General features: G+C 53.9%; 102 protein-coding genes, 1 pseudogene and 1 riboswitch (1 of these 104 running past the window's edge). Of the genes and pseudogenes, 52 read left to right on the top strand and 51 right to left on the bottom strand.

Annotation, left to right across the window (positions count from 1 at the left end):
• Positions 1-340: the 3' end of a 4-hydroxy-tetrahydrodipicolinate synthase gene (gene dapA, locus FLS37_RS09215; RefSeq protein WP_157669596.1), read on the top strand. It extends 536 nt beyond the left edge of the window; only the last 340 of its 876 coding nucleotides appear in the window; its start codon lies off the left edge, out of view; it ends in the stop codon at positions 338-340.
• 28 nt (positions 341-368) lie between these two features.
• A complete protein-coding gene (gene bamC / locus FLS37_RS09210; protein ID WP_157669595.1) occupies positions 369-1,508 on the top strand; it encodes an outer membrane protein assembly factor BamC in 1,140 nt (379 codons plus the stop codon).
• Positions 1,509-1,690: 182 nt separating this feature from the next.
• Here the strand turns inward: bamC and typA are convergent, their stop codons facing one another.
• The 4 genes from typA to FLS37_RS09190 form a co-directional block, all read right to left on the bottom strand.
• The gene (gene typA / locus FLS37_RS09205; RefSeq protein ID WP_157669594.1) at positions 1,691-3,508 is read right to left on the bottom strand and encodes a translational GTPase TypA; all 1,818 of its coding nucleotides are present in this window, start codon (positions 3,506-3,508) and stop codon (positions 1,691-1,693) included.
• A gap of 222 nt (positions 3,509-3,730) precedes the next feature.
• Positions 3,731-4,342, bottom strand: a complete 612-nt coding sequence (locus FLS37_RS09200; protein ID WP_157669593.1) for a CoA pyrophosphatase — start codon at positions 4,340-4,342, stop codon at positions 3,731-3,733.
• Between the two features lie 2 nt (positions 4,343-4,344).
• Entirely contained in the window at positions 4,345-4,986 is a 642-nt protein-coding gene (locus FLS37_RS09195) for a trimeric intracellular cation channel family protein (RefSeq protein ID WP_232522555.1), read from the bottom strand.
• A gap of 36 nt (positions 4,987-5,022) precedes the next feature.
• Entirely contained in the window at positions 5,023-9,288 is a 4,266-nt protein-coding gene (locus tag FLS37_RS09190) for a PAS domain S-box protein (protein ID WP_198314556.1), read from the bottom strand.
• Positions 9,289-9,437: 149 nt separating this feature from the next.
• Here FLS37_RS09190 and metG point away from each other — a divergent pair, with 149 nt between their 5' ends.
• Together metG and FLS37_RS09180 are read left to right on the top strand one after the other, a co-directional pair.
• Entirely contained in the window at positions 9,438-11,522 is a 2,085-nt protein-coding gene (gene metG, locus FLS37_RS09185) for a methionine--tRNA ligase (protein WP_157669591.1), read from the top strand.
• Positions 11,523-11,631: 109 nt separating this feature from the next.
• Complete coding sequence (locus FLS37_RS09180; protein WP_157669590.1) at positions 11,632-11,913, top strand: acylphosphatase; 282 nt, start codon at positions 11,632-11,634, stop codon at positions 11,911-11,913.
• 49 nt (positions 11,914-11,962) lie between these two features.
• Here the strand turns inward: FLS37_RS09180 and FLS37_RS09175 are convergent, their stop codons facing one another.
• A complete protein-coding gene (locus FLS37_RS09175) occupies positions 11,963-12,436 on the bottom strand; it encodes a WbuC family cupin fold metalloprotein (RefSeq protein WP_157669589.1) in 474 nt (157 codons plus the stop codon).
• 241 nt (positions 12,437-12,677) lie between these two features.
• Between FLS37_RS09175 and FLS37_RS09170 the strand changes: the two genes are divergently transcribed.
• The 7 genes from FLS37_RS09170 (at position 12,678) to mscL (ending at position 18,890) form a co-directional block, all read left to right on the top strand.
• Positions 12,678-13,772: a hypothetical protein gene (locus FLS37_RS09170; RefSeq protein WP_157669588.1), complete on the top strand. Its 1,095-nt coding sequence runs from the start codon at positions 12,678-12,680 to the stop codon at positions 13,770-13,772.
• A 92-nt stretch (positions 13,773-13,864) separates the two neighbouring features.
• On the top strand, positions 13,865-14,176 hold the full coding sequence (locus FLS37_RS09165) for a ferredoxin (RefSeq protein WP_198314555.1): 312 nt from the start codon (positions 13,865-13,867) through the stop codon (positions 14,174-14,176).
• A gap of 193 nt (positions 14,177-14,369) precedes the next feature.
• Positions 14,370-15,029: an alpha/beta hydrolase gene (locus tag FLS37_RS09160; RefSeq protein ID WP_157669587.1), complete on the top strand. Its 660-nt coding sequence runs from the start codon at positions 14,370-14,372 to the stop codon at positions 15,027-15,029.
• A gap of 2 nt (positions 15,030-15,031) precedes the next feature.
• Entirely contained in the window at positions 15,032-15,691 is a 660-nt protein-coding gene (locus FLS37_RS09155; RefSeq protein WP_157669586.1) for an energy-coupling factor ABC transporter permease, read from the top strand.
• Between the two features lie 37 nt (positions 15,692-15,728).
• Positions 15,729-17,270 (top strand): sensor histidine kinase, encoded by a 1,542-nt coding sequence (locus tag FLS37_RS09150; protein ID WP_157669585.1) that lies wholly within the window; start codon positions 15,729-15,731, stop codon positions 17,268-17,270.
• 101 nt (positions 17,271-17,371) lie between these two features.
• Positions 17,372-18,427: a 23S rRNA (cytidine(2498)-2'-O)-methyltransferase RlmM gene (gene rlmM / locus FLS37_RS09145; protein WP_157669584.1), complete on the top strand. Its 1,056-nt coding sequence runs from the start codon at positions 17,372-17,374 to the stop codon at positions 18,425-18,427.
• Positions 18,428-18,464: 37 nt separating this feature from the next.
• Positions 18,465-18,890, top strand: a complete 426-nt coding sequence (mscL, locus tag FLS37_RS09140) for a large conductance mechanosensitive channel protein MscL (protein WP_157669583.1) — start codon at positions 18,465-18,467, stop codon at positions 18,888-18,890.
• Positions 18,891-18,998: 108 nt separating this feature from the next.
• On the opposite strand, the gene FLS37_RS09135 is transcribed toward mscL, so the two are convergent.
• Positions 18,999-20,177, bottom strand: coding sequence for an acetyl-CoA C-acetyltransferase (locus FLS37_RS09135; protein ID WP_157669582.1), 1,179 nt, complete (start codon positions 20,175-20,177; stop codon positions 18,999-19,001).
• A gap of 100 nt (positions 20,178-20,277) precedes the next feature.
• Entirely contained in the window at positions 20,278-21,996 is a 1,719-nt protein-coding gene (locus FLS37_RS09130) for an alpha/beta hydrolase (RefSeq protein ID WP_232522554.1), read from the bottom strand.
• A gap of 224 nt (positions 21,997-22,220) precedes the next feature.
• On the opposite strand from FLS37_RS09130, the gene pbpG reads away from it, so the two are divergent.
• Positions 22,221-23,285, top strand: coding sequence for a D-alanyl-D-alanine endopeptidase (gene pbpG / locus FLS37_RS09125; RefSeq protein WP_157669581.1), 1,065 nt, complete (start codon positions 22,221-22,223; stop codon positions 23,283-23,285).
• An 85-nt stretch (positions 23,286-23,370) separates the two neighbouring features.
• Here pbpG and FLS37_RS09120 read toward each other — a convergent pair whose 3' ends face one another.
• The 3 genes from FLS37_RS09120 to FLS37_RS09110 all read right to left on the bottom strand — a co-directional run bounded on the left by FLS37_RS09120 (position 23,371) and on the right by FLS37_RS09110 (position 25,053).
• On the bottom strand, positions 23,371-23,562 hold the full coding sequence (locus tag FLS37_RS09120; protein WP_374756836.1) for a DUF2892 domain-containing protein: 192 nt from the start codon (positions 23,560-23,562) through the stop codon (positions 23,371-23,373).
• A gap of 41 nt (positions 23,563-23,603) precedes the next feature.
• Complete coding sequence (gene trxC, locus FLS37_RS09115) at positions 23,604-24,056, bottom strand: thioredoxin TrxC (RefSeq protein WP_232522553.1); 453 nt, start codon at positions 24,054-24,056, stop codon at positions 23,604-23,606.
• A 112-nt stretch (positions 24,057-24,168) separates the two neighbouring features.
• Positions 24,169-25,053: an MBL fold metallo-hydrolase gene (locus FLS37_RS09110; protein WP_255446431.1), complete on the bottom strand. Its 885-nt coding sequence runs from the start codon at positions 25,051-25,053 to the stop codon at positions 24,169-24,171.
• A 110-nt stretch (positions 25,054-25,163) separates the two neighbouring features.
• On the opposite strand from FLS37_RS09110, the gene FLS37_RS09105 reads away from it, so the two are divergent.
• The 4 genes from FLS37_RS09105 to FLS37_RS09090 all read left to right on the top strand — a co-directional run bounded on the left by FLS37_RS09105 (position 25,164) and on the right by FLS37_RS09090 (position 28,194).
• Positions 25,164-25,538 carry a helix-turn-helix transcriptional regulator gene (locus FLS37_RS09105; RefSeq protein WP_157669579.1) on the top strand — a complete coding sequence of 125 codons (375 nt, stop codon included), beginning with the start codon at positions 25,164-25,166 and terminating at the stop codon, positions 25,536-25,538.
• The gene (locus tag FLS37_RS09100) at positions 25,519-25,974 is read left to right on the top strand and encodes a YeeE/YedE family protein (RefSeq protein ID WP_157669578.1); all 456 of its coding nucleotides are present in this window, start codon (positions 25,519-25,521) and stop codon (positions 25,972-25,974) included. Before FLS37_RS09105 ends, FLS37_RS09100 begins: the two co-directional genes overlap by 20 nt.
• Before the next feature lie 17 nt (positions 25,975-25,991).
• A complete protein-coding gene (locus FLS37_RS09095) occupies positions 25,992-26,411 on the top strand; it encodes a DUF6691 family protein (RefSeq protein WP_198314554.1) in 420 nt (139 codons plus the stop codon).
• A gap of 82 nt (positions 26,412-26,493) precedes the next feature.
• Positions 26,494-28,194 (top strand): SulP family inorganic anion transporter, encoded by a 1,701-nt coding sequence (locus tag FLS37_RS09090; protein ID WP_157669577.1) that lies wholly within the window; start codon positions 26,494-26,496, stop codon positions 28,192-28,194.
• Between the two features lie 656 nt (positions 28,195-28,850).
• On the opposite strand, the gene FLS37_RS09085 is transcribed toward FLS37_RS09090, so the two are convergent.
• The 4 genes from FLS37_RS09085 to FLS37_RS09070 all read right to left on the bottom strand — a co-directional run bounded on the left by FLS37_RS09085 (position 28,851) and on the right by FLS37_RS09070 (position 33,246).
• Positions 28,851-29,108 (bottom strand): hypothetical protein, encoded by a 258-nt coding sequence (locus tag FLS37_RS09085; RefSeq protein ID WP_157669576.1) that lies wholly within the window; start codon positions 29,106-29,108, stop codon positions 28,851-28,853.
• A 200-nt stretch (positions 29,109-29,308) separates the two neighbouring features.
• Positions 29,309-30,349 (bottom strand): ABC transporter ATP-binding protein, encoded by a 1,041-nt coding sequence (locus FLS37_RS09080; RefSeq protein ID WP_157669575.1) that lies wholly within the window; start codon positions 30,347-30,349, stop codon positions 29,309-29,311.
• 152 nt (positions 30,350-30,501) lie between these two features.
• Positions 30,502-32,100, bottom strand: a complete 1,599-nt coding sequence (locus FLS37_RS09075) for an iron ABC transporter permease (protein ID WP_198314553.1) — start codon at positions 32,098-32,100, stop codon at positions 30,502-30,504.
• Between the two features lie 138 nt (positions 32,101-32,238).
• Complete coding sequence (locus FLS37_RS09070; protein WP_157669612.1) at positions 32,239-33,246, bottom strand: Fe(3+) ABC transporter substrate-binding protein; 1,008 nt, start codon at positions 33,244-33,246, stop codon at positions 32,239-32,241.
• A 195-nt stretch (positions 33,247-33,441) separates the two neighbouring features.
• On the opposite strand from FLS37_RS09070, the gene FLS37_RS09065 reads away from it, so the two are divergent.
• On the top strand, positions 33,442-34,350 hold the full coding sequence (locus tag FLS37_RS09065; protein WP_157669574.1) for a recombination-associated protein RdgC: 909 nt from the start codon (positions 33,442-33,444) through the stop codon (positions 34,348-34,350).
• 158 nt (positions 34,351-34,508) lie between these two features.
• On the opposite strand, the gene FLS37_RS09060 is transcribed toward FLS37_RS09065, so the two are convergent.
• The 5 genes from FLS37_RS09060 to nudB form a co-directional block, all read right to left on the bottom strand.
• Positions 34,509-34,766 carry a hypothetical protein gene (locus FLS37_RS09060; protein ID WP_157669573.1) on the bottom strand — a complete coding sequence of 86 codons (258 nt, stop codon included), beginning with the start codon at positions 34,764-34,766 and terminating at the stop codon, positions 34,509-34,511.
• A gap of 113 nt (positions 34,767-34,879) precedes the next feature.
• Entirely contained in the window at positions 34,880-36,901 is a 2,022-nt protein-coding gene (locus FLS37_RS09055; RefSeq protein ID WP_157669572.1) for an NADPH-dependent 2,4-dienoyl-CoA reductase, read from the bottom strand.
• Between the two features lie 133 nt (positions 36,902-37,034).
• Positions 37,035-38,213 carry a cardiolipin synthase ClsB gene (gene clsB, locus FLS37_RS09050; protein WP_157669571.1) on the bottom strand — a complete coding sequence of 393 codons (1,179 nt, stop codon included), beginning with the start codon at positions 38,211-38,213 and terminating at the stop codon, positions 37,035-37,037.
• A 5-nt stretch (positions 38,214-38,218) separates the two neighbouring features.
• The gene (locus FLS37_RS09045) at positions 38,219-38,989 is read right to left on the bottom strand and encodes an endonuclease/exonuclease/phosphatase family protein (protein WP_157669570.1); all 771 of its coding nucleotides are present in this window, start codon (positions 38,987-38,989) and stop codon (positions 38,219-38,221) included.
• A gap of 1 nt (position 38,990) precedes the next feature.
• Positions 38,991-39,434: a dihydroneopterin triphosphate diphosphatase gene (gene nudB, locus FLS37_RS09040; RefSeq protein ID WP_157669569.1), complete on the bottom strand. Its 444-nt coding sequence runs from the start codon at positions 39,432-39,434 to the stop codon at positions 38,991-38,993.
• Positions 39,435-39,581: 147 nt separating this feature from the next.
• Between nudB and FLS37_RS09035 the strand changes: the two genes are divergently transcribed.
• From FLS37_RS09035 to FLS37_RS08985, 11 genes are all read left to right on the top strand, one after another.
• Positions 39,582-40,820: an aminotransferase class V-fold PLP-dependent enzyme gene (locus tag FLS37_RS09035; protein WP_157669568.1), complete on the top strand. Its 1,239-nt coding sequence runs from the start codon at positions 39,582-39,584 to the stop codon at positions 40,818-40,820.
• Entirely contained in the window at positions 40,817-41,350 is a 534-nt protein-coding gene (locus FLS37_RS09030) for a SufE family protein (RefSeq protein ID WP_157669567.1), read from the top strand. The genes FLS37_RS09035 and FLS37_RS09030 overlap by 4 nt, the downstream gene beginning before the upstream one ends.
• A gap of 125 nt (positions 41,351-41,475) precedes the next feature.
• Positions 41,476-42,330 (top strand): HDOD domain-containing protein, encoded by an 855-nt coding sequence (locus tag FLS37_RS09025; protein WP_157669566.1) that lies wholly within the window; start codon positions 41,476-41,478, stop codon positions 42,328-42,330.
• A 106-nt stretch (positions 42,331-42,436) separates the two neighbouring features.
• On the top strand, positions 42,437-44,872 hold the full coding sequence (locus tag FLS37_RS09020) for a heavy metal translocating P-type ATPase (RefSeq protein WP_157669565.1): 2,436 nt from the start codon (positions 42,437-42,439) through the stop codon (positions 44,870-44,872).
• 5 nt (positions 44,873-44,877) lie between these two features.
• Positions 44,878-45,072 carry a cbb3-type cytochrome oxidase assembly protein CcoS gene (gene ccoS / locus FLS37_RS09015; RefSeq protein WP_157669564.1) on the top strand — a complete coding sequence of 65 codons (195 nt, stop codon included), beginning with the start codon at positions 44,878-44,880 and terminating at the stop codon, positions 45,070-45,072.
• Between the two features lie 243 nt (positions 45,073-45,315).
• Entirely contained in the window at positions 45,316-46,737 is a 1,422-nt protein-coding gene (gene ccoN, locus FLS37_RS09010) for a cytochrome-c oxidase, cbb3-type subunit I (protein WP_157669563.1), read from the top strand.
• Between the two features lie 19 nt (positions 46,738-46,756).
• Entirely contained in the window at positions 46,757-47,371 is a 615-nt protein-coding gene (gene ccoO / locus FLS37_RS09005) for a cytochrome-c oxidase, cbb3-type subunit II (protein ID WP_157669562.1), read from the top strand.
• Positions 47,372-47,376: 5 nt separating this feature from the next.
• Positions 47,377-47,544 (top strand): cbb3-type cytochrome c oxidase subunit 3, encoded by a 168-nt coding sequence (locus tag FLS37_RS09000; RefSeq protein WP_157669561.1) that lies wholly within the window; start codon positions 47,377-47,379, stop codon positions 47,542-47,544.
• 21 nt (positions 47,545-47,565) lie between these two features.
• A complete protein-coding gene (gene ccoP / locus FLS37_RS08995) occupies positions 47,566-48,477 on the top strand; it encodes a cytochrome-c oxidase, cbb3-type subunit III (RefSeq protein ID WP_157669560.1) in 912 nt (303 codons plus the stop codon).
• Between the two features lie 117 nt (positions 48,478-48,594).
• A complete protein-coding gene (gene ccoG / locus FLS37_RS08990) occupies positions 48,595-50,040 on the top strand; it encodes a cytochrome c oxidase accessory protein CcoG (protein ID WP_157669559.1) in 1,446 nt (481 codons plus the stop codon).
• Positions 50,040-50,528 carry a FixH family protein gene (locus FLS37_RS08985; protein ID WP_157669558.1) on the top strand — a complete coding sequence of 163 codons (489 nt, stop codon included), beginning with the start codon at positions 50,040-50,042 and terminating at the stop codon, positions 50,526-50,528. Before ccoG ends, FLS37_RS08985 begins: the two co-directional genes overlap by 1 nt.
• A gap of 32 nt (positions 50,529-50,560) precedes the next feature.
• On the opposite strand, the gene FLS37_RS08980 is transcribed toward FLS37_RS08985, so the two are convergent.
• Entirely contained in the window at positions 50,561-50,746 is a 186-nt protein-coding gene (locus FLS37_RS08980) for a YjfB family protein (protein ID WP_157669557.1), read from the bottom strand.
• 104 nt (positions 50,747-50,850) lie between these two features.
• Between FLS37_RS08980 and dnaE the strand changes: the two genes are divergently transcribed.
• Positions 50,851-54,303 carry a DNA polymerase III subunit alpha gene (gene dnaE, locus FLS37_RS08975; protein ID WP_157669556.1) on the top strand — a complete coding sequence of 1,151 codons (3,453 nt, stop codon included), beginning with the start codon at positions 50,851-50,853 and terminating at the stop codon, positions 54,301-54,303.
• Positions 54,304-54,429: 126 nt separating this feature from the next.
• On the opposite strand, the gene FLS37_RS08970 is transcribed toward dnaE, so the two are convergent.
• Positions 54,430-56,847, bottom strand: a complete 2,418-nt coding sequence (locus FLS37_RS08970) for an EAL domain-containing protein (protein ID WP_198314552.1) — start codon at positions 56,845-56,847, stop codon at positions 54,430-54,432.
• A gap of 284 nt (positions 56,848-57,131) precedes the next feature.
• On the opposite strand from FLS37_RS08970, the gene FLS37_RS08965 reads away from it, so the two are divergent.
• From FLS37_RS08965 to FLS37_RS08955, 3 genes are read left to right on the top strand one after another with little or no spacing between them, the layout of a single operon-like run.
• Positions 57,132-59,531 carry a heavy metal translocating P-type ATPase gene (locus FLS37_RS08965; RefSeq protein ID WP_198314551.1) on the top strand — a complete coding sequence of 800 codons (2,400 nt, stop codon included), beginning with the start codon at positions 57,132-57,134 and terminating at the stop codon, positions 59,529-59,531.
• Positions 59,518-59,739 carry a heavy-metal-associated domain-containing protein gene (locus tag FLS37_RS08960; RefSeq protein ID WP_157669554.1) on the top strand — a complete coding sequence of 74 codons (222 nt, stop codon included), beginning with the start codon at positions 59,518-59,520 and terminating at the stop codon, positions 59,737-59,739. The genes FLS37_RS08965 and FLS37_RS08960 overlap by 14 nt, the downstream gene beginning before the upstream one ends.
• Positions 59,723-60,007: a metal-sensitive transcriptional regulator gene (locus FLS37_RS08955; protein WP_157669553.1), complete on the top strand. Its 285-nt coding sequence runs from the start codon at positions 59,723-59,725 to the stop codon at positions 60,005-60,007. Before FLS37_RS08960 ends, FLS37_RS08955 begins: the two co-directional genes overlap by 17 nt.
• 245 nt (positions 60,008-60,252) lie before the next feature.
• Here FLS37_RS08955 and bioB read toward each other — a convergent pair whose 3' ends face one another.
• Positions 60,253-61,245: a biotin synthase BioB gene (gene bioB, locus FLS37_RS08950; RefSeq protein ID WP_157669552.1), complete on the bottom strand. Its 993-nt coding sequence runs from the start codon at positions 61,243-61,245 to the stop codon at positions 60,253-60,255.
• Between the two features lie 58 nt (positions 61,246-61,303).
• Between bioB and FLS37_RS08945 the strand changes: the two genes are divergently transcribed.
• Entirely contained in the window at positions 61,304-62,032 is a 729-nt protein-coding gene (locus FLS37_RS08945) for a ComF family protein (RefSeq protein WP_157669551.1), read from the top strand.
• A gap of 64 nt (positions 62,033-62,096) precedes the next feature.
• Here the strand turns inward: FLS37_RS08945 and FLS37_RS08940 are convergent, their stop codons facing one another.
• The 8 genes from FLS37_RS08940 to FLS37_RS08905 all read right to left on the bottom strand — a co-directional run bounded on the left by FLS37_RS08940 (position 62,097) and on the right by FLS37_RS08905 (position 77,602).
• Complete coding sequence (locus FLS37_RS08940; RefSeq protein ID WP_157669550.1) at positions 62,097-66,041, bottom strand: translocation/assembly module TamB domain-containing protein; 3,945 nt, start codon at positions 66,039-66,041, stop codon at positions 62,097-62,099.
• A complete protein-coding gene (locus FLS37_RS08935; RefSeq protein WP_157669549.1) occupies positions 66,038-67,792 on the bottom strand; it encodes an autotransporter assembly complex family protein in 1,755 nt (584 codons plus the stop codon). Before FLS37_RS08935 ends, FLS37_RS08940 begins: the two co-directional genes overlap by 4 nt.
• A 575-nt stretch (positions 67,793-68,367) precedes the next feature.
• On the bottom strand, positions 68,368-68,946 hold the full coding sequence (locus tag FLS37_RS08930; RefSeq protein WP_157669548.1) for a chalcone isomerase family protein: 579 nt from the start codon (positions 68,944-68,946) through the stop codon (positions 68,368-68,370).
• 87 nt (positions 68,947-69,033) lie between these two features.
• Positions 69,034-70,239 (bottom strand): acetyl-CoA C-acyltransferase, encoded by a 1,206-nt coding sequence (locus tag FLS37_RS08925; protein WP_157669547.1) that lies wholly within the window; start codon positions 70,237-70,239, stop codon positions 69,034-69,036.
• A gap of 192 nt (positions 70,240-70,431) precedes the next feature.
• The gene (locus FLS37_RS08920) at positions 70,432-72,831 is read right to left on the bottom strand and encodes a 3-hydroxyacyl-CoA dehydrogenase/enoyl-CoA hydratase family protein (RefSeq protein ID WP_157669546.1); all 2,400 of its coding nucleotides are present in this window, start codon (positions 72,829-72,831) and stop codon (positions 70,432-70,434) included.
• 97 nt (positions 72,832-72,928) lie between these two features.
• Positions 72,929-74,356, bottom strand: a complete 1,428-nt coding sequence (locus tag FLS37_RS08915; RefSeq protein ID WP_157669545.1) for an OmpP1/FadL family transporter — start codon at positions 74,354-74,356, stop codon at positions 72,929-72,931.
• A 129-nt stretch (positions 74,357-74,485) separates the two neighbouring features.
• On the bottom strand, positions 74,486-76,942 hold the full coding sequence (locus tag FLS37_RS08910; protein WP_157669544.1) for an acyl-CoA dehydrogenase: 2,457 nt from the start codon (positions 76,940-76,942) through the stop codon (positions 74,486-74,488).
• Positions 76,943-76,951: 9 nt separating this feature from the next.
• On the bottom strand, positions 76,952-77,602 hold the full coding sequence (locus FLS37_RS08905) for a TetR/AcrR family transcriptional regulator (RefSeq protein ID WP_157669543.1): 651 nt from the start codon (positions 77,600-77,602) through the stop codon (positions 76,952-76,954).
• 441 nt (positions 77,603-78,043) lie between these two features.
• Between FLS37_RS08905 and FLS37_RS08900 the strand changes: the two genes are divergently transcribed.
• Together FLS37_RS08900 and lolD are read left to right on the top strand one after the other, a co-directional pair.
• Positions 78,044-79,279, top strand: coding sequence for a lipoprotein-releasing ABC transporter permease subunit (locus FLS37_RS08900; RefSeq protein WP_157669542.1), 1,236 nt, complete (start codon positions 78,044-78,046; stop codon positions 79,277-79,279).
• A 92-nt stretch (positions 79,280-79,371) separates the two neighbouring features.
• On the top strand, positions 79,372-80,076 hold the full coding sequence (gene lolD / locus FLS37_RS08895) for a lipoprotein-releasing ABC transporter ATP-binding protein LolD (RefSeq protein ID WP_157669541.1): 705 nt from the start codon (positions 79,372-79,374) through the stop codon (positions 80,074-80,076).
• A 195-nt stretch (positions 80,077-80,271) separates the two neighbouring features.
• Here the strand turns inward: lolD and asd are convergent, their stop codons facing one another.
• Positions 80,272-81,378 (bottom strand): aspartate-semialdehyde dehydrogenase, encoded by a 1,107-nt coding sequence (gene asd / locus FLS37_RS08890; protein WP_157669540.1) that lies wholly within the window; start codon positions 81,376-81,378, stop codon positions 80,272-80,274.
• Between the two features lie 284 nt (positions 81,379-81,662).
• Between asd and FLS37_RS08885 the strand changes: the two genes are divergently transcribed.
• The 4 genes from FLS37_RS08885 to FLS37_RS08870 all read left to right on the top strand — a co-directional run bounded on the left by FLS37_RS08885 (position 81,663) and on the right by FLS37_RS08870 (position 84,388).
• The gene (locus FLS37_RS08885; protein ID WP_157669539.1) at positions 81,663-81,983 is read left to right on the top strand and encodes a hypothetical protein; all 321 of its coding nucleotides are present in this window, start codon (positions 81,663-81,665) and stop codon (positions 81,981-81,983) included.
• Positions 81,983-82,435, top strand: a complete 453-nt coding sequence (gene dtd, locus FLS37_RS08880) for a D-aminoacyl-tRNA deacylase (protein ID WP_157669538.1) — start codon at positions 81,983-81,985, stop codon at positions 82,433-82,435. Before FLS37_RS08885 ends, dtd begins: the two co-directional genes overlap by 1 nt.
• Before the next feature lie 49 nt (positions 82,436-82,484).
• Positions 82,485-82,558, top strand: a riboswitch (SAM riboswitch).
• Positions 82,559-82,702: 144 nt separating this feature from the next.
• Complete coding sequence (locus FLS37_RS08875) at positions 82,703-83,032, top strand: hypothetical protein (protein WP_157669537.1); 330 nt, start codon at positions 82,703-82,705, stop codon at positions 83,030-83,032.
• 6 nt (positions 83,033-83,038) lie between these two features.
• The gene (locus FLS37_RS08870; protein WP_157669536.1) at positions 83,039-84,388 is read left to right on the top strand and encodes an MATE family efflux transporter; all 1,350 of its coding nucleotides are present in this window, start codon (positions 83,039-83,041) and stop codon (positions 84,386-84,388) included.
• A 61-nt stretch (positions 84,389-84,449) separates the two neighbouring features.
• Here FLS37_RS08870 and FLS37_RS08865 read toward each other — a convergent pair whose 3' ends face one another.
• From FLS37_RS08865 to FLS37_RS08805, 13 genes are all read right to left on the bottom strand, one after another.
• Positions 84,450-85,052, bottom strand: coding sequence for a flavin prenyltransferase UbiX (locus FLS37_RS08865; RefSeq protein WP_157669535.1), 603 nt, complete (start codon positions 85,050-85,052; stop codon positions 84,450-84,452).
• Positions 85,053-85,069: 17 nt separating this feature from the next.
• Positions 85,070-85,663 carry a Gx transporter family protein gene (locus tag FLS37_RS08860; protein ID WP_157669534.1) on the bottom strand — a complete coding sequence of 198 codons (594 nt, stop codon included), beginning with the start codon at positions 85,661-85,663 and terminating at the stop codon, positions 85,070-85,072.
• Positions 85,644-86,027, bottom strand: a complete 384-nt coding sequence (locus FLS37_RS08855) for a NusG domain II-containing protein (protein WP_157669533.1) — start codon at positions 86,025-86,027, stop codon at positions 85,644-85,646. The genes FLS37_RS08860 and FLS37_RS08855 overlap by 20 nt, the downstream gene beginning before the upstream one ends.
• A complete protein-coding gene (gene rapZ, locus FLS37_RS08850) occupies positions 86,017-86,871 on the bottom strand; it encodes an RNase adapter RapZ (RefSeq protein WP_157669532.1) in 855 nt (284 codons plus the stop codon). Before rapZ ends, FLS37_RS08855 begins: the two co-directional genes overlap by 11 nt.
• Entirely contained in the window at positions 86,872-87,816 is a 945-nt protein-coding gene (hprK, locus tag FLS37_RS08845; protein WP_157669531.1) for an HPr(Ser) kinase/phosphatase, read from the bottom strand. It abuts the gene before it with no gap.
• An 82-nt stretch (positions 87,817-87,898) separates the two neighbouring features.
• Positions 87,899-88,372 carry a PTS sugar transporter subunit IIA gene (locus FLS37_RS08840; RefSeq protein WP_198314550.1) on the bottom strand — a complete coding sequence of 158 codons (474 nt, stop codon included), beginning with the start codon at positions 88,370-88,372 and terminating at the stop codon, positions 87,899-87,901.
• A gap of 104 nt (positions 88,373-88,476) precedes the next feature.
• Positions 88,477-88,803: a ribosome hibernation-promoting factor, HPF/YfiA family gene (hpf, locus tag FLS37_RS08835; protein WP_157669530.1), complete on the bottom strand. Its 327-nt coding sequence runs from the start codon at positions 88,801-88,803 to the stop codon at positions 88,477-88,479.
• A gap of 30 nt (positions 88,804-88,833) precedes the next feature.
• Positions 88,834-90,231, bottom strand: a complete 1,398-nt coding sequence (locus FLS37_RS08830) for an RNA polymerase factor sigma-54 (RefSeq protein ID WP_157669529.1) — start codon at positions 90,229-90,231, stop codon at positions 88,834-88,836.
• A 24-nt stretch (positions 90,232-90,255) separates the two neighbouring features.
• Positions 90,256-90,978: an LPS export ABC transporter ATP-binding protein gene (gene lptB, locus FLS37_RS08825; RefSeq protein WP_157669528.1), complete on the bottom strand. Its 723-nt coding sequence runs from the start codon at positions 90,976-90,978 to the stop codon at positions 90,256-90,258.
• Complete coding sequence (gene lptA, locus FLS37_RS08820) at positions 90,975-91,469, bottom strand: lipopolysaccharide transport periplasmic protein LptA (protein WP_157669527.1); 495 nt, start codon at positions 91,467-91,469, stop codon at positions 90,975-90,977. The genes lptB and lptA overlap by 4 nt, the downstream gene beginning before the upstream one ends.
• Positions 91,423-91,989, bottom strand: coding sequence for an LPS export ABC transporter periplasmic protein LptC (gene lptC, locus FLS37_RS08815; protein WP_157669526.1), 567 nt, complete (start codon positions 91,987-91,989; stop codon positions 91,423-91,425). Before lptC ends, lptA begins: the two co-directional genes overlap by 47 nt.
• A gap of 43 nt (positions 91,990-92,032) precedes the next feature.
• Positions 92,033-92,548 carry a 3-deoxy-manno-octulosonate-8-phosphatase KdsC gene (kdsC, locus tag FLS37_RS08810; RefSeq protein ID WP_157669525.1) on the bottom strand — a complete coding sequence of 172 codons (516 nt, stop codon included), beginning with the start codon at positions 92,546-92,548 and terminating at the stop codon, positions 92,033-92,035.
• Between the two features lie 65 nt (positions 92,549-92,613).
• Positions 92,614-93,579, bottom strand: coding sequence for an SIS domain-containing protein (locus FLS37_RS08805; RefSeq protein ID WP_232522552.1), 966 nt, complete (start codon positions 93,577-93,579; stop codon positions 92,614-92,616).
• 180 nt (positions 93,580-93,759) lie between these two features.
• Between FLS37_RS08805 and FLS37_RS08800 the strand changes: the two genes are divergently transcribed.
• Positions 93,760-95,733, top strand: coding sequence for a monovalent cation:proton antiporter-2 (CPA2) family protein (locus FLS37_RS08800; RefSeq protein WP_157669523.1), 1,974 nt, complete (start codon positions 93,760-93,762; stop codon positions 95,731-95,733).
• 244 nt (positions 95,734-95,977) lie between these two features.
• Here the strand turns inward: FLS37_RS08800 and FLS37_RS08795 are convergent, their stop codons facing one another.
• Positions 95,978-97,129, bottom strand: a complete 1,152-nt coding sequence (locus FLS37_RS08795) for a Do family serine endopeptidase (protein WP_157669522.1) — start codon at positions 97,127-97,129, stop codon at positions 95,978-95,980.
• Between the two features lie 37 nt (positions 97,130-97,166).
• Here FLS37_RS08795 and FLS37_RS08790 point away from each other — a divergent pair, with 37 nt between their 5' ends.
• From FLS37_RS08790 to FLS37_RS08760, 7 genes are all read left to right on the top strand, one after another.
• Complete coding sequence (locus FLS37_RS08790; RefSeq protein ID WP_157669521.1) at positions 97,167-97,913, top strand: Nif3-like dinuclear metal center hexameric protein; 747 nt, start codon at positions 97,167-97,169, stop codon at positions 97,911-97,913.
• Complete coding sequence (locus tag FLS37_RS08785) at positions 97,910-98,356, top strand: hypothetical protein (protein ID WP_157669520.1); 447 nt, start codon at positions 97,910-97,912, stop codon at positions 98,354-98,356. The genes FLS37_RS08790 and FLS37_RS08785 overlap by 4 nt, the downstream gene beginning before the upstream one ends.
• 130 nt (positions 98,357-98,486) lie before the next feature.
• The gene (gene petA / locus FLS37_RS08780) at positions 98,487-99,071 is read left to right on the top strand and encodes a ubiquinol-cytochrome c reductase iron-sulfur subunit (RefSeq protein WP_157669519.1); all 585 of its coding nucleotides are present in this window, start codon (positions 98,487-98,489) and stop codon (positions 99,069-99,071) included.
• A gap of 11 nt (positions 99,072-99,082) precedes the next feature.
• Positions 99,083-100,441, top strand: a complete 1,359-nt coding sequence (locus FLS37_RS08775) for a cytochrome bc complex cytochrome b subunit (RefSeq protein WP_157669518.1) — start codon at positions 99,083-99,085, stop codon at positions 100,439-100,441.
• Positions 100,442-100,451: 10 nt separating this feature from the next.
• Positions 100,452-101,210, top strand: a complete 759-nt coding sequence (locus FLS37_RS08770; RefSeq protein WP_157669517.1) for a cytochrome c1 — start codon at positions 100,452-100,454, stop codon at positions 101,208-101,210.
• A gap of 253 nt (positions 101,211-101,463) precedes the next feature.
• Positions 101,464-102,069, top strand: a complete 606-nt coding sequence (locus tag FLS37_RS08765) for a glutathione S-transferase N-terminal domain-containing protein (RefSeq protein WP_157669516.1) — start codon at positions 101,464-101,466, stop codon at positions 102,067-102,069.
• Positions 102,070-102,174: 105 nt separating this feature from the next.
• Positions 102,175-102,600, top strand: a complete 426-nt coding sequence (locus FLS37_RS08760) for a ClpXP protease specificity-enhancing factor (RefSeq protein WP_157669515.1) — start codon at positions 102,175-102,177, stop codon at positions 102,598-102,600.
• A 93-nt stretch (positions 102,601-102,693) separates the two neighbouring features.
• On the opposite strand, the gene FLS37_RS08755 is transcribed toward FLS37_RS08760, so the two are convergent.
• The 4 genes from FLS37_RS08755 to purM all read right to left on the bottom strand — a co-directional run bounded on the left by FLS37_RS08755 (position 102,694) and on the right by purM (position 107,377).
• Positions 102,694-104,031 carry an RsmB/NOP family class I SAM-dependent RNA methyltransferase gene (locus FLS37_RS08755; protein ID WP_157669514.1) on the bottom strand — a complete coding sequence of 446 codons (1,338 nt, stop codon included), beginning with the start codon at positions 104,029-104,031 and terminating at the stop codon, positions 102,694-102,696.
• Between the two features lie 98 nt (positions 104,032-104,129).
• Positions 104,130-105,380: a DUF3108 domain-containing protein gene (locus FLS37_RS08750; RefSeq protein WP_157669513.1), complete on the bottom strand. Its 1,251-nt coding sequence runs from the start codon at positions 105,378-105,380 to the stop codon at positions 104,130-104,132.
• Positions 105,377-106,018 (bottom strand): phosphoribosylglycinamide formyltransferase, encoded by a 642-nt coding sequence (gene purN / locus FLS37_RS08745; protein ID WP_157669512.1) that lies wholly within the window; start codon positions 106,016-106,018, stop codon positions 105,377-105,379. Before purN ends, FLS37_RS08750 begins: the two co-directional genes overlap by 4 nt.
• Before the next feature lie 315 nt (positions 106,019-106,333).
• The gene (purM, locus tag FLS37_RS08740; RefSeq protein ID WP_157669511.1) at positions 106,334-107,377 is read right to left on the bottom strand and encodes a phosphoribosylformylglycinamidine cyclo-ligase; all 1,044 of its coding nucleotides are present in this window, start codon (positions 107,375-107,377) and stop codon (positions 106,334-106,336) included.
• 210 nt (positions 107,378-107,587) lie between these two features.
• On the opposite strand from purM, the gene hda reads away from it, so the two are divergent.
• Complete coding sequence (hda, locus tag FLS37_RS08735) at positions 107,588-108,250, top strand: DnaA regulatory inactivator Hda (protein WP_157669510.1); 663 nt, start codon at positions 107,588-107,590, stop codon at positions 108,248-108,250.
• 8 nt (positions 108,251-108,258) lie between these two features.
• Here the strand turns inward: hda and FLS37_RS08730 are convergent, their stop codons facing one another.
• Positions 108,259-108,897, bottom strand: coding sequence for a type II secretion system protein (locus FLS37_RS08730; protein WP_157669509.1), 639 nt, complete (start codon positions 108,895-108,897; stop codon positions 108,259-108,261).
• A 266-nt stretch (positions 108,898-109,163) separates the two neighbouring features.
• Between FLS37_RS08730 and leuS the strand changes: the two genes are divergently transcribed.
• From leuS to rng, 4 genes are all read left to right on the top strand, one after another.
• Positions 109,164-111,809, top strand: a complete 2,646-nt coding sequence (gene leuS, locus FLS37_RS08725) for a leucine--tRNA ligase (RefSeq protein WP_157669508.1) — start codon at positions 109,164-109,166, stop codon at positions 111,807-111,809.
• A gap of 262 nt (positions 111,810-112,071) precedes the next feature.
• On the top strand, positions 112,072-112,602 hold the full coding sequence (gene lptE, locus FLS37_RS08720) for an LPS assembly lipoprotein LptE (RefSeq protein WP_157669507.1): 531 nt from the start codon (positions 112,072-112,074) through the stop codon (positions 112,600-112,602).
• A complete protein-coding gene (gene holA, locus FLS37_RS08715; RefSeq protein WP_157669506.1) occupies positions 112,602-113,621 on the top strand; it encodes a DNA polymerase III subunit delta in 1,020 nt (339 codons plus the stop codon). Before lptE ends, holA begins: the two co-directional genes overlap by 1 nt.
• 8 nt (positions 113,622-113,629) lie before the next feature.
• Entirely contained in the window at positions 113,630-115,081 is a 1,452-nt protein-coding gene (rng, locus tag FLS37_RS16895; protein WP_157669505.1) for a ribonuclease G, read from the top strand.
• 15 nt (positions 115,082-115,096) lie between these two features.
• Here the strand turns inward: rng and FLS37_RS16890 are convergent.
• A pseudogene (locus FLS37_RS16890) lies at positions 115,097-115,343 on the bottom strand (integrase core domain-containing protein); the annotation flags it as partial.

The following is a 115,343-nucleotide window of genomic DNA, read 5'->3' as shown; positions in this document are numbered from 1 at the left end:
CGACTTTGCCATTTATAGCGGCGACGATGCTTCTACCCTGCCCTTTATTCTGATCGGCGGCCATGGCACGATTTCGGTCACTGCCAATGTTGCGCCCAAGGCCATGAGCCAGATGTGTGCCGCTGCAGCGGCAGGCAAGATCGAAGAAGCCAAAACAATCAATGATAAATTGCAAGGCCTGCACCGCCATCTGTTTATCGAAGCCAACCCGATCCCGGTGAAATGGGCGCTGGAAACCATGGGAAAAATCCCGGCCGGAATCCGCCTCCCCTTAACCCGCCTGAGCGATCAGGCACAAAGTATTTTGCAAGCGGCCATGAAAGATGCCGGTATTCATTAATCAGTTCAGCTTTTTTGGAATCAACCGAATGCACGCAACCAAATTGAAGCAGTTAACCCTTGCAGCGGCGGTCATTACCCTGTGTTCCGCATGCTCAACCGATGGCTCACTGGGCTTGACCAGCAAGGTGGATTACCGCAGTGGCAGCGACAATATCAATAGCAATACACTTGAAGTTCCGCCTGATCTGACCGCAGTTAGCGGCACATCAAGTTACAACTCACCCAACACGGCCAAAGCTGCAGAAGCAATTCAATCTCTGCGCAAGCAATCGGGCAATACCGTGCTTCCTCAGTACACGAATGCCCGGATTGTGACGCAGGATGGCATCCGATTTATTGAAGCTGATGTCACGCCTGATCAGGCTTGGGATAATGTGAAAGATTTCTGGTTATCAAACGGCTTTATTCTGACCACCGAAAATCCGACCATTGGCATCATGGAAACCGACTGGCTGCAAAATCGGGCCGATTTACCCACCGATGCAATCACCAAATTATTCCGCAAGATTGCAGATCAATTTGTATCGACCGACACACTGGACAGATACCGGGCTCGAATCGAACGAAGCAGCAAACCCAATGCGGTTAACATTTACATTACCCACCGTGGGATGACTGAAGTTTACAAGGAAGGTCAAGCAACCACCCAGCAATGGAATGGCACAGTCTGGACCCCAAGCGCGCCAAAGCCGGAACTGGAAGCGGAAATCATGGGCTTGATGCTACAATCTTTTGGGGTTAGCAAGCAAGCTAGCCAAGATGCCATCAAACCAGCAGAAACTCTGCCTGCGCGCGCTAACCTGCTAGCCAGCCAGCAAATCGAAATTCTGGATGGTTATGACCGCGCATGGCGTCGCGTTGGCCTGGCATTTGACCGGATTGGTTACAATATTCAGGATCGCAACCGCAGCACCGGGGTGTATACCGTGCAACGTGCCGCCAGCGATATTGATAAAGAAAGCGAAACCAGCTACTTCAGCTCACTGGCCTTCTGGAAAAAATCGGATGCTACCGATGCGGCCAGCAAATCACTGGGCCAGACTTTTGAAGTCAAGCTGACCGAGCAAGGCGGCAAAACGCTGCTGACGCTATCAAGCAAGGAAGGCGCCATCAATCCGGATGTACAAAAGAAAATCCTGAACGATTTGTTGCTACAGCTGAAATAAACACGAAATAAACCCGACGCCAATACACTCCAAGGGGGTATTGCTTCACACACATTGTGCAGCTTACCCCCTTTCTGTATACCCCATCAAAAATAGCAGACAATAAAAAAGCCAATCACCGCAGTGATTGGCTTTTTTCATCGCTCATGCCTGGCCAGCAATGCGCTGGCAAATCGCAAATCTTAGTTCGATGAGGCTTTGTAATTGCGTTTACGCTCGTTTTCAGTCAGGAAGCGTTTGCGGATACGTACTGATTTTGGCGTGATTTCAACCAATTCATCATCAGCAATAAACTCAACCGCTGATTCCAGCGTCAATTTCACTGGCGGCGTCAAACGAACCGCTTCATCCGTACCTGAGGCACGAACGTTGGTCAGCTGCTTACCTTTGATCGGGTTAACAACTAGGTCGTTATCACGGCTGTGAATACCGATCACCATGCCTTCGTACAGTTTGTCGCCTGGGCTCACAAACATACGACCACGGTCATCCAATTTCCACAATGCATAAGCCACTGCTTCGCCGTTATCTTGAGAAATCAACACGCCATTGTGACGACCTGGCATATCGGCTTTGGCCGGTGCGTAGTCATCAAATACATGGCTCATCAAGCCAGTACCGCGAGTCAGCGTCATAAAGTCGCCTTGGAAACCAATCAGACCACGTGCTGGAACATGATATTCCAGACGAGTACGGCCTTGACCATCCGACACCATATTGGTCAATTCGCCACGGCGACGACCGATTTCTTCCATCACGCCACCTTGGTGCTCATCTTCCAGGTCGATGGTCAGGTTTTCATACGGCTCGCATTTCACGCCATTGATGTCTTTGTAAACAACGCGTGGTTTCGCCACGGCCATTTCAAAGCCTTCACGGCGCATGTTCTCCAGCAGAATCGTCAGGTGCAACTCACCACGACCTGAAACACGGAATACGTCGGTGTCATCGGTGTCTTCAACGCGCAAAGCTACGTTCACCAACAATTCTTTATTCAGACGGTCACGGATCTGGCGGCTAGTTACAAACTTGCCTTCAGTACCAGCGAGTGGTGAGGTGTTCACCATAAAGTCCATCGTCAGCGTTGGTTCATCGACGCCCAATACTGGCAGGCCAACTGGCGCGTCTTTATCACAGATCGTTACGCCAATACCGATTTCGTCCAGACCGGAAATAATGATGATGTCGCCCGCTTCAGCCTGTTCAACCGGAATACGCTCCAGACCTTTAAAGCCCAGTACCTGATTGATACGACCCGAAGAAACTTGTTCGTCATGGTTCATCACCACAACTTGCTGGCCTGGCTTGATACGGCCATTAATCACTTTACCTACACCCAGACGACCCGTGAACGTAGAGTAATCCAGCGCAGAGATTTGCAATTGCAGCGGCGCATCAGCATCGCCCGGTGGGCTAGGCACAGCCGATACCAGCAAATCGAGCAATGGACGCATATTGTCCGATTCTTCTTCCAGATTCAGCTTGGCAAAGCCATTGAGGCCGGAAGCGTAAATCATCTGGAAATCGAGCTGGTCGTCAGTGGCGCCCAGCTTGTCGAACAAATCGAATACTTGATCGTGTACCCAGTCAGGACGCGCGCCCGGACGGTCGATCTTATTAATCACCACGATCGGTTTCAGACCCAAAGCCAGTGCTTTTTTCGTCACGAAACGCGTTTGCGGCATTGGGCCTTCAACTGCATCCACCAGCAGCAATACGCCGTCAACCATGCCCAATACGCGCTCAACTTCACCACCGAAGTCCGCGTGACCCGGAGTGTCTACGATGTTGATGTGCGTGCCGTTGTATTCGATGGCCGTGTTTTTGGCCAGAATGGTAATGCCGCGTTCTTTTTCAAGATCGTTGCTGTCCATAACGCGCTCAGCGACTTGCTGATTGGCGCGGAAAGTACCGGCTTGTTGGAGAAGTTGGTCAACTAGAGTGGTTTTGCCATGATCGACGTGGGCGATAATGGCGACGTTACGAAGTGCACGGGTCATGTTTGGACTGTGGGCTATTTGCGAAAGTCGCGGATTGTATCACGCCTAAGTGACAATTCAGAGTTTCAGTCAAGCAAGGCCATGAATAAATCGCAGAAACATTGACACTTAAATGACTAACGGTCATTGGCGGGCCGCAAATACCGCGGATAGCGACAATGGCCCTGAGCAAGAATAGGGTCAATCGAGCAGAAGTTGCCATTGCACTAGCTCGATTCACAATCAGGTTCTATCGACAGGTATACCTTCCAAACCCAATACGATAGAGAGCTGTAGCAACATACCTGCAGTAGCACCCCAGACTGTACGGCCAGCATAATCCAGAAAATGCGTCTTGCCGCGCACGCCATGCCGCTCAACCCAGCGACGTTCGTAACGCGAGGGATCGAGCACCACCGAGAGCGGCAACTCGAACACATCGGCCACTTCGTTGGCATCAGGATCAAGCGGATAGCCCGGCCGGATAGTGGCCAGCACGGGTGTTACGCAGTAACCGCTGATGGTGTGGTATTCGCCCAGACGCTGCAAAGGCTGGATCCAGTCAGGCGGAATGCCCACTTCCTCCTGTGTTTCACGCAAAGCGGCGGCGATGGCATCAGCGTCGTCCGCCTCAATCGCGCCACCAGGAAAGCTAACCTGCCCGGCGTGCGTGCTGAGATGATCAGCTCTTTGGGTAAACAATACATTGACCTGATCGGCGTGCATCACCAAGCCAATCAGTACCGACGCCTGCCGCCTGGCACTGGCGGCGAAGTCAGCCGCCGCAGGGTAATCGCGCCCCGCCAGGCGTTGCTGCAGCCAAGAAATCAGCTCGTTGGGGTTTTCGGGCAGCATGGTCATTCCCTATCTGTCACCCCATGATCATTCTCGACCTTGGGCAAGCTCAGGTCGCGCCAGTGAGCAACGAGCCGCAGGGTCAATCCAATCGCAAACAAAGCCCACACCCACAAGGCAGAATTGAGCCCCAGCTGGCGGGCAAAATAAAACAACACCGCCACCACAATCGCCACCGTGCCATAAAAGTCTTCATGCAAAATAAACGGCACGTCGTTCACCATCATATCGCGCACCAGACCACCGCCCACCGCTGTGACAAAAGCCAGTACGCACACGCCAAACAGGTTCAGATCCATCAGCATCGCCATTTGCGCACCGGCAATACTGAAAGCCACCAGCCCAATCGAATCGGCCACAATAAACAGCTTGCGCAACATACCCTGATTGCGCTGGTGCAATTTGATCAACCAGGCCAGCGCCAGCGTGGTAAAAATGGTCAGAAAAGGGCCGTTATCAATAAAAACACGCGGAATCTGCATCACCAGCACATCGCGGATCATGCCGCCGCCTATCGCAGTGAGCAGCGCCAGAATAACGACGCCGAGAACGTCAAAACGCTTTTGGGCGCCGATTAGATAGCCAGAAATGGTGAATGAGGCGGTACCAATCAGATAAAGCCAAGTAAATTCAGGGAGTATCAAGCCAAACCTCTGATCCTAACGGAATGAATTCCAGCATTAAATAACGAGAGCTTGAACAATCGCGCTCGATAAGATCTTAAGCTCTGCAAAAGCAGCTGGCATTGATTCAAATTCATTATTCCGAGCATCAAGCTCAATAGCTCTGCACATCTGAGAAATTCTCGCTGCACCAAGTTGTCCGGCAGCCCCCTTCAGCTTATGAGCAAAACTCACTATTTGAATGGCATCTCGCGCAGGGATATTAATCTCCAACCCAGCTAGGCACTCATTTAATGTAGGCAAAAATAGATCTAATAATTCATCGCGCATATCCATGCCAACGGCCTGATTAAGTTCCTTGAGCATTTTCTCAATATCAGCAAGTTCTTGTTTTACCACCAAAGATAAATTTGCATCCATTTCTGAAGGTTCCTGTTGTTGATCTTTTTGAATAATCCATTTTATTAACAGACGCTGCAATTCTTCCGCCCGGACTGGCTTGGAAATAAAATCATTCATCCCTGCCTGCATACAAGACTCAATATCAGATTGAAAAACATTCGCAGTTAACGCCACAATTGGCAGCGACAAATAATCCTGTCCTAAATCACGAATCGCCTTAGTTGCAGTAAATCCATCCATTTCAGGCATCTGACAATCCATTAACACCATATCATAGCGATGATTTTGCACTGCCTCCAGTGCGATACGCCCGTTCGGTGCAACATCAGTGCGACATCCAAGTTTCTCCAGCATCAATACCGCGACTTTCTGATTGATTGGATTATCTTCAGCCAACAAAAGATAAGGCCTTTTTGCGGCAATTTGCTCTTTCATAACGTGAACCGTCAACAATGGTTTGTTATCCGTTGGCAAATGCTGCATTTTCAGTGCTTCTTCAATGGCAAAAGACAACTGGGTCTGTCGTATTGGCTTGGTAAGAAATGCCGAATATCCCGCTGCTTTGGCATCATTGGCCATACCTGGCACAGCCATCGACGTTAGCAAAATCAGAGGTAATTGCGCAAAATCATTCATCGCATGCACAGCCCTAGCAAATGCCAACCCATCCATATCCGGCAACTGCATATCAACCAAAGCCAACACCAGCTCTGACTGCCCATGACTTAAATACTCGAGAGCCTCATTTGGAGTGCTAAAACAAATCGCCTGCATGCCAAAAACACTAAGTTGCAAGCTGACTAGTTCACGATTGGCGGCAAAATCATCGACCACTAGCGCTTTCAGTCCTCGCAGATTAACTGGGCTTAACTCAGGATTAGGAAGATTGGCACTGATCCCTAGGTTAACTTCGAACCAGAAAAGTGCGCCTTGCCCCACCTCACTCTCGACTCCGATTTCCCCCCCCATCGCCTCAACCAATCTTTTACAGATTGACAATCCTAGCCCGGTACCACCAAAACGGCGTGTTGTCGAGGAATCAGCCTGCGTAAACGGCTTGAATAATTTGAGCTGATTCTCAGCACTCAAACCAATTCCTGAGTCTTTTACAGTGATTCTTAAACGACAGCTCTGCTCAGGATTTAGCGTTGCACTGACGCGTGCAACCACTTCACCTTGGTGAGTAAATTTAATCGCATTATTGAGCAAATTGAGCATGATTTGACGTAAACGCGCAGGATCCCCTATTAACTTCTCAGGCACCAGTGGGTCAACTAGACAGGCCAAATCAATCATCTGGCTATTGGCTTTTTCGGAAACTATATCCACGGCACCTTCCAAAGTGTGCCTAAGATCAAACTCAATCCTTTCGAGTTCAAGATGACCAGCTTCGATTTTTGAAAAATCGAGCAAATCATTAATCAGACTTAGCAATGCATCACCTGACTGCTGAATCGAGGCGACAAATTCTTGCTGCATTTTTGTCAACACGGTATCAGCCAGCAGGCTCGCAAAACCAATCACAGCATTCATTGGTGTACGGATTTCATGGCTCATATTGGCCAGAAAATCGCTTTTAGCCTGACTAGCCAACTCGGCCTGCTCTTTGGCTTGCGCCATCGCTAAATTTAGGGATCTTTGCTCGGTAATATTGTAGGCAACCCCCAAATAGCCAGTAATTTGACCTTGATCATCTAAAATAGCCGTGACTGAAAGACGCACTTGAATCGAGCTACCATCCTTACAAATATAAGTCCATTCGTTAGTGTCACTAACACCTTGTTTGGCAAAATAAATAAAGACTTGGAAGCCAGAGACTATGTCACCTGTTTTTTCTCGAATAATCCGCGCCCGTTCGACAATTTCGTCCGGCAAGTGAAAAATCGCGGGACTCTGTCGGTAAAGAACTTCATGCGCCGAGTAACCCAGCATTTTCTCAGCGCCGGGGCTAAATACCTGTATTAGACCCTCGGTATCTGTCGCAATAATACTGACTTCGGTCGCTGCATTGACCACGCTACTGAGCTGACCCTGCAGCCGAGCCAGTTCTGTTTCACGTCGCACCAGTATCAATTCGTTCTGTTTACGTGCATCAATATCAAGATGAATCCCGGCAATTCGTAGCGCTTGACCTTCATCATTCCATTCATAAACACGACCAACAGCCAACACCCACCACCAGCCACCGCTTACTGTCTTCATTCTCATTTCGGTGCTATAAACTGGGGATTGTTTGGTAATGTGCGCGTTCAACGCAGCTGTTGCCAAAGGCAGGTCCTGAGGATGGACCAAATCCCGCCAAGTAGACACATCAGGTATTAGCGCAGATGTTTTTAAACCTAACATCTCCCCCCACATACCCCCGAAAACGGCCGAACCATCCTGCAAATTCAGATCCCACGTTCCCAAACCGGAGCACTCGACAATCAAGCTGAGCTGTTTTTGTTTTTCACGCAGTGCTTGCTCAGCTGCATAGCGCTGACTAATATCAGCCACCTGTGCCACTAGGAATTTTTTATCATCAAACTCAAATTGATTTAAGGTAATCTCAACGGGGAAGTGGCTTCCATCCTCACGCCGTCCCCAAAGCTCCCGGCCACGCCCCATTAATCCCGATTGACCTGAATATTGGTAAGCATCGACATAAGCTTGGTGGGCTTGTGCTATTTCCTCAGGCATTAATACACTGACATTTCGGCCAATCAAGGCCGCAGGATCATAGCCAAAGATGCTTTGCGTCGCCTGATTGCTGCTGACAATTTGTCCATGCTGGTCGGCCAAAATAATGCTATCCGGCGTGCTATCGAGTACCGCATTCATTTGCAATTCACGCTGCCGTGCGGTGTGAGACATCTGCTTGGCCAGACCCAGAGCCTGATTGCGCGTCCGTACCAAGCTGAGAAGAAATAAAACCAACAAAGTCGTAAAGCTCAAGCCACCCAGCAACAGTATTTCAGGCAATCTAGCTCTAATATCCCAGCTTTTTTCTTGCCGACCGCTCATAACTAGAGTCCACGTTTGCCCTCCCAGCTTGATCTGTGTATGCCGGTGTAAAGCACGCCCTTGAACAGAAACACTACCAGTGCGGGCGACGTGTGAATCCAAGTCATACAGTAAATTATCCCGAGCAGCCTGAAAACCGGCATAAACTTCAAAATCAATATGCTTCGGTAGATATTTCTCCAGACCTGCCATCAATTTTGAAGCCAGAATTGGGGCATAAACCCAACCAATCAGATTTTCCTCCCGCTGGTCAGCACGCAGGGATTGACCCCCTTCGATGGGGGGCAAGTAGTAAGGCAATAAAATTAAAAAACCCGGTTCTTTTTTTCCTGACTGCACCAACTGCAAACCTTCAGTTAGTGCAATATTGCCTGTTTTCATGGCCGCCACCGCCGCGGCTTTGCGTTTGGCTTCACTGGCAATATTTAAACCCACAGCAGCCCGATTGCTCACTAAAGGCTCGATAAACTCAATGATAAAATAGTCATCATCAGGAGCATTGTTCACCGAAGGTAGTGATTTGACAGTAAAATCGGGGCGGTAATGCTGTTGTTGCTGCACATAATTTGACAGATCGGCGGCAGCCAGCTTACGAATAAAACCAAAACCCAGTGCACCTGGGAATTCAGTATCAATATCCCTGCTTTCCATGTAACGCCGAAATTGATGTGGCAAGATATTGCCATTAGTAAGAATTGGTACGGAACGAGCCCCCCTCAAACCCAGAGACAGACTATGAATGCGTAATTGCAAGGTATTAATTAATACATCCGTTTGCTGGGTAAAGCGCAACTGATCTTGATCATTGATCCGCCCCTGCGCCACACGCCAGACAATTAGCGTTGCACTAATGCCCAGCACAGCGACCAACACGATCAGGGCATGAATTTTTGGCTGAAATTGATTCTTGAGTTTCATGCGCGAAAAACCTCTTTTCTTCTGATCATGCCAAGGAAGTACCATACCGTGGTGTTAACTATAGCCAATTCACTACATTTAGCCCCTGAACTGCCCAGACTAAGTCTGAGTTATAATCGCAGCATTGTTTGCTTTCATTTGGCGTATTCATGACCTCAATTTCACCTCGCAAGATTCTCGTTACCTCTGCCCTGCCTTATGCCAACGGCGCGATTCACATCGGCCATCTGGTTGAATATATCCAAACCGACATCTGGGTACGCTTCCAGAAATTGCGCGGCCATACTTGCCATTATGTTTGCGCCGATGACACCCACGGCACGCCGATTATGCTGCGCGCTGAAAAAGAAGGCATTACGCCAGAAGCGCTGATTGAACGCGTTCATGGCGAGCATTCGCGCGATTTTGCCGGTTTTCATGTCGGTTTTGACAACTACTACAGCACCAATAGCGAAGAAAATCGCGAGCTGGCTTGCAATATCTACCGCCAGTTGCGCAGCAACGGCAAAATCGCCAGCCGCACAATCAACCAGTTGTATGATCCGGTTAAATCGATGTTTTTGCCCGATCGTTTCGTCAAAGGCGAATGCCCGAAATGTGCCGCCAAAGATCAGTACGGCGACAACTGCGAAGTCTGCGGCGCGACCTACAGCCCGACCGAGCTGAAGAATCCGTACTCGGCGGTGTCAGGCGCGACGCCAGAGATGCGTGAATCCGAGCATTACTTCTTCAAACTCGGTGAATGTGAAGACTTTCTGAAAGGCTGGACCAATACACCGGGCAAATTGCAGGCAGAAGCGGCCAATAAAATGCAGGAATGGTTCGAGTCGGGTTTGTCTGACTGGGATATTTCGCGTGACGCGCCCTACTTTGGTTTTGAAATCCCCGATGCGCCAGGCAAATATTTCTACGTCTGGCTCGATGCGCCAGTGGGCTATATGGCCAGCCATAAAAACCTGTGCGACAAGCTGGGTCTGGATTTTGACGAATACTGGAAAAAAGATTCTACAACCGAGCTGTACCACTTTATCGGCAAGGACATCCTGTATTTCCACGCGCTGTTCTGGCCTGCGATGCTTGAATACGCGGGTTACCGCACGCCAACGGCGATCAACACGCACGGCTTTTTGACTGTTGATGGCGCAAAAATGAGTAAATCGCGCGGTACTTTCATCACCGCCGAGTCTTACCTGAATCACCTCAATCCGGAATGGTTGCGTTATTACTTTGCGGCTAAATTATCGAATACGTTCGAAGACATCGACCTGAATCTCGAAGACTTCACCGCACGCGTTAATTCCGATCTGATCGGCAAATACATCAATATCGCCAGCCGCGCGGCCGGTTTTATTAGCAAGCGTTTTAATGGTGTACTTTGTGAAGAAACATATGCCGACTTAGAATGGGCTGCTGTTGGACGTATTCTTTTAATTAGTATTGGCAATAAATCAGATGCGATTGCTGAACTGTATGAAAAGCGAAGCTATTCACAAGCAATCCGCGAAATCATGGCTCTTGCAGATCAAGTAAATCAATTTGTAGACAACTTCAAACCTTGGGAGCTTGCGAAGCAAGAAGGCAAGGATGCGGAGCTGCATTATGTTTGTACTGTGCTTATTAATGCATTCATGCGACTTACAGTCTACTTGAAACCGGTATTGCCAAAACTAGCCAAAGACGTCGAATCGTTTTTGAACTTTGGTGAACAAGAATTGACATGGGAATACGCCCAACGACTGCTAGTTGCTCCACACTCAATAAATCCTTACCAACACTTAATGACCCGGATCGACCAAAAAAACATCGAAGCGATGGTGGAAGAAAACAAACAGACACTCGCTCCAGTTGAAGCACCAGCCGCAGCGACGGAAAAAGCAGCTACGCCCGCATTCGAGATCGCGCCCATCGCTGAAACCTGCAGCATCGATGACTTTATGAAAGTCGATTTGCGAATCGCGCGCATCGCCAACGCCCAGCACGTTGAGGGCGCGGAAAAACTGTTGCAACTGACGCTCGATATCGGCAATGAAACACGCAATGTCTTTGCCGGAATCAAATCGGCGTACAAACCGGATGACCTGATCGGCAAACACACCGTCATGGTCGCCAATCTGGCACCGCGCAAAATGAAATTTGGCATGTCCGAAGGCATGGTGCTGGCCGCGGGTGGTGATGGTGGCTTGTATATTCTGGAGCCGCATGACGGCGCCAAACCGGGGATGCGCGTGAAATAAGCGCGGATTGCAACGGACTGAATTGCTCAGCAAAAAACGGCAGGCTTATCCCTGCCGTTTTTTATTGGCTACACTACAGCCACTTCCACCATCGACAAGGAGGCCTAGCATGGCGGCACTGGCAAATCATTTTTTTATCTCGGGCCTTGTGCAAGGCGTCGGCTTTCGCTGGGCGACCTGCCAGCTTGCGGAAGAACTCCATCTGGCGGGCTTCGTGCGCAACCGTCTGGATGGCCGTGTTGAAATCTGGGCTGAAGGCGATTCAGCCGATTTGGCCGAGCTGGCGCACTGGCTGGAAACCGGCCCCGATGGCGCGCATGTCGATACGGTGAGCAAGCAAAAAGTCGACTTCAAGGGTTATAACGGTTTTCATGAGATGATGACTATCTAGGGTATATCTCTACAAGTTAGACCTAATAAAGCCCACAAGCATATACCCTTCAATCAAAAAGTGACCTCATCCACGCCAGATAATCCACAGCTTTCGCATCGCCCGCTGCCGGAGCCCAGCTTGCCCATTCTTCTGGCGCCACCGGAATATACGGCCCGGCTTTGCTTTCAAAAAACACGCAGGGGCTTAAAGCGACAACCGCATGATAAGTTCGCGCTTCGATATTGATACCGATCACCTCGCCACCGACCTGCAAACGGTGCGTGGCAACAACCTGGCCCATATCGTCAAACAATAAAACCCCCAGCTCGCCACTGAGCATCACCATGCTTTCGGCTTTTTGGTCGTCCAGATGCCGGTGCGGCTGCACATAGGTACCTGGCTGCAAGGCATTGGCCAGACGATGGCACGCCGATTGATCGTTTGCATGAAAATTGCGGTTTTTGCGCAGGCGCGGATTATTGGCCGCTTCAAGCAGTAAATCATTCAGCAGTTGACGATCTATCAGGCTGTAATCGGGCATGGCGTTTCCTGATTTGCATAAGTAGTAACCCAAAAGTTTTCCAGCATCGTTACCTCGCCTTGTCGTACTACCTGTACTGCCTGCGGCTTTGGTGCCTTGCTGGAGAACTTTTGTACAGTTACTTATTCGGAGAGCGGGCGCCCATTAAAGCACGAAGCGCACCAAACATCAGCAGCAGCGACAATCGCGCCCGCTCGCGGGTATAATCGTCGCCTTGATTATTGCCCCGAAAAGCATTGCCATGACGCTGCCAGATCCCCGCCTTTATCCCCGTGTTAACCCGCAAAACCCGGTGATTCGCCAACTGATGTCGCTGATGACCGAGAAAAATGCGGATCAAGTCGCGGTAAAACGCCAAGGCTTGCGCCAGCTGATCAAGGAATTGCTTGGCGCGCGTGACCATTACGGTTTGAACGGTGCGATTACACAAGTGCCATCGCAAGAAGCATGGTTCGAGTTATGGCAAACCATCCGCGATGAAGTCGAGCAATCGACCTCCGCCCAATACGCGATTCCGTTCGCGATTCCGCTGGTGATTGTGGCCGGATTTAAAGGCGAAACCAGCCTGCCGAGCGAAATTGATGGCGCTGCGGCGCTGGCAATTCTGCGTGAACACGGCGTGGTTGCTGCGGACGCCGACGTATTTCTGTCTGGCGCACTGCTCGCGCCCGATTTACTCGCCGCAATCAATCCGGCGCAAATCGCCGAATGGCGCGAAACGATTAGCGAATCAGCGCGTTTCCCAATTGATTCAGCGGGTGCGCCGATTGCGATCAAGGACGAAGTCGTTGCACTGCGCTACTTGGTTGGCGTGGCGATTCAACATAAAGATGCAGCACCGGCGATCAAACTCGGTGGCGCAGTCGGCGCTTGGGGCATGCCGCTGGCGCAATTGATCAGCGACACGCTAAAAACCAACGGCGTAACACTGTTCCCGATCCCACGCTCACCAATGAGCTGGCTGGCCGCGCAAGACGCAGGCCGCGTCACGCAACTGGAAACGCGTTTGCAAGTGATGACCAGCAATGCACTGCGCAGCATCCGCACCAAAGGCCGCACGCCAGTGGTTACTGTGGCTGCGCACGAAAATGCCGAAATCCGCATTACATTTAGCACGACTGAAGACCCGGAACGCTGGGAAGGCTATGTCTGGCCGCTGGCAGCCAACGATCAAGTTGCCTACATCGAGCAATACGTCGCCGAACTGATGCAAGAATGCCGCGTTGATTCGGTCAAAATGGTCGCCAATGTGCAGCCGGTGCTCGACACCGACGGCTTGCCGCTGTTTATCACCGCGCACAATCTGGGCGCGGCGATTGAGCAGACCCTCCAGTGACGTTCTATACCCACACCCTTCGCCCTCTCCCTGAGAGAGGATCTCGCTACGCGAGAAGGTGTACTACTTAAGCCGATCCAGTCGAGGTCATAATGAGTTTTTATCAGCATCATGTTTTTTTCTGCCTTAACCAGCGTGAACCCGGCGAGCGCCAGAGCTGCAATAGCTGCGGCGCCGATGCACTGTGGGCCTACGCCAAAGAGCGCGTCAAAGCGCTGGGCTTGAACGGCACGGGTAAAGTACGGATCAATAAAGCGGGCTGTCTGGAGCGCTGCGAAGAAGGCCCGGTGATCGTGATTTACCCGGAAGAAACCTGGTACACCTATATCGACAAGGACGACATCGACGAAATCATCGACGAGCATCTTGTTCATGGTCGCGTCGTTGAGCGCTTGAAGATCTAGCGGCGGTGCTCAGCGCCACTCGCTGCGAGCAGGTCTCGGCAAAGCCGAGCCCTAGACACAGTGCAGTACAAATACCGCCTCACGTTTTATTCCCACTCCCCCCGCCCTCTCCTTGAGAGGGAGCCTCGCTACGCGAGTGAGTGGGTTTAGATACATACCTACCAAATGTATTTAACTGACAAGCAATACTGACATGACTTCCACGAATATACCCCATAGCATCCCGCGCAAAGCCGCCACATTTGAGCTGATCGAAATTGCTGGCCCGGCGGGAAAACTGGAATGCCTGCGGCTGGATTCGGCGTGGTCAGAGACTGTTGGCATTGCGCTGATCGCACACCCGAATCCTACCGAGGGCGGCACGTTCAATAACAAGATCGTGCATACGCTGGCCAAAACTTTATCGCGGCTCGGTTATGTGTGCTTCTGCCCGAATCTGCGCGGCGTCGGCAAATCGGAAGGTGAACACAGCCGGGGCGAGCTAGAGCCCGACGATATGGCTGCGGTGCTCGCCTACGCACGCAGCCAGTTTCCGGCGATCAACCGGCTGACGCTGGCCGGATTTTCTTTTGGCACGCTGGTGCAAAGCCGCTTGCGCGAGCGGCTGGGTGAGCATGAAGTCGAAGGCATGATTCTGGTCGGCCCGGCCGTCAGCCGCTACGACTTCCCGACCGTACCGAAAGGCACGCTGGTGATCCACGGTGAAGAAGACGAAGTGATCAGCCTGCAGGCGGTACTCGACTGGGCACGCCCGCAGCAATTGCCGGTGCTGGTTGTTCCCGGTGTTGGGCATTTTTTCCACGGCAGACTCACGCAATTGGGCGAGCTGGTCGATAAAGCCTGGCGTTTCTAAATATGACCCCTGCCCTTTACAGTTCGACATGGTTGCTAATGGGCTGGGCTGTAATGGGCTTTGCCCTGTGGCACGCGCTGCGCGCGGAAAACTGGTCGCGCATTGCGCCCACCCATGTGACGGGCTGGCTGGCCGCCTGCGTGATCATCTTGCTAAGCTGGCAATTGCGGGCGCAAATCCAGTCCGGTATTGCGTTTCATTTACTGGGCAGTACGGCGCTATGCCTTATCGCCGGACAGCACCGTGCGCTGCTGGGCATGGCAGCAGTGGTGCTGATTTCAGCGCTGTTTGGTCATCTGGATTGGACGCAGATCGCCCTGGTGTGGCTACTTAAAGCAGCCGTCCCCATCTGGATATGCAGCCTGCTGCTGGCCTGGGCGCAGAAAAAACTGGTGCATAATTATTTCGTTTATATTTTTCTGAATAGTTTTGGCGCTGCTGCGCTCGGCATGTGGGTGTTCGGTCTGCTGCATTGCTTAGTTCTGGCCAGCTCAGGGTTTTATGAATGGGGCTTTTTGCAGGAGGAAATCCTGCCGTATTACTTTCTGATGGGCTGGCCCGAAGCGTTTGCAACCGGGCTTAATCTCACCTTGCTGGTGGTGTGGCAGCCACAGTGGGTATCCAGTTTCGATGACCGAAAATACCTGCAAAAACACGATTAACTGCTAGATTGAAAGCCTAACTCGCCCAAGTTCAGCCATGCGCCGCATCCAAACCCACCTGAATCTGCTATTTGTCCTGATCCTTACCGCAGCGTTGACTGTTTCGGGCGCCATCTCTTTCTATCGTACCCAACAACGTCTGGAAGCCGAACTACTCGCCTATCAGCAACGGATGCAGCTCAGGATGGAAACCGTCGTTCCCGGTGTACTGTGGAATTTTGACGATATCCAGCTGGCACGCATTCTGGACGCCGAAATGAGCTATGTCGGCATTAGCGCGATTGAAATCTACAATGGCGACACTTTTCTTGATGGCCGCAAACGCAATGATGAGGACCAGATCGTCAAAATCAGCCTGCCCCAGCTGGAAAAAACTCCGACCCAGTTCAGCCTGAACTACAGCGGCGCTGAAAGCACCAAAACACTGGGTGAAGTCCGCTACTCAACCAGCCGCAAGCTGATCAACCAGCAATTGAAAGAACAGGTCATCGAGAAAATCATCGAGATTGTTATTCTGGACTTGCTGGTAGTGCTGGCACTATCGGGCTCATTACAAAGAATTGTGATTCGCCCGCTCTCTTTGCTGCGCGATCGACTCAACCAAATTGCCGAGCGCGATCGCAGCTATCAGGACATTGATCTGCCGCGCAATCCGTATCAGGAAATTGACGAAGTTTCACTGGGCTACAACCGTATCGCCCACCGTTTGCAGGACGATGTGTCCAATTTGTCGCGCACCGAAGCCGAAATGCGACAAGCTAAAGACGACGCCGAAACAGCACTAAACCAATTAAAAGAAGCGCAAACCAATCTGGTGCAGTCAGAAAAAATGGCCTCGCTGGGTAGCCTGGTGGCCGGTATTGCGCATGAAATCAACACCCCGGTTGGCGTTATCCTCACCAGTGCATCGGTTTTGCACGATGAATCGGTGAAATTTCACCAGATGGTTGAAGCTGGCCAGATCAAAAAATCCGATGTAGTCAATTACAGCCAGACTGCCGAACAGTCATCCACGCTGATTTTAAGCAACGCCTCACGTGCAGCCGATTTGATCCAGAGCTTCAAGCGCGTGGCGGTTGATCAGACTTCCGAAGTGAAACGCGATTTTGAGCTGCACGCTTATCTGAATGAAATCATGACCAGCTTACGCCCGCTGATCAAGCATGTGGCAGTTAATATCGAAATTGATTGCCATGAAGAAATCAAGATGGACAGCTTTCCCGGCGCTTTTTCGCAAATTCTGACCAATCTGCTCAATAACGCCCTTTTACACGCCTTTAGCTATCTGGACGATGGTAAAGCGCGCGATGGAAATCTGATTACTATCGCAGCTCACCGTGAGCAAGATTGGGTTATTCTCAATTTCAGCGATAACGGCGTAGGCGTTCCGGCGGCGATCGTCGATAAAATTTTCGATCCCTTCTTTACCACCAAGCGCGCCAATGGCGGCAGCGGGTTGGGCTTGAATATTGTATTCAATCTGGTCACCCAGACGCTGGGAGGTACAATCAGAGTGTACTCACAGGAAGGCCTGGGCACCCGCTTTGAAATGCGCATTCCTTGTAAAATCCAGCACTAAAGTCATCACCACCTCCATTAACGAGTCGTCAAGCCGATAAGGTGCATGGCATCGAATGCGTTTCTTGGGTATCCTTGCGCCTTTTAATGCCGAGCTCAATCATGTCTGACATCAACACCGCCATCCCAAAAGCGCTACTTGCTTATTGCCGCCCCGGTTTTGAGCCAGACTGCGCCGAAGAAATTGCAGATAACGCCCTGTGTGAAGGCACGTTTGAGCGCGGCGATGGCTGGATTGTCTTCACCCCCAGCGAGAAAAATCCCAAAGCATTAACTAGCCTTGTGAACAAACAGCTGATTTTCCCGCGCCAGACTTTGCTGGTGCACGACCGGATTACGCTGGTCGGCAAAGATCGCCTGACGCCGATTGTGAATTCACTCAAAACGATTGATTCGGCTTTTAGCGATATCTGGCTTGAATACCCCGACACCAACGATGGCAAATCGCTGTCGAGCTTTTGCCGCAAATTTGGCGATTATGTCGCCAAAGCCGCAGCTGAAAACAACTGGTTGCAGCCGCAGCGTGTCCGTAACCGCCTGCACCTGTTTTTCCCACAGCAAAATGAAGTCTTTATCACCTCACGCCCAGCCCGTGACACTGACTGGGTCAACGGTATTCCGCGCCTGCGCATGCCTGTAGACGCCCCTAGCCGTTCAACACTCAAATTGCTCGAGGCGATTTTGGTGCTGGTTGACAATCCGGAAAGCAAATTGCGCGAAGGCATGAGCGCGGTTGATCTGGGTGCAGCGCCGGGCGGCTGGACGTATCAGCTGGTGAGCCGTGGACTGAAAGTGTTTGCCATTGATAACGGCCCGATGAAGGGCAGCATGGACGGCCACCATCAGGTGAAACACATTCGTGATGATGGTTTCAAATTCCGCCCCAAAAACCCGGTTGAATGGCTGGTGTGCGATATGGTCGAGCAGCCGATCCGCGTGGCTGAGCTGATTGCCAAATGGGTAGCGGCAGGCAATGCACGCCGCTCGATTTTCAATCTGAAGCTTCCGATGAAAAAACGCTATCTGGAAGTATGCAAATGCTTTGGCTTGATCGAATCCAAGCTGGAAAAAGCCGGCATGCCATGCAAAATCACCGCCAAGCACCTCTACCACGACCGTGAAGAAATTACCGTTTACTTAACGGTCGCCAAAGACTAAATACAACTTACTTTTTACTCAATCTCGGGAGCTCGTTATGTTTAAAGAATTTCGCGAATTTGCCATGCGTGGCAATGTGATCGATCTGGCTGTCGGTGTCGTGATCGGCGCGGCATTTGGCAAGATTGTTGATTCGCTGGTCAAAGACATCATTATGCCGCCGCTGGGTTTTCTAATTGGCAAAGTGGATTTCACCAATATGTTTGTCACGCTGGTGGACGGCACAAAAGTCGCCGGCCCTTACGAGACACTCAAAGCCGCGCAGGACGCCGGTGCGGTCACACTCAATTTTGGCCTGTTTATCAACAGCATGATCAGCTTTACGATTGTTGCTTTCGCAATATTCCTGGTGGTGAAGGCAATGAATAAAATGAAACGCGAAGAAGCACCAGCGCCTGTCGTGGTTGAAACACCAGAAGAGATTGCCCTGCTACGCGAGATTCGTGATTCATTGAAAAAATGATCACGGTGTTCGCGTAAATAACGTAAATAAAAAAAACCGCAGCGGAGTAGCTGCGGTTTTTTATTTGGCGATATCTACACTAGATACATGCCCATGTATTGCCCGCTATTAGCGTTCAACACACAGTGCTACGCCCATACCCCCACCGATACACAAAGTTGCCAAACCTTTTTTCGCATCGCGGCGGACCATTTCATGAATCAGCGTCACCAATACGCGGCAGCCTGAAGCGCCAATCGGGTGGCCCAAAGCAATCGCGCCGCCGTTCACATTCACTTTGTTCAGATCCCATTTCAGCTCGCGCGCCACGCCCAGGGCTTGGGCGGCAAATGCTTCGTTGGCTTCGATCAGATCCAGATCATCAATGCTCCAGCCCGCTTTAGCCAAAGCGCGTTGCGTTGCTGATACCGGACCCATGCCCATAATCGTTGGATCAAGACCCGTGCTCGCCGATGCTTTAATCGAAGCCAGTACCGTCAGACCCAATTCATTGGCTTTGTCGCGGCTCATCAGCAACACAGCAGCAGCGCCATCGTTAATGCCCGATGCATTACCAGCAGTCACCGTGCCTTCTTTATCAAAAGCGGCGCGCAGTTTGGCCAGAGATTCAGCCGTAGTTGAAGGCTTGATAAATTCGTCCTGATTGAAAACGACTGGGTCGCCTTTCTTTTGCGGAATCACAACCGGGATGATTTCATCGACAAAGCGACCAGCGGCTTGTGCTGCAGCGGCTTTTTGTTGTGAAGACAGCGCCAAAGCATCCTGCTCTTCACGCGTAATGCTGTATTTTTTGGCGATGTTTTCTGCCGTCACGCCCATGTGATAGTTGTTGTACGCGTCGGTCAGGCCATCGTATACCATGCTGTCAACGAGGCTGGCGTTACCCATACGGAAACCATCGCGGCTGCCATTCAGGATATGCGGGCTGGCCGACATGTTTTCCTGACCACCCGCAATCACAATCTCAGCGTCGCCAGCCAGAATCGCTTGCGCGCCCAAAGCGACGGCTTTCAGACCAGAGCCACACACCTGATTAATCGTCAGGCCAGGTACTGCATCTGGCAGACCAGCACGGCGTACAGCCTGACGGGCTGGATTTTGGCCCAAGCCGGCAGTCAAAACATTACCCAAAATGACTTCTGACACTTGTTCAGCTTTCACGCCGGTTTTTTCGAGCAAGGCACGAATCACGGTTGCGCCCAATTCCGGCGCAGCCACTTTGGCCAGGCCACCAGAGAAATTGCCCAAGGCTGTACGGCCAGCTGCAACAATAACCACTTCAGTCATAAATAATCCTCTCGCAACAAAAGCAAACAACATCTAGCTGTAAGCATTTGGTTCTAAAAAAAGCAAGGCTGTTTGCCTTGCTGGATAAATCGATCAGAAATCAAACCACTTTGGCTTTCACATAACGGCCAGGCGCTGGCTCGATCATTTTGTATTTGGTATTGCCTGCTTTTTTCGGCGCAGCAACTTGGGTACCTGAATGCGGAGCCAACCAGGCCGACCAATCCTGCCACCAGCTGCCAGGACGAGATTCGGCACTGTTTAACCAGTCCTCACTATTGAGCGCAACATTGTCATTGACCCAGTAATTACGCTTATTGGTCGATACCGGATTGATCGCGCCGGCGATATGGCCTGAGGCACCGAGTACAAAACGGATTGGGCCTTTGAAGATTTTGGTCGTGGCAAATGCCGACTGCCAAGGCACGATATGGTCTTCACGCGCGGCAAAAATATAGGTCGGCACATTAATCGTCGTCAGATCAATCGGCGTGCCACACAGGCTGAACGAATTGGGTTTAACCAGATTGTTTTCCAGATACATATTACGCAGGAAGAAGGTGTGCATTGGCAAAGCCAGATTGGCCGAATCGCTATTCCAGTACAGCAAATCGAACGGCGCCGGGTTTTTGCCTTTCAGGTAATTATTAACAACGTAATTCCAGATCAGATCATTCGAGCGTAGTGCCGAGAAGGTACGAGCCAGCTCCTTGCCGCCGATCACGCCTTCTTTTTGCGCTTCGCGCTGACGGACGATATTCCAGTCGATAAAGTGCTTGATCTCGCCCGGGTCGGTGTGATCCAGCATCACGGTCATCAGCGTGACCGATTCAAACCAGTCCATGCCGCGCGCTTTCATCACCGGCATCGCGGTAGACACCAGCTCGCCACCGATGCAGAACGACAGCACATTGATTTTTTCAGCCTTGCTGATTTCACGCACCACTTCGGCCGCCTTGATCACACCACTTTCGATGTAGTCATCCCAGCGCAAATCAGCCTGATGCGGCTCAATGGATTTCCAGGAAACCAGGAAAGTGGTAAAGCCCTGGCTAACGATATAGCTCATCATCGAATTGGCTGGCTGCAAATCCATAATGTAGTATTTGTTCACACACGGCGGCACCACTAGCAGTGGGCGGCTATACACCTCGGGGGTACTTGGGGTGTACTGAATCAGCTGGAATAAATCATTCTCGAAAATCACCTCGCCCGGCGTAACGGCCAGATTTTTACCCACTTCAAACTGACTTTCATCAGTCATGGTGATCGAGCCTTTTTGCATATCTGCCAGCAATTGTTTCATACCTTCCTGCAGACTTTCACCCTTGGTTTCCAGCGCGAGCTTCATGACTTCCGGATTGGTAAAAGCAAAATTGCTCGGGCTCATTGCGTCGATATACTGGCGGGTAAAGAATGACATTTTTTCGCGCGTTGCATCGTCATATTGCGGCGAATTGATTTGGTCGAGCAGCCATTTGGACGTCAGCAGGTAATTCTGGCGGATATAGTCAAAAATCGGCGTATCCCATTCTGGCGCATTAAAACGGCGATCGCTTTTTTCGGCCTCAACCACTTTGACACCCGGCTTGGCCCCAATCAGCCCCAGCCACAAATCCATTTGCTGCTGATAAAAAGCGGTTTGTGCGCCGAGCAAGCTAGGCTGCGATTGTTGCAATTTGTGCAGCATTTCATGCATTACGGTCAGATGCTGGCTGGGTTCAGCCACAGGAAATGCTTTGGCCCATTGCTCTGTCCATTGACGGTTAGTCTGGGTTAATTGCTCGAAAAAAGCTTGCATGGCGGGATGATTCAGCACGTTAGGCTCCGTAAGACTAGGGTTTTCCCTAGCATTGTGACAACACAATTGTTGCAGTGCAATAAAAAAATATCCTAACACGCACTGCAAGCCAATCACATTCTAATGTCATTTATTAGCTAAAAACCACTACTTGTTGATTAACAATGACTTTTTCACACTCTTTGCGTAAAATCAGCATTAACTAACATAGCAACAGATAGTGTCTTATTAAGGGGTCTTTTATGCCTAAGTTATTTCGCCCACTATGCGCCCTGATTACCTGCGCATTTTTAGCGGCAACCCCAGCCCTTGCAGCTAAAAATACTGCAGAAAAAACAGGCACTTCAGCCAAAAAATCCAGCACAAAAAAATCGGCCATTGCGCAAAAAAAATCACCGCAGAAATACAGCAAAGCCAAAAAACAAACTACCCGAATTACCAGACAGTCGACACGCACGATTAATATCAAGCAGCGCGCCATAGCCGGTGCGCGCCGCGATGTGCAAATTTCCCGCGTCAATGCCAGCCCGATCAATTTTTACAGCCCAGGTGTGCAATCAGCTGGCGTGGTGGTGCTCAACCAGCAAACAGGCGAGGTTATGTACGAGCGCAATGCGGATAATGTGGTGCCGATTGCCTCGATCACCAAATTGATGACCGCCATGGTGGTGCTAGATGCCCGATTGCCACTGAACGAGCTGATCAGCGTCACTCATGATGATGTTGATACATTGAAAAACACCGGATCACGCCTGGCCGTTGGCACCACGCTGACGCGAGGCGAGATGCTGCTGTTGGCCTTGATGTCGTCGGAAAACCGGGCGGCCTCGGCTCTGAGCCATGCCTTCCCGGGTGGCCGCGCGCATTTCATCCGCAAAATGAATGAAAAAGCCCTGCAACTGGGCATGACGCACGCACGTTTTTATGACTCAACCGGGCTGAATCCGCAAAACGTTGCTACACCACGCGATCTGTCGTTGATGGTCAAAGCCGCACAGCGCTACCCGGAAATCCACCAATTCTCGACGTCCAGCGAATACACTTTCATTTCCAATTTGACCAATAATCTGATGACCTATCGCAACACCAATCCGTTGGTCAAAGACCCGGATTGGAGTATTGGTGTATCGAAAACCGGCTTTATCAATGAAGCGGGTCGCTGTATCGTGATGCAAGCCACGATTAACAGCATGCCAGTGGTGATGATTTTGATGGATTCGGCTGGTAAACAGACGCGAATCGGCGATGTTCAGCGCATCCGTCGCTGGATTGAGGAAACGCGGCAGAATAATTACCGCGCAGGCTGATCTTGAAACAGCCAACAATAAAAAAACCTGACGATGTCAGGTTTTTTTATTGTGTATCTGGCGTTTACTTAACACCCGCAGCCGTTTATTCCTTGTTAATCGGGCAGGTGCTAAAGCCGAAGACCTTATACAAAGGGCATGAGCGCAAAAGGCCCGTTGCCAGTGGCACAAGACCAATAAAACCCCAGGCACCGATCACACCCACAGCGGCCAGCACAATCAGTAGCAGCCCGATGACGATTCTGGCCATGCGATCCAAACCACCTACATTGTTCATCACACACCTCCTGCGGCAGCTGGCCGCTTGACAGAAACTACTTATAGAAACTGCATTAACCAGGCTTTGAATTGCCCCGGCGACAAGGCACCGGACACCCTCTCCAGCTCGGCATTGCCCTCCACCACCAGCAGCGTTGGAATGCTGCGCACGCGGAACTGATTGCCTAGCTCTGGCTGCGCCTCGGTATCAATTTTGACAAACAGCATTTTGCCAGCCATATCCTTGGCCGCTGCTGCAAAAGTAGGGCCAAACTGCTGGCACGGCCCGCACCACGGCGCCCAGAAATCAATCACCACCGGCAACTTGCTGTGTTTCAAAATCAGCGGCAGTGATTCCTTGGTGGCCGCAATCGGCCCGCCCGCCAGCAAAGGCGCTTTACAGGCGCCGCAGTTGGGCGCTTCGTTCAGGCGCGCCGCTTCCAGGCGGTTTACCGCGTGGCAATGAGGGCATCCAATTTGCACATCCTTCATATCCATCTCCTGCATAGTCATTTTTTATCCTTATCAAAATCAACAACAGCTTGCTCGCATCATTGGCTCGCCTCGCTGTACATATGCACTATCTTCGGCTTCGCCGTCTTGCATGCAAGCTTTTGCTTATCACTTACAAAGTATTCAAAGGCAGTTTCAGGTACTGGCGGCCATCCGCTTCGGCCGGGGGTAAATGCCCCGCCCGCACATTGATCTGGATGGACGGCATGATCAACACGGGCATGGCCAGCGTGGCGTCACGTGCTTCGCGCATTTTAATGAATTCTGCCTTTGTTACGCGGCTATTGAGGTGAATATTGTGCTGTTTGTGCTCGCCCAGTGTGGCCTCCCACACCGCGACAGGCCGATCAGGCGGCGGATAGTCATGGCAGGCAAAGGCGCGAGTTTCATCGGGCAGCTGATACAGCCTCTGCACCGAGTCATACAGATTAGCCGCACTGCCACCGGGAAAATCACAGCGCGCCGTACCCACATCAGGCATGAATAGAGTATCACCCAGGAATAATGCATCACCAATCAGATAGGCCACATCAGCAGGGGTATGCCCTGGTACAGCCAATACCTTTGCGCTCAAGCGACCAATACCCCACTCTTCATCATCAGCAAACAAATGATCAAACTGGCGGCCATCGGTTTGAAACGCTTCTTCCATACCAAAAATCGGCTTGAAGATTTTCTGCACCCGGTCAATGCCATGCCCGATGCCAATCTGCCCACCTACAGCGTCTTTAAGCCAGGCCGCTGCCGATAAATGATCAGCATGGGCGTGCGTTTCCAGAATCCAGTCGATCTGCACCCCCAGCTCGCGCACCCGCGCGACGATTTTTGCAGCACTGTCGGTACTGGTGCGCGCCGCTTTCGGGTCGTAATCAAGTACGGGATCGATAATGGCCGCGTGGCCACCGGCCTCGTCATACACCAGATAGCTGATGGTATTTGTCGCCGGGTCAAAAAATGCCTCGACCTGCGGCTTGATTAGATCATGGATGGGCATCATGGCGGGCTCCGTAATGGTTTGAATTAATTGAATTATTGATTGAACACCTTGCTTTACAATATATTTATTTATATAATATGTCAATATTAGTTGATAGCCGAGGGTTTGCAATGACCGATCAATCCACCACCCCTGTTATGCAGGCCATGCGCGTGGCCGCAGGCGAGGCGACACAGTTACTTAAAAACCTCGCCAACGAAGATCGCTTGCTGCTGCTGTGCCAGATGGTCGATGGCGAAAAATGCGTTTCCGATTTTGAAACGCTGCTCGACATCCGTCAGCCCACGCTATCGCAGCAACTGGGCGTGTTGCGTAACGCCGGGCTGGTCAATACCCGGCGCGATGGCAAACGGATTTATTACTCGCTCGCCAGCGATGAAGTGCGGCAGGTGCTGTCGTTACTTTATATGCTCTATTGTCCGGTTGAGCCTATCGACACCACGTCAAACAGCAAGGAGACGAACCATGCCATTTTTTCAAATTGATCTGGCCAACTTTACGCCGCTGGCCGGATTGCTCGGTGGCGCAGTAATCGGCCTTTCCGCTGGGCTTCTGGTCTTGCTCGCAGGCCGGATTGCCGGCATCGCCGGCATTATTGGTGGCCTGTTTTCCGCTGGCACCCTATTCAATGACCCCAAGGGCGATAGAAACTGGCGCATCCTGTTTATCTTGGGGCTGCTGCTCGCGCCTGCTGTCTGGAGTCTGTTTGCACCACTGCCTGCGCTGGGCATGGTGACCTCGCCTGTCGGGCTGATTGTGGCGGGCCTGCTGGTCGGAATCGGTACGCGTTACGCCAATGGCTGCACCAGCGGTCATGGCATTTGTGGTTTGTCTCGCCTGTCATTGCGCTCGCTAGCTGCCGTGATCTCGTTTATGGCGGCCGGGTTTATCACGGTCTATCTCATCAAGCACGTGCTTTAAGCGCGGAGGACATCACGATGAAAATGAATATTCTGGGTTTTGCCACTGGCCTCTTGTTCGGGCTAGGTTTATTACTCGCAGGCATGGCCAATCCGGCCAAGGTGCAAGGTTTTCTTGATCTGGCCGGGCTGTGGGACCCGAGTCTGGCCTTTGTGATGGGGGGCGGGATTGGCGTTGCCATCGTCTTTTTCACCCTGGCCAAGCGCACGCCCAAAACACTGCTCACGCACGAAGACATGAAGCTACCAACCAGCACGGTGATTGATCAGCGGCTGATTATCGGTAGCGCCCTGTTTGGCATCGGCTGGGGTATTGGGGGTATCTGCCCAGGGCCCGCACTAGTATTGGTCGGCACGGGATCACCCGACGGGGTATTGTTCGCCGCCGCCATGCTGGCGGGCATGCTGATTTTTGAACGTCTGCCCAAAAAAGCCTGACATCATGCCCAGCCGCTCCAGCCCCACTGGTACACCGGGTCGCCGCCTACCGCGCCGGATACAAGCTTGGATCCCCAACTGGATGCAGCACTATCGTCGCGACTGGCTGGCGGGCGATCTGAGCGCCAGCATCATTGTTGCGCTGCTACTCATTCCGCAGGGGCTGGCCTATGCACAGCTGGCGGGCTTGCCGCCGATGGCCGGGCTGTACGCCAGCATCGGGCCTTTGCTGGTGTATGGATTTTTTGGCAGTAGCATGACGCAATCAGTGGGCCCGATGGCGATCACTTCAGCCATGACGGCGGCGGCGCTCGCCCCGCTGGCTGCGCCGGGCAGCACGCAATATCTCTTGCTCGCCGCCACGCTCACGCTGCTCTCCGGCCTGATGCTAATGCTGTTTGGCACATTCAAACTGGGCGGCATCACGCGCATTCTGTCGCTCCCGGTAATTCAGGGCTTTAGCGCCGGCACCGCCTTGCTGATTGCACTGGGGCAAACCGGCGCGTTGCTCGGCACCGCCTGGCGCGGCGATACGGTGCTGGTCTTGGCGATAAACTTCCCCGCCGCGGTGCACAAGCTGCATTTATCCACGATGCTATTTGGCCTGAGCGGTCTGGCGCTGATGTGGCTGGCTGCCAATCCCGCCAGCCATCTGCTCGGCAAACTGGGCGTGGCCGACAAAGCCGCCCAAATGGCAGGCAAGATTTTGCCGCTGCCGGTGATGATTGCGCTTGCAGCCCTGCTCGCCACGCTGGACAACACGCATCAGATCAAAACACTGGGGCAATTGCCCGCCGCACATTTGGGCAGCTCGGCCATCACTGGTCTTAACAGCCTTGATCTGGCCAGCGTGCAATCGCTCTTGTTGCCTGCCTTGCTAATTGGTCTGGCCGGATTTTTACAGAGTATCACCGTCGCGCAGAGCATTGCTGCCAGCCGCCACCAGACCGTTGATGCCAACCGCGAGCTGCTCGCACTGGGCAATTGCAATCTGGCCTCGGCCATCGTCGGCGGCATGCCGGTCAGCGGCGGTTTTTCACGCACTGTCGTCAACACCAATGCGGGCGCGCAGACACCCCTGGCAGGTATGCTCTCAGCAATCTGGATCATCTTGGCTTTGTGGGCATTACTCCCCCTGCTCGCCTTTCTGCCACAGGCGCTGCTCGCGGCAACCATTATTTTGGCGACAGCCCGGATGATCTCGCTATCGCAACTGCGCCAGGCCTGGCAGTTTGACTATCGCGATGGCATTGCCTGGCTAATGACTTTTGGCGGCGTGCTGCTGACTGGCCCCATGGTCGGCATCGCGCTGGGCGTCGGCATCGCCATTGCGCTGTATCTGTGGCGCAGCCAGCAACCGCATATTGCTGTTGTCGGGCGGGTAGCACAAAGCGAGCATTACCGCAATGTATTGCGCCATCAGGTAGAAACCACGCCCGAAGTGCTAGCCGTGCGGATCGATGAAAACCTGTATTTTGCCAATATCGCCAACGTCATTACCCAGATCAACACCCAGCTGAGCCAGCACCCGGCAAGTCGGCAACTATTACTCATCCTGTCGGCGGTGAACAGCATCGACTACAGCGCAGTCAACGCACTCAAAGACTGGCAGCGTGAGCTGGCCGACCAAGGCATCACACTGCATCTGGCCGAAGTCAAAGGCCCGGTTCTCGACACACTGCGGCACGGCGACTTTCTCGACCAGCTGACCCACCCGCCCTTTATCTCCACCCACGCCGCCATGCAAACACTCAGCCCGCAGGAGCTGGATTACTCCATATAGGTATTGCCATGCAGAGCAATTACGCATTAACCTACAGGTCAATACCCATTATTATTTCTTGAATGCAATCAGCAGTCCATATCCAGCTCGATACGATGTATTCACCAATCGCGTGATTGTGATAGCAGGGTACTAGCGACAGCAGCAGAGAAAAATCGTGGTCTGTCCCTTATTGTTTTACCTACAAATCAGAGGGTTGAGCTTAAATTGATAAGTAGTGTTTCGTAACCAAATGGAAAATATCCCACTCTCCTGCGTAGATGTCGCTTGGTTATTAACTTTGCCACGACATGGGTTTGAAGTTTTTCCATCCGGTTGCAACGGACTACTTAGGATGGGCTTTATTTGAGATGAGGAGGCGTTTTTAATTAACCAACGTTGAATTTCTGAGCAAATCGCTCACTTTCATTAGTTAGCATGGTTCCGAAATTATCCCACTGCTCAAATGGAATACTTGTTTCCCTTGAGCATCGAAACACCTTCCCTGATTGATTATCAATGTAAAGTTTTGATCCATCTTCTCGATATCCACCAATAAATAAAAATGAGGGCTTTGCATCTGTACAGCGCTCTAGTGTATTAGGCAACACCAAATCATATGGATATTCAACATCTGTAGAGCGATCTATAGCAGGGCGGTAACCATATATAGCAATTTAGCCTGAGAACAAATTTATTCCATTTGATATTCGTAGAAAATCACAAAAATCTTGATGCAAATCTGCATTACATGCTTTTCTTAATTCATTAACTTCGAAATCAGAAAGTGCCGGATATAAATAATGCCACCACCGTTTAAAACCGAGAATAGGGTCTTGCACAAGCCCAAATACTTTTGCTCCATTTTTGCTTTCTTTAGAACCAAAACACTCTGCTTTACGCACCATTGATTCAATCTTATGGAAATACTCCATTTTTATTTACCTTTGAAGAAGCGGTCCTGAAGACGAATTTCCCCTATTTCCATTGCAGCAATAGGGGACAGACCACAGTTTGTGACCCTTTGCCCCCACCCACACTGTCATGCAAACGCTCAGCCCGTAGGCACTAGACTACCCCTAAAGGTATTGCCATACAGATCAATCTCACATTGACCTACATGGCAATACCCCTATTACTTCTTAAATACAATCAGATGATCCATTTCCAGCTCGATACCGATGTATTCGCCTATCGCGTGATTGTGGTGGCTAGGCACCAGTGAAAGCAGCGTGCGGCCGGATGGCAGGCCGAGGGTGTACATGAATTCTGCGCCGCGAAAGGCTTTGGCGAGCACTTTGGCTTTCATTTCGCTGGCGTCATTGTGCTGAATATCGTCCGGGCGGATCAGCACTTCCATCTCGCAGCCAACGCAGCACGCTACCGGTGCGGTGCGGCAGATCTGGCCCAGCTCGAAGTCAATGCATTGCGGGCCGGTGAGCTGTGCGGGCAGCAGTACGCCTTCGCCGATGAAGTTGGCGACGAAACGGTCAACCGGCTCGTGGTACAAATCGTAGGGCGTGCCCCACTGGCGGATATGGCCTTCGGACATCACGCCGATCTGGTCGGCCACCGCAAAGGCTTCGCGCTGATCGTGCGTCACCAGAATCGCCGTGGTACCGGTTTCTTTTAGAATGGCGCGCACTTCCTGCCCTAGCCGCTCGCGCAATTCAACATCCAGATTGGAAAACGGCTCGTCGAGTAGCAACAGCCTTGGCTGCGGAGCCAGCGCCCGCGCCAGCGCAACGCGCTGCTGCTGCCCGCCAGAGAGTTCATGGATATAGCGCTCACCCAAATCAGCCAGGCCAACCAGCGCCAGCATTCGGGCCACGCGTTCGGTTTGCTCGGCCTTGGGCAGTTTTTTCAGGCCAAAAGCGACATTGGCGGCCACCGTCAGATGTGGAAACAGCGCGTAATCCTGAAACACCATGCCGACACCGCGTAGCTGCGGCGGCACCATTTGCTCGGCGGTAGATACTGCCACATCAGCGAGCTGGATTTCACCGGCACGCAAGGCTTCAAAACCGGCAATCGCGCGCAGCACGGTGGTTTTGCCGCAACCCGAAGCGCCCAGCAGGCAGCCGATTTCACCGGCCTGCAGTTCAAACGACAGGCCTTCCACAATATTGCGTTCGGCAAAGCCGATGCTGATATTGGCTACCTTTAATAAGCTCATTTTCAAATCCCGAGTCAAATCAGCGTTCACACATCGCCAATCAGAAAGTGTAGGAGCGGGCTTGCGCCCCGCAGGAAGTACCCTTGGGGTGACCGCGAAAGGGGCACAGATTTGCAGCGCCTTCGCGAGCAAGCCCGCTCCTACAAGACAATTTAATCTTCCGATTTCAGCACCAGCAACACCACCGGGATCAGGCCGGTGATTACAATCATCAAGCTGGGCAAGGCCGCGTTGGCCCACATGCCTTCGGACGTCATTTCAAACACGCGCACGGCCAGCGTATCCCAGCCGAATGGGCGGGTCATCAGCGTGATCGGCATTTCTTTCATCACATCGACAAAGCACATCAGCACCGCAGTCAAGACACCGCCGCGCAGCAGTGGCAGGTGCAAACGCCATAATAATTGCCGCTGGCTCAGGCCGAGCGAGCGGGCAGCGTCTTCCTGATTGCGGCTGATGCGCTGCATGGCGCTTTCCATGGGCTGAAAAGCCACGGCCATAAAGCGGGCCGCCAGCGCCAGCAGCATCACCGCGACCGAGCCTTTTAAAATCTGGAAAGTGGCAAAACCCATGCTATTCGCAATCGGAATCAGCAGATTATCCAGCCAGGCAATCGGCAGAAAAACGCCCACCGCCAGCACCGAGCCGGGGACGGCATAGCCCAGCGTGGCCAGCCGCACCACCCAGCGCGTACCCGTGCTGGCAAAGCGGCGCTGGATAAAGACCAGCAGCAGCGCAAAAGCAGCCACAATCAGCGCGGCAAACAGCGAAATCAGCATCGAGCGCAGCGTAAAGCCGATATAGCGCGCATCAAAATCGTCCTGCCAGATGGTCTTAACCCACAGCAGCAGCTGGATCAGCGGAATGATAAAAGCGATCAGCAGCACTGTGCTGCACAGCGCAATGGCCAGCCATCGGTAAGCTCCCTGCAGGCGGATGCGTTCGGCAGCGACAATCCGCCCATGATAGAGCCGCGCACCGCGCGCCCAGTATTCCAGCGCCACCAGCACCAGCACAAACAGCACCAGAATCGACGCCAGCTGCGACGCGGCAGGCAGATTGAATAGCGCAAACCACGATTTGTAAATCGCGGTGGTGAAGGTATCAAAATTGAAAATCGACACCGTGCCAAAATCGGCCAGCGTTTCCATCAGCGCCAGCGTCAGGCCGCCAATCAGCCACGGTCTGGCCATCGGCAAAGCCACTTGCCAGAAGCCCTGAGCCCGTGACAAGCCCAGCATTTGCGCCGCTTCCAGCGCACGCTTGCCCTGCGTTAAAAAAGCATTGCGTGCGAGCAGATACACATAGGGGTAAAACGCCAGCGACAGCACCATAATCACGCCGCCAGTCGAGCGAATGCGCGGAAACCAGCTTGAGTCGCCGGTGAGCTCACGAATCAGCGTTTGTACCGGGCCGGTGAAATCGAGCAAGCCCACCTGAACAAAAGCCAGCACATACGCAGGCATCGCCAGCGGCAGCATCAGCGCCCAGCTGAAAAAGAGCCGCCCGGGAAACTCGCACACGGCAGTTAGCCATGCCAGCGGCACACCCAGCAGCAGCACGCCCAGCCCAACGCCCACAATCAGAATCAGCGTATTTTTGATTACATCCGGCAGCACATATTCGCTCAGATGCGCCCATACCTCGGGCTGCGGGTGCAGAAAAGAAGAGAGCACTACCAGCAAGGGAATGATGGTCAGCAAGGCAATCGGCGCGGCATACCCCATTCCACGCAACGATGAGAGGCGCATAGAGATCCTAATCAAAACAACTGACTGGCAATCGACCCAATCAGGAAAGAAATCCGGAAAGACAATGGGCAGCGCCTGATGGCCTGCCCATTAAAAAAACTGATCCGGCAGGCTGCCCTACCAGAAAATCAGGCTGGATTATTTGTAACCAGCGCGATCCATCAGTTTAACAGCTGCGCCCTGCAACTCGCCAGCTTTGCTCATATTGATCAGGTTTTGTTTGAACGGGCCCCAGCTGCTCACCAGCACGTCGGCTTTCACTTTCGGATTGGCCGGGAATTCCATATCTTTGTCTGCGTAGAGGTTCTGCGCTTTTTCAGACGAGAGCCATTCCATCAGCTTGACTGCACCGGCTTCATTTTTTGCGTAACGCGTTACACCTGCGCCCGAGATATTCACGTGCGTGCCATTGGTTTTCTGGTTGGCCCAGAATAATTTAACCGGGTAGGCTGCGCGTTTGTCAGCAGGCAATTTATCCAGAATACGGCCAAAATAGTAAGTATTGACCACACCAACGGCACATTGACCGGCCGCTACCGCTTCAATCAGCTTGGTGTCATCCGGGAAAACGTCGGTGGCCAGATTATCCACCCAGCCGCGGACGATTTTCTCGGTTTTTGGCTCACCCTGTTGGGCAATCATCATCGCCACCAGCGACTGGTTGTAGACTTTCTTGCTGGTGCGCAGGCACAGCTTGCCTTTGAATTTCGGATCGGCCAGATCTTCATAGTTTGAGAGCTGCTCGCCCTTGATCAGGCTTGGGTTGTAAATCATCGTGCGTGCGCGCACAGACAGACCAAACCACTGATTACGTGCATCGCGCAAATGCGCTGGGATATTGTCTGTGAGTGTTTTTGAGTTCACTGCCTTGAGTAAACCCATATTCGAGGCTTGCCACAGATTACCCGCGTCAACGGTAATGAGCATATCGGCTGGCGTATTGGCACCTTCGGCCTGCAGGCGCGCCATCAGCGGACCTTCCTTATCGGTCAGGACTTTAACTTCAATGCCGGTTTCCTTGGTGTAGGCATCAAACAGCGGCTTGATCAGCTGTTCATTGCGTGACGAGTACACCGTCACGGTTTCGGCCTGGGCAAAACCTGCCAGCAGCGATAAAGCAAGTGCAGAGAGGGCAAACTTTTTCATCATCGACGTCCTAAACAATAAGTATTCGCATTATACGCAAAAACCGGAATCATTCTCAATCATCCACGCTTGGGCTATTTTCACTATTTTCAGCGGCCTGCATAAAATCAGCACATAAAATCAGTTTTGCCTGCGCGCCGACAGCGCTACAATCGGCGACCATTCTTTGAGCCTTGAATATTAAAAAGGGACGCCATGCTGTGGTTTCGTAACTTACAAATTTATCGTTTATCCGCCGACCACGCCCTAAGCAGTGCCAGCATTCAGGGCGAGCTAGCCAAACGCCCTTTCGTGCCGTGCGGCAGCATGGATATGGAATCGAGCGGCTGGGTGCCACCAGCGCGCCACGAGCCCGAACTGATGGCGATCGAGCGCCAGAACGCCGTACTGGTGGCGCTGAAAAGTGAAGAAAAAGTGCTGCCTGCTGCGGTGATCAAGGATGAGCTTGATTATCGCGTGCAGCAAATTGAAGCGGCAGAAAGCCGCAAAGTCGGGCGCAAAGAGCAGCGCGAGCTCAAAGACCGGATTATTGAAGAGCTAACACCACGCGCCTTTACCCGCTCGCGCGTGCAGCGTGCGCTGCTCGATCTGGAAAACTACCTGGTGATTGTTGACGCCGCCAGCGCGGCCAAGGCCGAATATTTGCTCTCTACCTTGCGCGAAACGCTGGGCAGCCTGCCGACACGGCTGATCGACACCGAAATTAGCCCGGCGGCCGCGATGACCGACTGGCTCACCACCGAAACACCGGATGCCCTCTCGCTGGGGCAGGACGCCGAGCTCAAAACACCGGGTGACGAAGGATCCATTGCACGCTTCAAGCGTCAGGTGATGGATTGCGACGAGGTGCGTCAGCATCTGGACGCCGGCAAAATCGCCACACGATTAAGCCTGGCCTTTGGCGAGCGCCTGACTTTTACGCTAACCGAAGCACTGGAAATCAAATCGCTGGCGATGCTGGACGTACTGAAAGACGAGTTGAAAGATATGGACGCCGAAACGCAGGACGCGCTGTTTGAATCGCAATTTGCCCTGCTGGTGGGCGAGCTGCGCGGCTTTATTCCGGCGCTGCTTGACGCACTGGGCGGAGAAACGCAGCGCTAATTATCGGCCACTGGCAAGCGCACTATCTGGCACTGTACCTAAATCTGCCCAAGCAAATCGACACAGCGCCTGCCTGCATCAACGTGGGTATATAGCTAGAGGCCATATAAAAAATGACTTGTATTCATATACCCACAGAGGCAATACAGCTTGCTCCGCTATTGGCGCGTTTTGCCGGGGACGCTGCGCATTTTTTCGCGAACCTGCTGCACTTTTTGCCTGCACTCGGCCTCGCTCAATGGATTTAAATCGGGCCTGGGCGCTAGCAAGGGCTGCAAAGCCGAATTCACCTGCCGCCGTACTTCCAGATCAAGCTGCTGGGCGCTCATTTCGGCGCGCAGCGCTTTGACTTGCGCATCACACATGGCCCATGTCGGGCTGCTGAGCAAAATTAAAAACAATCCGCAGATTTTCATCGCCTATCCTCCGGTGCCTGATGCCTTACCATAGAATAATGCGATCAATACTCCAGCAGAATTTCTTAATTTTTCATTAATTTATAATTACCAACAAAGAAATTAATTGGTGATTAAAGCGCGCAAGCCAGCCGCATGCCTTGCTCGATCGCCCGCTTGGCATCAAGCTCGGCGGCCAGCTCGGCACCGCCGATCAGATGCACCACCTGCCCCAGCGCCTGCAGCTCGCCGTACAAGGCGTTCACCGACTCCTGCCCGGCGCACACAACGATCTGGTCGCAAGGCAGGCATTTTTCCACGCCATCATGAATCAAGTGCAAGCCTGCATCGTCGATGCGCAAATACTGCACGCCCCCCCATAGATGCACCTGATTGCGCTGCAGGCTTTGCCGATGTATCCAGCCTGTGGTGCGCCCCGGGCCTGCGCCGGGCTTGCCTTTTTTGCGCTGCAGTAGCCACAGCTCGCGTGCGGGCTGAGTGGGCGATACAGGCAACAGGCCGCCCGCTTGATTCAATTGCGTATCAATCCCCCAATCGCTTAAATACTGACTCAGCTCATGCCCTGAGTGGGTATGTGGCCGATGGAGCAATAAATCAGCCACATCCACACCAATACCCCCTGCACCGATAATCGCCACTTTCTGCCCTGCCGCCACCTCACCAGCAATCAGATCGGGATAATTCACCACGCTGGGGTGGTCAGCCCCCGGTAAATCCAGCGCACGCGCAGTAACGCCGGTGGCCAGCACAACGGCGTCGTAGTGGCCCGCCAGATCCGCCGCACTCACGCGGGTATTGAGCCGGATGTCGACCTGATGCAGGGCCAGCATCACCGAAAAATAGCGCAGTGTTTCGCGAAACTCGGCTTTGGACGGGATTAATTGCGCCAGCGCAAATTGCCCGCCCAGCTCAGATCTAGCCTCATACAAGGTGACCTGATGCCCCGCCTGTGCCGCGCTCAAGGCACAGGACAAACCAGCCGGGCCAGCGCCGACGATGGCGATCCGTTTGGCCACTGCCGCTGGCTCGATATTGAGTTCGGTTTCGCGGCAGGCACGCGGGTTGACCAGGCACGAGGCGGTTTTGCCTTCAAACACATGATCCAGACAGGCCTGATTGCAGGCAATGCAGGTATTGATCTGCTCGCTTTTGCCTTGTTCCGCTTTCAACATGAATTGCGGATCAGCCAGCAAGGGGCGCGCCATCGACACCAGATCGGCGTCGCCCGCCGCCAGAATCTGCTCGGCCACTTCGGGCGTATTGATGCGGTTGACCGCAATCAGCGGGATGCCAACATGCGCCTTTAAGGCGCGCGTCACCCAGCTAAATGCGGCGCGCGGCACCATGGTGGCAATCGTTGGAATACGCGCTTCGTGCCAGCCGATGCCGGTATTAAGGAGCGTAACGCCAGCGGCTTCCAGCGCTTTTGCCAGTTGCACGGCCTCGGCAAAAGTGCCGCCGTCCTGCACCAGATCAAGCAGAGAAATACGGAAAATAACGATAAAGTGCTCACCCACGGCGGCACGAACAGCGCGAACGATCTCAATCGCCAGCCGCTGCCGGTTGTGCAGGCTGCCACCCCAGTCATCGCTGCGCTGATTAGTGCGTAGAACCAGAAACTGGTTAATCAGGTAGCCTTCGCTACCCATGATTTCCACCCCATCGTAGCCTGCTTGCTGCGCCAGCCTGGCGGTGTGGGCAAAATCGGCGATGGTGGCTTCGATCTCGCTCAATTCATGCGGCGTAAATGGCGTAATCGGCGCATTGATCGCCGACGGCGCGACCGAATTGGCGTGGTAGGCGTAGCGCCCGGTATGCAGAATCTGTAACGCAATCTTACCGCCCGCCTGATGGACTGCTTCGGTCACGCAGCGGTGGCCATCAAGCTGGCTGTGCTGGTTGAGTATCGCACTGCCTTCAAAACCACAGCCCGCCAGATTGGGGGCAACGCCACCGGTGACGATCAGCCCCACGCCGCCAGCGGCGCGTTCGGCATAGAACGTCGCCAACTTGTGCATGCCTTGGGCTTGCTCTTCCAGCCCGGTGTGCATCGAGCCCATGATGCAGCGGTTTTTCAGCGTGGTAAATCCAAGGTCCAGCGGGGAAAACAGGTGCGGATATTGCATTTTGGGCATTCTGGCGACTCCAAACGATCGTTTGAATTACGATAGCGCAGAATGTGTAGCGGCTGCTATTAGGGTTGCGCCTGAGCAGATGAAGTGTCGGTAAAAAGAGGCAGAGCAAAGCCTGCTGTAAAATCGGGGTGATTTATTCGAGGTATTTTTTGCCGCCATAACCGGACAGCCCCATGATCAGCCGCACCAGACCAAAGCACAGCCACACCAGCAAACGCAAACCCGGCTTGGCCTGCTGCACATGCTGCGGCAAAATCGCGCGCGCATCCTGCACCAGATGCAGCTGCACATCCTGGCGTAATTGCCCGGCAAAGGCGCGGTCACGGATAAAAACATTGGCCTCGCGGGCCAGCAAGAGGCTGAACGGGTCAATATTGCTCGAGCCGACGGTAGCCCATTCACCGTCAAAAATGGCCACTTTGGCGTGCATAAAACCGGCACGATACTGATAAATCTCGACACCGGCCCTCAGCAAAGGCCGGTAAAACGCCCAACTGGCGTACTGCAATAAGGCGTGATCGCGTTCATCCTGCAGCAGCAACACCACCGCCACGCCGCGCAAGGCCGCCCTGAGCAGGGCCTGGCGCAGGCGCAAACCCGGCAGAAAATAGGCATTGGCGATCACAATTTCGGATTGCGCCTGATCGATCAAATCCAAATAACATTGCTCAATGGCACGCCGATTACGGGTATTGTCCCGCACAACAAGCTGGGCAAGCACGCCATTGTCATACTTGGCATGGGTATATAAGTGCTCGCGCTTGGCCCAGGCTTTTTTCAATTGCGACCAGGCCGTATGCCGCCACTCGCGGCACATCGCTTCGCGCACATCGGCGACCACCGGGCCGACGATGCGCACCGCGTAGTCATAACGCGGAGCCAGACCGGGGCCATCGTCGTCGCTCAGAATATTAATGCCGCCAACCAGCGCCAGCTGGCCGTCAAAGCACGACAATTTGCGGTGCATCCGCCGCAGGCGCGAGCGATTGAGCGAAAATCGCCGGATTTCCGGGCGAAAGAACAGCAGGCGCACGCCCGATTGCAGCAGTTCTTCTTTCAGTTGCGCCGGAAAATCGCGCGCGCCAAAGCCATCGATCAGCACCGACACACGCACGCCACGCTGCGCGGCTCGCATCAAGGCGTTCGCAACAGCAAGCCCCACTTCGTCAGGCTCGAACAAATACGTTTCCAGATGGATCTCGATCTGCGCCGCCTCGCAGGCAGCGAGCAGCGCCGGAAAAAACTCGGCGCCATTGCGTAGCAGCTCAACCTGATGCTGCGGCTTGGGTTGCAGCCTGATTGCTTTGGCCATCGCGGCTACCCCTGCAAAACGGCGTACAAGGGCGCGTGATCGGATAGATTGCGCCACGGCGCACCCGAGAGCACTTCGGCCACACTCACCTGAAAACCACGCACATACACCCGGTCCAGCGTGAGCAAAGGCATGCGCACCGGAAAGCTGCGCGCTGGTGCGCCATGCAGCGTTTCAAACGCTTCATGCATATCCAGATGCTGCGCCAGCATGGCGCTGAGCTCGCCACGCCAATCGTTGAAATCGCCCGCCAACACCAGCGGCGCGTCAGCCGGAATATGGCGCTGGATATAGTCAACCAGGATGCCAATCTGCTTGCGCCTATCGCCTGCGCGCAGATTCAGATGCACACACAGCGCATGCAGCGGCTGATCCCAGTCGGCCACATCCAGCTGGCAGTGCAGCGCGCCGCGCTGCTCGAAACGGTGCAGGGTCAGGTCAAAATTGTCCCAGTGCAAAATCGGATAACGCGACAGCAGCGCATTGCCGTGATGCCCGAGATGATAATGCGCATTTTTGCCGTAAGCGCTGTGCAGCAAATCGCCAGCCAGATATTCATGCTGCGCCTGCTGCCAGGTTTCAAAACGGTGCGAATGCGCCAGATGCACGCCCTGCACTTCCTGCAAAAACACCATATCCGGCGCCAGCTGGTTCAAAGCGTGGCGCACATCATGCAGCACCAGCCGCCGGTTCAGTGGCGATAATCCTTTATGGATATTGTAGGAAGCCACGACCAGCTGGCGGGGATGGGCTGGCAGTGCGGCGTGCGGGCGCATTTTAGTGACCTATCCGCTCGGGCAGTTGGCGGATTGCTTCGGCATTGGACGGCGAAAACACCATTTCGGCTGCCTGCTGCCAATCAACCCACCGATAGCGGCGATGCTCCTTGACCGCAATGTCGATCTGGCAGGCCTCGGGCAGCTGAACGCTAAATACATGCTCGGTATTGCTCATCACGCCCGGCGCGTAGCGATGCCGCCAGATTTCGAAAATCTCGAAATCGTGACATTCATGCCAGTCACGAATCTGCGCCAGCTCGACGCAAAGCCCGGTTTCTTCCTGCAATTCACGACGGGCGGTTTCAATCAGTGTCTCATCGCCCTCGCGGCTGCCGGTGACCGATTGCCAGGCATCGGTAAAATCATTGCGCTCAAGCAGCAGCACTTGAAGCGCCGGCGTGTGAATAATCAGCAGGATTGAAACGGGTTGTTTGTAAGGCATGTGGTTTTTGTCTGCCGCAAGAAGTATTGAAATGTGTTGAAAAGAATTGCTTAGCCCTGCCAAAGTTCCCGCAGCCGCACAGGAAGTTTTGGTTTCGCACTGAGCCATTATACAATTGCCCACCAATCTCTCTAGCATTGCCTGCCCATGTTCGATCTTGCCGTCCCCCGGTTTGACCCCTGCTACTACCGCGCCCAGTTTGCCATTTTTGCCCATCACCCCGATCTGGTGTATCTGGACAACGCGGCCACCACGCAAAAACCGGCGGCGGTGCTCGATGCCGAACGGCAGTATTACGAGTATTGCAACGCCAATGTTCACCGTGGCGCGCACCGGCTTGCCGTGGCCGCAACCGATGCCTTTGAAGGCGCTCGCGCTACCGTAGCGCGCTTTATCAACGCCGCCAGCTGCGACGAGATTATTTTCACCCGTGGCACCACCGAAGCCATCAATCTGATCGCTAATACCTTTGGAGAAAGTCCTGAGCAGCTGAGCGCTGGCGACGAGATTATTGTGTCCACGCTGGAACATCACGCCAATATTGTGCCGTGGCAAATGCTGGCGCAGCGCCGTGGCGTGCTGATCAAACCGCTGAATCTGACTACTGAAGGCGAAATTGATCTGACGCATCTTGCCCAGCTACTTGCCTCACCGCGTGCTCGGCTGCTGGCCATCAGCCATGCGTCTAATGCGATTGGCAGCATTCAGGATATTCGGGCGATCTGCCAGCTGGCGCACCAGCGCGATTGCAAGGTACTGGTCGACGGCGCGCAGGCGATTGCGCATTTGCCAGTCGATGTGCGTGCGCTCGATTGCGATTTTTATGTTTTTTCCGGCCACAAAGCCTACGGCCCGACGGGCATTGGCGCGGCATATATCCGCAGCGATATTTTGCGCACGCTGCCGCCGTGGCAAGGCGGCGGTGAAATGATAGCCGTGGTGTCATTTTCCGGCACCACCTACGCCAGCCCACCGCAAAGGCTGGAGGCTGGCACCCCGCCGATTGCCCAGGCCGTTGGCCTGGCGGCGGCGCTGGACTGGCTCAGCGGGCTTGATCGCGAGGCGATGCACGCGCATGAATCATCGCTGCATCGCCAGCTGGAAGACGGCTTGCGACAAATACCCGGTGTGGTGATTCACGGCCAAGCACGGCAAAAGGTGAGTTTGACGTCGATGAGCTTTGCTCCGATTCATCCTTACGATGTGGCGCAATTTCTCGATAACAGGGGTATAGCCGTGCGAGTGGGACACCACTGTGCCCAGCCGCTGATACACAGCCTGGGTATCAGTGGAACCTTGCGTGCCTCGCTGGCGCTCTACAATACTGCCGACGATGTGAACCGCTTTCTGGCGGCCTTGAGCGAAACACTGGAGATACTGGCATGAACGCGATCAGTGCAAGCAGCAGCACAAGCCTTGAACCTGCTGCCAGCGAGCATGCCGACCCGCGTTTTGCTCACCCTTTTGGCAATCCGGGTCACGCCAATGCGATTGATCTTGCCGAGCTGGCGCGCCAGCTTGACGCGGCAGCCAGCTGGGAAGCCAAAAACCGCCTGCTGGTGCAACTGGCCAAACAGTTGCCCGACTGGAGCCCCGAGCAAAAGACGCCCGATCGCAAGGTAGCCGGCTGCGAAAGCCAGGTCTGGCTGGCTTTTTCGCCCATCAAGCAGGCAGAGAATAATGTCAGCTGGCAGCTGGCCGCTGACAGCGACTCGCGCATTGTCAAAGGTTTGCTCGCGCTGGTGCTCACGGCCTACAACCAGCGCAGCGACAGCGGGCAATTTGATTTTGAAGCCTGGCTTAATGAGCGTGGCATGCAGCGCTTTTTATCCGCCAGCCGGGGCAATGGCCTGCGCGCAATTACCCGTACCATCAGCGAGCATTGGCAAAATCAGCCACAGCCTAATCGAGCTTAAATTGCACATTTTGTGCGCCAAAACTTCGCACCTATTAGATTTAGAACAAAGCCGATCCATGCCAGCCGCCCGCTTTTGCTCCCGGCTGCTACAGTAACAAGATCAAGCACAGGACTGACCCCACCATGCTGCAACATCTGCCTGACTCGGAATGCGAACAACTGGTCAAAAATCTGGTTATCCCGCCACGTCCGGAAATCCTGGTCGCGATCCGGGAGGCTCAGTTGGCCGAAGAGCCTGATTTTCCCTACATCGCCAGCCTGATCAATAGCGATCTGGCCCTGTCGATGGCCATGCTCAAGACGGTCAATTCACCTTTTTTCCAGCTGACGCAAAAAATCACCTCAATTGATCAGGCGATGCAATTACTGGGGCTGCGCAATATCTGCAATTTGCTCGAAGGACAGCTGCTGCGCCAGACGTTATCGGGAGAAATAGCCGCCGAGCACGAGGCCCGAATGAGTTATTTCTGGGAGACCTCGGTACAAATCGCGATGATTTCGGCCCAGATCGCCAGCAATGTCCATGGCATTTCAGCTGAGGAAGCCTATACCTTTGGCCTGTTTCGCAATAGCGGCAAAGCAATTATGGCGGCGCGGTTTGACACCTATATGGACACCATGACGCAGGGCGAGCGAATGAGCCGCCAAGAGTACATTGCACTGGAAAACACCCGCCATCAAAGCAGCCATCATGTCGTCGGCTATCTGCTCAGCCGCACCTGGTATCTGCCCGAAAGTATGCAGCTGGCCATTCTGAACCACAATGATTTGAAGCTGTTTGAGCAAGCCATGCATGGCGACTGGCATCATATCTGCACCCTGATTGCCATTGCCAGCCTGGCCGAACACATCCTGAAAATGCACGTTCACCAGTTTGAGCACCCGGAGTGGCGGCGTATCGAACCGCTGCTGCTAAATCATCTGGCGCTTAAACTGGAAGAGTTTGAAGACATGGTCGATAAGGTCTCACTCTTTTAATCAAGGGTATAGACATACAAGTCAATCTGAATAAAGTCTGCAGCCATATACCCATCAAAAACAAAAACAGCCTCAGCCCTGGGTGCTTTTTCGATAAAATAGCGGCATGAGTGCAAACAACCCCTGCTTCCACTGCGGCAACGACTGCCCCGATCCGGCGCAGTTTTCGATTCTGTATCGTCAGGTGAATCAACCGGCCTGCTGCGCTGGTTGCAAGGCGGTGGCCGAAACCATTCTGGCCAGCGGGCTGGAGAGCTATTACGAGCAGCGCACCGAAAACGCCAGCCGCTCCGAGCCTTTGCCCGCCGAAATCCGCGAGCAACTGCAGCTGTATGACGATCAGTATCTGCAAAGTGATTTTGTCCAGCAAGTCGCAGACGACATCCGCGAGGCTTCGCTGATTCTGGAAGGAATCAGCTGCGCCGCCTGTATCTGGCTCAACGAGCAGCATCTGGCCAAATTGCCCGGCGTGATCTCGGCGTCGATCAATTACAGCACTTACCGCGCCCGCGTGCGCTGGGATGAAAAACAGGTCAAGTTATCGACCATTCTGCAGCATATTGCTGCGATTGGTTATCGTGCGCATCCTTACGATCACGAGCGCCACGAAGCGCAATGGCAGAGCGAGCGCAAATCGGCACTACTGCGGCTCTGGGTCGCCGGGCTGTCGATGATGCAGGTGATGATGTTTGTCGTACCGATGTATATGGCACCCGACGGCGAAATCGAAGCGGTCTGGCTGACTATGATGCACTGGAGCAGTGCCATCCTGACCTTGCCGGTGGTACTGTATTCCTGCTGGCCGTTTTATCAGAACAGTTGGCGCGAACTCAAGCATGGCCGGGCTGGTATGGATTTGCCGGTCAGCGTCGGTGTGATCGCAGCATTCGCCGCCAGCCTGTATGCGCTGATCACCGAGCATGGCGAAATCTACTTTGACTCGGTGTCGATGTTTGTCTTTTTGCTGCTGGGCGGGCGCTATCTAGAGCTCAAAGCACGCCGCCGAGCTGGTGCTGCAGCCGAGATGCTGGTTAAACTGGTGCCGGCCTTTGCCCACCGGATCAGCCACGATAAAAGCGTGCATGAAATGCCGGTGCACCGCCTGCACGCAGGCGATCTGATTCTGGCCAAAGCTGGAGAAACCATCCCGGTGGATGGCGTGGTACTTGACGGGGAAAGCGAGGTCAACGAGGCCATGCTCAGCGGCGAAAGCCGCCCGATCAGCAAAAAATCCGGCAGCGCCGTGATCGCTGGCAGCCTGAATCTGATGTCGGCGCTGACAATTGAAGTTCAGGCCGTCGGTCACAATACCCGGCTGGGCAGCATGGTGCGCCTGCTTGATCAGGCGCTGCAGCACAAGCCGCGTCTGGCACAGCTGGCCGACCAGGTAGCGGGCTGGTTTGTGCTGGGCCTGCTGCTTGCTGCTGCGGGCTGCTACTGGTACTGGTCCATGCATGATCCGCTACACGCCCTGCCCTACACCGTAGCCGTACTAGTGATTTCCTGTCCTTGCGCGCTCTCGCTGGCCACACCTGCGGCGCTCACGGCCGCCACCGGGCATCTGGCGCAAATCGGCTTACTGACCACGCGTGGCAATAGCCTAGAAAATCTGGCCAAAATCAGCGATATCGTTTTTGACAAAACCGGCACGCTCACCTTTGGCGAACCCCGGCTAGTGAAAGTCATTCCGCTAGCGGCTTTTGCCGATGAGGCGCTGGGGCTGGCCTGCGCGCTGGAAGCGCAATCGGAACACCCGATTGCCAAAGCTTTTACCACCCAGCAACACCCAAGCGCCAGCGTCGTGAGCGAATTCAAAAACCATCCCGGCGGCGGGATTAGCGGCAAAGTCAACGGCGAAAACTATTGGCTGGGCTCGATCGACTTTATCCGGCAAACGCTGGGTTTTAATGAGCCCGAATGCACCAAAGCGCATCAGCAGGAAGGCAGCCTGATCTATCTGGCCGACGAAACAGCGCTTGCCGCCGCTTTTGTGCTGGCTGACCAGCTTCGCCCCGAGGCACACGGCCTGATCGAGCGCTTGCAGCAATCAGGCTACCGAGTGCATCTGCTCTCGGGTGATCAACTGCCGATAGTCAATCAGGTGGCTGAGCAGCTGGGCATTACCCAGCTACGGGCGGCAGCCAGCCCCGAAGCTAAAGTGGCCTACATTCAGGCGCTGCAAAGCAAAGGTCATCGGGTGCTGATGCTGGGCGATGGCGTCAATGACACGCCCGTACTGGCACTGGCCAATGTATCAATTGCCATGGGCGGCGGCGTTGACATTGCGCACGCAGCTGGCGACATGGTGCTATTGAACAATCAGCTAAGCGCGCTGCCACGCTCGCTTGAGCTGGCAAAAAAATGCCGTCACATTATTCGCGAAAATCTGGCCTGGGCTCTGATCTATAACCTAATTGCGCTGCCGGTTGCCCTGGCGGGATTGGTCACGCCGTGGCTAGCCAGTTTGGGTATGGCACTGAGCTCACTTTGCGTCGTTTTAAATGCCCTACGCTTACTCGGCAAGCAGCAAAAAGCGGAATAAATTCAATGGAAAGTCTTTATTTACTCATCCCGCTATCGATTCTGATTGCAGCGGCAATTGCGATTGTCTTCTGGTGGTTTATACGTAGCGGGCAGTCGGATGATCTGGAAGGGCCGGGCTGGCGCATTCTTCAGGATGACGATTCAATCCGCAGCCACGATGAGAAAACGCGGCATACCGCGGAAAAAAACCCTGACTGAGCGGCGGCAACAAGGTAAAATCACCCGGATTGTCGACCGGTCTGCTTGATATCCGTCAAGAAACTGCGCAGCAAGTCTGCGTATAGTCCAGTAGGCACTTTTGTACCCGGTTTGGGGGTGCTCTCCCTCAACCATAATCGCAAATTATTTTTCACTTGAATGTAATTTGCGATTATTTTTTATTTTTCAATACCTTATTTTAATTTTAATTCCAAGCAGTTGGAGATCAATCGGAGCGCTGTAATGGAAAACCAAGCCACATACAATTACAAAGTGGTGCGGCAATTTGCCATCATGACGGTCGTCTGGGGCATTGTCGGCATGCTGGTTGGCGTAATTTGCGCCGCCCAGATGTACTGGCCGGAACTCAATATCGGGCCATACTTTCACTTTGGTCGTTTGCGTCCACTTCACACCAATGCGGTTATTTTTGCCTTTGGTGGTTGTGCACTCTTCGCCACGTCTTACTACGTCGTTCAACGTACCTGTAATGTACGCTTACTCAGCGACAAACTGGCCGGATTTACTTTCTGGGGTTGGCAGCTCGTTATTGTGCTCGCCGCCATCACCTTGCCAATGGGTTATACCAGCGGCAAAGAGTACGCCGAGCTGGAGTGGCCAATCGACATTCTGATTACTGTGGTCTGGGTTGCCTACGCCATTGTTTTCTTTGGCACGATTGCGATTCGCAAGGTTAAACACATTTATGTGGCCAACTGGTTCTACGGTGCCTTCATTCTGGCCGTTGCTCTATTGCATCTGGTCAATAGCGCAGCCATGCCAGTCAGCGGCATGAAGTCGTATTCGGCGTATTCAGGTGCAGTTGATGCCATGGTGCAATGGTGGTACGGCCACAATGCGGTTGGTTTCTTCCTGACTGCGGCCTTCCTTGGCATGATGTATTACTTCATTCCTAAGCAAGCAGGTCGTCCTGTTTACTCGTATCGCCTGTCGGTCGTTCACTTCTGGGCACTGATTTTCACTTATATGTGGGCCGGTCCTCACCACCTGCACTACACCGCTTTGCCTGACTGGACTCAATCACTGGGCATGGTGTTCTCACTGATTCTGCTGGCACCAAGCTGGGGTGGCATGATCAACGGGATCATGACGCTATCAGGCGCATGGCACAAACTGCGCACTGACCCGATCCTGAAATTTATGGTAACAGCGCTGTCGTTCTACGGCATGTCAACCTTTGAAGGCCCGATGATGGCCATCAAATCGGTCAACGCACTGAGCCACTACACCGACTGGACCGTAGGTCACGTTCACTCTGGTGCTTTGGGCTGGGTAGCCATGATTTCTATCGGCTCGATCTACTATCTGATCCCGCGCCTGTTTGGCCGCGAGCAAATGTGGTCGGTGAAACTGATCGAAGTCCACTTCTGGATCGCCACGCTGGGCGTTGTACTCTATATCGCTTCAATGTGGATTTCGGGTGTAACCCAAGGCCTGATGTGGCGCGCAATCAATACAGACGGTACGCTGACTTATGCATTTATTGATGCAGTCAAAGCGTCTTACCCGTATTACTTCATCCGTTTCTTGGGTGGTCTGATGTATCTGTCAGGCATGGTCTTGATGCTCTACAACGTGCTGCGTACTGTATTTGACGGCAAAGCTGTTGATGCAAAAATTCCGGCTGTTGCAGCACACGCCTGATTAGGGAAGGACAATAACAATGAATAAAATTCAGAAACTGATCGAGGAAAACGTCGCGGCACTGATTATCCTCACGCTGATGACCATTAGCGTGGCGATGCTCGTCGAGATTTTGCCGCTGATGTTCAGCAAAACGGTGACCCAGCCTATCGCGGGCGTCAAACCCTACAGCGCATTGCGCCTTGAAGGTCGTGACATCTATATCCGCGAAGGCTGCTACAACTGCCACTCGCAAATGATCCGCCCTTTCCGTTCGGAAACCGAGCGTTATGGTCACTACTCTGTGGCTGGCGAATCGGTTTACGATCACCCATTCCAGTGGGGTTCAAAACGCACGGGCCCGGATCTGGCTCGCGTTGGCGGCCGCTACTCGGATGAATGGCATCGTGCACATATGATGAATCCGCGTGATGTAGTACCGGAATCAAACATGCCAGCCTTCCCGTGGCTACTGACCAACACCATTGATTCGACAATGACGCCGAAGAAAATGGAAGCGCTGCGCAAACTGGGCGTGCCTTATACCGATGCTGACATTGCCAATGCCAGCAAAGAGGTTGAAGGCAAAACCGAAATGGATGCAGTAATCGCCTATCTGCAAGGCCTTGGTCTCGCACTGAAAAATAAAAGGTAAGCACGATGGATCTGCAGAACGAAGTTCGTGTCATTGTGACTGTGATGGGGTTTATCCTGTTTGTCGGCATCTGTTTCTGGGCCTACAGCAGGGGGAGCAAGCAGCACTTTGATGAAGCCGCGCAACAACCGTTCCTCGACGATGATTTGCCATCGTCGGGCAAGCAGTCCTGACCGGCTAAGGGAGAATAGAGAATGACAGACTTTACTAGCGGTTTCTGGGGCTATTTTATTGCCACAGTGTCAATTTTGGGCATTGCTTTCTGTGGGTATGTCTTGCTCACGCAAATGAAGGTCAAGCTCAAGAAAGGCGAAAAAGCACAGGTCACCGGCCATAAATGGGATGGCGATCTTGAGGAATACAACAACCCCCTACCAGGCTGGTGGGTTGGCATGTTCGTGCTCACTATTGTCTTTGCCATTGGCTACTTGTGGCTCTACCCTGGCCTAGTGGTAATGGGTAATGCCAAAGGCTGGTCACAGGAAGGCCAGCACAAGGAAGAAGTGGCTAAAGCTGATGCCAAGTATCAGGCTTTGTACGACAAATACACCGCCATGCCGATTGAAGCCGTTGCCAAAGACCCGAACGCCAATGAAATGGGCAAACGCTTGTTCCAGACCTACTGCGTACAGTGCCACGGCTCGGACGCACGCGGCGCCAAAGGTTTTCCTAACCTGACCGACAACGATTGGCTATACGGCGGCTCGCCAGCCAAGATTGAAGAAACTCTGGTTAAAGGCCGTCAGGGTCAGATGCCTGCGTTCGGTGCGGCATTCGGTGAAGAAAAAGTGCGTGACGTAGCCAACTACGTGTTGAAAATCTCTGGCAATGCGGCGTTTAACGACGTACGCGCGGCTCGCGGCGCAGAAACCTATAAACAGGTTTGTGTTGCATGTCACGGCGCAGAAGGCAAAGGCAATCAGGATCTGGGCGCTCCTAACCTGACTGACAAGATCTGGCTGTATGGCGGCTCTGAGGCGACCATTGTTGAGACAGTCACCAATGGCCGTACCAATGTAATGCCGGCCTGGAAGGAATTCCTGGGCGATGGCAAGGTTCATCTGTTGTCAGCTTATGTTTACAGCCTAAGCCAAGACAAAAAGTAATTTATATTCAGATTGAATAGCCGGGCAGGTTCATCCTGCCCGTTTTTACTTGTATTTACTTTGCAGTGCCTTGATTAAACGAACGCCGTTTAATGAATGTTCTGCCCGGAGCGAAAAATGAGCCAAAAACTCAAAGACATTCCAGTCAATGTGGTCAACGTCAAAGACGATGGCGAGCTTGAAGAAGTCATGCTGTACGCCGCGCACAAGAAAATCTACCCGCGCTGGATTAATGGCTTCTGGAACAAGTGGCGGATCTTTTTTGTGATCGCCACTCAGCTGTTTTTCTACGGCATACCCTGGCTGCAGATCAATGAACGCCAGGCTCTGCTTTTTGATCTGGTCGAGCGCAAATTCTACATTTTCGGTCTGATTTTTCTGCCGCAAGACTTCATCTATCTGACCGCCCTGCTCTTGCTATCTGCATTTGGCCTGTTTGCCTGGACCACGATAGGTGGCCGCCTCTGGTGCGGCTACGCCTGTCCGCAAACCGTGTATACCGAGATTTTCCTATGGATAGAAAAATGGGTTGAAGGCGATCGCGCAGCGCGCATCAAGCTCGATAACGGCGCGCTCAATGGCCGCAAAATCCGCCTGAAAACCAGCAAACATACCTTATGGATATTGTTTGCCCTGTGGACTGGTTTTACCTTTGTTGGCTACTTCACGCCAATCCGCGAGTTGTGGCTTGAGTTGATTACGCTCACGCTCACAGGCACCGAAATATTCTGGATTCTGTTTTACGGCTTTGCTACCTACGGCAACGCAGGCTGGATGCGCGAACAGGTTTGCAAGTATATGTGCCCCTATGCCCGCTTTCAGAGTGCCATGTTTGACGCCGATACGCTGATCATCAGCTACGACAGCGAGCGCGGCGAACAACGCGGGACGCGAAAAAAAGGCGCTGATTACAAAGCACAGGGTCTGGGTGACTGTATTGACTGTTCGATCTGTGTGCAGGTCTGTCCGGTGGGGATCGACATCCGCGATGGCCTGCAATACGAGTGTATAGGCTGCGCAGCCTGTATTGACGCCTGTGACGAAGTCATGGACAAAATGAACTACCCGCGTGGCCTGATCCGCTACACAACAGAAAACGCGCTGGAGCACAAATACCCGGAAAAAGACATTCACAAGCAGCTCAAACGCCCGCGCGTCATCATGTACGCGCTGGTATTGGCCATTATTCTGGGGGCAACGGTTTATTCGCTTTATACCCGCCAGCCCATCAAGGTCAATATCGAACGTGATCGCGTTGCGCTGGTTCGGGAAGTGGAAGACGGCTGGCTGGAAAACAGCTACCGCGTGCAGATCCAAAACGCCAGCGAAAAAACGCACACCTATGCCATCAGTGCAGTAGGGCTGGACGGCATGAAAATTGTGGCCGAAGGCACTGGTCAGTACAAACTGGAACCAACAGCCACCGCCAATGTCTCAGTTCGCTTGCAAGTCGCCCCGGGCAAAGCCAAAGCGGGAAGTCACCCGATTATGATCACGGTGAATTCACTCGATGAGCAGGGCATTACCGTTAGCGAAAAAGCTACTTTTATTGGAAGAGATTGATGGACGAAAAACCCTGGTATAAACATTATTTTGTCTGGCTGATCATCCTGTTCCCCGCCCTGGCGATTGTGGGCGGGATCAATATGGCTTACCTGGCTTATACCAATAAAGACGGGCTGGTCAGCGACAGCTATTACAAGGACGGCCAGCGGATTAATGAGCGCCTCGCTCAGGATCAACATGCGGCTGCACAGGGTTTGCAGGCCCAACTGCTCCTGGGGAGCGATCAGCAGAGTGTGCGCATTATTCTGAATCAGGCATTTGAAGGGGAATTGACACTGAAGCTCTCGCATCCAACCCGGGTGGGCGTTGACCAGACACTCAATTTGAAACCACAAGCGCCAACGCTATTTGCTGGCAAACTGGCTCATCCGCTGGCGCTTGAACGCTGGCAGGCTGAAATCAGCGACAGCAAAAACGGCTGGCGCCTGGTTAAAGAATGGCAGGTATTGCCCGACGAGCCAGTTACACTAAGCCCTAGCAAGTAATACCCCCAAGCCCACTCAATAATGGGCTTTTTTCAGGCTTTAACGTCGACGTTTTGCCCCAGATTGGGTGGATTATTCGTTGCAGGTGCCTGAGGTATACTTTGCAGCAGGCTCAAGGTGGTCTGCGCCTGAATATCCATCGCCTTTTTCAGCATCATCAGCGGTGCCACATCGCTGGGCCCTGCGCTACTGGCGGCATTCACTAAACCGGCATCCATACCAAACTCCTTATTTGTGCTGATCGTAACCATCATACCCGTGGCCACGATAAAGATCAGCTAAAACGCCAACGACAAAGAAGCGCTGGTGTTAAAATATCGGCATGAATACGCCTTCCTTTACCCCCCCATTTATTCATCTACGCCTCCATTCCGAATTTTCCGTGACCGACGGTATTGTTCGGCTGGACGATGCGGTCAAACGCGCCAAGTCCGAACAGATGCCGGCACTGGGTGTTTCTGACCTGATGAATCTGTTTGGCCTGGTCAAGCATTACAAAGCTTGCCGCAATGCCGGGCTGAAACCGATTGTCGGCCTGGATGCCTGGGTAGAAAACGAAGATGACCGCGACAAACCATCGCGCATTTTGCTGATTTGCAAAAACCGCGCAGGTTATGGTCGATTGTGCGAATTGCTCACGCAAGCCTATAAAAGCAATCAGTATCGCGGCCGGGGTGAACTGAAAAAAGAATGGCTAACTCAGGGCGACAATAGTGGATTAATCTGTCTCTCTGGCGCCGAATATGGTGAAATCGGCCAGCAGATTCTGGCCAATAATCAGCCGGCAGCGCAGCAAGCTGCACAGTGGTGGTCTGGCCTGTTCCCCGACACTTTCTACCTGGAACTCCAGCGCACCGGCAGCGCCAGCAGCGAGAAAAGCCTGCAAGGCCATCTGGATCTTGCCGAGCAGCTGAATCTGCCGGTCGTAGCCACACACCCGATTCAATTTATGAATCGCGAAGACTTTAAAGCCCACGAAGCCCGTACCTGCATTGCCGAAGGCTTCGTAATGGCCGACAAACGCCGTCCCAAGCGATTTACCGAAGAGCAATATTTCAAATCGATGGCCGAGATGCAGGAATTGTTTTCCGATCTGCCTGAAGCGCTCACCAATACAGTCACCATTGCGCAATGCTGCAATTTATCGATTGTGTTGGGCAAAAACTATCTACCGCTGTTTCCAACGCCGGATGGCATGACGCTGGATGATTTTCTGGTGTATGAGGCCAAACGCGGCCTGGAGATGCGCCTTGCGCAGCTATACCCCGATGAAGCTGCACGCGAGGCTGAACGCCCCCGCTATTACGAACGGCTGAAATTTGAAACCGATACCATCGTGCAGATGGGGTTTCCCGGCTACTTCCTGATCGTTGCCGACTTCATCGCCTGGGGCAAGGTCAACGGCTGCCCGGTCGGCCCCGGTCGTGGCTCGGGTGCGGGTTCGCTCGTCGCATATAGCCTTGGTATTACCGACATTGACCCCACTGCCTATGCCCTGCTGTTCGAGCGTTTCCTGAACCCGGAACGCGTTTCGATGCCGGACTTTGACATCGACTTCTGCCAAGAAAACCGCTGGCGTGTGATCGAGTATGTTCGCGAAAAATACGGCGCCGAAGCCGTTAGCCAGATTGCCACTTTTGGCACGATGGCCGCCAAAGCCGTCGTCCGCGACGTCGGCCGCGTGCTTGATTTGCCGTATATGTTCTGCGATGGCGTCTCCAAGCTGATCCCGGCCGCGCCGGGCAAGCAATACAGCCTGGATGATGCGGTAGAAATGGTGCCTGAATTGGCCGAGCGCATCGAGCGTGAGGAAGAATTGCGCGAACTTTGGGATCTGGCCAAAACACTCGAAGGCCTAACCCGCAATATCGGCATGCACGCGGGGGGGGTATTGATCGCTCCGGGGCAGATTACGGACTTCTGCCCGGTATACCAGGCCTCTGGCGAGGATTCGTCTCCTGTTTCGATGCTCGATAAAGACGACGTTGAATCAGTCGGTCTGGTGAAATTCGACTTCTTGGGCTTGCGAAATCTAACGATTATCGAGCTGGCGCTGCAGTACATCAAAAACCAGACTGGTGAATACCTTGATCTAATGAGCCTGGGCTTTGACGATCAGGCTGCGTATCAGGTGTTCCGCGATGCCAATACGACTGGCGTATTCCAGGTCGAGTCGGACGGTATGAAACGCTTGCTTGAAAAGCTCGCACCCGACCGGTTTGAAGACATTATCGCCGTTTTGGCGCTGTATCGTCCGGGTCCACTCGGCTCAGGCATGGTCGATACCTTTATCAACCGGAAAAAAGGCATCGAGCAGCCTGATTACTTCCACCCTGATCTTGAGAAGTGCCTGGAGCCAACGTACGGCGTCATCGTGTATCAAGAGCAGGTAATGCAGATTTCACAGATTATCGGCGGCTACACGCTCGGCGGTGCCGATATGTTGCGCCGAGCGATGGGTAAGAAAAAGCCCGAAGAAATGGCCAAACACCGCGCGACAATTGCCGAAGGTGCCGCCAAAAAGGGTTACGATCCGGCGCTGGCCGAGCAGTTGTTTGACTTGATGACCAAGTTTGCCGAGTACGGCTTTAACAAGTCGCATACGGCCGCCTATGCAGTCGTCTCATATCATACGGCATGGCTAAAGGCCCATCATACTGCGGCCTTTATGGCGGCAACGATGTCGTCCGAGCTCGATAACACCGACCAGCTCAAAGTGTTTTTTGACGATTGCATCGAGAAAAACAAACTCGAAATCCTGCCGCCTGATGTCAATCAGAGCTTTTACCGCTTTGTCCCGGTTGGCAAACGGCAAATCCGCTATGCGCTCGGCGCCATCAAGGGCGTGGGTGAAGGCGCGGTCAATATGATCGTCGCCGAGCGCGAGAAGAACGGCCCGTTCACGTCGATTTATGATCTGTGCAGCCGCACGGATAAAAAGGAAGTCAATAAACGTGTTCTGGAAGCATTGATTCGTGGCGGTGCATTTGATGCCATCGACGATCATCGCGCCCGGCTGATGGCCAATGTCGAGCAAGCGATGGCGGTGGCCGAAGCCGCCAACGCCAATGCCAATCAGATCAGCCTGTTTGATATGCTGGAGCCGGCAGCAGCACCACAATTTGAAACCATAGCAGCGCCGCGCTGGGATGATAAAGTCCAACTCGCTGAGGAAAAAACTGCGATTGGTTTCTACCTGTCGGGCCATCCGTTTGATGCTCACGCCAAAGCCATCAAAGGGCTGATCAAAACCCGGCTTGACCGGCTGCAAAACCAGCGCGAACCCCAGTTTATCGCCGGTATCGTAGCGGGGATGCGCGTGAAAAACGGCGAGCGTGGTCGCATGGGCTTTGTGCAGCTGGACGATGGCAATGGCAAGGTCGAAGTCGCACTGTTTTCCGATGTATTCGAAGCCAACCGCACCAAGGTCAAGGACGATGCGCTGATTGTGGTTGAGGCCAAGGTATCGGAAGACCGTTTTTCTGGCGGCCAGCGCATTGTCGCCGAGCGGGTTTTTGACATTGCCGAGACCCGCAGCCACTTTGCCCGCGCGCTGAAATTGAATCTGGGCACGATGAACGACGCTGACAAACTCAAATCACTGCTGTCAGCCCACTGCAGCGAGGAAGGCTGCGCGGTCGAAGTGCAATACCAGAACGAGCTGGCCAGCTGCATGGTCAGGCTGGGTCATCAATGGCGGGTATTATTGCGCGACGAGTTAATCAGCGATTTGAAAGCGGCGCTGGACGCCAGTGCAGTAGAGGTAAAATTCTAGAGTCGGTTACATAATCACCGACTCAGCGTTATCGACCAGAATCAATGATGGGGTATTACCCTGTAGCGCAATATAGAAGCGAGCTACATGACAATACCCCACCACTACATGCTTTGATCAGCGCGATCAAGCTGTAGCAATCACCGGCAGGGGCTGGGGCTTGCCAAAGTAATAGCCCTGCGCATAATCGACCCCAATCGCAGTCAGCTCGGCCAGAATGCTTTCATCTTCAACAAATTCGGCAATGGTGCGGCAGCCCAGACTGTGCGCAATGTCGTTTACGGCAATCACCATCTGGCGGCTAACCTTGTCCTCGGCGATATCAGTTACCAAGCTGCCGTCAATTTTCAGAAAATCCACCGGCAAGGTTTTCAGATAATTGAACGATGAAAAACCGCTGCCAAAATCATCCAGCGCAAATTTGCAGCCACGGGTGCGCAAGGTTTCGATAAACATCGACGATTCTTTCAGATTGGAAATCGCTGCCGTTTCGGTAATTTCAAAGCAGATCGTATAAGGCGGCACCTGAGTGCGGTCCAGCTGCTGCAAAATAAACGCCAATGTCTGCTTATTCAGCGATTTACCCGATAAATTAATCGCAATATGCGGCAGTGGCTGCTTGGCCTGCTGGCACTGCGCGAGGTACTCGATGCTATTTTCGACCACCCATTTATCAACCTGCGCCATCATGTCAAAGCGCTCGGCAGCCGGAATAAAGGCGCCCGGCGCAATCACCCTGCCAGCACCATCGACCAGCCGCAGCAGAATTTCCAGATGATGCACTTCGCTAGTGTGCGAATTCATTGGCACAATCGCCTGGCAATACAGCTGGAAACGATTTTGCTCAATCGCTTCTTTTAAAGTTGCCAGCAGTTGGATTTCATTATGCCGCTCCTGCAAATCCTGATCTTCGCTGCTGTACCAGCTTAACTGATTGCGCCCGCCATCTTTGGCGGCAAAGCAAGCGACATCGGCCTGACTCATGGCTTCTTGCGGCGTTGCACACCGCTGGTCGAGCTTGACCAGACCAATACTCACCGTCACACCATGCGGCCGGTCCTGCCAGACAAAGCGGAATTGGGCCAGCGCGTGCAAAATACGCTCGGCCAGCATCTGGGCTTCAGCGTTGGTGACATTCGAGAGCAAAACGCCAAACTCGTCGCCTCCCAGACGCCCCAAAACCGAACGTCCCGGCAGCATCAAACCCTGCAGGAGTGAGGTCACGTGCCGCAGCAGCTCGTCACCAGCCAGATGCCCGCAAGTATCATTAACCAGCTTGAATTGATCCAGATCCAGCAGCATCAACACCTGGGGCTCACCGCCCGACAGCACCTGCTGATGCGCCAGATTCAGTGCGTTTTCAAAACCACGGCGGTTGGTTAGCCCAGTCAGGTAATCGTGTTCGGCCTGATAAGCCAGCTTTTCGGTCAAGGCTTGCGATTCGGTCACATCGTGCAATACCAGCACCAAGCCGACCACATGGCCATCCTGGTCGGAAATCGGTGCGACGGCGTATTCCACATTCAGCTTGGCGCCTTCGCGATTGAGCAGCATGGCTTTCTGCCCGTCTTGCGCCTTGAGATTATCACGCGCCCTGAGCAAGGTGCTTTGCAACTCTTCCGGCGTCAGATCGCCGCCCAGACACAGCAGATCGGCCACCTCGCGCCCGCGCGCATCAGCCGTATTCCAGCCGGTGAGAGCCTCGGCCGCCGGGTTGATCAACTTGATTTTGAAATCGCTGTCGGTGGTTAAAATGGCGTCGGTAATGGAAATCAGCGTTACCTCGGCCAGCTCTTTTTCCACATACAAAGCCCGCCTTGCCTCTTCGCGCTCCTCGTGACCACGCCGGATATTGCGACGCATTTCATTGATCGCATCGACCAGAGTCTGCATCTCGTCGGGTTTATTGCTGCGGCGAAATAAATGCAAGGGCTCGGATAATTGCTGGTAATTAAAACGCCGCGTGTATTCGGCAATATGGCTCAGATGGCGGGCAATCAGCCGATGGTACAGAATCAGGAAGAAAATAGCCGCCGTCGCCATTCCCAAACCCTGCAAAATCAGCAGGCGCAAAAACTGGGCATAGAGGCGTGATTCGACTTCAGACAGCGTAGTGCTAATTTGCAATTGCCCAAGCACTACCTGCTTATTGGTCAGCGGATGCAGATAGACCACCGGAAAGATCTTGGTCACTTTATTGCTATCGGATTCAAGCGAAGGGCCCGCGCTGTATTGCTGGCCATCGCTTTCAATCAACAGCACATGCTGCACAACGCGCGTTTGCAGCAAGGAGTTGAGCTGGCCATGAATGGCATCGGTATTGACCAGCCACAAATTGCTGGCCAGCTGCGGCGTGGCGCTTTTGCCCAGTGTTTGCAAATCGGATTGCGTTTGCGCCAGGCTGCGATCGTATTCATGCTTGAGCAAAAACAAAGTCATCGCCACCGTCACCACCAGACCGGTCAGAAAAACTGCAATAATCAAGTGCCAGGCTAGGCGATTAGCGCTATAGAACTGCCCGATGCGCTGAAAAAAAGAAACCATCACGAATTGATTACCCAATTTTTACTGAACCGGTTGAAACGTCTTTGGTCAGCATAAACGCTAGACTGTAAGGAAACAAGCATTCACTGATAGACGCCATAGGCAAAACGACACATATTTTGCTTAGCTTTTTCCGATTCATTTTCCTGTAAAAATTAACAAGCCAGCAGACAGCCGCGATGCGATTCAAGCTGCTGACCCAGCCTTTTTGATCAATTGTGTATCGCTTTGGCCACGCTCAAATACCCCTTGCGGGTATTGGGTATTGTGGCTACCATACCCCTATGGGTACTCATGCACACACCGCCTCCAATCATGAACACCTCGATATACCTATCGAAGGCATGACTTGTGCTGCCTGCGCAAACAGGCTGGAAAAAGTACTCAACCGCCTTGATGGCGTACAAGCCAGCGTCAATTTTGCCAGCGAGCGCGCCAGTATTGTTGCCGATGCGTCGCAACTTGAAACAATACAGGCAGCAATTCACCAAGCCGGGTTTCAAATTCCCACCCAGAATTTCACGCTCGCGATCAGCGGCATGACTTGCGCAGCGTGTGCGACGCGAATTGAAAAACAGTTGCGCAAATTGCCCATTGAGCACGCACAAGTCAATTTCGCCACCGAAACCGCCACCATCACCGCCAAAGCCGGGCAATTCACAGTGAGCGATTTTCAGGCTGTGATTAGCCGTGCCGGCTACGCGGCCAGTGCAGTGAGCGAAGCCAGCGCAGCGCAGATAGCACCAAGCTGGCAGCGCCCATGGACACTCTGGTTGGCCGTGATCTGCACCTTGCCGTTTCTGTACGAAATGCTGTTGATGCTTGCTGGTGAGCATGGCGCTTTGTCACCACTGCTGCAGTTAGTCCTCGCCAGTCTGGTGCAATTTATTGCTGGCTGGCGGTTTTATCGTGGCGCATATCTGGCCATACGCGGTGGCGCGGCCAATATGGACGTACTGGTAGCACTGGGCACCAGCGCGGCATGGGGCTACAGCGCCTGGGCGTACTTCAGCGGCCTGCATATCTTGTATTTTGAAGCCAGCGCCAGCGTCATTACCTTGGTCTTGCTGGGAAAATGGCTGGAATCACGCGCCAAGCAGCGCACCGGTGCCGCACTGTCGGCCTTGCTCGCGCTGCAGCCACAAACGGCCAATGTGCTGCGTGATGGTCAGTGGGTAGCGCTTGCGATTGGGCAGATTCTCCCCGGTGATATTGTGCAACTGCGCGATGGCGAAACCGCACCGATTGACGGTGAAATCCTCCAGGGCCAGGTGGAAATGAACGAAGCCATGCTGACCGGTGAATCGCTCAGCATCAGCAAAATGCCGGGTGACACCGTTTATGCCGGCACACGCAATCTGGCAGGCAGCGCACAAATTAGCGCCACCGCCATCGGCAGCCAGACTCAGCTGGCAGCGATCGTCAATCTAGTGAGCCAGGCGCAAGGCAGCAAGGCACCGATTCAGCAACTGGCCGATCGCACCTCGGCCATTTTTGTGCCTGTCATTCTGCTGATTGCGCTGATCACACTGATCGCCACCTATCTGCTGACACATGAGGGCAGCACAGCCATCATCCACGCAGTGGCCGTACTGGTCATTGCCTGCCCTTGCGCGCTGGGGCTGGCGACACCTGCGGCCGTCATGGTTGGCGTAGGTCTGGGCGCCCAGCACGGCATCCTGTTTCGCAACGCCAGTGCACTCGAACTGGGCAGCCATATTGATACGCTGATTGTCGATAAAACCGGCACGCTCACTCTTGGCGAGCCACAGCTGATCGCCACCGAATACTTGGCTGCGGCAGCTTTCACGCCACAAGATATCCTGCTATGGGCCGCCAGTTTGGAAGCCAGCTCGCAACATCCGTTGGCGCATGCTTTTCAGGCGGCGCTCAGCCAGCAATCAGCCAAGCAGCCTTTACTCGACGCCAGTGAAATTGAGTCAACAGCTGGTTTTGGCCTGAGCGGCACGGTGGCCGGTCATCAACTCCAGATTGGCCGCCCGGACTGGGTTTTTCCGGTCGAAACAGTCGCCAGCCTGCAAAATACACTAACCCGGTATCAGGCTGAAGGGCATACTGTTATTGCTCTAGCGGTCGATACCCTGCCTGCAGCATTATTCATGTTGCAGGATCAACTTCGCCCCGGCAGCCTGGCCGCCATTCAGGGCTTGCAAGCGAATGGCGTCGAAGTGCTGATGCTCACCGGCGACCATCCGGACAGCGCCGCACGCGTGGCCAAGGCGCTGGGCATTAGCCAGTTTCACGCCCGCTGCTCGCCTAATGACAAATACCAGACCTTGCTGGCATTGCAAAAAGCCGGCAAACGTGTCGCCATGGCTGGCGATGGCGTGAACGACGCGCCCGCGCTGGCCGCTGCGGATGTCAGCTTTGCAATGAAAAGCGGCGCCAGCGTAGCGCTGGAAACCGCCGACATTACGCTAATGCACAATGACATTGCCCATATCAGCGCGGCGATTGCGCTCTCGCGCGCCACGCTGCGCAAGATCCGGCAAAACCTGTTTTTCGCTTTTATTTACAATATTCTGGGCATTCCACTGGCTGCTTTTGGTCTATTGAGCCCGATGATTGCCGGTGCCGCCATGGCGCTGTCGTCAGTCTCGGTGATTAGCAATGCCCTGTTACTGAAACGTTTTAAATGGCAGAAATCCGATGAAAGCAATTGAAGAAACCATTGAATTGAAAATCGAAGGCATGAGTTGCGGTGGCTGTACGGCTGCGGTAACGCGTGTTTTGGAAGCGGTTGCGGGGGTGCACAGTGCCACCGTCACCTTAAACCCCGGCACAGCACGCATCGTGTTCGACGCCACGCAAACCAGCCGCGCAGAGCTGGAAACCAAGATAGAGGAAGCTGGATATGACATCAAGCCTTAAGCAAGAGCGCCAAAACAAAGACCAACTGATCAAACGCCTGAACCGCATCGTCGGCCAGGTTTCAGGCATCACCCGCATGATCGAAGAAGACCGCACCAGCAGCGATGTACTCAATCAAGTGGCTGCTGCGCGCTCGGCGCTCGACGCTTTGGGCCTGATCCTGCTGGAACAGCAAACACAAGACTGCATCGCCCAGGCCTTGAAATCAGGCAAAGCTGACGACGCGGTTGAGCAATTGCTGCAAGTGATCAAGAAAGTGCGCGGCTAAGCTGCACGAACTGTTGTGGTTTATAGCGCAGGTCTCGGCAAAGCCGAGCCCTAGAGGCATAAATGCAAGCCCTGCAGCCTCATGTTTTATACCCACTCCCCCCGCCCTCTCCTTGAGAGGGTGCCTCGCTTCGCGAGAATGTCAAAACAAAAACCACGCTAGATAGCGTGGTTTTTTATTGCACTGGGTATATCTCTCAAGCCCAACATTTAATTAGCTCAGAGAGCTATACCCCAGGCTTAACATCACAAAGGCTGCAGATTCAATTTTTTGAATAGCGCTTTGTCACCTTCCACTTCCGGGTTGCCCGTCGTTAGCAATTTATCGCCGTAGAAAATCGAATTTGCACCGGCGAGGAAACACAAAGCCTGCATCGCTTCAGGCATTTGCTGGCGACCAGCCGACAGACGAACAAACGACTTTGGCATCGTGATGCGCGCAACAGCGATCGTGCGCACGAATTCGGTCCAGTCGACTTTTTCACTGCCATCAAGCGGCGTGCCGTCAATTTGCACCAGATTATTGATCGGCACCGAATCGGGTTGTGGATCAAGATTAGACAGCTGACCGATCAGACCAACGCGATCCAGCCGCGTTTCACCCAGACCAACAATGCCACCGCTACACACATTCAAACCAGCTTTACGTGCTTTACCCAAAGTATCAAGGCGGTCGGCGTAGCTGTGCGTGCTGACGATGTCGCTGTATTTTTCTTCGGACGTATCTAGGTTGTGGTTGTAATAATCCAGCCCGGCTTCGCGCAGCTGTTCAGCCTGTCCGTCTTTGAGCATGCCGAAAGTCGCACAGGTTTCGAGCCCCAGCGCTTTGACGCCGGTGATCATTTTTTTCACTTCTTCAAGATCACGGTTTTTCGGGCCGCGCCACGCTGCGCCCATACAGAAACGCGACGAGCCGTTTTCTTTGGCAATGGCCGCGGCGGCAATCACGTCGTCGGCGTCCATCAATTTTTGCGTTTCCAGGCCGGTGTCGTAGCGCTTTGATTGCGAGCAATAGCCGCAATCTTCCGAACAACCGCCGGTTTTTACCGATAGTAGCGTTGATAACTGCACTTTATTGGGGTCAAAGTTTTCGCGGTGAACCACTTGCGCCTGAAACAGCAAATCGTTCAGCGGTAAATCGAATAGCGCCTGGATGGCCTCGCGCGACCAGAGGTCTTGTTCGGGATGCGGGGTGTGACGTTTGAATTCGATGGTTGCGGTGCAGTTGGCTTGACTCATGAGGCAGATTACCCAGATAGATTCTATTCTGGAGGGATTGTCCGAGCGGGAGGATAACTTGTCAAATTTATTCAGCCGTTTTTTGAACAACTACATCCCGGCACAATGTCTGGTCTGCCGTGGTCTGCTTAATCAGGCACAATCCACCGTAGCGAACTCGGCAATTTGTCAGGCCTGCCAGCAGGCTTTGCCACGCTGGCAGGCCGCCGAAAGCTGCCCGCGCTGCGCTCGACCCGATACACAGGGCCACGTATGCGGTGCCTGCCTGCGCAAGCCGCCTGCTTTTGATCAGACACTCGCGCTATATCTGTTTGTCGAGCCATTGCAATCGATGATCCATGCGGCCAAATTTGCCCGGCAATGGGCTATTTTCCCGGCGCTGGCTGGACAGCTGGATACTGAAGCTCGATTGAACGAGCTTGTCCGATTGAACGCCGATTTCATGCTACCGCTACCGCTGCACCGGCAGCGCTTGCGCGAGCGCGGCTTTAATCAGTCGCTTGAAATTGCCCGCACCATCAGCCAGTTGTCCGGCATAGCCCTCAGGCGCGAGCTGTTGCTGCGCGTGCGCGATACCGAGCATCAAAGCAGATTGAGCGCGCAAGCGCGCTGGAAAAATCTGCGCGGCGCTTTTGAATGCAAAACCGATTGCAGCGGAAAAATCATTATTGTTGTTGATGACGTCATGACCAGCGGCGCCAGCCTGCAAGCGGCGGCCAAGGCCTTAAAGCAAGCCGGAGCCGCACGCGTGATCAATCTGGTGCTGGCCAGAACGCCGTTTAAGTAAGTAAGGCGGAACCACATTCGCGCTACTGGTAATAATGTCAGTTAAAACTGTCAGGACTGCTTATTTAGTCTGAAGTCAGTGTGTATTTCACATCCACTGCACTATTATCCACGCCGATACGGGACACTAGCGACCAGTTGCGCGATAGCTGCAAGGTGAAACTCACCGCATCGCTCAGACCGTTAAAGCTTTTCTCTAGCGAGACGCGCAGTGATTTGCTCAAATGCTTGCTCACCGTCACCACCTGCGTCGTCGTGCCATCGTCCTCTTCCTTGGACTTGTAGCCGACTTCATCAATGCCGAAATTACCCAGAATTTCGTCGGTCAGGCCTTTTCCATTGCCGCCATTGCTCGCCATCGCGTTGAGCAACTGCAGTACCAGCGCTCCATCGGATTTGGCCATGCTGTCGCTGCCGTGACCAAACAGCAGCCAGGAGATCTTTTCCGCGTCTGGCACATTGGGCTCAGAGTACAAGCTGACACGCGGCGCATAGGCATGGCCGCTGACTTGCACACCGGCCTCAACCGCCTGATTGCGGCGCATGGCCAGAATATCGAGTGATGGATTATCGACCGCGCCCTGAAACGACAAAATACCGCGCTCAATCACCAGTTTTTGCCCATACGCCTTGTATTCGCCGCCCTCGGTAGTAATGGTGCCCGAGGCTGTCAACAATTGATTTGGCACGGCGTTCAATCTGAGCTTGCCCAGTAAGCGACTTTCCAAGCCGTAGCCACGGAAAACAAACTGATCGCCCAGGTCAAAATCAAGCAACATATTGAGCTTCATCACATTCGCTGAGCGGGGTTTATTCTCCCTGCCGATGACGCGTACATCATTTGACAGCTTGGGCACATCAGAAGATTGATACTGAATATCGCCCGCGTCGGCCTTAAAGCTGCCGTTCACGCTGAGCACACCGTCTACCACGCTTAAACCACCCTGCCCGCTCAGCACCAGCAGCATTTCCGGCTTGCTGATCAGCGTAAAACGCTCGGCCAGCAGCTTGAGCTGGCCATTGGGCTTACCACCGGCCAGACTGAGCGAGCCCGAAGCCTTAATCTCGCCTTTGGATACACTTTTGGCGGAAAACGACTTCAAAATCGCATCCTGATTACTCAGCGCAAGCTCCAGCTCTCCGTCCTGCAGCTTGATTCCGGCCTGCGTATCGGCGTAAAGCAGATGTGCCGCGCGGATGCTGCCGCCCAATTGTGGCTCGCTAACACTTCCGCTAACACGCACATCAAGCACGGCATCACCAGCCAGCTTGGTGTCCGGCCCCAGAAAAGGCGCAAACACACTCAGATTGGGCAATGTGCCCTTGATGCTGGCGCTAACTGGCGCAGCGGCATCAAACCCGCCTTGTGCCAGATCGGCCAGCGCCGAGGCCGTCAGACCCAGCTGGCCAAATTTCTCGCTCTCGAGCTGCGCCTGAATATTGAGCCGGTTCATCTCCAGCTGGCCGCTTGCACTCAGCTTGCGCAGCGTCAGCGGGATGACTCCCCGTTGTGCGTCATGCCAGCGCACATCACCGCTCACACGTGCCAGATTGAATGTGCCGTTTAAAACCCCGCTCTGCCTGATTTGCCAATCTCCAACCAATTGTAAATCGGAGACGGGATTGGCAATTTTGCCCAACTTCAACCATTCAGCCAGCGCTAGCGAGCGCAATTGGCCGCTGGAGACAAAAGTTCCTTTTTTCCACTGCGTTTGCTGCAGCTGAATCTGGCTTGCACCGATGGCGAGGCTGGCCGGGTCAAGGTCGAACTCATCGCTGGCCAGGACCAGTTTGGGCGAGTTTTGCAGTTTGAATGGCAAACCGGCCTGCCCTGACAAAGCCAGAATCTGCCCTTGCCAGCGCCGCTGCGCGTCAAAGCCGCCACGCGATTGCCAATCGAGCGCCAGTGCGACAAGCTCGCCGGACTCGGCTTTGCCAGGCTCAGGCGGAGCCATCGCCTGCCTGCCAGTCGCCTGCAGATTAATATCATGCTGCTGCATCGTGCCATTGATCGCCAGCGTCAGCTGATCCAGCCGGGTTTGTGCGTAAACCAACTGCTGAACTTTGCCGCCAATTCGAATCGGCCCCTGCAAATCACTGCTGAGCGCCAGATCGATATCGGCCTGCTGCACTTTCACGGCAAAAGGCGTGGCCAGCTGTCTGATCTGCAGCCGGGCATCTACTCGTGGATGCAGCAATGCACCAGAGAGCGTCGCATCACCGTCAATGCGGCCAGCAAACTGGCTGCCCAGCACGGCCAGATTGGGCACATCCAGCACCAGTTGCAAGCGATCGGCAGGCAAGCCCAGCGCGCCGCTGGCACTGATGCGGTTATTGCCCAGCGCCAGCCAGAAATCACTCTGGCTCAGGCGCTCGGCACTGAGCTGCACGCTACCCCGCCCGGTTAGCGCTTGCTGGTTAAATACGCTGTCCTGCAGCTGGAACTGTAGATCCAAGAGGGGTTTAGGCTGCAACTTCCCTTTGATATTAGCCTGCCCGGATATACGTCCGGCAGGTATCTGGGCAAACTCGGCTGGATTGATGTTTTTCAGCGTGAGCTCAGCGGCAAAATCCTGCTGCGCCTGCAGATTGAATTCGCCCTTGGCCGCCAGTTGGCTGCCCCCCCGGCTCAATTGCAGCTGGCGGATCGCCAGGCGGCGCTCGGTCTCAGGCTTGATCCAGCCAATATCGAGCTTTAATTTGGCCTGCCTTTGCACATCGCTAATTTCGCCCGACACACCCGGCGTCAGCCAGGGGCCTTTAAGCTGCAGTTTGCCATTCATTTCACCCTTGGGCTGCGGCGACCACAGCGTTTGCGGATCGATTTGCTGTGCTTGCAGCTGCAAATCCAGCGTCCCTTGCTCAATCTGGCCGCGAGCCTGCACGCTGCTTTTGCCCGGCAACTGCACATCAAGGCGGGCAATGTTCAGCGTCTGATCGCGCAGGGCAAATTGCAACGTGGCGTGCAGCAGCGGCAATTGATGTTGATCGAGCGCACCCGGCAGGTGATTTTTCAGCGTCAGCTGCCCATCGACCCCGTCTTTCACCGGCTCAAAGCGGGCATCCAGATCCAGCCGGGCCTGCGGTGCGTCACTCTGCCACAGCGATGGATTAAGACCGCGCACATTGATCTGGCCCTGACGAACCAGCTGATAAGCGTATGGCGCAAACGCATCGGCTTGCACGCTGATTTTCCCACTCAAGCGCGGATGGGTCACCGAGGCCTGTACCATTAGCGCGCGCAATGGCCCTTCCAGCTGACCAACGGCTTGAATCGCCTCGCCTTCCAGCTGACCGCTTAAAACAAAAGAGCCCGCACTGTGAAACGGTTTTTTGCCGGTGATATTGAGCGCAGCGGCCAGACGCCCTTGAGGCACTTGCAACTGCTCAAGCTGCAAGCGGTGGAAACGGCCATTACTCGATACCCGGCCGCGAATATCGGTGAGCAGATTGCCATTGATATTTAATTTGGCGAGCGAAAATTCATCCAGATGAATACCAAAAGGCAGCGATAAGCTATCGGGCGCAGGCGTGGGTGGCGCATTGGGCGGCGCAGCTTTGGTTTGAATGGACAATTCGCCTAAAGAAACCTTAGGCAGGTATAGGTCGCGAAGTAAGAGCATATATGGCTCCCACTCAAATACCCCATAGTCCAGTGCCAGAGTGAGATCGTCGGTTTTCACGCTGAGCTGCTTGATCTGCAGCTCAGACCAGAATGAGCCTTCAATCGCGGCCACGCTGACCACTTGGCTGCGATTGATCGCATCGGTCAGCCAGTAACGGCCGGAGGCTGAATTAAACCAGCTTAGTGCCAGAAACAGCAGCAAGGCAATCAAGCTGAAAGTAACTAAGGTGCTCCAGAACACGGCGCGCAGCAAACGCCGCACAAAGCCATAAGGCGGTTTGCTGCCTTGCCGGCCAGCCTCTTGTGGCTCAGCAGCGGGCGCGGCGAGACTTTCTACTTGCTCGGTCGCGGGTGTTGCCGGATCAGGCAGGCCGGATGTCGTCAAAATGCCAACCCCATTGCAAAGTGGAAACGAATTTGCTGGTAATCCACGCCATAAGCCAGATCCATCCCGACCTGCCCAACCGGGCTATTCCAGCGCGCGCCCAGCCCCAGCCCTGTGACCGGCTGCAGGCTTTGCCAGTCGGCGCCTGCTCCGCCGTAATCAACAAAAGCCGCTGCCCGCCAATCGCGAATCACCGGATGCTGGTATTCCAGCGAGGCCGTGGCCAGCACACGCCCGCCCACGGTCGAGCCATTGCTCTGTACACCCAGCGATTGATAATCATAGCCGCGCACGCTGCCCGCGCCACCGGCCCGGAATAGCCAGTCACTGGTAATCCCGGCGGGCGAGCCCGAGAACGTCTGCCCTACGCTGGCCTGCCCGATAAACTGCCCCTGCTGGCCAATGCGCGAGTAATAAACACCACGGCCATACAGCCGCAAAAAGCTGGCATCGCTCAAAATCTGCTTGAGCGCGCCGCCCGCTTCCAGCTGCAGCAGATAACCATTGCGCGGATTATTGGGGTTATCGAGCTTGCGCTGGGTCCAGACATGATTGAGCGTAAACGATTGCGGGTATTCCTCACCACCGCCGTCGAATTTGCGTGACTCGATCTGGTACTGCAGGGCAAAAAAACGCTCGATTTCATCTTTTTTCTGCACACGCGAAATGCCGGTTTTATATAAATGCGAATTCAAACCCTGCAAATCCTGCGCCAGCACCGAGCCCCAGACACGATGCTCCCAATTGCTCGCCCCACGCGGAAAAGTCACACTGGCTTCGGCGGCCTGCTCCAGCTGTTCCAGCCGCACACGGCCGTCAAATACCCAGCCTTTGTCGAACAGATCATGATAGCGGTAAGCGGCTTCGGATTTGAAACGTGTATTGGTACTGTAACCCAGGCTGCCATTCCAGCGCTTGAATGGCACTTCCTGCACATCGACGCGGATCGGCGCCACATAGGGCGCTTGCTGCGGCAATTGCACATCGACCAGCGCGGTAGCAAAGTGCGGCATGCTTTGCAGGTCGGCCTGCAAGTCATTGAGCGCCGAGCGGCTATAGCGGCTGCCTTCGGCAATTTTGATCCGCTCCTGAACCAGGCTTTCCGGGTAACGCGATAATCCGTTAATCGTTGCCGGGCCAAATACATAAGCCGGGCCGCTATCGATCAGCAGATTGAATTGCGCTTCTTTGCGCACCGGGTCAATCAGCGCCTCACTGTCGAGCAGGCTGGCTGCCGGGTAGTCCCGCGCCTGCACGGTTTGCAAAGCGCGCTTTTTAAAATCATCCCAGATTGACTGGCTAAATGGCCCGTCCTCAAGCAAATCACCACGGCGGCTAAAGCGCTGCATCAACGTGGCGTAACGCTCGGCGTCGTCAACAATCGCGCCTTGCAAAACAACAGAGGTATTGCCCACCATCGTTTGCTCGTCAAGATCTACCTTGATATACACCGTGGCGGTATCTTCACTCAGCGTGGCCTCCACCTTGGCATCAAAATAGCCTTCGGTGGCCAACAAATCGCTGGCCGCGGCAGGCAGCGCGCTGAGTTCACGCTGCAATAGCTCGGGGGTAAAGCGGTTTTTCTGCTGCCATTTGTAGATGTTCAAATGTTTGACTAGCAAATCGCGCGCTGCGGAAGGCGCTTCCAGCCGGATGTCATAGCGGAAAGTCTCTGTCTCTGCCCACGCCGGTGCGGCGATAGTCGTCGAAATGGCAATCGAAATGGCACAGAGCAGTGTAAGCAATCGCACAGAACAAGCTCGCAGGGAAAAACATCACTTTACCAAAAACTGTCTTGCCACAATGGAAAGCGCCGTTATTTGGACAAAAAAAACCCGATTAGCAAACATCTTGCGATGTTGACTGAATCGGGCACAGGAGGATGGAGTCGATAACGCAACTTTCGTCGCGGGTACTACAACACTACGATTTACTACACACTACGAAACCGGTTTGCCACTCGCTTAGCGAGGCAGAGTCAGTGTCCAGCCGTACGATTTAACGAGCAATTGCTGGAAAGCTTCTACAGTTTTGGAAAATTTCATCATTGAACGCATGGTCTATCTCCTTGCATTAGTGCCGCCTCACACTGAGGTAGCTGTCTTTTCTTTCGATGAGTGAACTTTATCAAAACTACGAAATTAGCGCAAGTCTTTTTGTAGTATTGCTACGTACATATTTGTAACAACTATTCACAATAACTACAAAGATAGATATAAACACTAGTAAATACGTCATTAAACCGTAACTACAACAGATCAACACCAAACCCAGATCGTAACTAAACTACATACTTCCACACCCAAACAAAACGTGAAACACTAGGCTAGCGCCCCAGCAATCTGGCCTTCAGATTCTCCTGAACCGGCTTGCTACCCAGCCAGATCAGCAGCAGATCCCGGGCAAACTCATCGGATGGAATGCTGCCAATTTGCTGCCCGCGAAACTGAATGCGGGTGCCCTGCCCGGCAATAAAATCCAGATTGATCACATCGCCTTTGTTCGCTACCTTGGTTTCCAGCAGGATCTTCTCCAGCTCGGCAATCCGTCCTGCCTGTGCGGCAAACTGGCTGGCGCTCAGATTGTCTTGCAAGCCTTCACGCAGCGCTTCGGCCAGCGCTTTGCCCTCTACGCTACGCAGCATGGTGAGCTGCATGCGTTTTGTCGTTCTGGCATTGAGTAGTTGTGCAGCGTCATTGCTTTTGCTGGTGGCGTACAAGGCGGCGACGTAGACATCAAAGACCATTTTCTTGCGCAGCCCTGCACCATTGAGCTGCAAGGTCTGGCCTGCCAGCTCGAGCTGATCGGCCAGCTTGACGCCTTCAAGCTCGGCCGCTGCCGTTAGTTGCACCGCACCCAGCTGAAATGCGCCCAAAATCACTGCCATCAATAATGTATGTTTCATTGCTTACTCCTGAATACGGTACAAAAGCCCATTGAAAGCGGAAAAAAACCCGCGCGAAGCGGGTTGAGGCTTAAAAAGCGGATTAACTTAAAGCACCTGCAGAATCCCCGCTGCGCCCATCCCAGTACCAATACACATCGTCACCATGCCGTAGCTGCCCGCTTTGCCCTGCCGACGCAGACCATGAATCAGCGTGGTGGCACGGATTGCGCCGGTAGCGCCCAGCGGATGACCCAAGGCGATGGCGCCGCCGTTTGGATTCACTTTGCTCATGTCCAAGCCCAAATCGCGACTCACCGCCAAAGCTTGCGCGGCAAAAGCCTCGTTGAGCTCAATCCATTCGAGCTGATCTAAGCTCAAACCCGCTTGTTTTAAGGCGGCAGGAATCGCTTCTTTCGGACCAATGCCCATGATGGCTGGTGGCACGCCTTTCACCGCAAACGTCACATATTTGGCCAGCGGCGTCAGATTGAATTGCTTAAGGATTTTTTCCGACACCAAAATCAGCGCCGCAGCGCCATCCGACATTTGTGAGCTATTGCCTGCCGTAACGGAGCCTTTTGCAGAGAAGACCGTTTTGAGCTTAGCTAAGCCCTCCAAGCTGGTATCCGCACGCGGGCCTTCGTCTTGCGTGATGGTTTTGCTGACCAGCTCAACTTCGCCGGTGGCCAGATTGGGTACGCGGTAGGTTACATCCAGTGGCGCGATTTCATCGCTAAACGCATCACTAGCTGCGGCAGCCAAAGCACGGGTATGTGATTGCAGGGCAAATGCATCTTGGTCTTCGCGCGAGATACCCCACTGCTGTGCGACTTTTTCAGCGGTCAGCCCCATGCCGTAGGCGATCGCGACATTTTCATCTCGCTCGTAAATCGAGCTACCCAGCGAGAGTTTATTCCCCCCCATTGGCACCATCGACATCGATTCGGTACCGGCCGCAATCATCACATCGGCTTCACCCAAGCGGATTTTGTCAGCCGCCAGCGCCACCGCATTAATCCCGCTCGAACAAAAGCGATTAATCGTGATCCCGCCCACCGTATTGGGCAGGCCAGCGAGCAGCGCCCCGATACGCGCGACATTCATGCCCTGCTCGCCTTCGGGCATCGCGCAGCCGACAACGACGTCTTCCACCAGCGCCGGATCTAGCCCCGGCACTTTCGCCATCGCGGCTTTGAGCACATGCGCGAGCAAGTCATCGGGTCGAACATTTTTCAGCATACCGCGCGGCGCTTTACCGACTGGGCTGCGCACGGCGGCAACGACATAAGCTTCTTGAATTTGTTTGCTCATTCCGAGCTCCTTATTCCAAATTTGGATAAGCATCGTTTAGTTAGATGCCAAAGGCGACATTGGAAGAGAGCGAGCCCCTGTCAGGTCGTGGAGTCAGAAGCGCAGGAACCGGAATGGACATCAAGTCCATGAGGATTCCGAGCATCGCACGACGCGAGATCACAGGAGGCGCAGCCTTTTCCAGTGCGCCTTTTAGTTGCGCAGTGGTTTGTTAAACTCAATCATGTGCATGATCCGCTCCTGCGTTTTGCCTTTTTTCAGCAAACCGATAAAGCGCTCACGCTCCAGCTTCAAGATCCAGTCCTCGTTCACCAAGGTGCCCGCCTCAACGTCGCCGCCGGTGACCACATCAGCGATTTGCATGCCGATGTGATAGTCGTATTTGGAAATAAACCCACCTTCGAGCATATTAACGAGCTGACCACGAATAGTCGCCGCCCCCGAACGCCCCGCCACCGCAAAGGCTTTGGGCGGCACCGGTGCGCGATAGCCCGTGGCGGCCATTGCGCGGACTTGCGCTTGAGCGACAAACAGCAGCTCATTGGCGTTCATCACGATGACGTCAGACTCTTTCAAATAGCCGATCTGCTGACCTTCTTCGGCACTGGTGCCGACTTTGGCGGTCGCCATCGCAAGGTAATAATCTTTCAGGATTTCCAGAATATTGCCGTTGCGCGCCAGCTTGGATGCGCGCAGTGCAAACTCTTTGCAACCACCGCCAGCTGGTAAGAGGCCGACGCCGACTTCGACCAGACCAATATAGGTTTCAACATGCGCCACCACGCGGGCGCAGTGCATCAAGAACTCGCAACCGCCGCCAAAAGCGTAGCCTTGTGCCGCGCCAACGACGGGCACTTTGGCGTATTTAATGGCTTGCGAGGTGTTTTGAAATTCGGCGACCATGGTTTCAATTGCGGCAAAATCACCGGTCATAAACGCCGGGCCCATGCTCATCAAATCAGCACCGACCGAGAATGGCGCTTCTGGATGCCAGATCACCAGACCTTGATAGTATTGCTCTGCGATCTTGATAGCTTCTTGCACCCCAGCCAATACCCCAGCACCAATACAATGGGCCTTGGTTTTGAATGACAGTACCGGTACATCGTTGCCGCCTGCAGCAACGGGCGGCAACCACATACGTACGCTGTCATTTTCATAGACTGTTTGGCCGTAATCGGGCGCTACTTCACCCAGCACTTGCGGCGGATAAAGCTGACGTTGATACACCGGCAAGTTCGATCTCGCCACCAAGGCGCCACTCGCCGCATTGAACGAGCCTTGCTCGCCATGCACGCCGTCACGATTCAACACCCAGGCTGGCAACGCCGTAGCAGACAGTGTTTTAACTGCTGCGATATCAGCGTTAATGGCCTGAGCAACTGCTTGCCAGCCAGCCGCTTGCCACATTTCAAACGGGCCTTGATTCCAGCCAAAGCCCCAGCGAATCGCAAAGTCCACATCACGGGCGTTATCGGCAATGTGCTCCAGCTGTACGGCGATGTAGTGCCACACATCGCGCAGACAAGCCCAGATAAATTGCGCCTCAGGCAGCTCAGATTCGCGCAGTGCGCAAATCCGTTCGGCAGGATCAGCAATCTTGAGCAATGCTTTGACAGCATCGCTACCTTTTTGCCCGCCAGCGACGTAATCACCTGTTGCAGGATCGAGCACCAGCAAATCTTTGCCGACTTTTTTATAAATACCCTGGCGGGTTTTCTGCCCCAAAGCGCCGCCAGCGATCAGCTTTTGCAGCCACTCGGGCGATGCAAACAGCTTATGCCACGGATCATCACCCAGCGTATCGGTCATTGTTTTAACGACATGCGCGAAGGTATCCAAGCCCACCACATCGGCGGTGCGGAAAGTGGCTGATTTAGGCCGCCCCAAACGCGGGCCAGTGAGATCGTCCACAACGTCAAAGCGAATGCCGAAATCCTGCGCATGCTTGATCGTCGCCAGCATCGAGAAAACGCCGATGCGGTTGGCGATAAAGTTGGGCGTATCTTTGGCGCGTACTACGCCTTTGCCCAGACGCAGCGTCAGGAAAGTTTCCAAAGCATCGAGGGTATCGCCGTGTACGCCTTGCGTAGCAATGAGTTCAACCAGATACATATAACGTGGCGGGTTGAAAAAATGGATACCGCAAAAACGCGCACGCAGCTCGGCAGGCACAGCTTGCGCCAGACTCTCAATCGACAGACCCGAGGTATTGGTCGCTAAAATCGCATGCGGCGCTAGATGCGGCGCGATTTTGGCGTAGAGATCTGATTTCCAATCGAGGCGCTCGGCAATCGCTTCGATCACCAGATCGCAATCGGCCAGCAGGGCCAGATCGCTGCCATAATTGGCGGGTGTTATGCCATCGACACGGCTCGCCGACATCAGCGGAGCCGGTTTGAGCTTTTTCAGGTTTTCAATCGCTTTGAGTGCAATGCCATTGGGCTCGCCCGACGGTGCGGGCAAATCAAAGAGCACCGTGGTAATCCCGGCATTGGATAAATGCGCGGCGATTTGCGCGCCCATCACGCCTGCGCCCAATACGGCGACACGGCGGATCTGCGGCGTTGCTGGTTGTTTCAATACAGTCATTGTGGTGGCCTCGGCTGAGCTGGTGTAACACAGGGCATGGCCCTGCCTGATTGATCCGGGGTTGGCCAGTGACCAGCGCCCCGGATGGCGTTAACAATCAGAAACGATGGTTGTACTGCGCGCCCAGGGTGATAGAGCTGACATCGTAATTGCCCCGTACTGTTGCGCCGTTCTGGTCGGTTTGTGCCACTTTGGCCTTGGCCAGATCAACGTAGATCGCGGTAATGTCAATCGACTGGCTTGGCGAAATAGCGTAGTTGGCACCCAGTGCCACCCAGATCCGGTCGCTGTCGGGGATGCTGGCAATGCGGTTGGCGTCGTTTTCCGGCGCATTGTCGTATGCCAGACCAGTACGGATCAGCCATTTTTCGCTGGCTTTATACGTTGCACCAATGGAGTAACGGCTGGTGTTGTTCCAATTGGTTGGCGTGACCGAGTCAGCCTTGCCATCGAGCTTGATACGGATCTCTTCAAATCGCGAATGGCGGGTCCAGGTGTAATCGGCCATGACTGCCCATTGCTCATTAATCTGGTGAAAGCCATTAATCGAGAAAGATTCCGGGGTTTCAACCTGCAAAGTGGCTTTGGTATTGCTCAGTTGGGCATTCAGGCCAGCTTGAATGCCGCCCCCCAGCACCGGCCCCAGTGGGCTGCTGGCGAAGTTTTGCGGCACAGTAAATTTCGCATCACCCTCCAGCTTGTGGCGGATGGCCGAGCGATACGCAATACCCATACGGGTATCGGCCGAGAAGTTAATGGTTGCGCCAAGGTTAAAGCCATACCCTATATCGTCACCACTCACCTCGCTACTGCCATCGTAAGCGGTATTGCTGGAAATCTGCGCAGCAGCGGCACGTACGGCAGTACATTGTGGCGACAATGGGGCTGGCGTACACACGGCAGTCAACGCCGAACGTGCGGCCGAAGAGCCCAGATCCAGCTGTTTGGCCAGCTTGCCGTCGATATACTGCACGCTCACACCAGCACCAATCGTCAGCATCTCGTTCACTTTGTAGGCCAGCGAAGGGTTGAAATTAAACGTCGACAGCGAGCTTTCGGTCGTGTTGTAGCGCCCTACCCAATCCTTGCTGTAATCGGTGTGCGAACCAAAAGGCACAAACAGCCCGGCACCCACGGTCAGGCGATCATTCAGCTGATGCGATAGATACAGATGCGGCACCGGCGTGCTCACGCCAAAGCTGCCACCATTGCTGCCCACAATCGGGCGGCCTGCAGCATTCGTTGATCCAGTATCGCTAAATTTGCCGTCAGGCATGATGTAGTTGAGCACACCCGCCACTTGCGTGCCTTCCACCTGGGCCAGACCTGCCGGGTTATAGAACAAAACCGAAGCATCGTTCATCCCGGCTGCGCCCGAATTGGCCACGCCCTGATTGCTGGCACTCTGCGTGCCAAAGTTATAGCCCGAAGCCAGTGCCTGACCAGAGCCGAGCAAAGCGCCAAGCAGGCCAATCATTTGTAACGAACGTACCGTGGTTTTGAGTGAAAAAGCGCTTTGCGTCATTATCGTTTCTCCAAGAGGCAGTGCATCAATGAGCCAGCTCTTTGTCCGACCCTTATTCAGTATCAAGTTGCAGGTCAAATCAATTCTGGCCTAGGGCCATTGATTGCCGCAGGCGCAGCGATGACATCGTTAAACAATAGTCCGCCGAATTGCATCAGGGTCTGGGTTGCTTAAATTGGCGTCAAAATCGTCGACCATAATGACTTCGCGTTTGAGGCGGCGGGCGCGGGTTACCGCAGCAAATTCCTCCTGCGTCAACAAACCCTGATCAAGTGCTTCCTGCAAGCGCTCGCTGCCAGTTAATGCTTTGAGCTGGCCTTCACGCTGCGCACGGCGTAATTTGCTTTCCACGCCTTCGGTTTCAATCACCGCTTTAAGGGCAAACTCCAACACGCCGACCGCATCTGCCTCGTCATTCGGGCGATACATGTATTTCACCAGACGATCACGCGCCACCGAGGGCTCCATCAACGTGCGGGCAATCCGGGTTCCCACACGATCAGCAGGCGCTTTCATGCTCATGCCCCACGGAAATACAATCCGGCGGGCGCACCAGGCGATAAAGCGATTCGGGTGATTGGCCAGAAAGCCATTCATTGCTTCCTGACAATCGTAGAGCGCAGTTTCAACGGCCCAGCGCACCAGAGGACGATCTTCTTTGGGCTCACCATCGTCGTGAAATTTCTTCAGTGCGGCGGTGGCGATATAGAGGTTGGACAACATATCACCAAGGCGAGCGGAGAGTTTCTCTTTAAATTTCAGGCTGCCACCGAGCGTACCCATCCCCAGATCGGCGAGGAAAGCAAAAGCACTGGAAAACCGCACAATATCGCGATAATTCTGCGCGGTTGGCCCGTCTTTCGGTGACACAACAAAGCGTGCGCCAGTGAGGCCGAGCCAGAAAGCACGCACTTTATTGGATATCGCAAAGCCGATATGGCCGATTACCGCGTCGTCAAAGGCGTTCAAATCCTTGCTCATTGCCGCGCGCAGTTCTTTTAATACAAAAGGATGGCAACGAATTGCGCCTTGACCAAAGATAATCATGCTGCGCGTCAGAATATTCGCGCCCTCTACCGTAATAGCGACGGGTATCGCCTGGTAGCCCAATGCCAAGTAGTTCCGCGGGCCGATACATACTGCTTTACCAGCGTGAACGTCCATGGCGTCATTGATGGTTTTGCGCATGCGTTCGGTATTGTGGTATTTCAAAATCCCCGACAAGACCGATGGTTTTTCGCCCATATCGAGCGCGGTCAGCGCCAAGCGTTGCGCCGCATCCATCTGATAGGTGTAGCCACCGATGCGACCCAAAGCTTCATCGACGCCTTCAAAGCGGCCAATTGAGAGGCCAAACTGACTACGAATCCGCGCATAAGCACCCGTGGTATACGCAGCCAGTTTCCCCGATGCCACCGACATCGCTGGCAGTGAGATGCAGCGGCCAACCGACAGGCACTCAACCAGCATTTTCCAGCCTTGACCGACATAATCCTGCCCGCCAATCACCCAATCCATCGGGATAAACACGTCTTTGCCCCAGTTCGGGCCATTCTGGAAAGTGCTGGTGCCGGGGTAATGGCGGCGGCCAATGTGCACACCATCATGATTGGTCGGAATCAGTGCGCAGGTAATGCCCACATCGTCCTTGGTGCCGATCAAATGATCGGGGTCGTACAATTTAAACGCCATACCCAGAATCGTCGCCACCGGGCCGAGTGTGATATAGCGTTTTTCCCAGCTCAGGCGTATGCCGAGGACGTTCTCATGGCGCTCGCCAGTGCGTTTATCGGTATAACTGCCGCGCGTCACGACGCCGTAATCAGGAATACCGCCCGCATCCGAGCCAGCTTCGGGGCTGGTCAGTGCAAAGCATGGAAGTTCTTCGCCTTTGGCCAGACGGGGTAGATAGTAGTTTTTCTGCGCTTCAGTGCCATAGTGTTGCAGCAACTCGCCCGGGCCGAGCGAATTGGGCACCATAACCGTCACAGCTGCGCTGCCCGAACGTGTCGCGATCTTGGTTACAACACGGGCGTGCGCGTAATTGGAAAACTGTTTGCCGCCGTATTCCTTCTTGATAATCATGCCCAAGAAGCCGTTTTGCTTGATGAAATCCCAGACCTCGGGCGACAAATCTTTGCGATTTTGCGTGATATCCCAATCATCGAGCATCGCGCATAGTTGCTCGGTCGGGCCATTGATAAACGCTTCTTCTTCAGCGCTGAGTTTAGGTTCAGGATAGCTGTGCAGCTCGTCAAAATTTGGTTTGCCGCTGAATAACTCTCTATCCCACCACACCGTACCGGCGTCGATGGCTTCTTGCTCGGTTTGCGACATCGGCGGCGTAATTTTGCGGAAAATGCCAAACAGGGGGCCGGTCAGAATAATCTGGCGCAGCGGTTTGACATTCAGGATGATCGCGATGGTCAGCAGGAGATAAAACCAGATCGGCGATGTGTCCTGAGCAAATGTGCCATACGCCGCACCGGCCAAAATCAGCACCGAGCTAAGCCAGAGCGGCGCACGCAAGTACGCCAGCGCCCCCAGCAACACCACAACAATTGCCATGCAAATAACGAGGGTCATGATAGCCTCCTAGGCCTGAACAGCTGCCGGGCTGGTTAAGCCTGCAGAAATGAAGGGAAGCAACATTTGCGCCACGCGCTGTGGATCACGCGCATTGACCATGGGCTGGGCGGTAAACAGGCGCAGCACATGATTGCCAGCAAAGGCGTTAAACATTGCACTGGTCATAAAGTGAAAGCGCCAGGCGACTTCTGCTGCCGATAATTCAGGCAAAGCGCGTTCGAGTGCCTGCTGATAACGGCGGGTCAATTCACCATAGCGCTGCGGGATTTTTTCTTTCAAAATGGCGCGCGGCTCGATGTAGGTGCGCGCCAGCAGCCGGACAAACACCAGGCCACCATATTCCGGCTTGCTCCCCATTTCGAGCGCTGCCGATAAAAATGATTCGGCTATGGCGATTGGATCGTTGGCCTGTACGGTAGACTCCAGCTCGGTCAGCTTGGCCAATGAAAGCCGCACGAATGGCTCGGCACGGCGTTCAAACACCGCCTGAAACAGGCCGTCTTTTGAACCGAAATAGTAGTTGACCGCGGCGATATTCACTTCGGCCGCGGCAGTGATTTGCCGCATTGAAGTGCCATCAAAGCCATGATCGATAAACAGCAGCTCGGCGGCATTTAAAATCCGGGTCGATGTATCGAGGTTTTTTACTGCATCCATCGTGAGCTCCAGCGACTAGATTTTGTAGTTGATGAAAATCAATTTCAAACGAGTGTTTGAAAATTAAATCCCGCCCGAAGTCTTGTCAAGTAGCAAACGCTTAAATACAGGTAATTGCCTAGGAGAACGTGGCAAAACCAACACTGCTCACACAGAGCAGCTCCTAAATAGCTCGGCCAGCAAATCATGGCAATGACAAAAACTGTTTGTTCCCACATTAATCAAGCACCAGGGTATTGACCTGTAGATCATATTTATCAATGCATACAGGGCAATACCCGCCATATCAAATTCAAACTCCAGCACAAACTCATCACCCGCTGTCTGCCACCCCGGATTTGGTGCACCTTGCACAATGCGGCTTGGTCCGACGACACAAGCGTTGCCGGGCAATGCGGCAGCCTGTGCTAAACTGCCACCACTTTGACTTTGGCAAGCGCTATGTTTGAACTACTCATCGGCTTACGCTACACACGGGCAAAACGCCGCAATGGCTTTATCTCCTTTATCCAGCTGATTTCGATTGCCGGCATCGGGCTGGGCGTTGCCGCGCTGATTATTGTGCTATCGGTGATGAATGGCTTTCAGGAAGAAGTGCGCAACCGCATTCTGGGCATGGCCTCGCACATAACAATCACTGGGCCGGGCAGCGCCCTGGGCAACTGGCAAAACGCGGCCCAAACCGCCGAGCAGAACCTGCATGTAAAAGGAACAGCGCCGTATGTGCTGGGTCAGGGATTATTTACCAATGGCAGCCAGGTGAAAGGCGTACTGGTGCGGGGCATTGAACCGGCTCAAGAGCCTAAAGTCAGCGAGATCACCGACAAAATGCTGGTGGGCTCTGCGGCCGATTTGCGCGCTAATGAATTTTCGGTGATTCTGGGCTGGAATCTGGCGCAGGAGCTGGGCGTAACCATGGGCGATAAGGTCACGCTGATTACGCCGCAGGGCCAGGTCACGCCGGCTGGCCTCATTCCGCGCCTGCGCCAATTTGATATCGTTGGCATTTTCAAGGCCGATTACTACCCATACGACGCCAATCTGGCGCTCATCCACCTGTCGGACGCGCAAAAACTCTATCGTACTGGCGACGCAGTAACTGGCGTGCGGGTCAAACTTGACGACCTATTTCAAGCACGACAGGTGGCCAGGGAAATCAACCGGAGCCTGCCCGAACTGATCGTTGCCGACTGGAGCCAGGAAAACCCCAGCTATTTCCGGGCGGTTGAGATCGAAAAGCGCATGATGTTTATTATCCTGACGCTGATTGTTGCGGTAGCAGCGTTTAATCTGGTTTCCACGCTGGTGATGGTTGTGACCGACAAGCAGGCCGATATTGCCATCCTGCGGACATTGGGCGCCTCCCCCGCTTCTATCATGAAGATCTTTCTGGTTCAGGGTGCCATGTCAGGCGTGATAGGCACGGCCAGTGGCGTAGTGGGCGGCGTGCTGGTTGCGCTCAATATTGGCACGATTGTCCCGTTTATTGAACGGCTGATCGGCAGCCAGATTCTTTCCGCCGATGTTTATCTGATTACCGAGTTGCCCAGCAAGGTCATCAGCAGCGATGTGATCAGCATTGGCGTGATCTCGCTGTTGCTGGCTCTGCTGGCCACACTTTATCCAAGCTGGCGCGCGTCCCGAGTCAACCCGGCCGAAGCCTTGCGCTACGAATAGACCCCGATGCAAAACACTCACCGCGCCGAGGCCGCACACACAGCCAGAGCTGACTGTGTGAGCTGCTTAGCTATTATTTTGATGAGTTCATCATGAATACTTCTGAAATCATTCTCAGTGCCCGCAATGTATGCAAAAGCTACCAAAGCGGAAAACTGAGTACGCCGGTACTGCACGACATCAATTTCAGCCTGCACCGGGGCGAGATTACCGCACTGGTCGGCGCGTCCGGATCGGGCAAATCAACCTTGCTACATTTGCTGGGCGCGCTGGATCAACCCAGCTCCGGCAGTATCGAGCTAATGGGGCAAGATCCGTTTGCGCTGGGTGAAACTGCCCGCGGCCAGTTACGCAATACACATCTGGGCTTTATTTATCAGTTTCATCATTTGCTGCCCGAATTTAGCGCGATAGAAAATGTCGCCATGCCCTTGCTAATTAGGCGCATGGACAAGGCTGCCGCCTTAACGCAAGCCAGCAAAATGCTCGCTCAAGTGGGACTTGAACACCGATTGGAACACAAACCTGGCGAACTATCGGGTGGAGAAAGGCAAAGAGCCGCCATCGCCCGAGCTTTGGTGACCCAGCCCGCCTGCGTGCTGGCCGATGAACCCACCGGCAATCTGGATCGCAGCAACGCCTTGGCCGTTTTTGATCTAATGATTGAATTGGCCCAAAACACCGGCACCGGATTCGTGATTGTTACGCACGACATTGAGCTGGCCGAGCGTTGTCAGCGTATATGCAAAATAACAGATGGCCGGATTGATACAGAAAAATCAGTGAGTCAGATTTGAATGCTTTGCTGGCGATATAGAGAGTGTCAGCCTGATTGGCTAGGCTGCAGCTGATTTGAGCCAAGTTTGAGTGCTAATCCCGGCTTTTGTAAGGGATGAGCATTAAAAAAACTTGGGCGGGGATTAAGCTACTCACCCCGCAATAATAAAGATTGCGGGGTGAGTAGCTTCAAAAGACTTTATTGAATAATCTAATTACTTAGCCAGCAAAATCCGCAGCATGCGACGCAATGGCTCGGCAGCCCCCCACAGCAACTGGTCACCAATCACAAACGCGCTGATGTACTCTGGGCCCATATTCAGTTTACGAACACGGCCTACACCAATATCAAGCTTGCCAGTGATTTGCGCTGGGATCAGCTCTTTCACGCTGACTTCTCTATCGTTGGGCACCCATTTCACCCAATCGTTGCCCGATTTGATGATGGATTCGATTTCTGCCAATGGCAGATCGCGTTTCAGTTTGATCGTCAAAGCCAAGCTGTGGCAACGCATTGCGCCGATACGCACGCACAAGCCATCGACTGGAATCGTTGCGTCAGTACCGAGGATTTTGTTCACTTCGGCTTGGCCTTTCCACTCTTCTTTCGATTGACCGTTGTCGAGCTGTTTGTCGATCCAAGGGATCAAGCCACCCGCCAATGGCGCGCCGAAGAATTCGGTCGGTACGTCGTTAGAAATCGTGTGTGCGACTTTTTTATCGATTTCCAGAATTGCAGACGATGGCGTTGCCAGCTCGTCAGCCACCGAGTTGTAAACCACGCCCATGCCTTTGAGCAATTCGCGCATGTGATTCGCGCCGCCACCTGAAGCTGCTTGGTAGGTCATTGAGGATACCCAGTCAACCAAACCCGCTTTAAACAAACCGCCCATACCCATCAGCATGATCGAGTTGGTACAGTTGCCACCGATGTAGTTTTTCACGCCTTTAGCCAACGCGCCCTGGATCACGTCGTCGTTCACCGGATCGAGGATAATTACGGCATCGTCTTCCATACGCAGCGTTGAGGCCGCGTCAATCCAGTAGCCTTCCCAACCCGCTGCACGCAATTTAGAGAATACCGCAGTCGTGTAGTCGCCGCCCTGGCAAGAGATAATCACATCCATCTCGGCCAATTGTGCAATATCGTTAGCGTCTTTCAGGGTACCAGCATCTTTACCGAAGTTCGGCGCTGCCTGACCTGCTTGCGATGTGGTGAAAAAGACGGGATCAATTACATCAAAATCGCGTTCTTCCTGCATACGCTGCATCAGAACCGAGCCCACCATACCGCGCCAACCGACTAAACCAACCCGTTTCATTTTCTTTTCCTTATCCGATAACAAAACACCAAGCACTGCCCTCTGTGATTTGCGACTGCAATCCAGACTTTTGTCTGTGCTTCAGAGCAAGCCCTTGATATTAGAGAAATTCCGTATATCTGGCTAGTTGGAAAACAGCAAGAATCGGCCCGGAATAAAAAATTTACTTATAAATTAAGGAATAAGCTTCATTCGCTCAAGCCCATAGTCGGCGCAATGAATTCTCCTCTCCACTGTGGTACACAACAATGCCAGAGACTTCAGCTAGAAAATTCAAGCATCCAATGTTGATCGAAGCCCAGCAAAAGCTCGCCATCCAGCAGCTTCTGCGTGATCGGGATGACCTTGCCTTCCGGATCGAGATGGCGCTGATGTCGGGGCAGTCGCGGCAATTGACGCTGTTTCTTGAGGACAGCGAAGGGCTGACGTTCTTCCAGCGCCATTTGCTCAAAGATTTGCGGCAACTGCATCAACATGCGCCGCGTGAAGCCGCCAGTCTGCAAGAACAGCTCTTACAGGGCTTGCCCGACGGGCACCAGGGCGCTTTTGACAGCCAGCTCAAGATATCGCAGTATCCGCATCTTTCCTCTTTGGCTGTACGTTAATGCGTGTTCTTATTCAGCGGGTTAGTTCGGCTCAGGTTACCGTTGCCCAACATGTCGTCGGCAAAATTGATCACGGTTTGCTACTGCTACTGGGGGTCACTCATACGGACACCGCCGCAGACATTGAACTGCTGACTAGTAAAATTAGCAATTTGCGCATTTTTGACGATGAACTGGGGGTTATGAACCGTTCGGTTATTGATGTCGCAGGCGAAGTGCTGGCGGTTAGCCAATTTACCCTGTACGCCAGCTGTAAAAAAGGCAATCGCCCCAGCTGGAGTGCCGCCGCGCCGGGCGCCATCAGCGAGCCTTTGTTCGAGCAGTTTGTAGCTACGCTGGCGCACAAGCTGGGGCGTCCCGTCGCCACCGGGCAATTTGGTGCCGATATGCAGGTCTCGCTGACCAATAACGGGCCCGTGACGATCTGGCTGGATTCAAAACAGCCCGATTAGGCACGTACGGGAAACTACCGATCTTGACCCTGCTTGCGGTGCGGGGCAGAATAAAACTAGCGCTGAGTTGAAAACAGCTTGCAGGGCGCTTTAAATAATCTGCTAAAGCGTGCATAGCATCCAGCCACGCGAGCCGTGGCTTTTTTATTGCCGTGCTGTTGCGCCTATTAATCGACAACTTGCGGGGCGCGCGGGCCAATCCGGCCCAAATACCGCTAAAGCGTCGGCAGCCCAGGCTGCCGGCAACTTCATTCAGGAGTTTGCCCAATGTACGACTGTTTAGACGATACCAGCGTAAACCGCGCCATACCTGCAGTGACACATACAGCTACACCCGCCGTCGTGCGCTTTCAATTGCATCTGCATTACCGGGAACATTCGCGATTGCTGCTCAAACTGGCACCAGGCGCTGCGCCTGCACAGCTTGGTCTGGCCTATGCCGCAGCGCTCAGTGCCGGGCTGTCCACGCAGAACTTAGCCGATGGTAGTGTGCTGATTTTCAAACTCAATCTGGATCAGGCGCTGTCGTTCCAGCTGCGATTTGTCGATCTGCTAGCCCATTACGAACCCGCACGGCACACGCCACACACCGCTTAGGACACCATGTCATTACGAATAGACGCCAAAGCAACCTGGGTACTAGCCTGGCCGATTATGGTCGGCCAGTTGGCCCAAACCGGAACGGCTTTTGTCGATGCCGTGATGGCCGGGCACGTTTCGGCGGCTGATCTGGCTGCCGTATCGGTGGGTGCGTCGATCTGGACCACGCTGATCGTCACGCTGATGGGTTTATTGCTGGCCATCAGCCCGCTGGCGGCGCAAAGAGTGGGTGCCAATGCCCAGGCCGAGTTGCCGGGCCTGACCCAGCAGGCTCTGTATCAGGCCATTCTGGCCGGTGGGATGGCCATGCTGATTGCGCATGCGGTCTTGCCGGTGTTTGATCACCTCGGCTTGACGGCCGAAGTCGCCGATAAAGCCAAGCGTTTTCTGGCTGCAGTGAGTTGGGGCTTGCCTGCGCTAGCGATCAGCCGGGTTTTGTATGGCTATAGCTCGGCGCTTAATCAAACCAAACCAATGATGGTAATTGCCTTGATTGCGCTGGCGTTGAATATTCCGGCCAACTGGGTGCTGATTTACGGTTATTTTGGTTTTCCAGCGCTGGGGGCAGTCGGATGCGGGTGGGCTACGGCTTTGTGCATGTGGGTCAGTGCGCTGATGTGGCTGCTCTGGATCCGGCATGCACCGGTGTATCGGGGCACTCATCCTTTTGACAAAATCAGGGGTATTGACTGGCAGGCTCAGTGGCAATTGGCCAAGCTGGGTATACCCATTGGCATGATGTTTTTTATCGAGGTCAGTGCCTTCAGCCTGATTGCCTTGCTGATCGCCCGTCTTGGCACCACGGCGGTAGCGGCACATCAGGTGGCGCTTAATTTTGCCTCCTTGCTGTTTATGATCCCAATGGCGATAGGCACAGCACTCACAGTGCGCGTGGGGCACGCGGCAGGGGCTGGTGACTGGGTACAAGCACGGTTGATCGGCCAGAATGGCGTTCGGCTAGGCCTGATTGTGGCGGCGCTGGGTGGCGGCTTAACAATGCTGCTGGGTGGCCAGATTGCCCGGCTTTACACCCAGGATGCCGCTGTGCTGGCGCTGGCGACGCAATTGCTGGTGTTTGCCGGATTATTTCAGTTTTCCGATGCCACTCAAGTGGTGGCCAGCGGCGTTCTGCGCGGCTACCAATCGACCCGGTTGCCGATGGTCTTGCATTTGCTAGCTTTCTGGTTGATTGGCCTGCCGCTGGGCTATGCACTGACTTTTGGCCTCGGCCCGATTGCAGCACATGGCGCTCAGGGCTACTGGTTAGCGCTGGTGGTGGCCTTGACCTTTGCCGCCTTGTCTTTACTCTGGCTATTCCGCCGCGTTAGCCTCAGCCGACTTTCGAACTCTTAAAAGCTTCCCCTTGGTATATGTCTGTAGCCTATTTGAATCATAGGCTACAAGGCAATACCCCCTACTCGCCCCAGCGCTGCATCAACTGGTGCGGCACTTGCAACTGATCCAGTATGCGCGCGACAACAAAATCAACCAGATCCGACACCTGTGTCGGGTGATGATAAAAGCCCGGATTGGGCGGCAAAATCACCACGCCCAGCCGGGCGAGTTTGAGCATATTTTCGAGATGAATTGCCGAATACGGCGTCTCGCGCGGCACAACGATCAGCGTTTTTCGCTCTTTGATCATCACATCGGCAGCGCGCTCCAAGAGATTATCCGAAGCGCCGTTGGCAATCGCCGAAAGCGCGCCCATCGTACACGGCACCACCACCATGCCGTCACCCGGATTGGAGCCCGAAGCCATCGGCGCAAACCACTCCTGCTGACCATAAACCTGCAATTGCGCCGGATCGGCCAATTGGTACTGCGCACGCAACAGCTCGGCCAGATCCGCAGCACGCGAAGGCCAGCTCAGATTCATTTCCTGCTTGGCCACAATCTGCGCCACCGAGGTATACACCAAGCGCACCGTGCAACCAGCAGCCAGCAGGCATTCCAGCGTGCGTAGCCCGTAAGGCAAACCGGATGCGCCAGTAAAAGCCAGAGTAATCGTTTTCATGCTAAATCCTGTCGGGGTCAGTGCGTTTGCTGCGTGTGAGCATTAGCGATCGATGCCGGTGCTTGCGCCGGATACTGCCTGAGTAAACGCTCGGCAATCACACCGTTCACAAAGCCAAATACCAGCGCCATGCCGCTCAACAGCGGGATCAAATAAATAATGCCATCGTGCGGAATCAGCCACAGCCGCGCCAGTAGCAATTGCCCTGCGGTATGCGCCAGCGCTGAGAGCAAGGAAATACTGACCATGCCAAAGTGCCGCCGGGGCAAAAACTGACACAGCGCCAGTACCAGCAAGCTCAATACACCGCCCGCCAGGCTGAGTGCAAAACCCGGCGAAAAGATACCGCCCAGCACAATACTGGCCCCAAGTATACGCAGGATACTCACCCAGGCAGCGGCTTTCCAGCCCATACGTTCCAGCGCAATCAGCGTTACAATATTGGCCAGACCCGGTTTCACGCCCGGGATGGGCGATGGGATGCCCGACTCGAGCACACTCAACACAATTGCATACGCTGCCAGGCGCGCAATATAGGCGTCCTGCGGCGTAATCTGAATACGCTTGGGCGCGGTGTGTTTAGCAGTACGCTTAGTAACTGAGGCTGTCATAAGCACGCGGCTGATGGCCAACAAGTTCAATGCTGGTTCGGTTAGGCAGGCAAATGGCACTCTGCCCTGCCTGCTGCAACCACCCCGCCTGCACGCAATACTGGCGCGGGCTAGGATCAGCGGCAATCCGCGCCTTCCCCGAGGCCACTTCGACGACCGTTTCGCCCAAAGGCCCGGTCACGTGCAAGGTTTTGGCGGCCATCAGATCAAGCTCGGCATACACCTGGCCATCCTGATAAATCCGGACCCGCGTTGCTCGTGGCTGCGCCCAGCTCCAATACGTCAGCACACCCCATAGCGCAGCCAGTAGCAGCAGACACAGCACATCGCCCCATTTCAGCAGCCGCCAGCTTTCAATAACCATCTTGCTCGCGGTGGCGGATCATCACCTGCCGGGAACGGGCAAAATGCCGTTTGAGCTCCTCGGCCAGATACACCGAGCGGTGTTGACCGCCGGTACAGCCAATTGCCACGGTGACATAGCTGCGCTGATCGCGCTCGAACTCGGGCAGCCAACGCTCCAGAAAGCCCAAGATATGCGTCAGATACGGGCCCACAGTAGGCTGGCGCACGAGAAAATCCGCCACCGGCTTATCCATTCCCGTCAGCGGGCGCAAATCAGGGTCGTAATAGGGATTGGGCAGGCAACGCGCGTCAAACACAAAATCGGCATCCAGCGGAATGCCATGCTTGAAACCGAATGATTCAAAAATCAGCGTCAGCTTGGCTTTATCCGAAGCAATAAAGTCACGGATCCACTGCCGCAACTTGGACGCAGCCATGCCGCTGGTATCGATGCAATGCCCCATTTCGCGAATATCACCGAGCACTTCGCGCTCCATCCCGATGCATTCGCTCACGGTGAGCTGGCCATTAGACAGCGGATGGCTGCGGCGGCTTTCGGAGTAGCGCTTGATGATAGTTTCATCATTGGCCTCCAGAAACAGCACGCGCACATCCACGTTCAGCTGCAACAAGGCGGCCAGATGTTCGGGCAGGCTGGTCAGGTTATGCGCACTACGGGCATCGACCGCAATCGCTACGCGCGGATAACCATCCAGATCCAGCATGGACACTGCTTGTGGCAATAAGGGGGCCGGCAGATTGTCGAGGCAATAATAGCCCAGATCTTCCAGCGCCCGCAAAGCCACCGACTTGCCAGCGCCAGACAAACCAGATAACAACACGACTTGCTGTGGAGTCGGCATTTATTCGCCCATTTCCATAAATTTCTGATGCCGTTCGATAAATTCGCGCGTTGAATCAATCCCGCGTAGCTGCAAAATATAATTGCGCACTGCCGATTCAACCAGCACCGCCAGATTACGCCCGGCGGCAACCGGTATCACCAGCTTGCGGATCGGCACATCCAGAATCGCCTGCGTGGCCGCCTGCATTTGCAAGCGATCAACTGGCGCAAGCGATTCGCCGCCAGCCTTGGCCAGATGGATGATCAGTTTCAAGGTTTTTTTCGGGCGCACGGCCGTTTCGCCAAAGATGGTGCGGATATTCAAGACCCCGATCCCGCGCACCTCGAGAAAATCGCGCAACATCGGCGGGCAGCGACCTTCCAGCGTTTCCGGATTAGTCCGATAGACCTCGACTACATCATCGGCGACCAAACCGTGGCCACGTGAAATCAGCTCCAGCGCCAGCTCGGATTTACCCATTGACGACTCACCAGTTAGCAAAACGCCGACTTCCAGCACATCCAGAAATACCCCATGCAGGTGTGTCGATACAGCCAGCGCCTTGCTTAGGTAGTAGCGCAATACCTCCATTAAATATGGGGATTGCTCGGGACTGGTCAATAAGGGAACGTGGTGTCGTTCAGCTGCGTCGCGCAGCGCATCGGGAACAATCTGCCCATTGGCAACGATCATCGCCGCCATTTCGCTGGCAAAAAGCTGATTGAGACTATTGAGCTGTACATCCGGCGAGAGGCTGTTTACGTAGGCAATCTCGGCAATCCCCAGTACCTGAATCCGGTTCGGATGAACAAAATTCAAATGCCCAACCAGCGAGAGTGACGGCTTTTGCTCACTAGCATCATTCGAGAGCAGATTATTGGCCCCAGATTGACCTGCAACCCAGGTCAGGCGCAATTTTTCGGCGTTATCAATAAATAATTGGCGGGCAGTAATCTGGGGCATACGATTCTCAAAAAAAAACTGCACCGATGAGATGCAGTCTTGATATTAACCAGCTAAGCAAACGGAGTCTAGCTTAATGCAGTTACGCGAAATCGGCGCCGTACGGCAGCCAGTTTGCGATGCGCTCCCACACCAGATGCGGCTCCGGCAAGGTATTGAGCTCTTCGCGCAATTGCTTGTCCGAAAAGAGTTGCGCCAGCTCGGAGAGAATCTGCAAATGCAGATCAGTGGCATTGGCAGGCACCAGCAAGACAAAAATCAGCGACACCGGCTTGCTATCCGGCGCGTCAAACGGAATCGGCTCTTTCAGGCGGACAAAAGCACCCGTGGCTTCTTTCAGGCCTTTAATCCGGCCGTGCGGAATCGCCACGCCCTGCCCCAAGCCGGTAGAACCGAGCTTTTCGCGGGCAAACAGGCTATCAAAAATCACGCTGCGCGCAATGCCGTGGCTATTTTCAAACACAATGCCCACGTGCTCAAAAACGCGTTTTTTGCTGCCAACGTCTAGATCCAGAAAAACATTGCTGGTTGGCAGAATTTTGGTAATCAGGCTCATGGTCTGTCTGTATTCCCTAGTGGACTGGGTATTGTACTTGCCTTGCTCAGAAACAAAAACGGGAACGACTCGCGGCGTTCCCGTTGTCTTGCTTACGCAACGAATTATTCTTCAATCACCGCTTGGTGTTTGATCGCTTCATTGCGATGTGAAGACATTTTTTCTTTGTGTTTGACCACCTGACGATCCAGTTTGTCCATCAGGACATCGATCGCGGCGTACAAATCTTCCTCAATCGCCTCAACGTGAATGTCTTTGCCGCTCACATGCACTGTGACCTCGGCTTTGTGCTGCAGTTTGTCTACCGTCAGAATCACAGAAGCATCGATGACGTTGTCGAAATGACGAATCACGCGCTCGATTTTGCTGCTGACATACTCACGGATAGCTGGAGTAACTTCAAGATGATGACCGCTGATGTTGAGGTTCATATTATTGCTCCTTCGATTTATATCGCCCTGCTACAGGCTTTTGCGCTGACTGGCAGGCGCTATGTTCAGCGCCTCCCGATACTTGGCCACGGTGCGCCGCGCTACTGCAACACCTTGCCTTGCGAGTTCTTCAGTTATAGCACTATCCGATAGGGGTTTCTTCGGATTTTCCTGTGCTACCAGCTGTTTGATCAAAGCCTTGATCGATGTAGCCGAATTTTCGCCACCGCTGTCGTTTTCAACATGGCTACCGAAGAAGTATTTGTACTCCAAAACGCCCCGTGGTGTCAGCATAAATTTTTGCGTTGTCACACGAGAAATTGTCGATTCGTGTAATTCCAGCTCGTCAGCAATGTCACGCAAGACCATGGGCTTCATTGCTACTTCGCCGTGCTCGAAGAAAGCTTGTTGTCGCGCGACGATCGCTTGGGCTACTCGCAAAATGGTACTGCCGCGCTGTTCTATGCTTTTAATCAACCACCTAGCTTCCTGCAAAGCACCAGCCATGCTCTCGCCTGCTTCGCCCTGTAAGAGCCGCGCATACATTTCATTGACTTTAATTTTGGGCTGGGCGGCCTGATTCAAGCGCACGGTCCAGCGGCCACGCAACTTTTGCACCAGCACATCCGGCACAACATAACGTGTTGTATCCGCGCCCCAGTTGGCTGCGGGCCGCGGATTAAGGCTGCGAATAATCTGCTGCGCCTGCCGTAACTGATCTTCGTCACAATGGAACTGTTTTTTAATCCGGGCAAAGTCACGCACCGCTAATAATTCCAATCCGGCGTCAATCAACTGGCGTGCCAATTCGTACTCGGGCAAGCGCGGGGCGGATTTCAATTGCAAAAGCAGGCATTCGGACAAAGAACGCGTACCGATTCCCAGCGGCTCCAGTTGCATCAGATGTTGATGGGCAGTGCGCAGCTCATCCACCTCCAGTTCAAACTCCTGCACCAGCTCGTCAGGCAATTGCGCAAAAATCTCATCAAGCTCCTGTGTCAGCAAGCCATCTTCGTCCAGCGCTTCAATAAGTAAAGCGAGCAAAGCATGATCGCGCGCCGATAATCCCAGCAAGCGTGCTTGCTGCAGCAAATGGTCGCGCAACGTTACCTCGATGGCGACACGCAAGGTGGGGTCATGCTCATCGTCATCATCAAAAGAAGCCCCGCTTTTGACTTCGTCCCAACGCAAACCGTCCAGATCATCGCCCTGCTCGGCACTGGTTTCGGCTGTGTCTGACTGAGCCTGCTCGGTAGCATCCGGCTGATCGGCCGTATCTTCACGTTCAAGTAAAGGGTTATCTGCTAGGTATTGCTCGACTTCCTGATTGAAATCGAGCGTAGACAGTTGCAGCAGCTTGATCGACTGCTGCAACTGGGGCGTTAGATTGAGCTGCTGCGACATGCGCAGCTGCAGTGATTGCTTCATAAATCCAGCGATAATATAAAAAAGCTACATGCGAAAATGCTCGCCCAGATACACGCGGCGGACTTCTTCATTATTCACGATCTCAGCCGGTTTGCCAGCGGCCATCACGGCACCTTCCGAGATAATATAGGCACGATCACAAATCCCTAGGGTTTCACGCACATTGTGATCGGTAATCAGTACGCCGATACCGCGCTCTTTCAGAAAGCCGATAATGCGCTGAATATCGATCACCGCGATCGGATCAACGCCGGCAAAGGGCTCATCAAGCAAGACAAACTGCGGGTTAGACGCCAGAGCACGGGCAATTTCCACCCGGCGGCGCTCGCCACCTGACAAGCTCATCGCGCTGCTGTCGCGCAAATGTCCAACGTGCAGATCATGCAATAACTCATCTAGCCGCTCGTCAATTTGCGCTTTGTCGTCATAGTGCAACTCCAGCACGGCTTTGATATTTTCGGCCACGGTCATTTTGCGAAAAATCGACGCTTCCTGCGGCAAATAGCCCAGCCCCAGTCGAGCCCGTTTGTGAATGGGCTGGCGGCTAACATCAACACCATCGAGCTCAATCGAGCCCTGATCCATATTGACCAGCCCGACAATCATGTAAAAACTGGTGGTTTTGCCCGCTCCATTGGGGCCAAGCAGGCCAACCACTTCACCCCGGCTCACTTCCAGCGATACATCGCGGACTACGGTGCGTTTTTTATAGGTTTTTTGCAAATGCTGGGCTTTTAATGTGCTCATTGCGACGCATCTTTCTTTTTCGGAGTCAAAGTGATGTTGACGCGGCCACCTGCCTTGCTCAGCGCCTGGTAATACTCGGTATTCATGTCATAGGTAATGGTGTCGCCAACGACCATATCCTGATTGCGCTTGATCCAGGCTTTATCCATCAGCACCATCAGGCCTTTAGCACCGTCATAGTCAAAGCGCAGCGCTTCAGCATCGAGCATTTCACCTGAGTCGAGTTTTTGCTTGAAGCGCACCGGGCGCCCCTCACCTTTGGCGTACTGGTTACCCTGTTCATCCTGACGGGTGGTGAGCTTGTCGGCGCGCATAATCATCGTTCCCTGAGTGACGACCACATTGCCGGTGCAGACGCTTTGCTGGGTTTTCTGGTCCAGCGTGCAATTATCAGCCACGATATTCATCGGCTTGTCACGGTCAGCCGTTTCTGCAACAGCCAGATTACTGAGCAGCAGTGCCAACAAGGGCAGTACGAGCGGTCGGAACATAAGTCATTTTTACCTTAGATTTTAAAATTAGCGTTTGTGCATTGTTGTCAGCCACAAATCCGACAGCTTCAGCATGATGCGGGCCCATATCGGCAACCACCGGGGCATTTGAGCTGGCTTGCTGACTGGCCTGATCAAGCCAGATATCCCGGCTGCGGATCAGTAAGGCCGCCTGCCCGTTAAAGGGCGCGCGCTCCAAGCGAGTCTGGCCGTAAAACCAGACCTGCGATGCTTTCAAAATACTTTTACCGCGCTCGCCTGTTACGGTCATCACCGGTTTTCCCGGCTCGGTCTGAATCAGCTTGGGCTGCTCAAACAGCATGGTGTCTTGCTGCTGAATATGCCTCACTTCCGCCGCAATCAACTCGGAGCGCTTTAAACCCTGCTCGTCAAAACGCACCAGCACCCCGCGTTGGGTAATCATGTCGGGCGAATCCGGGCTCACCGCTTTTTGCGCGACAACGTCGATAGCCGCACGACTCAAACCCCAAATGAGTGCCGCAACGAGCAGCAGCAGCATCAGGGGCAAAGCCCATATGGTTAAACTGCGCAAAATGAATGCCTTATTCCAGATAGGGAGCCATGGCGGCATCCCAGGTGTTCTGACTCTGCATGATCAGCTCGCAAACTTCACGTACCGCGCCGTGTCCGCCCTGCCGCCCGGTGACATAGTGGGCGTACTGTTGCACCAGTTCTGGCGCAGCCGGTACCGAGACGGCAAATGCGACACGGCGCATCACGGGCAGATCAATCACATCATCGCCCATATAGCCGCAGTCCTGAGCGCTAACGCCAACTTCGGCCAGCAGAGCCTGAAATGACGCCAGCTTGTCGTGCGCCCCCTGATGAACATAATCAATCCCCAGGTTGCGCGCGCGATGCGCGACCAGCTGCGATTGGCGTCCGGTAATAATGGCAAGCTTGACGCCGCTGTTTTGCAGCATTTTCAGGCCATGACCATCGAGCGAGTTAAATGCCTTGAGCTCTTCGCCCGCGTCGGTGAAATACAGACCGCCATCGGTCATGACACCATCGACGTCAAAAATCATTAATTTTACTTGTTTGGCTTGCTCGATCATTTGTTTTTTACTCAGGGTATATCATTGAAATCATTGTGAACAATAAGGTACAGGGCAATACCCCATTAAACCACTCTGGCACGCAATAGATCGTGCATATTGATTGCCCCCACCAGCCGCCCCTCATCCAGAACGAGCAAACCGTTGATGCGCCGCTCTTCCATAATGGCCGCCGCCTCGGCAGCTAGGCGCTGAGCCTCTATGGTAGCAGGATTACGCGTCATTACCGTCGCCACCGACGTTGCACGCAAGTCATAGTCGTGATCCAGTGTGCGGCGCAAATCGCCATCGGTGTAGATGCCCTGCAAATGGCCAGCAGCGTCGACGACCGCCGTCATGCCCATACCTTTGCGGCTGATTTCCAGCAAGGCATCACGCAAGCTCATATTCTCCTGCACCACTGGCAAGGCTGCGCCGCCGTGCATCAAATCGCGGACATGCACCAGCAGGCGACGCCCCAGGCTGCCACCCGGATGCGATAAGGCAAAATCATCCGCCTGAAAACCGCGCGCCTCCAGCAAGGCAATCGCCAGCGCATCACCCAACGCCAAGGCCGTAGTCGTGCTGGCGGTTGGCGCCAGATTGTGCGGACAGGCCTCCTCGGCAATCGCCACATCAAGATGAACCTGAGCCTCCACCGCCAATGTGGATTTGGCCTGCCCGGTCATCGAGACAATAGGCACCGCCAGACGCTTCAGACTGGGCAAAATAGCCAGCAATTCGTCGCTTTCGCCTGAGTTGGACAAAATCAGTACCAGATCTTGCCGGGTAATCATGCCCAAATCGCCGTGCGCCGCTTCCGCTGGATGAACAAACATCGCCGGCGTACCGGTGCTGGCCATCGTGGCCGCAATTTTGCGGGCAATATGGCCGGACTTGCCCATTCCCATCACCACAACTCGCCCCGTGATCGACAGGATTAATTCACAGGCGCGATTAAACAACGCTTCATCCAGCCGCGCGGAAATCGATTCAATTGCCGCAGCTTCCACCGCCAAAACTCGGCGGGCGCTACGATAAGCATTCTGCATCACTTCAACCATGGCCTTAATTTTTGAGCCCGAATTATAAAAGACCTCGGCACTTGATGACAGCCATACGCTATAAATACCATTTTCTTCAGTTATACTTACATCAAGCAAATCGGTCTTTCAATCCTTTCACAGGCTGATCCCTCCTTCATCCTGACTTACTGAGAAGCGTCCAGCTGCATGTCGTCCATCTTGCAAAATTTGCTCCTTCTGTTGGCGATTGCCGTCGTAACGGTGGTCATCTGCCGCAAAATCAAGCTGCCGCCGATGCTGGGCTATCTGCTCATCGGCATGGTAATTGGCCCCCATGCGCTAGGGATGATTCCCTCCAGTGAAGAAGCCAGCCATCTGGCCGAATTTGGTGTGGTTTTTCTGATGTTTACGCTGGGGCTGGAATTTAATCTGGCCAAACTCAAGGCCATGCGCCGCACGGTATTTGGCTTGGGCCTGAGTCAGGTACTGTCCATTCTGGTGCTGGTTGGCGCCATTGTCATGCTGTTTGGCATGAGCTGGCAGGTAGGGCTGGCTTTGGGCGCAGCCATGGCAATGTCATCGACCGCCATGGTGTCAAAACTGCTGTCAGATCGGAATGAATTGAACGCGCCGCACGGGCAGAATGCGTTTGGGATTTTGCTGTTTCAGGATCTGGCCGTTGTCCCTTTTCTGATCATGATTCCGGTTTTAAGTCAGCCGACCGAGCAATTGGCAGCCTCGCTAAGCTTTGCCGCGCTCAAAATCATCTTTGTACTTACTCTGCTGCTCTGGCTGGGGCAAAAGCTGATGCGCCCCTGGTTCAACCTGGTGGCCAAACAGCATTCGAGCGAGCTATTCATGCTCAATATCCTGCTCATTACCCTAGGGATTGCCTGGCTGACTGAACTGGCGGGGCTTTCGCTGGCGCTGGGCGCGTTTCTGGCGGGGATGCTGATTGCCGAAACCGAGTATCGCTATCAGGTTGAAGACGATATTCGCCCATTCCGCGATTTATTGCTCGGTCTCTTTTTTGTCACCGTCGGGATGAATCTCGACTTTGCGATTTTACTGGCGCAATGGCCGCTGATTCTAGCGCTGGTGATTTTGCTCGGGCCAGTCAAAATCATGATCATCGCCGGCTTAGCTCGCCTATTTGATCACTCTCCCGGCACGTCCTGGCGCACGGGGTTTGCCCTAGGACAGGGTGGCGAATTTGCATTTGTTTTGCTGGCACTGGCCGCCGGGCAGAACTTCATGCCCTCCGCACTACTACAAAGCACGGTGGCGGCAATCATTTTGTCGATGATGATTACGCCATTTCTGATCGAGCATTCCGATAAATTAGTGCTGCGACTAGCCAGCTCGGAATGGATGAATCTGGCCGCCAATCTGCACCAGATTGCCGTGCGCAGCATGGCCAATACCGGGCATGTCATCTTGTGCGGCTACGGGCGCAGTGGCCAGTCTTTGGGGCGGATTCTGCACTCGGAGAATATCCATTTTTTCGCGCTCGACCTAGATCCGGAAAAAGTGCGCGAAGCGGGTGCAGCGGGCGAGTCAGTGGTGTTTGGCGACGCGGCCAAGCGTGAAGTGCTGATTGCCGCAGGGCTGATGCGTGCCCGCGCCTTGATTGTGACGTATGCCGATACGCATTCGGCAATGAAAATACTGGAAATGGTGCACCAAATTCGCCCCGAACTGCCAGTCATTGTGCGCACGCAGGACGATAACGACATTGATTTGCTCAAAAACGCCGGCGCGGCCGAAGTGGTGGCTGAAATCATGGAAGGCAGTCTGATGCTGGCCTCGCATACGATGATGCTGCTGGGTGTGCCGCTAAATCGGGTGGTGCGCCGGATTCGTGAAGTGCGGGAAGCGCGCTACCAGCTGATTCGCGGCTTTTATCGCGGCTCGAACGAAGAAAGCGAAGATTCAGATCGCCACCAGCCCCGCCTTCACACCGTTCAGCTGACACAAAACGCACATGCGATTGGTTACACCATCGGCGAATTGGCGCTCAACCAACTGCATGTGGAAGTGCGCAGCATCCGGCGTAAAAACCAGGCTTCTACCGAGCCTAGTTACGATTTCCAGCTGCAAAACGGCGATGTGATGGTGCTACTGGGTGTACCCGAAAATCTGGCCGCCGCCGAAATACTGCTGCTTCAGGGCAATCGCTAAGGCTAGTGCTTTGCGTCGATTGATGAGTTGATTGGGTATTGAATATGGCGATGCAGTCACTCTGGCGCACAAGGGGTTTCAACGCTGAATTGACACAAGCAGCGGCACACCTCATTAGCACGGGTATGTCGCCACAAGCCAGATATAGAATGACGTACAGGGCAATACCCTAACACAGCACTCCGCAATAAAACAGGCCTGATGGTTAAAACCAATCTGGCCTGTTTGCGGCTTGAGCAAGCACTTAGTTGCGATTGAACTTAGGTCGCTTGCCAATGAGCACACGCGCTTCTACCGTCTCGCCCTGCCGCACATACACCAGTGACACATCCTGCTCAGGCTTGAGCGCAGAAATGATATTGAGCATTCTGGCCGAATCGCCCACCTCCTTGCCATCAATTGATAACAAGACATCACCCGGTCTGATGCCGGCCTTTGCCGCCGGGCCATTGCGCACCACGCCGGCAATCAGCGCGCCGCGCGTGTCTTTCAAGCGAAATGATGAAGCCAGCTCGGCGCTGACATCCTGCACTTCCACGCCCAGCCAGCCGCGCGTCACACTGCCATCCTTGATCAGCGCTTCCATAATCTGCTTAACCGTCGTAGCCGGAATGGCAAAGCCAATGCCGAGCGAGCCGCCGGTTTTGGAATAAATCGCGGTATTGATCCCCAGCAAATCGCCACGGGTATCGATCAGGGCGCCACCCGAATTACCCGGATTAATTGCCGCATCGGTCTGGATGAAATTTTCAAAGGTATTAATGCCCAGCTCTGAGCGCCCCAGCGCCGACACAATGCCCATCGTCACCGTCTGCCCAACGCCAAACGGATTGCCGATGGCCAGGACAACGTCACCAATGTCTACTTTGTCGGCATCGGCAAAGCTGATGGCCGGCAAATCGGGTAAATCAATTTTAATTACCGCAATATCGGTATCCGGATCACTGCCAATCAGCTTGGCTGAGGCTGTGCGCCCGTCTGAGAGCGCCACTTCAATTTCATCGGCTGCTTCAACCACGTGATTATTGGTCACGATATAGCCTTGCTCGGATACCAGCACGCCCGAACCGAGGCTGGATGGTCGCTGGGCTTCGTCGCCCAGACCACGCTCGCCAAAAAAGCGCCGGAACAAGGGGTCATTGAGCAAAGGATTGCGCGGCTGACGGGCTTGCTGCGAAGTAAAGATATTCACCACCGAGGGTTTTGCTTTTTTGGCGGCGGCGCTATACGAGAGCTCGGCGGGCGCAGAAGCGGCGGCAAGTGTCTCTTTTACCGTCACAACCGGAGTCTCGGGAGCCACCGGAAAACGCCATTCCGGCTTTAATAACGTCAGCAAAAACCAGACCGCCAGACCGATCGTGGTGGTTTGTGCGAAAATAAGCCAAAGTTTTTTCATATCACGTTTATCTTTATGCGCAGGTTCAAATAAATAAATGCAACGTCAAGAACTGGAAAATTATATCGGACAACTGCTTGCAGTGGCACGATTCAAAGATTACGCACCCAATGGTTTACAAATTGAGGGCAAAGACCAGATTCACAAGATCGTGACCGGCGTAACTGCATCGCTCGCGCTGATTGAAGCGGCCATTGAACACGGCGCCGATGCAATTCTGGTTCATCACGGCTATTTCTGGAAAGGCGAAGAGCAAGTCATTACCCGCACCAAAAAGCAGAGAATCAGCAAACTGTTGCTCAATGACATCAATCTGTTTGGCTACCACTTGCCGCTGGATGCGCACGACACGCTGGGCAATAACGCCCAGCTGGCGCAAAAACTGGGGCTGATCCCAACCGGGCGGTTTGGCGAGCAGGAACTGGCATGGCGCGGCGAGCTGCCCGTCCCGATGTCACTGGACACCTTTAGCCAGCATATTGCATTGCAACTGAACCGCACGCCGCTCACCATTGGCGAGGCCAGCAAACCCGTGCAACGCATCGCCTGGTGTACAGGCGGCGCGCAAAGCTATTTCCGGGAAGCCAGCACCCTGGATATCGACTGCTTTATTACTGGTGAAGCGTCCGAATTTGTCACCCATCTGGCCAGAGAAAGTGAAGTGGCCTATATCGCAGCCGGTCACCACGCCACTGAACGCTACGGCATCAAGGCACTCGGCCAGCATCTGGCTGAAGAATTCGGCCTAGAACACCTTCATCTTGACTTGGACAATCCGGTATGAAAATCAAACTCCAACACGGCATCGCTCTAACCTGCTGTGCGCTAATGGCAGCGTGCGCCACCCCCGGCAAGGCCCCCTCGCCCAGTGCCACACCCGCCCCCACTACGACAAAGATGCCCGCCCCCAAAGCAGGCGTGCTGGTCATCGGCCGCAGCAGCAAGGCGATCATCGAAGATATTGTCAGCTATCGCAGCAGCAAGGGCATGAAGATACTGGTGCGCACACCAACCTATATTGAATTTTCGTCCGCGATCGGCAAGGCCAATATCCCGACCGAAGCGCGAATCCAGTACACACTGAGCAGCAGCGCACAAGGCTGGGTGCTCAGTGCCAAAGTGCTACAAATCAGCTACCCGGGGACGAAAAAAGAAAAAATCGAAGAAATAACCGCGCATGTGCAAGACAAATTAAATGAAGAATTGGCGCGCTACGCGACCAATTAAACCCGCTTTTTGAACTTTATTTTGCAAAAGCGCCGCCAAGACGCATCAGAGAGCTTTAAGTTCCGCACTGCTTTCGGGTAGAATTTGGCGGTTTAAGAATATTGCGTTCCTACAAATCAGGGATTGGGTTATGAGTGAGCAGCAAGTAGATAATAGCAAGCGGCGATTTTTATTAATTGCCTCCAGCGCAGTGGGCGCGGTTGCGACGGCAGGGGTAGCAATACCTTTTGTCGCCAGCTTTTTTCCATCCGAGCGCGCCAAAGCAGCCGGGGCTCCGGTCGAGGTTGATGTTAGCAAGCTAGAACCAGGCCAGAAGATTACCGTTGAATGGCGTGGCAAACCGGTATGGGTGGTTAATCGCACCCCCGAGATGCTGAAGAACCTGTCGAAAAATGACCCCAAGCTGCTCGATCCGAGATCGGACGCCAGCGAACAGCCAGAGTATTGCCATAATGCCACCCGGTCTATCAAACCGGAAATCTGGGTTGCCACCGGCGTATGTACTCACCTGGGCTGTTCACCCACTTTCCGTCCGGATCTGGCCCCAGCCGATCTGGGTGCTGACTGGGTTGGCGGCTTTTACTGCCCCTGTCATGGCTCCAAGTTTGACCTAGCTGGCCGCGTCTTCTCTGGCGTTCCAGCTCCGATCAACTTGGTTATCCCTCCGCATAAATACCTTTCCGACACGACGATTCTGGTCGGCGAAGACAAATAAGGGGCTAAGTCATGAGCATTCAATTAAACGCTGTACCGGAAAAGGTATTGAACTGGGTCGACGAGCGCTTTCCGCTCACTAGCACCTGGAAAGCCCACGTTTCCGAATATTACGCACCAAAGAATTTCAACTTCTGGTATTTCTTCGGTTCACTGGCCATGTTGGTGCTGGTGATTCAGATCGTCACCGGCATTTTCCTGACGATGAACTACAAACCCGATGGCAATCTGATCCCGGGCACCAATATTTCGGTCGCCTTTGCATCAGTTGAATACATCATGCGCGACGTGGCTGGTGGCTGGATTATCCGCTACATGCACTCGACTGGCGCATCGATGTTCTTCGTCGTGGTGTATCTGCACATGTTCCGTGGCTTGATTTATGGCTCTTACAAGCAACCGCGTGAACTGGTTTGGGTGTTTGGCGTCCTGATTTTCCTGATCTTGATGGCTGAAGCATTCCTGGGTTACCTGCTACCTTGGGGCCAGATGTCATTCTGGGGTGCGCAGGTGATTGTGAACCTGTTTGCGTCAATCCCGGTGATCGGCCCGGACCTGTCAGTGCTGATTCGTGGCGACTTTGTGGTTTCTGATGCCACACTTAACCGCTTCTTTGCCTTGCATGTGATTGCCGTACCGCTCGTCTTGCTGGCTCTGGTCGTTGCGCACTTGGTTGCACTGCACGAAGTGGGTTCAAACAATCCTGATGGCGTTGAAATCAAGAAAAACAAAGATCCGGTTACGCACATTCCGCGCGATGGCATCCCGTTCCACCCTTATTACACGGTAAAAGACGTGTTTGGCGTGGCGGTATTCCTGGCGGTATTCTGCGGCGTGCTGTTCTTTGCCCCGGAAATGGGCGGCTTCTTCTTGGAGCACCCTAATTTCGATCCTGCTGACGCACTGAAAACGCCTGCACATATTGCGCCCGTATGGTATTTCACGCCGTTCTACGCCATCTTGCGCGCAATCCCGTCTTTCCTGGGTACGCAAGTTTGGGGTGTATTGGGCATGGGTGCAGGGGTAGTGATTCTGGCCTTCCTGCCATGGCTGGATCGCTCACCGATTAAATCAATCCGCTACCGCCCAACCAGCTTTAAAGTAATGTTGGTGCTGTTCCTGATTTCATTTATTGGTTTGGGCATCCTGGGTGCGAAACCAGCAACAGATTTCCGCACAGTGGTTTCACAAGTACTGAGCATTGTTTACTTCGCCTTCTTCCTGGGTATGCCGTTCTACACCAAGAACGAGAAGCCTTGCGCGCCAGTACCTGAGCGTGTGACTTTCTCCACCGGCAAACAGCAGATGATGTTCATTGTTTACGTCACCATCGCGGTGGTTGGCGCTTACCTGTTCGGCACATTCATCTAAGGAGACAGCCATGAAAAAAACACTCGCTAGCCTCCTCACCGTTGCCAGCCTGGCACTATCCACTCATGCACTGGCTGCTGGTGCAGGTGTACCTCTGGATAAAGCGCCAATCGATCCAAGCAATGCAGAGAGCCTGCAACGCGGTGCACAGACTTTTGTGAATTACTGTCTGTCTTGCCACGGTGCAGCGGTTATGCGCTATAACCGCCTGCAGGATATTGGCCTGACCGAAGAACAGATCAAAAACAACCTGATGTTCACCACTGATAAAGTCGGTGAGCAAATGAAAGTGGCAATGGCGGCCAAAGATGGCAAAAACTGGTTTGGTGCGACACCACCCGATCTGAGCCTGATTGCCCGTTCACGCGGCACCGATTGGCTCTATACCTATCTGCGCACTTTCTACCGTGATGACACCCGCCCCACCGGCTGGAACAATCTAGTGTTTGATAAAGTCGGTATGCCGCACGTATTGTGGGAATTGCAAGGCGAGCAGATTCTGCACGTTGAAGGCGAGGGTGAACACGCCAAGAAAACGCTGAAACTGGTTAAGCCCGGCACATTAACCCGTGGCGGTGAGAATGGTCAGTTTGATAATCACGAATACGATCAACGTGTTGGTGATCTGGTCAACTACCTTTCGTATATGGCTGAGCCAACTCAGGTGAAACGCGAACAGATCGGTTATGGCGTGCTGCTGTTCCTGATTTTGTTCCTGATTCCAATCACTTACCTGCTGAAAAAAGAATACTGGCGCGATGTGCATTAATTTGCAGCGTCAGTAACGAATCAAGAGGGCGGATTTTCCGCCCTTTTTTACGGGTATATTGCCCAAAGACTTATACAGTCAGTCCTCCTAGCCAATACCCTCAATACAAACCCAACCTCATCAGGCAATAAGCACACAGCGCCGAAATTGCCAGTTTTCATTTAAAAATCATCAGCTTATCGGTGTTTTCGTAGCTATTGCAGCGCAATATCATTACAATTGCGCCTTGCTACTCACAAAGGACATACACGCCATGATGAAGTTGTACTCTGGTACTTCCTGCCCATTCAGCCACCGCTGCCGCATTGTGCTATTTGAAAAAGGCATGGACTTTGAAATTCTCGATGTAGATATTCATAGCAAACCAGAAGATCTGGCGATCATGAACCCGTACAACGAAGTACCGGTTCTCGTTGAACGCGATTTGCAACTGTATGAATCAAATATCATCAATGAATACATTGACGAGCGCTTCCCGCACCCGCAACTGATGCCTGCGGACCCCGTGATGCGCGCTCGTGCACGCCTGATGCTGTTCAATCTGGAACGCGAGTTGTTTATCCACGTTAAAACCCTGGAAGACAGCAGCTCCAAAAAAGCCCAGCTAGAAGCTGCACGTGCGGCCATTCGCGACAATCTGACACAAATTGCGCCGATCTTCACCAAGCAAAAATTCATTCTGGGCGAAGAGTTCTCGATGCTTGACGTCGCAATTGCCCCACTACTGTGGCGTTTTGAGCACTACGGCATTGAAGTGACCAAGGGTTTGGTGCCCGTAATGAAGTATGCAGAGCGTCTGTTTAGCCGTGAAGCCTTTATCGAATCGTTGACCGCCAACGAAAAAGCCATGCGCAAATAATCCAAAGCCCCGTTCGCGGGGCTTTTTGCTGCATGCTTGATTTACACCGAAGCAATGTAAGCCTGCTACAATTGCAAAATACTTTTTTATTTTGCGGGGCCGACCATGCAAACTGTATCGACCAAACCGTATTTACTGCGCGCCATTCATGAATGGTGTTCCGACCAGGGTTTCACCCCTTATCTGGTTATCGCCGTCCGCGGCAAAATGCAAGTACCTATGGAGTACGTCAAAAATGGTGAGATTGTGCTCAATGTGAGTTACAACGCTTGCCGTAATCTGACCATTGCCAATGACTTTATCAGCTTCTCAGCGCGCTTTAATGGCGTTTCACGCGATATTGAAATTCCGGTGGGTGCAGTTATCTCTATTTTCTCCCGCGAAAATGGCGAAGGCATGGGCTTTGAATACGAGGGCAACGAGTCTGCCGGTGAACCGGAATCAGCACCAGAATCTAGCCATCACGACGAACCACCACAAGACCCGCCACCACGCCCAAGCGGACGCCCCCAGCTGCGTGTCGTGAAATAACCACCTGGGTAAGTACAGCACTTCTACCGCCTCAATTGATCAATAAAAAACCCGCCAAAAGCGGGTTTTTGCGTTTAACATAATTGCTATGTATTACTCGATTGCCTCATCCTCAGCCGACAGCATGGCCGATTCCTCCTGCGCTTTGGCTTTTTCCACCGAAACGCGCTGCAGTACCGCAGCAAAGAAAGCATCGGTCTGATGCTGCTGCGGTGTCAGTTGCAAGAATTCATCGTTGAGCGCAATTTCAACGCGCTCTTTGGCCAGTAATTCGCGGGCGTCAAGCAGTTGAAAATCAGGGTGCGCCATCAGAAACTCGCGCACAATTGCTTGATTTTCGCTGTGCAAGAAGCTGCATGTGGCATACACAAGACGACCACCGTTTTTCACCAGACGCGCTGCCGATTTCAAAATAGCGCGCTGTTTGTCATTCAACTCAGCCACACTGCTCGCCGACTGGCGCATTTTCAGATCAGGATTGCGGCGCAGCGTACCCATGCCGGAGCACGGCGAATCGACCAGCACGACGTCCATTTTGCCAGCCAGACGCTTGATCTTCTGATCGGTCTCCGACGCAATCAGCTGTGGATTGACATTCGACAGCCCAGATCGCGCCAGACGCGGTTTCAAATTGGCCAACCGTTTTTCCGATACATCAAAGGCATACAAACGGCCAGTATTTTGCATCATCGCACCGAGCAATAAAGTCTTGCCGCCAGCGCCAGCACAAAAGTCCGTCACCATCTGGCCACGTTTCACGCCCGACAGCAAACCGAGCAGCTGACTGCCCTCATCCTGCACCTCAACACGGCCTTCGATAAAGCATTTGTATTTATTGATCGCCGGCTTGCCTTCCACCCGCAAGCCCCAGGGCGAATACGGCGTTGGCGTGGTATTGATATCGCCAGCGGCTTTCAGCTCAGCGGCGACGGCTTCGCGTTTGGCTTTAATGCTATTGACGCGCACATCCAGTGGCGCGGGCTGCAACATCGCCAAGCCCATAGCCAAGATCTGCTCTTCAGTCTGGCCCTCGGCCAACATGGCATCAACCAACCACTGGGGTATAGCTGCGCGCACGTTGAGTGGCGCATCACGCAGCGCCATACCCTTCATGGCACCGGCACGTTCCTTGTCTTCATCGGTAAATACCGCCGGCAACTCGCGCACATTCAGATGCTTGATCCGGGTAAAGTACGCCAATAGCAATTCACGCGTACTGGCCAGACGCGCCTCGCTACTACCTGCCAGCCATTCGAGCTGCGGCAAATGGCGCAGCATGCTAAATACGGTTTCCGCAATGACAGCCCTATCTTTATGCCCTAAATCCTTGTTTTCGCGAAAATGGCGCGATACCACGGCATCTGCAGGAGCGTTAAAACCCAGCGCCGAATTCAAAATATCCAGCGTGGCAGATAATTGCTTTGGTGTCATAAATACTCTCTTTTTCAATCGAGCCACCTGTAGGCAGCTCATGCGTCGGCGTAATAGCCGGCGGCTTCAGGGTCGAAACCCTATTAAAAATCTGTTCATCAAGGCCGTCGCTGGCCTTGTGTGTTGGGGTTAACCCATTCCAGTACTTTTTTACCGTCTAGTGTCAAATTGTAGGCGGATAAATCATAAGTGCCATCCTTGCCAAAATTGAGCACCATGCGCACTGGCAAATTATGCCAATCCGGCGCAAGCCAGAAATCGACCTGACGCTCGCCGGTACGTGAGCTCATCAGCAGCGCGGGAATCTCCTTGCCGCCAATTTTGAGCTGCGCTTCGCCCTTGAGTTCAAACTGCACCTCGGGATAGCGCTTGCGCCCGGAAAACAGCGCCATTTCATACTTGGGCTGGCTACCGCCCATCAAGGCCAGATGCAAGGCAGCCGACATCAGATCCTGATCACCCGCAGCAAAAGGCTCCACCTTCTGATTTTCGCCTTCACTGAGCGTGACTTCTGCCCTCTCCCAGTCAAAGCGCACATCAAACTTGGGCGTAGTAAACTGCTTGCGATACTCGACAAACTGCTCGGGCATCACGCCCTGCTTGTCAATTTTGCCACGGCTGATAAAGCGGCGAGCATGGCCGGGAATCGGCACATCCAGCTGCAAGTCATAGCGTCCTGCTTCCAGTTTCCAATGCAGATAGGCTGGAAAACCAAGATAGCGATATTCGATTTTGACTTCACGTGGAAACAGTTTGGCCGCTTCGCGATCGATCTTGGTCGGATCAATCCGCTTTGCCAGCGCCGCTGACGCCCGTTGCACGCTGGATGCCTTCTCTGTACCAAGCAAAGCCTTCACTGCGCTAGCCTGACTCGCGGCAGCCAGTGCTATGCCTGCCGACTGCAGCACATTGACCGCCGCCAAAGCCACTGGCTCGCTGGCGGCCAGACCATCAGAATCATTAGCAGTGATCGACGAAGTGATGGCCGTCGGTGCACTTGCCGCATCCGTCGACGGCGTGCCTTCTTGAACGACTTGCGAAGCAGCTTCTGCCGCCAGCTTGCGCTGCCGGGCCTTGGTTACTGAGCGCGCGCTTGTGGCAGGCTCAGCCTGCCGCACGGCGGCGGGCTGCAAGAAAACCACTTGCTGCTCTACTGCTTTCACCTTGGGCAACTGATCTGGCGTATCCAGATGATCCAGCGACTGGCTAGCCAATTGTCGCGCCGTCTTTTTCAGCACGGGATCAGCGATCTGCCGATAGCTCAGCCAGTTGAGCACCGGCTCGGCCAGCACCGAAACCAGATGAAGCGTCAGCGACAAGGCCAGAGCCCACCAGGCATATTTGCTCATGATGTGGTGCTGGGGGCTCGCAAAAAGACTTCAGGATTGGCAGCGGCGGCGTTTTTCACCTTGCCATCGATCACCTGCAGCTGATCGGCCACAAACCAGGCCACCGCCTGCGGATACAGCTGATGCTCCTGCACCAGAATTCTGGCTGCCAGCGTGTCGGCGCTATCATCATCGAGCACGGGTACCGCAGCCTGCGCAATCATCGGGCCGTGATCGAGTTCGGCGGTGACAAAATGCACGGTGCAACCGGCCAGCTTGACGCCCTCATCGATCGCGCGCTGATGCGTGTGCAAACCGGTAAAGGCTGGCAATAGCGATGGATGCACATTGATCAGGCGGTTTTCATAGCGCTGCACAAAACCTGCGGTGAGGATGCGCATAAATCCGGCCAGCACCACCAGATCGGGCGCGTAGCCATCGATTAATTCGGCCAAAGCCTGATCAAAGCGATCCCGGTCGGCAAATTGTTTGTGATCGAGCACGGCGGTTTGAATGCCGCGCTCGGCCGCCCAGGCCAGGCCCGCCGCATCGGGGCGATTGGAAATCACGGCGGCAATATGCGCTCCGGCAATCTGTGCGTTCACAATGGCCTGCATATTGCTGCCACGGCCAGAAATCAGAATTACAAGATTTTTCATGCGTCATCCATGGGTATATGCCTACAGGTCAATCTGTAAAATAGCTGCAGGGCCATACCCCATTAAAACAATTACTACACTATCAAAACAAAAAGCGAGGTCAACGACCTCGCCCGGATGAATGACCAACCCCACTCGCGAAGCGAGGCTCCCCTCAAAGAGGGGACGGGAGGGGTGGGAATAAAACATAAAGGCTGCAGATTCAAGCCGCTATTGATTAAGCTCGGCTTTGCCGAGACTTGAAAATCGCCATTTCCCATTTTGTCAGCAGCCTGCGCGAGGTCTGCGACCTCGCCTTTGTCAGACCAGCATCAATCAGGCAACCTGAGTCTGGTGCTCGTCGCCAACACGCTCACGGACCACGCCCAGCTGATACACCGTTTCGCCTTCCTGCGTCAGCAAGGCGGTCGCGGCGGCGGCATCTTCAGCGGCGACAATCACCACCATGCCGACGCCGCAGTTAAAGGTTTTGTACATTTCCTGTTGCGCCACATTGCCCTGCTCTTGCAGCCACGTAAAGAGCTTGGGCATCGTCCAGCTCGCGGCATCGATTTGCGCAACAACATTGTCCGGCAACACGCGCGGCACGTTTTCAGTAATACCACCACCGGTAATGTGCGCCATGCCTTTCACGGTCAGGGTGTCGATCAGTTTCAACAATGGTTTTACGTAGATGCGCGTAGGCGCCATGACCACATCGGCCAAAGAACGACCACCGTCGAATTCGGCGTTGTAATCAACGTGATCCAGATTCAGAATTTTGCGGATCAGCGAGTAGCCGTTGGAGTGCGCACCGTTTGATGCCAAGCCCAGCACGACGTCACCGGCTTTGATGTCTTGGCCCGTGATGACTTTTGATTTTTCCACCACGCCCACCGCAAAACCGGCCAGATCGTACTCGCCAACCGGATACATGCCCGGCATTTCAGCAGTTTCGCCGCCAGTCAGCGCACAACCTGCTTGCTCGCAACCAAAAGCGATGCCTTTGATCACTTCAGTCGCGCTATCTACATCCAATTTGCCACAAGCAAAATAGTCGAGAAAAAACAGCGGCTCGGCGCCTTGTACCAGAATATCATTGACGCTCATGCCCACCAGATCGATACCCACGGTATCATGGCGATTGAGTTCGAAAGCCAGTTTCAGTTTGGTGCCAACCCCGTCGGTACCGGAAACCAGCACGGGTTCTTTGAATTTTTTGCTGATTTCAACCAGCGCACCAAAACCACCAATACCGCCGAGCACCTCGGGGCGCATTGTACGCTTGGCAAAAGGTTTGATATTTTCAACAAGCTGGTCACCTGCGTCGATATCTACACCGGCATCACGGTAACTTAGACTTTGCTTGTGTTGGCTCATGGGAATGGTCTCGTAGTGGGCGGCGCTGTGAGTTAAAATGCAGCGCCAGATCTGCTAAAGTGCGCATTTTATCGCATTTAGCTGCGTCTGTTGACCCCAGTTTCAGCTTTTATCACACTGAAAATGCAGGTTTATTAAAATACCGCCTTGCATTCTCTCTACGGCACTTTCAGACTTGAACCGCATTTTTAATCGTATGCCCACGCATAAATGAAGCAACTGATCCTAGATTTTCTGCCCCCGGCGCCGCGCACTTTTGATGATTTTGTGCGCGGGGACAATGCCGAACTCCTTTTCCAGCTAGGCGAATGGGCGCAGGGAGAAGTGCGGGCCTTGTATATCTGGGGAGAAAGCGGAGCCGGCAAAAGCCACCTGCTCAGCGCCAGCGAAGCCAGGCTGGAAGCCGCACTGCCCAGTTACTACATCAACGCGCGCCAGAGCATGCTACCGCAGCAGATCGAAGGCAATGCCGCACTGCTGGTCGATAATGTTGAATATCTGGATGCCGAGCAGCAAATCACACTTTTTGATCACTACAACACCCTGCGTGAAGGTGGCGGGCGGATTCTGGCCAGCGGCAATCTGCCACCGATGTTGCTTGCCCTGCGCGACGATTTGCGCACCCGGCTAGGCTGGGGGCTGGTTTATCAGCTCAAATCATTATCGGACGACGATAAAATCGCAGCCCTGTTGCGCCGCGCCCGGCATCTGGGCTTCGAGTTACATCGCGAACTGGCCGAATACCTGCTGCACCACGCCAGTCGCGACCTTCCCAACCTTTATCAATTACTGGAAGAGATCAATACAGCGTCTTTATCACGCCAGCGCGCGGTGACGCTGGGCCTGATCCGTGAAACGCTCAAGTCCAGCTAAATCAGCTATCACGGTAAAACCCTGATCCCCACCGAGCCATTACCAGCTAGCGCCCAGCAATCGCCACCATCATTGGTGTATGCCGCGGCGCCTGCCTGTGTGGCGGCATTAGTCGCCGAGCTGCGCACATTGCCCGTGGTCGGAACACCATCGTCAATCGCCCGATCCAGCGCGCAGACAAAACGCACATCCACATCCTGCTGCGTCGTAACACCGGCACTGGTTTGTGTACCCGGCGTCATATAGTTATGCGCAGTCGTGTAGTTGGTGATTGCCGTGCCTTCGGTAATCACCCAGGGCACACCAAACACGCTTTGCATATCGGCAGCACTTAGAATCCCAGCATTGACCAGCAAGAGCGGTGCACTATTGTTTTCCAGCAAGCCCAGGCTGCCATTTTTTGCCCCGCTGCATAGCGTTTGTGTGGTCACCAGCGCGGCACAGCCATCACCCGGATAAGCACCGTATTTTTCGTAATAGACATTGAATGCTGCCTGCATTTTATTCACTTGCGCGGCCATATTTTTTACTTTGGCACCGTCAATCAAGTCCTTGCCTTTAAAAGCGGCACCAAGGATCAGGCCGATAATCACCAATACAATGGCCATCTCGACCAGGGTAAAACCATATTGCCGGGAATGAAGCATCTTGAAATCTCCTGCGCGAGTGATTGAGCACTTTTATCGGGACTTCAGTTTAGATAGCCCTCGCAATAATTTACAAGACAAGTAATAAAAGATTTTCAAGTCCTGCACCGGCGGCCAATTCAAGCGCAAAGCCGTATCACTAGCTCACAGCAAGCTCGATACAAGGCCGGTGCAAAAATCGCGCCCGCACGAAGGCAAAGCAAACGTCAAGCGACCCCGGCTCAGGTATAATCGCCGTTTTGATATTTTCGACAACGCCGCCGACCATGCAAGAACAGTACTCACCGCTCTCCGTCGAAGCCGCCGCCCAAAGCCACTGGGATGAAACGCGCGCATTTGAAGTCACTGAAGACACCAGCAAACCGAAATACTACGCCTGCTCGATGCTGCCTTATCCATCGGGCAAGCTGCACATGGGTCACGTGCGCAACTACACGATCAACGATATGCTGGCACGTCATCTGCGGATGAAAGGCTTTAATGTACTGATGCCGATGGGCTGGGATGCGTTTGGTCTACCCGCTGAAAACGCAGCGATTGCCTACAAGAAATCACCGGCGGAATGGACTTACGCCAATATCGACGACATGAAGTCGCAAATGAAGCCATTGGGCTTGGCATTTGACTGGTCGCGCGAAATCGCGACGTGCGATCCTGAATACTACAAGTGGAACCAGTGGTTCTTCCTGAAAATGCTGGAAAACGGCACCGCATACAAAAAAACCCAAATCGTGAACTGGGATCCGGTAGATCAAACAGTCTTGGCGAATGAGCAAGTGGTGGATGGTCGCGGCTGGCGTTCTGGCGCGATTGTAGAAAAGCGCGAAATTCCGGGTTACTACTTTGCGATCACCAAATACGCCGATGAACTGCTAAACGACATCGACACGCTGGAAGGCTGGCCCGACATGGTGCGCGCAATGCAGCGCAACTGGATCGGCAAATCAGAAGGTGTACGTTTCGCGTTTAAACACGATATCAAAGATGCGGACGGCAACCTAGTGCAAGACGGTAAGCTGTACGTTTTCACGACGCGTGCCGACACGATTATGGGCGTGACCTTCTGTGCCGTGGCCGCTGAGCACCCGCTGGCGACACGCGCTGCGGAACTCAAACCAGAACTGGCTGCATTCATTGAGGAATGCAAAAAGGGCGGCACTACCGAAGCTGAACTGGCAACGCAAGACAAAGTCGGCGTGGCGACGGGTCTGTTCGTGACTCACCCGCTGACTGGCGCACAAGTGGAAGTCTGGATCGGTAATTATGTCTTGATGGGCTACGGCGATGGCGCGGTCATGGCCGTACCTGCGCATGACGAGCGCGACTTTGCCTTTGCCAAAAAATACAATTTGGCGATCAAACAAGTGATCGCCGTTGAAGGCGAAGCATTCAGCACCGACGCATGGGCAGAATGGTATGGCGACAAAACGCGCGGCGTGACGGTTAATTCGGGCAAATACGACGGGCTAAGCTACAAAGCGGCGGTTGATGCGGTAGCGGCCGACTTGGCGGCGCAAGACGCTGGCGAGAAAAAAACCACGTGGCGTCTGCGCGACTGGGGTATTTCCCGCCAGCGCTACTGGGGTACGCCAATCCCGATTATCCACTGCGATTGCTGCGGTGACGTACCTGTGCCGTACGAGCAGCTGCCCGTTGTGTTGCCGACCGACTGCATTCCAGATGGCTCGGGCAATCCATTGAAACATCGCGAAGATTTCTTAAACGTAGATTGCCCGAAATGCGGCGCACCAGCGAAACGCGAAACCGACACGATGGATACCTTCGTGGATTCGAGCTGGTATTTCATGCGCTATTGCGACCCGAAACTGAGCGACGCGATGGTTGGCAACGGCACAGCGTACTGGATGGGTACGGCTAACAATGCCGCTGGTGGCATGGACCAATACATCGGCGGTATCGAGCACGCGGTCTTGCACTTGCTGTACGCGCGTTTCTGGACCAAGGCGATGCGCGACGCCGGCCTGATCAATTTTGGCGAGCCATTCAAAAACCTGTTCACGCAAGGCATGTTGCTGCGCGATTGCTATTACCGTGAAGACGCAAGTGGCAAAAAACGCTGGTTCTACCCAGCCGAAGTTCAGGTGCAGCACGACGACAAAGGGCGTCCGATTGCGGCGATTGCCGTTGAAGACGGCCAACCTGTCATCATGGGCGGCATCGAAAAGATGTCGAAATCGAAAAACAACGTGGTTGAGCCCAAAGACATTATCGAGAAATTCGGCGCCGATACCGCGCGCCTGTTCACGATGTTTGCTGGTCCGCCAGAGCAAAGCGCGGCTTGGTCAGATAGCGGTGTTGAAGGTGCTTACCGTTACCTGCGCCGCCTTTGGGGGTATAGCTTTAAACACGTTGATTCCATTCAATCAGCAGCCAATACCCTGCAAGGTATTGATCTTAGCAAAGATGATAAAGCGCTGCGTTTTGAAGTGCACAATACACTCAAGCAGATTAACCTCGACTACGAACGCCTGCAGTACAACACGGTCGTGTCAGGAGTGATGAAGTTGCTCAATGCACTGGAAGGCTATAAAGGCGAAAACAGTGCGGTGATCCGCGAGTGCTTCGGTATCCTGCTGCGGGCGATTTACCCGGCTGCGCCGCACATTGCTCATACGCTATGGAATGAACTGGGTTATCGTGCAGCGCAGGGCGGTGAGATTGCCAGCGCCGCGTGGCCAGAGCCGGAAAGCGATGCGCTGGTGCAAGACGAAGTGAAGCTGATGGTGCAAATCAACGGCAAACTGCGCGGTGAAATTCATGTCGCCAAAGACGCGAGCAAAGAAGCGATTGAAGCGGCTGCGCTCGCCGACGAAGGCGTGAAAAAACATCTGGAAGGCGCGCCGAAGAAAGTGATTATTGTACCGGGACGTCTGGTCAATATCGTCGCCTAAGCCGGCAATAAAGTGGTTGACCTGTGGCCTGGCGCTTCATGCGCACGGCCACAGACAGTGCAACAGCAGCCATTTTTTTGCGACACAAGGCCGAAATATTCACCGCTTGGCAGCTTCAACGCAGACACTGCCTCCAAGCAGCGACTGTATTGGCATTGCATTCCTGACATCGGCTCAGCACTGCATAGAGAATTTCGGCAGAACTGGATTGAAAATTGCAGAGCAATTGCGTCACCAACAAGTTTAAACACAAGGAGTTTTCATGCCTTTGCACCTTCGCACCCTGCTAGCCGCCCTACTCAGCCTAAGCCTGATGGCGTGCGGTTTTCATCTGCGCGGTCAGGGTCCAAACTCGACGCTGCCCTTTGCCAGCGCCAAACTGATCGGTAATGGCGGCGCTTTTCAGGATTTAAGCCGCCAGCTCGGTTTAATGAAAATCAACCTTAACTCACCAACGCCGGAAATCACCATCCAGATTCTGTCCGAAGGCATGGATAAGCAGGTGCTGAGCGTCAATAGCAGTGGTCAGGTGGCCGAATACCGGCTGTATTACCGCCTGCACTTTAGCGCCAGCAAAGTGGGCGAAACGCTAATCGACGACCATGCGATCTCCTTGCAGCGCAATATTTCCTGGGATGAGAACAGCGTGCTGTCCAAGGAAGCCGAAGAGGCAAGCCTGATTCGCGAAATGCAGCGCGATGCTGCCGGGCAGATTATCCGCCGGATTAATGCCGCGGCCAAAAATGCGGGCAACACGTCTGCAGCAAACAGTAGCAACGCTGCAGGCCAATAATGCGCCCTGACGAACTCCCCCGGGCGCTGCAGCGCGGGCTGGCTCCGCTGTATGTCATCCACGGTGACGAGGCGCTACTGGCGCTGGAAGCGGCGCAGCACATCCGCGATGCAGCGCGTCAGGCTGGCTATAGCGAGCGCGAAGTGCTCATGGTGGAAAATGCCGCCCATTTTCAATGGTCACAGCTGCAAGCCAGCGGCGCAACCATGTCGCTTTTTGCCGAACTGCGCCTGCTGGAATTGCGCATTCCCAATGGCAAGCCAGGTACTGAGGGGGGTAAAGCGCTGGAGAGCTTTGCCAGCAATCTCCCCAGCGACATACTCACCATTATCACGCTACCCAAGCTAGACAAAACTGCACTCAACAGCAAATGGATGCAAGCGCTGGCCAAAGCGGGCGAAGTGATCGAAGCCAAGCTGATCGAGCGCACTGCACTGCCGCAATGGATTAATCAGCGCCTTAGCCTGCAGGGGCAAAGCCTGGCTGACGACGCCATGGTCTGGTTGGTCGACCGCGTTGAAGGCAATCTGCTGGCGGCACATCAGGAAATCCAGAAACTCGCGCTACTGCACCCCAAAGGCGTTTTGACGCTGGCCGAGCTGGAAGCTGCGGTAGCCAATGTGGCGCGTTATGACGTATTTAGCCTCGGCGAGGCGGTGCTCAGCGGCGACGCCAGCCGCGTTTGCCATATGCTGGCCGGGCTGCGCGCCGAAGGCGAATCACCAGTGCTGGTGCTCTGGGCGCTGGCCGAAGAAACACGAACACTATACAAATTTGCCCAAGGTCGCTCGCGCGGGGTTGCCGCAGCGCAGCTGACCAAAGATTTGCGCATCTGGGGCAATAAGCAGCGCTTTATCGAAGCGGCTGCCAGCCGCGTCAACGCTAAACGCCTGAAAGCTGCCCTGCAGCTCGCCCGCCGGATTGATGGCCTGATCAAAGGCATTGGCGATGGCGATGTCTGGAACGAATTCACCGACCTGGCTTTACTTCTGATCAACCCCGGTACGCAGCGGATTTAACACGCCCTATGAAAGAACAGATTCTCGTCAATATCACCCCGCAGGAAACCCGCGTCGCAACAATTGAAGACGCCGTAGTGCAGGACATCCATATTGAGCGCACCGCGCACCGGGGCCTGGTCGGCAATATCTATCTGGGTATGGTCAAGCGCGTATTGCCCGGCATGCAAAGTGCCTTTATCGAAATCGGGCTGGAGCGCGCCGCTTTTCTGCATATCGCCGACGTCATTCAGCAGCGGCAAAATCCGAATGAAGTGCAACGGATAGAGCGCATCCTGCACGAAGGCCAGGCGGTGATGGTACAGGTGATCAAAGACCCGATCGGTACCAAAGGCGCGCGCCTATCGACCCAGATCAGCATCGCGGGCCGTTTTCTGGTCTTTTTGCCGCAAGACAATCACATCGGTATTTCGCAACGCATCGGAGACGACGCCGAGCGTGATCAACTGCGCAAACGCATGGAAACGCTATTGCCCGGAGATCATTGCGGCTACATTATTCGCACCAATGCCGATCATGCATCCGATGACGAGCTACGTGCCGATATTGATTACCTCAATTTGATCTGGGCCGATATCAAGCAAAGCGCGCAAACCAAACCGGCCAAATCGCTGCTGTTTCAGGATTTATCGCTGCAATTGCGCGTGCTGCGCGATATGGTCACCGAAGAAATCGAAACCGTCCACGTCGATAGCCGGGAAAATTTTGGCCGCATGAGCGAATTCGCCGCGCGCTTTGTCGCCGACGTGCTGCCCAAAATCCAGCATTACGCAGGTGAGCGGCCGCTGTTCGAGCTGTATGGCGTTGAAGCCGAGATCGAGCGCGCGCTCAGCCGACGCGTCAATCTGAAGTTTGGTGGCTATCTGATTATCGATCAGACCGAAGCAATGACGACCGTAGACGTCAATACCGGTGGCTTTGTTGGCACCCGCTCGTTTGACGACACGATTTTCAAAACCAACCTGGAAGCCACGCAAGTCATTGCGCGCCAACTGCGCCTGCGCAATCTGGGTGGCATTATCATTGTTGATTTTATCGACATGGATAATGAAGAACACAAAAATGCCGTGATTACCGAGCTGAAAAAAGCATTGGCGCGTGATCGCACCAAAATCACCGTCAGCGGCTTTACCAGCCTGGGGCTGATCGAAATTACGCGCAAGCGCACGCGCGAATCGCTAGCGCACATCCTGTGCGAGCCATGCCCCACTTGCCAGGGACGCGGCGAAGTGAAAACCCCGCAAACGATTTGCTATGAAATTCTGCGCGAGATACTGCGCGAAGCGAAGCAGTTTAACGCCAGCCAGTACCGCATTTTGGCGTCACAAGCAGTGATTGATATGTTCCTGGACGAAGAATCGGCCAATCTGGCCCAGCTGGTTGACTTCATCGGTAAACCGATTTATCTGCAGGTAGAAAGCGCGTACACGCAAGAGCAGTTTGACGTGGTACTGGTTTAATGAGCGTTCATACATGTCCAGTCCCGGACGATTGCTGATACGTTTTTTGAATAATTCTGGATGCGTTTTCTGCCATTCTTTCATGGACTGGATCGGCGTGCGATGTCCCAGCGCCAGTTGTGGCAAATGTTGATTGTAGAGCAACACGTAGCGTGCCAGCGTTTCGGCCAAATCGGCGCCTGAGACAAAACGATGAGTGGCCAATACATCGCTAATGCGTCCATTGAAACGCTCGACCATCCCGTTGGTTTGTGGGCTGCGC

It is taken from the genome of Chitinibacter sp. GC72, assembly GCF_009760905.1.
Taxonomy (GTDB): Bacteria; Pseudomonadota; Gammaproteobacteria; order Burkholderiales; family Chitinibacteraceae; genus Chitinibacter.
This window is presented reverse-complemented; position numbering and strand designations above follow the sequence as displayed.

Excerpts from the sequence above, each read along its gene's own strand:
- FLS37_RS09155 (WP_157669586.1), top strand. The coding sequence starts at position 15,032 with ATGACCCCTGCCCTTTACAGTTCGACATGGTTGCTAATGGGCTGGGCT.
- FLS37_RS08800 (WP_157669523.1), top strand. The coding sequence starts at position 93,760 with ATGTCGTCCATCTTGCAAAATTTGCTCCTTCTGTTGGCGATTGCCGTC.
- FLS37_RS09055 (WP_157669572.1), bottom strand. The coding sequence starts at position 36,901 with ATGCCCAAAATGCAATATCCGCACCTGTTTTCCCCGCTGGACCTTGGA.
- hda (WP_157669510.1), top strand. The coding sequence starts at position 107,588 with ATGAAGCAACTGATCCTAGATTTTCTGCCCCCGGCGCCGCGCACTTTT.
- purM (WP_157669511.1), bottom strand. The coding sequence starts at position 107,377 with ATGAGCCAACACAAGCAAAGTCTAAGTTACCGTGATGCCGGTGTAGAT.
- FLS37_RS09110 (WP_255446431.1), bottom strand. The coding sequence starts at position 25,053 with ATGATGCCCATCCATGATCTAATCAAGCCGCAGGTCGAGGCATTTTTT.
- metG (WP_157669591.1), top strand. The coding sequence starts at position 9,438 with ATGACCTCAATTTCACCTCGCAAGATTCTCGTTACCTCTGCCCTGCCT.
- FLS37_RS09085 (WP_157669576.1), bottom strand. The coding sequence starts at position 29,108 with ATGGAGTATTTCCATAAGATTGAATCAATGGTGCGTAAAGCAGAGTGT.
- FLS37_RS08760 (WP_157669515.1), top strand. The coding sequence starts at position 102,175 with ATGCAAACTGTATCGACCAAACCGTATTTACTGCGCGCCATTCATGAA.
- rlmM (WP_157669584.1), top strand. The coding sequence starts at position 17,372 with ATGTCTGACATCAACACCGCCATCCCAAAAGCGCTACTTGCTTATTGC.
- leuS (WP_157669508.1), top strand. The coding sequence starts at position 109,164 with ATGCAAGAACAGTACTCACCGCTCTCCGTCGAAGCCGCCGCCCAAAGC.
- FLS37_RS08830 (WP_157669529.1), bottom strand. The coding sequence starts at position 90,231 with ATGAAGCAATCACTGCAGCTGCGCATGTCGCAGCAGCTCAATCTAACG.
- FLS37_RS08755 (WP_157669514.1), bottom strand. The coding sequence starts at position 104,031 with ATGACACCAAAGCAATTATCTGCCACGCTGGATATTTTGAATTCGGCG.
- ccoO (WP_157669562.1), top strand. The coding sequence starts at position 46,757 with ATGAATAAAATTCAGAAACTGATCGAGGAAAACGTCGCGGCACTGATT.
- FLS37_RS08730 (WP_157669509.1), bottom strand. The coding sequence starts at position 108,897 with ATGCTTCATTCCCGGCAATATGGTTTTACCCTGGTCGAGATGGCCATT.
- rng (WP_157669505.1), top strand. The coding sequence starts at position 113,630 with ATGAAAGAACAGATTCTCGTCAATATCACCCCGCAGGAAACCCGCGTC.
- FLS37_RS08870 (WP_157669536.1), top strand. The coding sequence starts at position 83,039 with ATGTCATTACGAATAGACGCCAAAGCAACCTGGGTACTAGCCTGGCCG.
- FLS37_RS08750 (WP_157669513.1), bottom strand. The coding sequence starts at position 105,380 with ATGAGCAAATATGCCTGGTGGGCTCTGGCCTTGTCGCTGACGCTTCAT.
- FLS37_RS08860 (WP_157669534.1), bottom strand. The coding sequence starts at position 85,663 with ATGACAGCCTCAGTTACTAAGCGTACTGCTAAACACACCGCGCCCAAG.
- FLS37_RS09175 (WP_157669589.1), bottom strand. The coding sequence starts at position 12,436 with ATGCCCGATTACAGCCTGATAGATCGTCAACTGCTGAATGATTTACTG.
- FLS37_RS08805 (WP_232522552.1), bottom strand. The coding sequence starts at position 93,579 with ATGCAGAATGCTTATCGTAGCGCCCGCCGAGTTTTGGCGGTGGAAGCT.
- FLS37_RS08925 (WP_157669547.1), bottom strand. The coding sequence starts at position 70,239 with ATGAGCAAACAAATTCAAGAAGCTTATGTCGTTGCCGCCGTGCGCAGC.
- lptC (WP_157669526.1), bottom strand. The coding sequence starts at position 91,989 with ATGCTGCTGCTGCTCGTTGCGGCACTCATTTGGGGTTTGAGTCGTGCG.
- FLS37_RS09160 (WP_157669587.1), top strand. The coding sequence starts at position 14,370 with ATGACTTCCACGAATATACCCCATAGCATCCCGCGCAAAGCCGCCACA.
- FLS37_RS09045 (WP_157669570.1), bottom strand. The coding sequence starts at position 38,989 with ATGCGCCCGCACGCCGCACTGCCAGCCCATCCCCGCCAGCTGGTCGTG.
- FLS37_RS09180 (WP_157669590.1), top strand. The coding sequence starts at position 11,632 with ATGGCGGCACTGGCAAATCATTTTTTTATCTCGGGCCTTGTGCAAGGC.
- FLS37_RS09150 (WP_157669585.1), top strand. The coding sequence starts at position 15,729 with ATGCGCCGCATCCAAACCCACCTGAATCTGCTATTTGTCCTGATCCTT.
- FLS37_RS09190 (WP_198314556.1), bottom strand. The coding sequence starts at position 9,288 with ATGAAACTCAAGAATCAATTTCAGCCAAAAATTCATGCCCTGATCGTG.
- FLS37_RS08775 (WP_157669518.1), top strand. The coding sequence starts at position 99,083 with ATGAGCATTCAATTAAACGCTGTACCGGAAAAGGTATTGAACTGGGTC.
- FLS37_RS08765 (WP_157669516.1), top strand. The coding sequence starts at position 101,464 with ATGATGAAGTTGTACTCTGGTACTTCCTGCCCATTCAGCCACCGCTGC.
- kdsC (WP_157669525.1), bottom strand. The coding sequence starts at position 92,548 with ATGATCGAGCAAGCCAAACAAGTAAAATTAATGATTTTTGACGTCGAT.
- FLS37_RS08790 (WP_157669521.1), top strand. The coding sequence starts at position 97,167 with ATGCAACGTCAAGAACTGGAAAATTATATCGGACAACTGCTTGCAGTG.
- ccoN (WP_157669563.1), top strand. The coding sequence starts at position 45,316 with ATGGAAAACCAAGCCACATACAATTACAAAGTGGTGCGGCAATTTGCC.
- FLS37_RS08865 (WP_157669535.1), bottom strand. The coding sequence starts at position 85,052 with ATGAAAACGATTACTCTGGCTTTTACTGGCGCATCCGGTTTGCCTTAC.
- FLS37_RS09165 (WP_198314555.1), top strand. The coding sequence starts at position 13,865 with ATGAGTTTTTATCAGCATCATGTTTTTTTCTGCCTTAACCAGCGTGAA.
- FLS37_RS08980 (WP_157669557.1), bottom strand. The coding sequence starts at position 50,746 with ATGGATGCCGGTTTAGTGAATGCCGCCAGTAGCGCAGGGCCCAGCGAT.
- lptE (WP_157669507.1), top strand. The coding sequence starts at position 112,072 with ATGCCTTTGCACCTTCGCACCCTGCTAGCCGCCCTACTCAGCCTAAGC.
- petA (WP_157669519.1), top strand. The coding sequence starts at position 98,487 with ATGAGTGAGCAGCAAGTAGATAATAGCAAGCGGCGATTTTTATTAATT.
- FLS37_RS09095 (WP_198314554.1), top strand. The coding sequence starts at position 25,992 with ATGAAAATGAATATTCTGGGTTTTGCCACTGGCCTCTTGTTCGGGCTA.
- ccoG (WP_157669559.1), top strand. The coding sequence starts at position 48,595 with ATGAGCCAAAAACTCAAAGACATTCCAGTCAATGTGGTCAACGTCAAA.
- FLS37_RS08965 (WP_198314551.1), top strand. The coding sequence starts at position 57,132 with ATGGGTACTCATGCACACACCGCCTCCAATCATGAACACCTCGATATA.
- ccoS (WP_157669564.1), top strand. The coding sequence starts at position 44,878 with ATGGAAAGTCTTTATTTACTCATCCCGCTATCGATTCTGATTGCAGCG.
- FLS37_RS09025 (WP_157669566.1), top strand. The coding sequence starts at position 41,476 with ATGCTGCAACATCTGCCTGACTCGGAATGCGAACAACTGGTCAAAAAT.
- dnaE (WP_157669556.1), top strand. The coding sequence starts at position 50,851 with ATGAATACGCCTTCCTTTACCCCCCCATTTATTCATCTACGCCTCCAT.
- lptB (WP_157669528.1), bottom strand. The coding sequence starts at position 90,978 with ATGAGCACATTAAAAGCCCAGCATTTGCAAAAAACCTATAAAAAACGC.
- dtd (WP_157669538.1), top strand. The coding sequence starts at position 81,983 with ATGCGTGTTCTTATTCAGCGGGTTAGTTCGGCTCAGGTTACCGTTGCC.
- FLS37_RS09020 (WP_157669565.1), top strand. The coding sequence starts at position 42,437 with ATGAGTGCAAACAACCCCTGCTTCCACTGCGGCAACGACTGCCCCGAT.
- FLS37_RS08920 (WP_157669546.1), bottom strand. The coding sequence starts at position 72,831 with ATGACTGTATTGAAACAACCAGCAACGCCGCAGATCCGCCGTGTCGCC.
- lolD (WP_157669541.1), top strand. The coding sequence starts at position 79,372 with ATGAATACTTCTGAAATCATTCTCAGTGCCCGCAATGTATGCAAAAGC.
- FLS37_RS09070 (WP_157669612.1), bottom strand. The coding sequence starts at position 33,246 with ATGAAAAAGTTTGCCCTCTCTGCACTTGCTTTATCGCTGCTGGCAGGT.
- pbpG (WP_157669581.1), top strand. The coding sequence starts at position 22,221 with ATGCCTAAGTTATTTCGCCCACTATGCGCCCTGATTACCTGCGCATTT.
- mscL (WP_157669583.1), top strand. The coding sequence starts at position 18,465 with ATGTTTAAAGAATTTCGCGAATTTGCCATGCGTGGCAATGTGATCGAT.
- FLS37_RS08955 (WP_157669553.1), top strand. The coding sequence starts at position 59,723 with ATGACATCAAGCCTTAAGCAAGAGCGCCAAAACAAAGACCAACTGATC.
- lptA (WP_157669527.1), bottom strand. The coding sequence starts at position 91,469 with ATGTTCCGACCGCTCGTACTGCCCTTGTTGGCACTGCTGCTCAGTAAT.
- FLS37_RS08840 (WP_198314550.1), bottom strand. The coding sequence starts at position 88,372 with ATGAGCCTGATTACCAAAATTCTGCCAACCAGCAATGTTTTTCTGGAT.
- hpf (WP_157669530.1), bottom strand. The coding sequence starts at position 88,803 with ATGAACCTCAACATCAGCGGTCATCATCTTGAAGTTACTCCAGCTATC.
- purN (WP_157669512.1), bottom strand. The coding sequence starts at position 106,018 with ATGAAAAATCTTGTAATTCTGATTTCTGGCCGTGGCAGCAATATGCAG.
- FLS37_RS09000 (WP_157669561.1), top strand. The coding sequence starts at position 47,377 with ATGGATCTGCAGAACGAAGTTCGTGTCATTGTGACTGTGATGGGGTTT.
- FLS37_RS09035 (WP_157669568.1), top strand. The coding sequence starts at position 39,582 with ATGTTCGATCTTGCCGTCCCCCGGTTTGACCCCTGCTACTACCGCGCC.
- clsB (WP_157669571.1), bottom strand. The coding sequence starts at position 38,213 with ATGGCCAAAGCAATCAGGCTGCAACCCAAGCCGCAGCATCAGGTTGAG.
- hprK (WP_157669531.1), bottom strand. The coding sequence starts at position 87,816 with ATGCCCCAGATTACTGCCCGCCAATTATTTATTGATAACGCCGAAAAA.
- FLS37_RS09100 (WP_157669578.1), top strand. The coding sequence starts at position 25,519 with ATGCCATTTTTTCAAATTGATCTGGCCAACTTTACGCCGCTGGCCGGA.
- trxC (WP_232522553.1), bottom strand. The coding sequence starts at position 24,056 with ATGACTATGCAGGAGATGGATATGAAGGATGTGCAAATTGGATGCCCT.
- FLS37_RS09105 (WP_157669579.1), top strand. The coding sequence starts at position 25,164 with ATGACCGATCAATCCACCACCCCTGTTATGCAGGCCATGCGCGTGGCC.
- FLS37_RS08875 (WP_157669537.1), top strand. The coding sequence starts at position 82,703 with ATGTACGACTGTTTAGACGATACCAGCGTAAACCGCGCCATACCTGCA.
- FLS37_RS08855 (WP_157669533.1), bottom strand. The coding sequence starts at position 86,027 with ATGGTTATTGAAAGCTGGCGGCTGCTGAAATGGGGCGATGTGCTGTGT.
- FLS37_RS09090 (WP_157669577.1), top strand. The coding sequence starts at position 26,494 with ATGCAGCACTATCGTCGCGACTGGCTGGCGGGCGATCTGAGCGCCAGC.
- bioB (WP_157669552.1), bottom strand. The coding sequence starts at position 61,245 with ATGAGTCAAGCCAACTGCACCGCAACCATCGAATTCAAACGTCACACC.
- ccoP (WP_157669560.1), top strand. The coding sequence starts at position 47,566 with ATGACAGACTTTACTAGCGGTTTCTGGGGCTATTTTATTGCCACAGTG.
- FLS37_RS08915 (WP_157669545.1), bottom strand. The coding sequence starts at position 74,356 with ATGACGCAAAGCGCTTTTTCACTCAAAACCACGGTACGTTCGTTACAA.
- holA (WP_157669506.1), top strand. The coding sequence starts at position 112,602 with ATGCGCCCTGACGAACTCCCCCGGGCGCTGCAGCGCGGGCTGGCTCCG.
- FLS37_RS08785 (WP_157669520.1), top strand. The coding sequence starts at position 97,910 with ATGAAAATCAAACTCCAACACGGCATCGCTCTAACCTGCTGTGCGCTA.
- FLS37_RS08900 (WP_157669542.1), top strand. The coding sequence starts at position 78,044 with ATGTTTGAACTACTCATCGGCTTACGCTACACACGGGCAAAACGCCGC.
- FLS37_RS09075 (WP_198314553.1), bottom strand. The coding sequence starts at position 32,100 with ATGCGCCTCTCATCGTTGCGTGGAATGGGGTATGCCGCGCCGATTGCC.
- FLS37_RS08970 (WP_198314552.1), bottom strand. The coding sequence starts at position 56,847 with ATGGTTTCTTTTTTTCAGCGCATCGGGCAGTTCTATAGCGCTAATCGC.
- FLS37_RS08885 (WP_157669539.1), top strand. The coding sequence starts at position 81,663 with ATGTTGATCGAAGCCCAGCAAAAGCTCGCCATCCAGCAGCTTCTGCGT.
- bamC (WP_157669595.1), top strand. The coding sequence starts at position 369 with ATGCACGCAACCAAATTGAAGCAGTTAACCCTTGCAGCGGCGGTCATT.
- FLS37_RS08905 (WP_157669543.1), bottom strand. The coding sequence starts at position 77,602 with ATGGATGCAGTAAAAAACCTCGATACATCGACCCGGATTTTAAATGCC.
- nudB (WP_157669569.1), bottom strand. The coding sequence starts at position 39,434 with ATGCCTTACAAACAACCCGTTTCAATCCTGCTGATTATTCACACGCCG.
- rapZ (WP_157669532.1), bottom strand. The coding sequence starts at position 86,871 with ATGCCGACTCCACAGCAAGTCGTGTTGTTATCTGGTTTGTCTGGCGCT.
- FLS37_RS08795 (WP_157669522.1), bottom strand. The coding sequence starts at position 97,129 with ATGAAAAAACTTTGGCTTATTTTCGCACAAACCACCACGATCGGTCTG.
- FLS37_RS08910 (WP_157669544.1), bottom strand. The coding sequence starts at position 76,942 with ATGACCCTCGTTATTTGCATGGCAATTGTTGTGGTGTTGCTGGGGGCG.
- FLS37_RS09080 (WP_157669575.1), bottom strand. The coding sequence starts at position 30,349 with ATGAGCTTATTAAAGGTAGCCAATATCAGCATCGGCTTTGCCGAACGC.
- asd (WP_157669540.1), bottom strand. The coding sequence starts at position 81,378 with ATGAAACGGGTTGGTTTAGTCGGTTGGCGCGGTATGGTGGGCTCGGTT.
- FLS37_RS09065 (WP_157669574.1), top strand. The coding sequence starts at position 33,442 with ATGCTGTGGTTTCGTAACTTACAAATTTATCGTTTATCCGCCGACCAC.
- FLS37_RS08960 (WP_157669554.1), top strand. The coding sequence starts at position 59,518 with ATGAAAGCAATTGAAGAAACCATTGAATTGAAAATCGAAGGCATGAGT.
- FLS37_RS09030 (WP_157669567.1), top strand. The coding sequence starts at position 40,817 with ATGAACGCGATCAGTGCAAGCAGCAGCACAAGCCTTGAACCTGCTGCC.
- typA (WP_157669594.1), bottom strand. The coding sequence starts at position 3,508 with ATGACCCGTGCACTTCGTAACGTCGCCATTATCGCCCACGTCGATCAT.
- FLS37_RS09170 (WP_157669588.1), top strand. The coding sequence starts at position 12,678 with ATGACGCTGCCAGATCCCCGCCTTTATCCCCGTGTTAACCCGCAAAAC.
- FLS37_RS09120 (WP_374756836.1), bottom strand. The coding sequence starts at position 23,562 with ATGAACAATGTAGGTGGTTTGGATCGCATGGCCAGAATCGTCATCGGG.
- FLS37_RS08985 (WP_157669558.1), top strand. The coding sequence starts at position 50,040 with ATGGACGAAAAACCCTGGTATAAACATTATTTTGTCTGGCTGATCATC.
- FLS37_RS09060 (WP_157669573.1), bottom strand. The coding sequence starts at position 34,766 with ATGAAAATCTGCGGATTGTTTTTAATTTTGCTCAGCAGCCCGACATGG.
- FLS37_RS09200 (WP_157669593.1), bottom strand. The coding sequence starts at position 4,342 with ATGCTGCCCGAAAACCCCAACGAGCTGATTTCTTGGCTGCAGCAACGC.
- FLS37_RS09135 (WP_157669582.1), bottom strand. The coding sequence starts at position 20,177 with ATGACTGAAGTGGTTATTGTTGCAGCTGGCCGTACAGCCTTGGGCAAT.
- FLS37_RS08930 (WP_157669548.1), bottom strand. The coding sequence starts at position 68,946 with ATGAAACATACATTATTGATGGCAGTGATTTTGGGCGCATTTCAGCTG.
- FLS37_RS08770 (WP_157669517.1), top strand. The coding sequence starts at position 100,452 with ATGAAAAAAACACTCGCTAGCCTCCTCACCGTTGCCAGCCTGGCACTA.